Source organism: Parabacteroides sp. PM6-13 (assembly GCF_029892605.1).
Lineage (GTDB): Bacteria > Bacteroidota > Bacteroidia > Bacteroidales > Tannerellaceae > QVMG01.
The window spans coordinates 1-109,013 of sequence record NZ_JARXWF010000014.1 but is presented as its reverse complement, the minus strand read 5'-3'; the positions used below and the strand labels follow the sequence as shown (position 1 = coordinate 109,013).

Annotated in this window: 90 protein-coding genes and 3 tRNA genes; 59 read left to right on the top strand and 34 right to left on the bottom strand. The window is 44.6% G+C overall.

Annotated elements, in window-relative coordinates:
* Positions 1–117: 117 nt before the first annotated feature.
* Entirely contained in the window at positions 118–699 is a 582-nt protein-coding gene (locus M2134_RS13225; RefSeq protein ID WP_280751860.1) for a sugar O-acetyltransferase, read from the bottom strand.
* A 232-nt stretch (positions 700–931) separates the two neighbouring features.
* Here M2134_RS13225 and M2134_RS13220 point away from each other — a divergent pair, with 232 nt between their 5' ends.
* From M2134_RS13220 to M2134_RS13210, 3 genes are all read left to right on the top strand, one after another.
* The gene (locus tag M2134_RS13220; protein ID WP_280751859.1) at positions 932–2,401 is read left to right on the top strand and encodes an MFS transporter; all 1,470 of its coding nucleotides are present in this window, start codon (positions 932–934) and stop codon (positions 2,399–2,401) included.
* A gap of 415 nt (positions 2,402–2,816) precedes the next feature.
* Entirely contained in the window at positions 2,817–3,116 is a 300-nt protein-coding gene (locus tag M2134_RS13215) for a nitrous oxide-stimulated promoter family protein (RefSeq protein ID WP_280751858.1), read from the top strand.
* Positions 3,117–3,233: 117 nt separating this feature from the next.
* The gene (locus tag M2134_RS13210; RefSeq protein WP_280751903.1) at positions 3,234–6,107 is read left to right on the top strand and encodes a M16 family metallopeptidase; all 2,874 of its coding nucleotides are present in this window, start codon (positions 3,234–3,236) and stop codon (positions 6,105–6,107) included.
* Positions 6,108–6,221: 114 nt separating this feature from the next.
* On the opposite strand, the gene M2134_RS13205 is transcribed toward M2134_RS13210, so the two are convergent.
* Positions 6,222–6,413, bottom strand: coding sequence for a hypothetical protein (locus M2134_RS13205; RefSeq protein WP_280751857.1), 192 nt, complete (start codon positions 6,411–6,413; stop codon positions 6,222–6,224).
* Between the two features lie 16 nt (positions 6,414–6,429).
* On the opposite strand from M2134_RS13205, the gene metK reads away from it, so the two are divergent.
* Complete coding sequence (gene metK, locus M2134_RS13200; protein WP_280751856.1) at positions 6,430–7,713, top strand: methionine adenosyltransferase; 1,284 nt, start codon at positions 6,430–6,432, stop codon at positions 7,711–7,713.
* Between the two features lie 134 nt (positions 7,714–7,847).
* Here metK and M2134_RS13195 read toward each other — a convergent pair whose 3' ends face one another.
* The 3 genes from M2134_RS13195 to M2134_RS13185 all read right to left on the bottom strand — a co-directional run bounded on the left by M2134_RS13195 (position 7,848) and on the right by M2134_RS13185 (position 12,274).
* The gene (locus M2134_RS13195) at positions 7,848–8,558 is read right to left on the bottom strand and encodes an SIMPL domain-containing protein (protein ID WP_280751855.1); all 711 of its coding nucleotides are present in this window, start codon (positions 8,556–8,558) and stop codon (positions 7,848–7,850) included.
* A 147-nt stretch (positions 8,559–8,705) separates the two neighbouring features.
* Positions 8,706–11,147: a sugar-binding domain-containing protein gene (locus tag M2134_RS13190; protein ID WP_280751854.1), complete on the bottom strand. Its 2,442-nt coding sequence runs from the start codon at positions 11,145–11,147 to the stop codon at positions 8,706–8,708.
* A gap of 5 nt (positions 11,148–11,152) precedes the next feature.
* Positions 11,153–12,274 (bottom strand): glycoside hydrolase family 43 protein, encoded by a 1,122-nt coding sequence (locus tag M2134_RS13185; RefSeq protein WP_280751853.1) that lies wholly within the window; start codon positions 12,272–12,274, stop codon positions 11,153–11,155.
* 111 nt (positions 12,275–12,385) lie between these two features.
* Here M2134_RS13185 and M2134_RS13180 point away from each other — a divergent pair, with 111 nt between their 5' ends.
* Together M2134_RS13180 and M2134_RS13175 are read left to right on the top strand one after the other, a co-directional pair.
* Positions 12,386–12,715 carry a zinc ribbon domain-containing protein YjdM gene (locus M2134_RS13180; protein WP_280751852.1) on the top strand — a complete coding sequence of 110 codons (330 nt, stop codon included), beginning with the start codon at positions 12,386–12,388 and terminating at the stop codon, positions 12,713–12,715.
* A 55-nt stretch (positions 12,716–12,770) separates the two neighbouring features.
* Positions 12,771–13,517: a DUF1349 domain-containing protein gene (locus M2134_RS13175; RefSeq protein ID WP_280751851.1), complete on the top strand. Its 747-nt coding sequence runs from the start codon at positions 12,771–12,773 to the stop codon at positions 13,515–13,517.
* A 98-nt stretch (positions 13,518–13,615) separates the two neighbouring features.
* Here the strand turns inward: M2134_RS13175 and M2134_RS13170 are convergent.
* A tRNA-Phe gene (locus M2134_RS13170) sits at positions 13,616–13,688 on the bottom strand.
* Positions 13,689–13,927: 239 nt separating this feature from the next.
* Between M2134_RS13170 and M2134_RS13165 the strand changes: the two genes are divergently transcribed.
* Positions 13,928–14,001: transfer RNA gene (locus M2134_RS13165), tRNA-Pro, on the top strand.
* Positions 14,002–14,049: 48 nt separating this feature from the next.
* On the opposite strand, the gene M2134_RS13160 is transcribed toward M2134_RS13165, so the two are convergent.
* Genes M2134_RS13160 through M2134_RS13150 form a run of 3 tightly spaced genes read right to left on the bottom strand, consistent with a single transcriptional unit; the run spans position 14,050 to position 21,624 of the window.
* On the bottom strand, positions 14,050–17,337 hold the full coding sequence (locus tag M2134_RS13160) for a glycosyl hydrolase (protein ID WP_280751850.1): 3,288 nt from the start codon (positions 17,335–17,337) through the stop codon (positions 14,050–14,052).
* Positions 17,337–18,485: a response regulator gene (locus M2134_RS13155; protein WP_280751849.1), complete on the bottom strand. Its 1,149-nt coding sequence runs from the start codon at positions 18,483–18,485 to the stop codon at positions 17,337–17,339. The genes M2134_RS13160 and M2134_RS13155 overlap by 1 nt, the downstream gene beginning before the upstream one ends.
* Complete coding sequence (locus M2134_RS13150; RefSeq protein WP_280751848.1) at positions 18,433–21,624, bottom strand: sensor histidine kinase; 3,192 nt, start codon at positions 21,622–21,624, stop codon at positions 18,433–18,435. Before M2134_RS13150 ends, M2134_RS13155 begins: the two co-directional genes overlap by 53 nt.
* A gap of 400 nt (positions 21,625–22,024) precedes the next feature.
* Here M2134_RS13150 and M2134_RS13145 point away from each other — a divergent pair, with 400 nt between their 5' ends.
* The 5 genes from M2134_RS13145 (at position 22,025) to M2134_RS13125 (ending at position 33,368) form a co-directional block, all read left to right on the top strand.
* Positions 22,025–25,096 carry a TonB-dependent receptor gene (locus tag M2134_RS13145; protein WP_280751847.1) on the top strand — a complete coding sequence of 1,024 codons (3,072 nt, stop codon included), beginning with the start codon at positions 22,025–22,027 and terminating at the stop codon, positions 25,094–25,096.
* Between the two features lie 14 nt (positions 25,097–25,110).
* Positions 25,111–27,132, top strand: a complete 2,022-nt coding sequence (locus M2134_RS13140) for a RagB/SusD family nutrient uptake outer membrane protein (RefSeq protein ID WP_280751846.1) — start codon at positions 25,111–25,113, stop codon at positions 27,130–27,132.
* A gap of 260 nt (positions 27,133–27,392) precedes the next feature.
* The gene (locus M2134_RS13135; RefSeq protein WP_280751845.1) at positions 27,393–29,168 is read left to right on the top strand and encodes a polysaccharide deacetylase family protein; all 1,776 of its coding nucleotides are present in this window, start codon (positions 27,393–27,395) and stop codon (positions 29,166–29,168) included.
* A 20-nt stretch (positions 29,169–29,188) separates the two neighbouring features.
* Positions 29,189–30,346 carry a glycoside hydrolase family 88 protein gene (locus M2134_RS13130; protein WP_280751844.1) on the top strand — a complete coding sequence of 386 codons (1,158 nt, stop codon included), beginning with the start codon at positions 29,189–29,191 and terminating at the stop codon, positions 30,344–30,346.
* A 43-nt stretch (positions 30,347–30,389) separates the two neighbouring features.
* Complete coding sequence (locus M2134_RS13125) at positions 30,390–33,368, top strand: DUF4982 domain-containing protein (protein WP_280751843.1); 2,979 nt, start codon at positions 30,390–30,392, stop codon at positions 33,366–33,368.
* Between the two features lie 83 nt (positions 33,369–33,451).
* Here the strand turns inward: M2134_RS13125 and M2134_RS13120 are convergent, their stop codons facing one another.
* The 3 genes from M2134_RS13120 to M2134_RS13110 all read right to left on the bottom strand — a co-directional run bounded on the left by M2134_RS13120 (position 33,452) and on the right by M2134_RS13110 (position 36,396).
* Positions 33,452–33,625, bottom strand: a complete 174-nt coding sequence (locus M2134_RS13120; protein WP_280751842.1) for a hypothetical protein — start codon at positions 33,623–33,625, stop codon at positions 33,452–33,454.
* Positions 33,626–33,712: 87 nt separating this feature from the next.
* The gene (locus tag M2134_RS13115; RefSeq protein WP_280751841.1) at positions 33,713–35,734 is read right to left on the bottom strand and encodes an ATP-binding protein; all 2,022 of its coding nucleotides are present in this window, start codon (positions 35,732–35,734) and stop codon (positions 33,713–33,715) included.
* A gap of 14 nt (positions 35,735–35,748) precedes the next feature.
* Complete coding sequence (locus M2134_RS13110) at positions 35,749–36,396, bottom strand: response regulator transcription factor (RefSeq protein ID WP_280751840.1); 648 nt, start codon at positions 36,394–36,396, stop codon at positions 35,749–35,751.
* Positions 36,397–37,081: 685 nt separating this feature from the next.
* Between M2134_RS13110 and M2134_RS13105 the strand changes: the two genes are divergently transcribed.
* Positions 37,082–38,884 (top strand): hypothetical protein, encoded by a 1,803-nt coding sequence (locus M2134_RS13105; RefSeq protein ID WP_280752516.1) that lies wholly within the window; start codon positions 37,082–37,084, stop codon positions 38,882–38,884.
* On the opposite strand, the gene M2134_RS13100 is transcribed toward M2134_RS13105, so the two are convergent.
* Positions 38,867–39,427 carry a GNAT family N-acetyltransferase gene (locus M2134_RS13100; RefSeq protein WP_280752515.1) on the bottom strand — a complete coding sequence of 187 codons (561 nt, stop codon included), beginning with the start codon at positions 39,425–39,427 and terminating at the stop codon, positions 38,867–38,869. The genes M2134_RS13105 and M2134_RS13100 overlap by 18 nt on opposite strands.
* A gap of 125 nt (positions 39,428–39,552) precedes the next feature.
* Here M2134_RS13100 and M2134_RS13095 point away from each other — a divergent pair, with 125 nt between their 5' ends.
* Positions 39,553–40,029 carry an Lrp/AsnC ligand binding domain-containing protein gene (locus M2134_RS13095; protein WP_280752514.1) on the top strand — a complete coding sequence of 159 codons (477 nt, stop codon included), beginning with the start codon at positions 39,553–39,555 and terminating at the stop codon, positions 40,027–40,029.
* An 83-nt stretch (positions 40,030–40,112) separates the two neighbouring features.
* On the opposite strand, the gene asnS is transcribed toward M2134_RS13095, so the two are convergent.
* From asnS to purB, 3 genes are all read right to left on the bottom strand, one after another.
* Positions 40,113–41,543 carry an asparagine--tRNA ligase gene (gene asnS / locus M2134_RS13090; protein ID WP_280752513.1) on the bottom strand — a complete coding sequence of 477 codons (1,431 nt, stop codon included), beginning with the start codon at positions 41,541–41,543 and terminating at the stop codon, positions 40,113–40,115.
* Between the two features lie 170 nt (positions 41,544–41,713).
* Positions 41,714–43,234 carry a pseudouridine synthase gene (locus M2134_RS13085; protein ID WP_280752512.1) on the bottom strand — a complete coding sequence of 507 codons (1,521 nt, stop codon included), beginning with the start codon at positions 43,232–43,234 and terminating at the stop codon, positions 41,714–41,716.
* An 83-nt stretch (positions 43,235–43,317) separates the two neighbouring features.
* Positions 43,318–44,661, bottom strand: coding sequence for an adenylosuccinate lyase (purB, locus tag M2134_RS13080; protein WP_280752511.1), 1,344 nt, complete (start codon positions 44,659–44,661; stop codon positions 43,318–43,320).
* An 814-nt stretch (positions 44,662–45,475) separates the two neighbouring features.
* Between purB and M2134_RS13075 the strand changes: the two genes are divergently transcribed.
* The 8 genes from M2134_RS13075 (at position 45,476) to M2134_RS13040 (ending at position 54,904) form a co-directional block, all read left to right on the top strand.
* Complete coding sequence (locus tag M2134_RS13075) at positions 45,476–46,465, top strand: gliding motility protein GldB (protein ID WP_280752277.1); 990 nt, start codon at positions 45,476–45,478, stop codon at positions 46,463–46,465.
* A gap of 100 nt (positions 46,466–46,565) precedes the next feature.
* A tRNA-Arg gene (locus tag M2134_RS13070) sits at positions 46,566–46,639 on the top strand.
* Positions 46,640–46,890: 251 nt separating this feature from the next.
* On the top strand, positions 46,891–47,196 hold the full coding sequence (locus tag M2134_RS13065; protein WP_280752276.1) for a hypothetical protein: 306 nt from the start codon (positions 46,891–46,893) through the stop codon (positions 47,194–47,196).
* Between the two features lie 206 nt (positions 47,197–47,402).
* Entirely contained in the window at positions 47,403–48,410 is a 1,008-nt protein-coding gene (locus M2134_RS13060) for a WYL domain-containing protein (protein ID WP_280752275.1), read from the top strand.
* A gap of 79 nt (positions 48,411–48,489) precedes the next feature.
* The gene (locus M2134_RS13055; protein ID WP_280752274.1) at positions 48,490–49,962 is read left to right on the top strand and encodes a class I SAM-dependent DNA methyltransferase; all 1,473 of its coding nucleotides are present in this window, start codon (positions 48,490–48,492) and stop codon (positions 49,960–49,962) included.
* Positions 49,955–51,043: a restriction endonuclease subunit S gene (locus M2134_RS13050; RefSeq protein ID WP_280752273.1), complete on the top strand. Its 1,089-nt coding sequence runs from the start codon at positions 49,955–49,957 to the stop codon at positions 51,041–51,043. The genes M2134_RS13055 and M2134_RS13050 overlap by 8 nt, the downstream gene beginning before the upstream one ends.
* A 10-nt stretch (positions 51,044–51,053) precedes the next feature.
* Positions 51,054–54,455, top strand: a complete 3,402-nt coding sequence (locus M2134_RS13045; protein ID WP_280752272.1) for a DEAD/DEAH box helicase family protein — start codon at positions 51,054–51,056, stop codon at positions 54,453–54,455.
* Between the two features lie 122 nt (positions 54,456–54,577).
* A complete protein-coding gene (locus M2134_RS13040) occupies positions 54,578–54,904 on the top strand; it encodes an HIRAN domain-containing protein (protein ID WP_280752271.1) in 327 nt (108 codons plus the stop codon).
* 176 nt (positions 54,905–55,080) lie between these two features.
* Here M2134_RS13040 and M2134_RS13035 read toward each other — a convergent pair whose 3' ends face one another.
* A complete protein-coding gene (locus tag M2134_RS13035; protein WP_280752270.1) occupies positions 55,081–55,473 on the bottom strand; it encodes a hypothetical protein in 393 nt (130 codons plus the stop codon).
* Positions 55,474–55,600: 127 nt separating this feature from the next.
* On the opposite strand from M2134_RS13035, the gene M2134_RS13030 reads away from it, so the two are divergent.
* The 3 genes from M2134_RS13030 (at position 55,601) to M2134_RS13020 (ending at position 59,230) form a co-directional block, all read left to right on the top strand.
* Positions 55,601–56,539, top strand: a complete 939-nt coding sequence (locus M2134_RS13030) for a glycoside hydrolase family 43 protein (RefSeq protein WP_280752269.1) — start codon at positions 55,601–55,603, stop codon at positions 56,537–56,539.
* Positions 56,540–56,858: 319 nt separating this feature from the next.
* On the top strand, positions 56,859–57,857 hold the full coding sequence (locus M2134_RS13025; protein ID WP_280752268.1) for a hypothetical protein: 999 nt from the start codon (positions 56,859–56,861) through the stop codon (positions 57,855–57,857).
* A complete protein-coding gene (locus M2134_RS13020; RefSeq protein WP_280752267.1) occupies positions 57,785–59,230 on the top strand; it encodes a hypothetical protein in 1,446 nt (481 codons plus the stop codon). The genes M2134_RS13025 and M2134_RS13020 overlap by 73 nt, the downstream gene beginning before the upstream one ends.
* Here M2134_RS13020 and M2134_RS13015 read toward each other — a convergent pair.
* Genes M2134_RS13015 through M2134_RS13005 form a run of 3 tightly spaced genes read right to left on the bottom strand, consistent with a single transcriptional unit; the run spans position 59,219 to position 61,901 of the window.
* Positions 59,219–60,319, bottom strand: a complete 1,101-nt coding sequence (locus M2134_RS13015) for an endonuclease/exonuclease/phosphatase family protein (RefSeq protein WP_280752266.1) — start codon at positions 60,317–60,319, stop codon at positions 59,219–59,221. The genes M2134_RS13020 and M2134_RS13015 overlap by 12 nt on opposite strands.
* A gap of 3 nt (positions 60,320–60,322) precedes the next feature.
* Positions 60,323–61,201 (bottom strand): rhomboid family intramembrane serine protease, encoded by an 879-nt coding sequence (locus M2134_RS13010; protein ID WP_280752265.1) that lies wholly within the window; start codon positions 61,199–61,201, stop codon positions 60,323–60,325.
* A complete protein-coding gene (locus M2134_RS13005) occupies positions 61,182–61,901 on the bottom strand; it encodes a rhomboid family intramembrane serine protease (RefSeq protein WP_280752264.1) in 720 nt (239 codons plus the stop codon). The genes M2134_RS13010 and M2134_RS13005 overlap by 20 nt, the downstream gene beginning before the upstream one ends.
* A gap of 188 nt (positions 61,902–62,089) precedes the next feature.
* Here M2134_RS13005 and M2134_RS13000 point away from each other — a divergent pair, with 188 nt between their 5' ends.
* Together M2134_RS13000 and argS are read left to right on the top strand one after the other, a co-directional pair.
* Positions 62,090–62,362: an HU family DNA-binding protein gene (locus M2134_RS13000; RefSeq protein WP_280752263.1), complete on the top strand. Its 273-nt coding sequence runs from the start codon at positions 62,090–62,092 to the stop codon at positions 62,360–62,362.
* Between the two features lie 102 nt (positions 62,363–62,464).
* Positions 62,465–64,258, top strand: coding sequence for an arginine--tRNA ligase (gene argS, locus M2134_RS12995; protein WP_280752262.1), 1,794 nt, complete (start codon positions 62,465–62,467; stop codon positions 64,256–64,258).
* A gap of 51 nt (positions 64,259–64,309) precedes the next feature.
* Here argS and M2134_RS12990 read toward each other — a convergent pair whose 3' ends face one another.
* From M2134_RS12990 to M2134_RS12970, 5 genes are read right to left on the bottom strand one after another with little or no spacing between them, the layout of a single operon-like run.
* A complete protein-coding gene (locus tag M2134_RS12990; protein ID WP_280752261.1) occupies positions 64,310–64,843 on the bottom strand; it encodes an NUDIX domain-containing protein in 534 nt (177 codons plus the stop codon).
* Positions 64,840–65,814, bottom strand: coding sequence for an ROK family protein (locus tag M2134_RS12985; protein ID WP_280752260.1), 975 nt, complete (start codon positions 65,812–65,814; stop codon positions 64,840–64,842). Before M2134_RS12985 ends, M2134_RS12990 begins: the two co-directional genes overlap by 4 nt.
* 42 nt (positions 65,815–65,856) lie before the next feature.
* Positions 65,857–66,234: a VOC family protein gene (locus M2134_RS12980; RefSeq protein WP_280752259.1), complete on the bottom strand. Its 378-nt coding sequence runs from the start codon at positions 66,232–66,234 to the stop codon at positions 65,857–65,859.
* A gap of 19 nt (positions 66,235–66,253) precedes the next feature.
* Positions 66,254–66,976 (bottom strand): MBL fold metallo-hydrolase, encoded by a 723-nt coding sequence (locus tag M2134_RS12975; protein WP_280752258.1) that lies wholly within the window; start codon positions 66,974–66,976, stop codon positions 66,254–66,256.
* 53 nt (positions 66,977–67,029) lie between these two features.
* Positions 67,030–68,157 carry a hypothetical protein gene (locus M2134_RS12970; protein WP_280752257.1) on the bottom strand — a complete coding sequence of 376 codons (1,128 nt, stop codon included), beginning with the start codon at positions 68,155–68,157 and terminating at the stop codon, positions 67,030–67,032.
* A gap of 420 nt (positions 68,158–68,577) precedes the next feature.
* Here M2134_RS12970 and rpsA point away from each other — a divergent pair, with 420 nt between their 5' ends.
* The 5 genes from rpsA (at position 68,578) to M2134_RS12945 (ending at position 73,994) form a co-directional block, all read left to right on the top strand.
* Positions 68,578–70,368, top strand: coding sequence for a 30S ribosomal protein S1 (gene rpsA, locus M2134_RS12965; RefSeq protein ID WP_280752256.1), 1,791 nt, complete (start codon positions 68,578–68,580; stop codon positions 70,366–70,368).
* Positions 70,369–70,495: 127 nt separating this feature from the next.
* Positions 70,496–71,041 (top strand): RNA polymerase sigma factor, encoded by a 546-nt coding sequence (locus M2134_RS12960; RefSeq protein ID WP_280752255.1) that lies wholly within the window; start codon positions 70,496–70,498, stop codon positions 71,039–71,041.
* Between the two features lie 5 nt (positions 71,042–71,046).
* The gene (locus M2134_RS12955) at positions 71,047–72,234 is read left to right on the top strand and encodes an outer membrane beta-barrel protein (protein ID WP_280752254.1); all 1,188 of its coding nucleotides are present in this window, start codon (positions 71,047–71,049) and stop codon (positions 72,232–72,234) included.
* Between the two features lie 30 nt (positions 72,235–72,264).
* Complete coding sequence (locus tag M2134_RS12950; RefSeq protein ID WP_280752253.1) at positions 72,265–73,509, top strand: serpin family protein; 1,245 nt, start codon at positions 72,265–72,267, stop codon at positions 73,507–73,509.
* A gap of 83 nt (positions 73,510–73,592) precedes the next feature.
* Positions 73,593–73,994, top strand: coding sequence for a rhodanese-like domain-containing protein (locus M2134_RS12945; RefSeq protein ID WP_280752252.1), 402 nt, complete (start codon positions 73,593–73,595; stop codon positions 73,992–73,994).
* A 12-nt stretch (positions 73,995–74,006) separates the two neighbouring features.
* Here M2134_RS12945 and M2134_RS12940 read toward each other — a convergent pair whose 3' ends face one another.
* Complete coding sequence (locus M2134_RS12940) at positions 74,007–74,588, bottom strand: TlpA disulfide reductase family protein (RefSeq protein ID WP_280752251.1); 582 nt, start codon at positions 74,586–74,588, stop codon at positions 74,007–74,009.
* An 83-nt stretch (positions 74,589–74,671) separates the two neighbouring features.
* Positions 74,672–74,932: a hypothetical protein gene (locus M2134_RS12935; protein WP_280752250.1), complete on the bottom strand. Its 261-nt coding sequence runs from the start codon at positions 74,930–74,932 to the stop codon at positions 74,672–74,674.
* Positions 74,933–75,082: 150 nt separating this feature from the next.
* Here M2134_RS12935 and M2134_RS12930 point away from each other — a divergent pair, with 150 nt between their 5' ends.
* Both M2134_RS12930 and M2134_RS12925 read left to right on the top strand, forming a co-directional pair.
* A complete protein-coding gene (locus tag M2134_RS12930) occupies positions 75,083–75,733 on the top strand; it encodes an HAD family hydrolase (RefSeq protein ID WP_280752249.1) in 651 nt (216 codons plus the stop codon).
* 82 nt (positions 75,734–75,815) lie between these two features.
* Entirely contained in the window at positions 75,816–76,571 is a 756-nt protein-coding gene (locus M2134_RS12925) for a nitroreductase family protein (RefSeq protein ID WP_280752248.1), read from the top strand.
* 7 nt (positions 76,572–76,578) lie between these two features.
* Here the strand turns inward: M2134_RS12925 and M2134_RS12920 are convergent, their stop codons facing one another.
* On the bottom strand, positions 76,579–77,070 hold the full coding sequence (locus M2134_RS12920) for a 3'-5' exonuclease (RefSeq protein WP_280752247.1): 492 nt from the start codon (positions 77,068–77,070) through the stop codon (positions 76,579–76,581).
* A 128-nt stretch (positions 77,071–77,198) separates the two neighbouring features.
* Between M2134_RS12920 and M2134_RS12915 the strand changes: the two genes are divergently transcribed.
* Genes M2134_RS12915 through M2134_RS12905 form a run of 3 tightly spaced genes read left to right on the top strand, consistent with a single transcriptional unit; the run spans position 77,199 to position 78,985 of the window.
* Positions 77,199–77,516, top strand: coding sequence for a type II toxin-antitoxin system RelE/ParE family toxin (locus tag M2134_RS12915; RefSeq protein WP_280752246.1), 318 nt, complete (start codon positions 77,199–77,201; stop codon positions 77,514–77,516).
* A 7-nt stretch (positions 77,517–77,523) separates the two neighbouring features.
* Entirely contained in the window at positions 77,524–77,835 is a 312-nt protein-coding gene (locus M2134_RS12910; protein ID WP_280752245.1) for a HigA family addiction module antitoxin, read from the top strand.
* Between the two features lie 25 nt (positions 77,836–77,860).
* A complete protein-coding gene (locus M2134_RS12905; RefSeq protein ID WP_280752244.1) occupies positions 77,861–78,985 on the top strand; it encodes a DUF362 domain-containing protein in 1,125 nt (374 codons plus the stop codon).
* A 4-nt stretch (positions 78,986–78,989) separates the two neighbouring features.
* Here M2134_RS12905 and M2134_RS12900 read toward each other — a convergent pair whose 3' ends face one another.
* Positions 78,990–80,108, bottom strand: coding sequence for a peptidoglycan bridge formation glycyltransferase FemA/FemB family protein (locus tag M2134_RS12900; RefSeq protein WP_280752243.1), 1,119 nt, complete (start codon positions 80,106–80,108; stop codon positions 78,990–78,992).
* Between the two features lie 420 nt (positions 80,109–80,528).
* Between M2134_RS12900 and M2134_RS12895 the strand changes: the two genes are divergently transcribed.
* Positions 80,529–81,911, top strand: a complete 1,383-nt coding sequence (locus M2134_RS12895) for a tryptophanase (RefSeq protein ID WP_280752242.1) — start codon at positions 80,529–80,531, stop codon at positions 81,909–81,911.
* A 97-nt stretch (positions 81,912–82,008) separates the two neighbouring features.
* Here M2134_RS12895 and M2134_RS12890 read toward each other — a convergent pair whose 3' ends face one another.
* The gene (locus tag M2134_RS12890) at positions 82,009–82,254 is read right to left on the bottom strand and encodes a GlsB/YeaQ/YmgE family stress response membrane protein (protein WP_280752241.1); all 246 of its coding nucleotides are present in this window, start codon (positions 82,252–82,254) and stop codon (positions 82,009–82,011) included.
* A 145-nt stretch (positions 82,255–82,399) separates the two neighbouring features.
* On the opposite strand from M2134_RS12890, the gene mnmE reads away from it, so the two are divergent.
* The 11 genes from mnmE to M2134_RS12835 all read left to right on the top strand — a co-directional run bounded on the left by mnmE (position 82,400) and on the right by M2134_RS12835 (position 92,530).
* The gene (gene mnmE, locus M2134_RS12885; protein WP_280752240.1) at positions 82,400–83,794 is read left to right on the top strand and encodes a tRNA uridine-5-carboxymethylaminomethyl(34) synthesis GTPase MnmE; all 1,395 of its coding nucleotides are present in this window, start codon (positions 82,400–82,402) and stop codon (positions 83,792–83,794) included.
* Positions 83,795–84,019: 225 nt separating this feature from the next.
* Entirely contained in the window at positions 84,020–84,922 is a 903-nt protein-coding gene (locus tag M2134_RS12880) for a helix-turn-helix domain-containing protein (protein ID WP_280752239.1), read from the top strand.
* The gene (locus M2134_RS12875) at positions 84,919–86,052 is read left to right on the top strand and encodes a site-specific integrase (RefSeq protein ID WP_280752238.1); all 1,134 of its coding nucleotides are present in this window, start codon (positions 84,919–84,921) and stop codon (positions 86,050–86,052) included. The genes M2134_RS12880 and M2134_RS12875 overlap by 4 nt, the downstream gene beginning before the upstream one ends.
* Positions 86,049–87,032: a RhuM family protein gene (rhuM, locus tag M2134_RS12870; protein ID WP_280752237.1), complete on the top strand. Its 984-nt coding sequence runs from the start codon at positions 86,049–86,051 to the stop codon at positions 87,030–87,032. Before M2134_RS12875 ends, rhuM begins: the two co-directional genes overlap by 4 nt.
* Positions 87,033–87,034: 2 nt before the next feature.
* Entirely contained in the window at positions 87,035–87,634 is a 600-nt protein-coding gene (locus M2134_RS12865) for a hypothetical protein (protein ID WP_280752236.1), read from the top strand.
* An 89-nt stretch (positions 87,635–87,723) separates the two neighbouring features.
* Positions 87,724–88,092: a helix-turn-helix domain-containing protein gene (locus M2134_RS12860; protein WP_280752235.1), complete on the top strand. Its 369-nt coding sequence runs from the start codon at positions 87,724–87,726 to the stop codon at positions 88,090–88,092.
* A 7-nt stretch (positions 88,093–88,099) separates the two neighbouring features.
* The gene (locus M2134_RS12855; protein WP_280752234.1) at positions 88,100–89,482 is read left to right on the top strand and encodes a DUF3987 domain-containing protein; all 1,383 of its coding nucleotides are present in this window, start codon (positions 88,100–88,102) and stop codon (positions 89,480–89,482) included.
* 225 nt (positions 89,483–89,707) lie between these two features.
* A complete protein-coding gene (locus tag M2134_RS12850) occupies positions 89,708–90,739 on the top strand; it encodes a DUF6371 domain-containing protein (RefSeq protein ID WP_280752233.1) in 1,032 nt (343 codons plus the stop codon).
* Positions 90,740–90,861: 122 nt separating this feature from the next.
* A complete protein-coding gene (gene mobC / locus M2134_RS12845; protein ID WP_280752232.1) occupies positions 90,862–91,239 on the top strand; it encodes a plasmid mobilization relaxosome protein MobC in 378 nt (125 codons plus the stop codon).
* Positions 91,205–92,125 (top strand): relaxase/mobilization nuclease domain-containing protein, encoded by a 921-nt coding sequence (locus tag M2134_RS12840; protein ID WP_280752231.1) that lies wholly within the window; start codon positions 91,205–91,207, stop codon positions 92,123–92,125. Before mobC ends, M2134_RS12840 begins: the two co-directional genes overlap by 35 nt.
* A gap of 12 nt (positions 92,126–92,137) precedes the next feature.
* Positions 92,138–92,530, top strand: a complete 393-nt coding sequence (locus tag M2134_RS12835) for a hypothetical protein (RefSeq protein ID WP_280752230.1) — start codon at positions 92,138–92,140, stop codon at positions 92,528–92,530.
* 419 nt (positions 92,531–92,949) lie between these two features.
* On the opposite strand, the gene M2134_RS12830 is transcribed toward M2134_RS12835, so the two are convergent.
* The 4 genes from M2134_RS12830 to M2134_RS12815 all read right to left on the bottom strand — a co-directional run bounded on the left by M2134_RS12830 (position 92,950) and on the right by M2134_RS12815 (position 94,513).
* Positions 92,950–93,123, bottom strand: a complete 174-nt coding sequence (locus M2134_RS12830; protein WP_280752229.1) for a hypothetical protein — start codon at positions 93,121–93,123, stop codon at positions 92,950–92,952.
* Between the two features lie 84 nt (positions 93,124–93,207).
* On the bottom strand, positions 93,208–93,654 hold the full coding sequence (locus M2134_RS12825) for a beta-barrel fold lipoprotein (protein ID WP_280752228.1): 447 nt from the start codon (positions 93,652–93,654) through the stop codon (positions 93,208–93,210).
* Positions 93,655–93,687: 33 nt separating this feature from the next.
* On the bottom strand, positions 93,688–94,089 hold the full coding sequence (locus tag M2134_RS12820; protein ID WP_280752227.1) for a DUF1896 family protein: 402 nt from the start codon (positions 94,087–94,089) through the stop codon (positions 93,688–93,690).
* Between the two features lie 43 nt (positions 94,090–94,132).
* Positions 94,133–94,513 carry a hypothetical protein gene (locus tag M2134_RS12815; RefSeq protein WP_280752226.1) on the bottom strand — a complete coding sequence of 127 codons (381 nt, stop codon included), beginning with the start codon at positions 94,511–94,513 and terminating at the stop codon, positions 94,133–94,135.
* A 338-nt stretch (positions 94,514–94,851) separates the two neighbouring features.
* Between M2134_RS12815 and M2134_RS12810 the strand changes: the two genes are divergently transcribed.
* From M2134_RS12810 to M2134_RS12765, 10 genes are all read left to right on the top strand, one after another.
* The gene (locus M2134_RS12810) at positions 94,852–95,058 is read left to right on the top strand and encodes a helix-turn-helix transcriptional regulator (protein WP_280752225.1); all 207 of its coding nucleotides are present in this window, start codon (positions 94,852–94,854) and stop codon (positions 95,056–95,058) included.
* Positions 95,059–95,202: 144 nt separating this feature from the next.
* On the top strand, positions 95,203–96,363 hold the full coding sequence (locus M2134_RS12805) for a DNA cytosine methyltransferase (RefSeq protein ID WP_280752224.1): 1,161 nt from the start codon (positions 95,203–95,205) through the stop codon (positions 96,361–96,363).
* Positions 96,347–97,531, top strand: coding sequence for a DNA cytosine methyltransferase (locus M2134_RS12800; protein WP_280752223.1), 1,185 nt, complete (start codon positions 96,347–96,349; stop codon positions 97,529–97,531). Before M2134_RS12805 ends, M2134_RS12800 begins: the two co-directional genes overlap by 17 nt.
* Positions 97,524–99,161, top strand: coding sequence for an AAA family ATPase (locus M2134_RS12795; protein WP_280752222.1), 1,638 nt, complete (start codon positions 97,524–97,526; stop codon positions 99,159–99,161). The genes M2134_RS12800 and M2134_RS12795 overlap by 8 nt, the downstream gene beginning before the upstream one ends.
* A 9-nt stretch (positions 99,162–99,170) precedes the next feature.
* Complete coding sequence (locus M2134_RS12790; protein ID WP_280752221.1) at positions 99,171–101,312, top strand: LlaJI family restriction endonuclease; 2,142 nt, start codon at positions 99,171–99,173, stop codon at positions 101,310–101,312.
* 2 nt (positions 101,313–101,314) lie between these two features.
* Complete coding sequence (locus M2134_RS12785; protein ID WP_280752220.1) at positions 101,315–103,123, top strand: ATP-binding protein; 1,809 nt, start codon at positions 101,315–101,317, stop codon at positions 103,121–103,123.
* A gap of 3 nt (positions 103,124–103,126) precedes the next feature.
* A complete protein-coding gene (locus tag M2134_RS12780; RefSeq protein ID WP_280752219.1) occupies positions 103,127–103,543 on the top strand; it encodes a phosphohydrolase in 417 nt (138 codons plus the stop codon).
* A 15-nt stretch (positions 103,544–103,558) separates the two neighbouring features.
* Positions 103,559–104,590, top strand: a complete 1,032-nt coding sequence (locus M2134_RS12775) for a Fic family protein (protein ID WP_280752218.1) — start codon at positions 103,559–103,561, stop codon at positions 104,588–104,590.
* A gap of 224 nt (positions 104,591–104,814) precedes the next feature.
* The gene (locus M2134_RS12770; RefSeq protein ID WP_280752217.1) at positions 104,815–106,593 is read left to right on the top strand and encodes a DUF262 domain-containing protein; all 1,779 of its coding nucleotides are present in this window, start codon (positions 104,815–104,817) and stop codon (positions 106,591–106,593) included.
* Between the two features lie 5 nt (positions 106,594–106,598).
* Positions 106,599–108,788, top strand: a complete 2,190-nt coding sequence (locus M2134_RS12765) for a DUF262 domain-containing protein (protein WP_280752216.1) — start codon at positions 106,599–106,601, stop codon at positions 108,786–108,788.
* Positions 108,789–109,013 lie beyond the last annotated feature (225 nt).

Here is a 109,013-nt window from a genome sequence, read left to right as displayed (position 1 = left end):
GTAGGGGTATTTAAAATTAGTCAGGCGAGTAACACTTTTTAACGTATCATATTGTAAGGCAAAATGGCGTTTTTGCTTACACTTTGTATTTTGATATTTCTCGAAAAAAAGGGTCTGTTACCACTGTCGTATCACCTTACAGGGATTGCCGACGGCCAGGCAGTTGGCGGGGATGGATTTGGTGACGACGCTTCCGGCTCCGATGGTCGTATTATCGCCGATGGTTACGCCTGCCAGGATCACCGATCCGCCGCCAACCCAGACATTGTTGCCGATCGTGACCGGTGCCGACATGATTTTCCAGGTCGAGAAAACCCCGCCCCGTTGACCCGCCAGGCGCTCCACGGGGTCGACCGGATGGCTTACGGCATAAATCTGCACATTGGGGCCGAAGCCGCAATTATCACCGATCGTAATCTTGTTACAATCCAGGAAAACGCAGTTCATATTGATCTCGCAGTTGTTTCCGATATGGATATTCTCGCCATAATCGACAAAGAAGGGAGCCGAGATCCATAGGTTCTCGCCTTTCGAACCCAGCAACATCTCTAATAGGTTGTTGAGTTTCCGGTTGTCGGTCGTATCGGCCTGGTTGAATTCTTTCATCAATTTCTTGGCAAAATGCCAGCGGGTCATCAGCGTTTCGTCGCTGGCATCATAATATTCACCGGCCAGCATTTTCTCTTTTTCTGTTTTCATGTGATTTAGTTTTTAACGGTGGGCAAGATACTAAAACTACGAATAGGGATCATCTTGTCGAAAGATAAAATAACATTTAGGGGCTATTTACTGCTGCTCGCCTTGATTATCCGTGGTGTGTGCGCACATATTTTATCAAAAAATGTTAGATCATCCGTGAAATAGTAGAAAAATAGTCTATATTTGTTCCCCTGAATTGCGAAACTGTTATTAACTTAATTCATATTTTATCATGAGTAACATTAAAAACGCACAAGGCAAGATGACCAATTTCCGTTGGACCATTTGCGCTATGCTCTTTTTTGCGACTACCATCAACTACCTGGATCGCCAGGTACTTTCGTTGACTTGGGATGAGTTTATCAAGCCCGAGTTTCATTGGAACGAAGAACACTTCGGGAACATTAACGCGATTTTCTCCATTGTCTATGCCATCTGTATGTTGTTTGCCGGTCGTTTTGTTGACTGGATGGGCAGCAAAAAAGGCTTCTTGTGGGCGATCGGCGTATGGTCGGCAGGTGCTTGTATGCATGCGCTTTGCGGTATTGTCACCGAACAATATGTAGGACTAAGCTCTGCTGCTGAACTGGCGCAGGCTACAGGTCAGGTGGCCGTGGTGATCTCAACCGTTAGTATGTACTGCTTCATTGCCGCCCGTTGTGTGTTGGCGTTGGGTGAAGCCGGAAACTTCCCTGCCGCTATTAAGGTGACAGCAGAATATTTCCCGAAGAAAGACCGCGCTTTCGCGACTTCTATCTTTAACTCAGGTGCCTCTATCGGCGCATTGGCTGCTCCGTTGACAATTCCTATCCTGGCGAAACATTTTGGCTGGGAAATGGCATTCATTGTGATTGGTGCCCTGGGTTTCATCTGGATGGCTTTCTGGGTATTCCTGTATGACGCGCCTCGCAAGAGCAAGTTTGTCAACGAAGCCGAGATCGAATACATCGAACAGGACAAAAACGACCTGACAGCGGAAGAGGCTGTTCAAGAGAAAGAAGAGAAAAAGATACCTTTCTGGAAATGTTTCTCTTACAAACAAACCTGGGCTTTTGCTTTCGGTAAATTCATGACCGACGGGGTATGGTGGTTCTTCCTGTTCTGGACACCTACCTATTTGAATACGCAGTTTAATATCAAGACCTCGGAAGGTTTGGGTATGGCATTGATCTTTACGCTTTATGCCATTGTGACCGTATTATCTATCTACGGAGGTAAATTGCCTACAATCTTTATCCAGCGTAGCGGTAGCAATCCCTATGCGGCTCGTATGAAAGCGATGTTAATTTTTGCTTTCTTCCCGCTGTTGGTATTGTTTGCACAGCCATTGGGTATGTATTTTGCCGATTGGGGTAAACATGCTGCTTGGATTCCGGTGATTCTGATTGCCATCGGTTGCTCGGCTCACCAAGCCTGGTCTGCCAATATCTTCTCAACGGTAGGTGATATGTTCCCTAAATCAGCCATTGCTTCTATCACGGGTATCGGCGGTATGGCGGGTGGTATCGGCTCTATGATTATGCAAAAGAGCGCGGGTAGCTTGTTTGTGTATGCCGACGAAGTGCAGATGACCTTTATGGGATTCCAGGGCAAACCGGCGGGCTATTTCATTATCTTCTGCGTTTGTGCCGTGGCTTACCTGATCGGTTGGATGGTGATGAAATCTTTGGTTCCGAAATACAAACCTATCATTATAGAATAAATCAAGAATGATTGAATACCTACAAAAAAGAGTTGCTTCCGCAGGGAAGCAACTCTTTTTTTATAGGTGTTCAGTCGCTTCGCTTCTTGGTAGTCAAAATTGTTAATCGTTTGAAGCAAAGCCGCGTAGCGGCGATCTGTATACAGCCCCGTGTGTAAGCGCGGGGTTTGTAAGGGACACATGGGCTGCGCCACGTCGTGGTGCTATATTACAGATTCTAAATATTGTACCGCTACGCGGCACCTTTTTTATTTTACCTCTTACCCCCCCCCGTGCTTACACACGGGGCTGTATACAGATCGCCGCTACGCGGCTTTGCCCAACGCTTCTTAACTCCTTTAACTTCTCTAACTTCTTTAACTTCTTAACTTCTTGACATTTTCGTATCTTTGTCCGCTACAAAACAAGTGATTCCATGAAACAATCACGCATAGAAAGAGAAAAGGTTACCATTGAACGAATGGTGCGGATCTATTGCCGGAAGAAGGAGAAAAACGAATCGCTTTGCCCGGGATGTGAAGAGCTGATCGCCTATACCCACCAACGGCTCGACCGCTGCCCGTTTGGTGAAGAGAAAACAGCCTGTAAGGATTGTCCGGTTCATTGCTACAAACCGGTGATGCGGGAAAAGGTGCGCCGGGTGATGCGTTATGTCGGGCCGCGTATGATCTATCTGGCGCCGGTAGACTTCATGCGTCACCTGTTCGGCAAGTAGAAAAACAGAAAGGTTTTTCGATCTTTTCGTAAAATAAATTCTATATTTGACCCCATAAATCCCTAATACTAAAATATTATGCGAAATTCTTTTTTGTTAATCGCGCTGGCTGTTATCATGGGTATGCTGACGGCTTGCCAGGAGAGCTCACCGTATAAATACGAGACAGTACCGAACGACCCGATGAAGGCGCGTATCTACACGTTGGATAATGGCTTGAAGGTCTACATGACAGTGAATAAAGAGGCACCACGAATCCAGACCTACATCGCGGTAAGAGTGGGAGGGAAGAACGACCCGGCAGAAACAACCGGATTGGCACACTATTTTGAGCACCTGATGTTTAAAGGTACCCAGCAGTTCGGAACACAAAACTACGAACAGGAAGAGCCTTTGTTGAATGAAATCGAACGCCTTTTTGAAGTCTATCGCAAGACCACCGATGAGGCGGAACGCAAAGCGATCTACGCACAGATCGACAGTGTCTCGTACGAGGCCTCCAAATTGTCGATTCCCAATGAATACGACAAACTGATGGCGGCGATTGGTGCCGACGGGACGAATGCCTACACCTCGTTTGATGAGACGGTCTACCAGGAGGATATACCTGCCAACCAGGTGGAGAACTGGGCAAAGATACAGGCCGATCGCTTTAAGAACAATGTGATCCGCGGATTCCATACCGAACTGGAAACGGTTTACGAAGAGAAGAATATGTCGCTTACGAACGATGGCCGCAAGGTGAACGAAGCTATATTGGCTACTCTTTTCCCCGATCATCCCTATGGCTTGCAGACCGTATTGGGAACGCAGGAACATCTGAAAAACCCATCGATCACCAATATCAAGAATTATTATAAGACCTGGTATGTGCCTAATAATATGGCGATCTGTCTCTCGGGTGACTTCAATCCGGAAGAGATGATCCGTCTGATAGATACCTACTTCGGCGATATGCAACCCAACGAAAGCCTGCCGGCTCAACCGGCGATCCACCCATCGCCCATCAAAGAGGTGATCGTGCGGGAGGTATTTGGTCTGGATGCTGAAAATGTAAATATCGGATGGCGTACGCCGGGAGCTGCAAGCCCTGAAAATGATCTGATGGGATTGACGCGTAGTATTCTGTATAACGGAAAAGCGGGCTTGATGGATGTCAACATTACCCAGCAGCAGAAAGTATTGAGCTCATACGCCAGTGGCTGGACCATGGCGGATCATGCCTCCTTTATATTGAACGGACGCCCCAAAAGCGGACAGACCCTGGATGAGGTGAAAGATCTTCTTCTGGCAGAGATCGACAAACTGAAGAAAGGGGAGTTTAGTGAAGAGCTGTTGGAGGCTATCATCAACAACTACAAACTGACGGAGATGTCGCGCCTGGAGTATAACAGCGCACGTGCTGACTTGTTTGTCAGCTCCTTTATCAATGGTACCCCCTGGAAAAACCAGGTGGAACGCATGGATCGTTTAAATAAGATCACCAAACAGGACATTGTGGCGTTTGCTAATAAATATTTTGGTGATAACTACGTGGTGATCTACAAACGTCAGGGAAAAGACCCGAACGAAACAAAGATTGAAAAGCCATCAATCACTCCGATCGAAACTAATCGTGATAAAACCAGCCCTTTCCTGGCGGAGATCCAGGCTTCCGAAGTGAAACCGATCGAACCGGTGTTTGTCGATTTTGAGAAGGATATGCAGAAACTGCAAACAAAGAATGGTATCGAAGTGCTTTACAAACAGAACGAAACCAACGATATCTTCTCCCTGCTTTATGTGTTCGATATGGGCAACAACAACGACAAAGCGATGGGAGTAGCCTTCGAATACATGAAATACCTGGGCACTTCAACCAAGAGCCTGCAGCAGATTAATGAAGAATTCTATAAGTTGGCCTGCTATTTTGGCGTTAGCCCCGGAAGCGAACGTACCTATGTCACCCTGGAAGGATTGGCAGAAAAGATGCCGGAAGCCATGCAGCTCTTTGAAGAACTGCTGGCCGATGCGCAGGTGAATCAAGAGGCCTACGCTAATCTGGCGGCCGATATACAGAAACGTCGAACCAATGCCAAATTGAATCAGAGTCAGAACTTCAGTATGTTGACCCAATATGCTATATGGGGCCCCGATTCTCCTGCGAAGAATGTGCTAAGCAACGCGGAATTGCAGAATATGAATCCGGCACAGTTGGTTGATCGTATCCATAATATTAATACATATAAGCATAGAGTGCTTTATTATGGCCCGGAGAAACCCCAAGAGCTGATTGCGACTATCGAGAAGTATCATAAGGTGCCTGATACCTTTGAACCGATACCGGTAGGGAAAGAATTCAAGCAGGCTACGATAACCGATAACACGGTTCTGCTGGCACAGTATGACGCGTCGCAGATCTATTATTCCGCCATATCAAACCGGGGAGAGGCCTTTGATTGGACCATATACCCCATACTTACTATGTATAATGAATATTTCAGTGGTGGTATGAACGCGATTGTTTTCCAGGAAATGCGTGAAGCCCGCGGATTAGCCTATTCATCTAGTGCCTACCTGAATGCACCTTCTAAAGAGAAGTATTCGTATATCTACCGTGCATTTATTGCTACGCAAAATGATAAGATGATCGATGCGATGAAGGCCTTTGATGATATTATCAATAATATGCCGGAATCAGAACAAGCCTTCTCGCTGGCGAAAGAATCACTGATCACACGTATGCGTACCGAACGGGTAACCAAATCGGATATCCTCTGGTCGTATATCTACTCGGAAGACCTGGGGCTGGATCACGACGGGCGCAAGCAACTCTACGACGAGGCGCAGACCATGACCCTGGATCAGGTGAAAGCCTTCCAGCAGAAATGGGTGAAAGATCGCAAATATACCTATTGTGTCTTGGGCGATGAGAAAGACCTGGATCTGAAATCATTGGCAACATACGGCCCGATCCGCAAACTGACCAAAGAGGATCTGTTTGGGTATTGATTTTTTGAGAAGTCATAGAAGTCATAGAAGTCAAGAAGTTAAGAAGCAAGAAGTTAAAGAAGTAAGAAGTTAAAGAAGTAAGAAGTTAAAGAAGTAAGAAGTCATAGAGGTTTGTCAACCTTTAACTTCTTTAACTTCTTTAACTTCTTTAACTTCTATAACTTCTTTTTTTGTATCTTTGCCCCCTGAATTGACGTGGATAGATTTGTATTGCTTGCAACCACAGGAAAAAATGCTAAAACAACCTTTTCGCTTTCTGCCGTTCGGCAATCCTTTCCCTCCTCTGGTCAATTCATTACTAAACATATAATTATTTAGAGTAATGAGTTATTTATTTACCTCCGAATCGGTGTCTGAAGGACACCCCGATAAAGTAGCCGATCAGATATCGGATGCTTTGCTTGACGAGTTTTTGGCGTATGACGAGAACTCGAAAGTAGCTTGCGAAACACTTGTTACGACTGGGCAGGTTGTAGTGGCAGGAGAAGTAAAATCAAGCGCATACGTGGATGTGCAGGATGTAGTACGTTCGGTGATCGAACAGATTGGTTACACCAAAAGCGAGTACCAGTTTGAAGCCAAATCATGCGGTGTATTGTCGGCCATTCACGAACAAAGCGGTGACATCAACCGGGGTGTTGAGCGCGAAGACCCGATGGATCAGGGCGCGGGCGACCAGGGCATGATGTTTGGATACGCAACCGTTGAAACGGCAAACTACATGCCTCTGGCATTAGACCTCTCACACAGCCTGTTAAAAGAGTTGGCTGATATCCGTAAGAAAACACCGGAACTGATGCCCTATCTGCGTCCCGACGCCAAGGCACAGGTGACAATCGAGTACAGCGACAACGGCACACCGCTTCGCATTGATACCATTGTGGTCTCTACGCAGCATGATGAGTTTGTGGAAGCTATCGATATGTCGCAAGAAGAGGCCGACAAAGCCATGCAGCAGCAGATCGAAGAAGATGTGAAAGCGATTCTCGTACCGCGTGTAAAGGCATTATATCCCGAGCATGTACAGGCGTTGTTCAATGATTCGATCAAGTATTATGTGAACCCGACCGGTAAATTTGTGATTGGTGGCCCGCATGGCGACACCGGACTGACTGGCCGTAAGATCATTGTCGACACCTATGGTGGAAAAGCCTCTCACGGCGGTGGCGCCTTCTCGGGCAAAGACCCTTCGAAGGTAGACCGTTCGGCTGCATACGCGGCTCGTCATATCGCCAAGAATATGGTGGCTGCCGGTGTGGCCGATGAGATGCTGGTACAGGTCTCTTATGCTATTGGCGTAGCGCAACCGATGAATATCTTTGTCAACACCTACGGACGTGCGAAGGTGAATATGACCGATGGTGAGATTGCTACCCTGATTCAGGAGATATTCGATATGCGTCCGAAAGCTATCGAAGAGCGCCTGCAGCTGCGCAATCCGATCTACCTGGAAACAGCCGCCTATGGGCATATGGGACGCCAGCCGGAAACAGTGACCAAGGTGTTCACCTCCCGTTATCTGCCGGAGCCCATTATCCGCCGCGTGGAACTGTTTACTTGGGAAAAACTGGATTACGTCGATACGATCCGCAAGGCGATTAATTAGTGTATAGTGGTTAGTGTATAGTGGTTAGTGATTAGTGATTAGTGATTAGTGATTAGTGGATAGTAATGGCTACTAATCACTAACCACTAATCACTATACACTATACACTATACACTATACACTAATCACTATTATCAGTCATTTAGGTAGTAGTCGATGGTAGTGACTACCCGTATGTTTTTGATGTAAGGGGTGTTGGCATCGCGGTCGCTGATCGAGAACTGCCCCTGAGTTGCTGAGCGTATCTTGCCTAATTTACTATCCGAGTCTTCCGCGAATTTTTGCGCCGTTGCCCGCGCGTTCTTCGTTGCCTCCTCGATCATGCCCGGTTTGACATCGTTCAGTTTTGTGAAGAGGAACTGGGTCGTATAGCGGTAGTCTCCTCCGCTGATGGCGATACCTTCTTTCAATAGATCACTTTGTGAGGTCATTAGTTTACGCACCAAATTGACCTTGGAAGAGGTGACTGTCAGGACGGAAGTTACATTATAGCGATAGGGCACATTGTTGTTCCCATATCTTTCTGCCTGCATATCGATAATCTCCGGAGCCGCAACCGTGATCTCACTCTCCTCGATACCATTTGCCTTCAGGAAGCTGATAATCGTATTGTTCTTCTTTTCCATATGATTATACAATACGGAGAGGTTATCGCCAATATCCTTATAACTCAAGGGCCAGATCACCCGATCTGCTTCAACCTCTTTCTCGGCCAGTCCTTTTACCGAGACCACTCTTTCTTTTTGAATAAAGCCTTTGATGCCCGATTTCAACGAGAATCCCAGGACGATAATCCCTACAGCTACAAATAAGCCTGCTAATACATGGCCATACGTCTTTTCCATTGTCTTCTGTTTTTTGGTGTTATTAGGCAAACATACATAAAAAACCGACACCTTGGAGTAAGCGTGTCGGTAAGAAAGATTAAAGCCCTTAAGTTCTTTAAAGACTTAAGGGCTTTGATGTCATAAAAAACAGCAGCTAAAAGAGAGCTAACGAATAACCACTTCCGCCGGTTTCAACCAGGGAGAGGTGAAGCGTACTTTGATGCTGCCCGCTTCGCCGGTGGGTTGGATATAAGCCAGGAGACGACCCTGGTAAACGCGGTGCGCGTTATCGGTATAGTTGCTCATATCGCTGTTGTTGCCTGCTTCCAATCCTAATAACTTCGCCGGGCCTTCAATGCGGCAGGTCACCTCGTTGTCGGATAATACCACAGGAATTCCTTTCTCATCGACCACCTGCAGGATCACCTGTGCCAAGCCGTTTTCGCATTCGCTCTTCAAGACGCTCTCAACAGTGAGGGCATAGGGCTGTTCGGACGATTGAATAGCGTAACGCGAAATCTCCTGATCGCTTTCGTTCAGTCCAATCACTTCCAGTTTCCCTTTTTCATAGGGGAGATCCCAATAGATAATGCCTGTCTTGTCGTCGTATGCTTTTGGTGCACCGATTTTCTTTCCGTTCAGCATCAATTGTGCCTTGGCGGCATTGGTATAACAAACCACGCGAATCGGTTGCCCGTCTTCATAATTCCAGACAGATGGCGCATCCATGGAGGGCGGTCTCTCCCGTCTGTCACCTCCAAAGCCGGGGCGGGAGGGGGGAGGCATATTCAGGTAGGTGCCCAGGTAAGCCATGGGTTTATCCGACCATAGCGATTGGCGGAAATAGCCTCTGGGTTTGATAAATCCGGCAAAGTTCACCATCCCGGTATTCAACCCGCGGGAAGGCCAACGGCCGGCTTCACCCAGGTAGTCGAGTCCTGTCCAAAGGAACTGCCCGAAGATGTATTCATTATCTCTCACGGCTTTCCAGGCGTCAAAGCCCTGACCGTTCTCACTGCCATAGATAACGCGCTTCGGATAGGTCTTATGATCTTCCGCGTATTTGCTTTCCGTATAGTTATAGCCGGCGATATCCAAGGCGCCGGGATATTCTGTTTGGTTCGACATAGCTACACCGGCGAGTCCGGCTGTTGTAACACGGGAAGGATCAAACTTCTTCACGACGGCAACCAGGCGTTTGGCAATAGCGCCCAGGCGCATCGCATCCGGCGCGTCGGGATTGTATCCACCATACGAAGCCTGTGTGAAGCCTGCACGGTCGCCTCCCAACACTGGATGCGAATAGGGATCGTTGGGGTAATCCACCTCATTGCCAATGCTCCAGGCAAAAACCGACACGTGGTTGCGATCGCGGCGTACCATATCTTCCAGGTCTTTCTCGCCCCATTTCTCGAAGAAGTCATAGGAGCCTTGGAATCCTGGGGTGCCTACGTTCCATCCTTCGAGCCATTTGCGTTTCGGGAACTCCCATTCGTCGAAGGCCTCATTCAGTACCAACAGCCCTAACTCATCGCATAGGTCATAAAGCTCAGGAGCTTGCGGATTGTGGCTGGTGCGTATGGCATTACATCCGATTTCTTTCAATATGAGTAGACGGCGCTTCCACACATCGAGCGGTACGGCCGCACCCAAGACACCAGCATCATGGTGAATACACACACCCTTCATCTTCATCCACTCGCCATTCAGGGCAAAGCCCTTGTCGGGATCGAACGTGAAGGTGCGTAAACCGGTACGGGTAGATGTTTCGTCAATCACTTTCCCGTCGGACAATACGGTTGTCTTCAAGGTATAAAGCACCGGGTTCTCCAAATTCCACAAAGCGGGACGGCTTACCTTGATGGCGGTCGTTATTTTCGACTGACCGGCTGTCGCGTTCAGTTTCTTCGTATTATTTCCTACACTCTTGCCTTCGGGAGAGAGGAGTTCGTTGACGATCGTCAGGTTGGCGTTGGCCGATGTCTCGTTATTGATCTCCACCTCGATATGAAGCGTTCCCTGATTTTTCTTTACCTCCGGATAGGCGAATACGCCCCATTGTCCGATATGTACCGGATTGGCATAGACCAGCCATACGTTGCGGTAGATACCCGAACCGGTATACCAGCGCGAGTCAGCCGACTGGCTATGGTCCACCCGTACATCGATCACATTCTCTTTCCCATATTCAATATAAGGAGTTGCATCATACATAAAGGAGATATATCCATTGGGACGTTTCCCCAATGAATGGCCATTCAGGAACACTTCGCTACGGTTATAGACTCCTTCAAAATAGAGATACACCTTCTCTCCCTGTTTCTCTTGAGGGATGGTTAGCGATTTGTGGTACCAGCCAATGCCGCCGGGAAGATAGCCCGTAGCGCTGGCCAAGGTAGGACTCAATAGTCCTTTCACACTCCAGTCGTGCGGAAGATCGACTTTTTGCCAACGTTGGCGATCAGCTTTCGTGAAATCTTCCAAATCTCCTAATTGAAATAACCAGCCTTGGTTGATCGACTCCGGTTGCCCGAAGGAAACCTGAGCGAATGAGGGCAGGGTGATCATGCTCAATAGAGCAATGGTTAACAGTTTGAATACACGCATACTATTTATTTATTAAGTGAATCAAAAATACTCAGATCCCATTCGTCGTACCATTTGAGTACCGGCAATCCCTTCTCGAACTGAATCGGTAGCCAGATATAGGTCGCTTCCGAAGGGCTGCGTGGCGTCCATCGGTCGCCCATAAAGATGAAGGCGTTTTTTTTACCGGCCACCGGCAATATGTAGGTGCTTTGTGAATGGAAAGTCAATTCGGCATCTTCTCCCTGGCAGGGATTGGCATGTTGTGTCCAGGGCCCCCAGATGGAAGGAGCGGAAAACATACGGGCCGCATTGGGTGCCCAGCCTGTACAACCGGAGGTGATCATAAAATAGGTATCGTCTTTCTTGAAGATTGCCGGGGCTTCATTGTGCCCACAAGGGAAGATACGGATATATTTACCCGTATGCCAGAGGTAATCGTCCGATAATTCGGCGATATTCAGGGTAAGATTATCTTCAGCAGCATAGATATGATAGGCCTTCCCGTCATCGTCGACATACAGCGTCATATCGCGTGACATCTGTCCACCTTGGAAATGATCGCGCACAAAAAGGCCTTGGCTGACCGCTTCCAACCATTCGGGGCTCCAGCCTTTCAACTCTTTGGCGGTAATGGTTCGTGTTTTATCTTCCTCCGGCATATTCTCCGGCCAATAGCCGGCATTCGGACGACAGGAGTAAAGATAGCGATAGGGACCGGTCGGGGTGTCGCTCACGGCAACCGCTGCGCGTGCTGCCCAGTAGCCCTTCCCTTTCAGCTCCAGGTGGAACCACATCACATACTTTCCGGTCTTTTCATTGTAGATCACTTTAGGACGTTCCAATACGCATCCTTTCTCAAGGTCATGGAAAGAGCTGTCGGGCATCACACTGAGGGCAACCCCTTCGTTTTTCCAATTCACCAGATCCTGGGAGGAATAGCAGGTGACACCCACCAAAGCGGCACTGGTACGTTCCGCCTTATGCTCTCCAAACCAATAATAGGTGCCATCCTGATACAGGATACCGCCGCCATGGGCATTCACATGAGTCCCTGTGTTGTCTTTCCAAAAGGTGCCGGGAACAATCTTTTGCGCTTGCACCGGTAGGCACAATGCGAGCAAGAGTAGATAATAGCTACATTTCATAATCGTAATAATTTTTGTTTAATAAAAAGGGAGTAATCTTCTCCACAAATATAAGATTATTTTTTGTCAATAAAGCCTATCTTTGCGCACTTAACTGAAAAGACAAGTCGTATGAGTGATATTCCAAAGTGTCCGGTTTGTGGATCGGAAAATACCTATTTTGACGGTACAATGTATATATGCCCTGATTGTGGCTGTGAGTTTATGGCCGATGAACAGTCGGAAGCGAGCGATAATATACCCCGCGACAGCAATGGCGCCGAATTAATGGATGGGGATAGTGTTACCGTTATCAAAGACCTGAAAGTGAAAGGCTCTTCCATGGTGATTAAGCGTGGAACCAAAGTAAAGAGTATCCGCCTCACCGATGTGCCGGAAGAGGTAGACTGCAAGATTGACGGAAGCTCTATCGTTCTTAAAACCTGCTTCCTGAAGAAATAAGGGGGCGCTCCGGATGGTTGTGTTCCTACTAATACACATAAAAAAAATAGTAAAAATGAAAAAGAAAAAACTTATTACTCTGGCGGTACTGGGAATCGTTTTATTCAGTAGTTGTACGAATGGAAACACAAATCAACCGGAATCCGCAAAAGCGGTCAGTGCAGATTCGGCACAAGTCAGTGGTGTTGCCTGTCAGGTGACTATCAGCGATATTCGTTTCACTAAGTCAATAAATAACGCGGCTTCACTTATCTCTGTGGATGAGAACAATAAGGTGACATTTACGACAGGGGAAAAGACGGATTATTTTGCTGATCCAGACAACAAATTGTCGAACAGAACAGCCCCTGTCTTATTGTCGGAAGTAGATAATACCAAACCATTTACCCTGACAGCAAAGGTTACGCCTGAGTTTACCGAAACAGGCCTATACAATGCAGGTGTACTCTATATTTATGTACACGATAACTTCTGGCAGAAGTTATGCTTTGAACAAGATGAGCGCGGCAAACATCGTGTAGTAAGTGTACGAACAATAGGAACATCGGATGATAACAACCACGATATTGTTGAACAACCCTTTGTTTATATGAAGATCTCCTCGGATACGCGCACAATAGCCTCTTATTATTCTCTTGATAATCAGAACTGGCAAATGGTACGTCTGTATCAAAACAACTATCCGGCTAAAATCTGGATGGGTATCAGCACCCAATGCCCGAAAGATAAAGGAAGCAGCAGCACATTTGAAGAACTCCACCTGGTGCAAAAGAGTGTTGCTGATTTTCGGTTGGGGGTATAAAAAATCTTTTGCCCATTTTGCAGGGTTACCCAAAAAAGAAAAATCCCTGAAACTGTCTATGTTTCAGGGATTTGCTTCGTTTTGCTACTCTTCTTAAGTGGTGCCACCAGGAATCGAACCGGGGACACAAGGATTTTCAGTCCTTTGCTCTACCAACTGAGCTATGGCACCATGCTTGCGCGTTTTTGTACCGTTTTTTTCAATACGGGTGCAAAGATAGGGAAAGTTTTGTTGCTTCCAAATTATTCGGAAAGAAAAGAAGGGGGATGGGATGATTTTTCTGTTGAATAGCTCTTTTAAGCCTTCTTTTTCCCGGAAAATAATCAGGATAGAGAGAAAAAGTAATAAAAATAGACGGAAATATTTGATGATATGAAAAAAGTTGTACCTTTGCAAGCGTATTGAAAAATCGGGATGTAGCACAGTTGGCTAGCGCGCCACGTTCGGGACGTGGAGGTCGGAAGTTCGAGTCTTCTCATCCCGACTACAGACAGCTCAATCACTTGTTTAACAAGCGATTGAGCTGTTTTCGTTATAGGCTGTCCGAGCGATGTATCAACCTCACCTGTCTCAATCCGGAGGGTTCCAAGGTGTCTGCCGGTGTGGCGATTACGGGATAGGCATAGGTGACTTGTTCGTTTTCCGGTAGGGAGGCGTCGTAAATCATGCGGTTCATCAATGAGTTGGCGACGTGAATCTCCAGGTGGTTGTCTCCGCTGACCAGGTAGTTTGTAATATCCAGTCTCCAGGGGGAACACCAAACGACGCCGGCGTCATGCGCATTAATAAATACCCGCGCGATGAATCCCGGATTGCCCAGATCAATCGATATCTTCTTATTGAACGGTTGGAGTGCTATCGTTTTTTTGTAAACAGCCGTTCCGGAGTAATACCTGATTCTTGGATCGCTATTCGATGTCCAATCGTGAAGCGTGTCAAACGTAACATCCCCGGCTCCTCCGAGTCGTTCTTCAAAGTGAACCTGCCAATTCTCTGCCCATTTTTCGGTTTTATCCGTCGGGCTCTCCCAGTACATTTCGGGAAGCTCTTCTTCTTTGTCGGTTATGATGACAAAGTAGGACTCGCGCGGATGCATATAGAGCTTAGTCGTTACGCTTTCTTCAGTTGATTTTACCACTGGAAGCGAGAAACGCTCGCCGGTAACGCTATTCCACAACTGGATGTGTTTGCCTTTTGAGGCGAAAGTGAAGAGATTCTCCTCTTTCGTGTCTTTATGATTGTCTAAGAAGTACACGTCGGCATCCGATAATTTGCGATGTGCAAAATAGATCATAGCCGTTTTGGTATCTCCTTTCTCCATTTGGATATCGGGAAGTATATTTGCCTGTTCGATGGCTTTCGCCAAAGGCATTCCCCAATAGACTTGTCCCTTTTTTACCTGATTCATGCCTGAGGCCTCCGGGCTTTTCCCCCATAACTCATCGATCAGTGTTTGATATTCCGCTTCTTCCTTCATATCTTTTCCGGAATGAGACCGGGTGGGTTTAGGTCCGTAAATCTTTGCCCCTTGCCTTACCATGGAGGCTATTTTGCGTAGGGCATCTAAGGTGATATCTCCATTTCGAGGGAGGATCATCAGCTTATAATTCACGCCGTCGGGCAGTGTTATTTTGTGATCATCAACATCCATCCGGGTCAGTAAAGCGTGAGACGTGAACGCGTCGAAATCGAAACCACCGGGGATATCGGGCAACCTATGCGTCAGGATTTTTACCGGCGCATTTTCGCCCAGATACACGCATAAGTCGATGGAAGACTTACCCTGTCGCATGATATAAGCGTTTCTGGCTTGATAGTCCCAAAACGGACGGCTATACTCCCAGAAGCTGTTATTCCGGTTAATCGCGTAATGCCGACCTCCTCCGGTGCTCCCCGGTATCTTATCCAACCAGGGCTGATAGGCAGAAGCGCAAATGACAAATTCATTGATACCAAAGGCGTAAGCATAATCGGCCAACGATTTGAGATCGGCCAGGGAGGCCCGAAATTTGATATCGGTATAGGCCTCGGCTGAGGCAATCCGCTTTCCGTACAGATGCGCCGCCGAGGAGCTCTCTTTGATATCGTAGTTGCCATCGGGATGTATGCCCCAGAACTCTCCTTGCGGTTTAGAGACCTTGCTTTTGGCCTGGATGGGGTCACCTACGATACAGAGTGCGTTGCCAATGGCCTGTGCCGTAAGGATAATGCCCTTCTCATTGCATAATTCTTCTACTGTACCATAATAGTTGTCCGATATCATATCAGCAATATTACGTCGTATATCAAAAAGGAAACCGTCGGACTCTTTTACACCGTCCACCACATAGCCCATCATAACAGGCAGGTAAGTGGTCGGATCATAGCCTTGGCGCGTTTTGAATTGCTCGATGAAATCGTCTGTCCAGTTTTGAGCACCCGCCTCGTGGCTGTCCATCACGATCCCGGAGATATGTCCGCTATGGGTTGTTTCGAGGGAGTCAATGATTTTTCCGACGTAGTTATCCCACTGCACTTTGACTGCTTCAGCCGATAGCTTATCACATTCGAGCCCCATCAGATTCGGTCTCCCGTGTTTGATGCGTGCGCCTGTCGGCACATAGGCGAAACGCATGACCTTCCAGTTGCCTTCGGGCACCTCCCAACGCAACACGCCGTTCTCGTCCATTTTGTCGGTCAGGTTCAGGATGCTTTCAGAGCGGATAGCCTCTGTCGCAGCATAATCCGGTGTTCGATCCTGCTCTATATATTCGGTAAAGAGTCCGGCTTTCTCTTCCCATTGATCGAGCTTTGCCGATGAACCTAATCGTATTGCGCGGATATGAAGGTCTTGGCGGGTCATCTCTTCATCCCACCAATGGTGGAAATTCAATCTGAAATACCTCCCTTTTGCCGCAGGAAATGAGATGGTCTTTTGACACCAGCTCTCGTGGGCACGGTAGATTGGCTTGAGGTCGCATACCTTTGTGTAATGGATGCCGTCGTCTGATACTTCCAACTGTCCCAGGTCGGGCAGGATACGATAGCCTGTTCCTACAAAGGTCTCCTGAGGAGGGGCGGGCACATTGGTAGCACTGGTCGTCGCCTTCCCGTTCGCACGCACCTCATAGGTGATACTTCTCGCCGTAAAATCGTTTTCGAATGCCATATACACATAGACATTTTCTTTCTCTTTGGCCGCTTGAGCCGGTATTTGCGCGTAATCCCTGTCGGGTTGAAACAGGTTGTCCAGGTCGATGCCAGGAATGTTTGAGGAAACCTTTATGTTAGCAAGTGGAACTGTCTCGGTTTGTTCCCGCATAGGAAAGGCTAAGACAGCCACATCTTTGTAATAGTTGTATTTGTTTGTCGGCGCCTCCAAGACGCCTTCAAAAAAAGCACCTCCGGAGATCTCTCGTTCGCTCGCGGCAAGACGCTTCATACCGAGTGCTTCAGTAATCCAGGGACCTCCCGCCACGAAACCGTTGGATATATGTAATTCGAAGGTCAAACCGATCCGTTCGGCCTCTTCGGCGGCAAAGCGTAGCATCTCCCACCATGTTTCGGAAAAAGCGGATAGGGCATTTTCCATCTTCCCGTGTGTCTGATCATAATAGACAACGCCTCCGACTCCCGCTTTTTTATATGCCTCCAAATCGGCGGTAATACCCTCTTTGGTTGTCTCCGTTTCACCATGAAACCACCACACCTTGGTGCGGGTACTATCCTGTGGTGTCTCGAATCCATAGAGCGCGTCCGATAAGTTTTCTGTGATAGGTTGTTTTTTGCCGCCGCATGCAAACAGAACGAGGCAGCATGATACGAATAATAAGTTTCTCATTATGATGATGTTTTTTGTTGTCCGAATTTGGAGGGGGCGCAGTTATATTGCGTCTTAAAGCATTTACTGAAATAGAACGGGTCGTCGAAACCTACTTTGTAGGCTACTTCGGCTACGGTCAGGTCGTTTTGCATCAATAGTTCGGCCGCTCGTTTCATGCGCTTGATCTTGATCAGTTCGTTAGGCGAGAGACCGGTAATGCCTTTTACCTTTTTATAGAAGATGGTGCGGCGCTGGTGGGCGAGCTCGGCAAATTTCTCCACCGAGAAGTTCGGATCCGCCAGGTGTTCGTCCAGGATTTTATTGATCAGGTTGTAGAAGTTTTTATCCTTGTCGATATGGGTAATCAGGTTGCCGTCGACCACATATTCATTGGAGAAGCGCTTCTTGAGCTGTTCCCGTTGTTCAATCAGCTTAAACACCCGTGCCACCAGGTATTTCATGCTGAAAGGTTTCGTGATATAGGCATCGGCACCGCTTTGTATCCCCTCCAGTTGGTGATCGGCCGAGGAGTGGGCTGTCAGTAAGATCACCGGGATATGCGATGTCTGGAAATCCTCTTTCAAATAGCGGGTGACCTCAAATCCATCTTTTCCGGGCATCATCACGTCGCAGATAATCAGATCCGGGTTGTTCTCTTTCGCCTTGTTCAGCCCGATCTCACCATTCTCAGCTACATCCACCATAAAGTATTTGCTGAACTCCTCGACCAGGAAATTGAGAATGTCGTTGTTGTCGTCGATGATCAGCATCTTGTAGTTCGACAGGATAGAATCTTCGATCTCAGGGATTTGAATGTTTTCATTCGCTTCTGCCGGATACAATACTTTTGCTTCTGTACTTTCCGTGATGATATCGGCAGGAGGGGGAGCGATAAAGTTTTCGCCTTTATACAATTCCCGGTCGGTCGATAGCTCTACATGGAAGATCGAACCGCCGCCTTCATTTTCTTCATACCGGATATGCCCTTTATGCACCTCTACGAACTCTTTCACCAGAGATAAGCCAATGCCCGTGCCGGCAGAGGAGAAGTTGATTTGCATAAAACGGCTGAACAGTAGGTGCTGCTTCTCCTTATCGATGCCGATGCCGTTGTCATACACGGAGATGCAGCAGGTTTGCCGGGCAGGATCGAAGGCGATCTTCATCTCGATAGTCCCATGGTGTAAACTTGAACGCGTTCGACAAGAGATTGTAGAGTATCTTATCCACCTTCCTGCGGTCGATATACATCCTGTAGGATGTCACGTCTGTTGTCAGCCGGTAGGTTATGTTTTTCTGGCGCGCAAAGTCCTGGAATCCGATGTAAATCTCTTTGGCAAAACTGATGATATCGGTTTCCTCCAGATCGAGTGTTAAAACATTGTTCTGCAGCTTTCGGAATTCCAATAGTTGATCGATCAGCCGGGTCAGGATCACGGAGTTACGCCCCAAGAGCGTGATTTGCCGTTTCATATCGGGCGATGTGTCCGGCATCTCGTTCATATTATCCACCGCTCCGCGGATCAGTGTCAGGGGAGTCCGGAATTCATGCGATATATTGGTGAAGAAGCGCAGTTTATGATTTGTCAATTCCTTTTCTACCTTGATTTTATTGTTTAGCGTATTGAATTGCATTACCAACCGAAAAGCCAGGTAGAGAGCCGACAGGAATAGGAGGAAATAGGCTAAGTAGGCATACCAGGTTCGCCAGAAGGGAGGCGTGATCAGAATCGTAATCGCTGTGCTTTCATCGTTCCAGATACCGTCGCTATTGGTTCCTTTCACCTGAAAGACATATTTACCGGGCGCCAGATTCTTGTAGGTGGCTGCGTTGGAATAACTGACCGCACTCCATTGTTTGTCATAATTGCCCAGCCGATACATGTATTTATTCTTTGTCAGGTCGGTCATGTCCTGCGAGGCAAACTCAATCGTGAAGGTGTTTTGCTTGTAGTTGAGCGTAATCTCTTTCGCATAGCAGAGGGCTTGCTTGAGGGGTGCGTCGGGACCGACCTCTACCGGCTGGTCGTAGATAAAGAAATTGGTGAGTAATACCGGCGGCATGTCCTGATCCGGAATATACCGATCGGGATCAAACGCCAGGATTCCGTCTAAGCTTCCCCACAGCATAATGCCGTCCAACGTGAACAGATTCGCATTTTCATTGAATTGGTTGCCATAGGTCTTGTCGGAGAAGTGATAGGTGATGAAGGAATTGCTTGTCGGATCAAATTTGGTGATGCCACTTTCGGTACTGATCCATAGATTTTGCTTTTGGTCTTCCATGATGCCACAGACAAAATCGCCTGACAACCCGTCTTGTTTCCGGTAGTTCACGAAGTGCTCCTCTTTTTCCGGGGTAGCCGGCACGTATTTACTTAGGCCACCACCGGCCGTGCCGACCCAGATGTTTTGATGGCTATCTTCAAAAACGGTTTTGATATCATTGCCATACAAGCTGTTCTCGTTGTTGATATCCATGCGGAATAACGTATAGGCTTCCTGATCTTCAATCAATTCATCGGGATCGAATCGAATCACCCCGTCGCCGCTACATACCCATATAAGGCCTTTCGAGTCTTGATAGATATAGCGTATAAACCGGCTATTGCCTGGTGTATTGAAGAAATGTTTGAAGGTAGTGCCCGAGGCCGTCTCTACCGCCAGGTTCAATCCGCTGCCGTAGGTGCCAACCCACATACGTCCTTTAGCGTCTTTCAGCAGGCTGAAAATGGAGAGGTTACTCACCGATGACTCGCTGTTGCCTGTTAGAAACTGCTGCTTGATGCGCCTGGTTGCCCTGTCGATGACGTAAATGCCCTTTCCTTTGGTGCCTACCCACATGTTCTGGTGACGGTCTTCCGCGATGGTATAGGGCATTAGGTTGTCGAAAATGGTCTGTGTCTCAGTCAGGTTATTGTTGTAAAGGTAGAGCTGTCCGCTTTTGGTACCCACCCAGATGTTGTCTTCCGAATCTCTGTAGAGCGTACGCACGTTGTTATTCATTCCCAAAGCAGTGTTCTCTTCCGGACGGATCACGCGGATGTAACCGGGCGATTTGGTTACTTTTAGGAGTCCCGCGTATTCACTGCCGATCCAGATATTGCCGTAATTGTCTTCCGTGATCGATAGGAGGTAGTTGGAGGCCGGACTGTTTCGGTCGGCTTTGTGGGTGAAATTCTCCAGTATATCCTTCTCGCTGTCATAACAAAAAAAGCCGTTTCCGTAAGTGGTAATCCAAATAATGCCCTCCGAGTCGATGAATATATTGTATCTCTCCAAATCGACCGTCTGCATAATCTCCGGGGGGATAAGCGTCATTTTCTTGACCTGACTGGTCGCCGGGTTGTAGTACCAGACAACACCCGAATGGTTGTATAGCCAAAGTCCTCCTTTTCGGTCTTTGAGGTAGTCGATGTTGCCGGTCAGGTCGGGATCTTTTGTCCACGCGGGGCGATGAAGCTGTTTGTTGCGTAGGTTGTAATAGTAAATACCGGTTGTGGTCGATAACAGCAGCTCCTGATGTCCGATCGATGCCATATGGCGAATCCGTATGGACTCTTTCTCGTTTGTGAGTGGTTCAAATGTTTTTTTGTTCTTATTGTAAGCAATGATTTCTCCGCTCTCTGTCGCAAAATAGATATGGTTCTCTGTTTCTGCTACGTCGATAAAAGCATATTGGTCGCGATAGAATACCTCTTCTGTGCCTTCTGTGATCCGGTGCAGACTGTTTTGTGTGCCAAGCCAGATGGTTGATTGAGCATCTTCGAGGAAGATGACAGCTCGCTTATAATCCATCAGATAGGGAACGGAAGAGAGGCCATCCGCTTTTTGGCTGATCTGCAGGCAACCGAAATTATCCCCCCACAGCCAGATGTCTCCGTTTGTGGCTTCATGAAATTCGCGGTATACCGGATTTTCGGTCAAGAGAGAGGCCGGGAGATAATCCACAAAAGAATTGGAGACAGGGTCATAACAGGTGAAGTCATTCTTATAGGATCTAACCCAAATATATCCATGTCGGTCTTCAAGCAATGTCCTGATGCGGTGCTCCGGCAGGGTATTGTCCGAGCCGGGCTGTGGTTTGTGGATTGATATTCGGTAACCGTCATATCGGTTTATCCCATCCAGGGTGCCTGCCCAGATAAATCCTTTCCGGTCGTTTAAAACCGTGCGAACGGTATTTTGTGATAAGCCATTTTGTGTGCTGATCTGATGGAACTGAAGATTGAACTCTTCCGCATGCATCCGCAGAAATGAAACGCTGAGGAACAATCCTATAAAAAAACAAAGGTGTGTTTTCATCTGATGTTGTGACAAGAAATTATAACGCTATGAAACAAATGTACAAATGTTTCCTGCTATTGAAGAGATACACGATGATAATTCCATGCTTTTGAACAAATTTCCCTTTTTTTAGGCTGTTTGGATCGATTCGGGGAGGTGTTTTCCGGGAATCGCTTGTTTTGTTGTCAAATTGCTTGAAACTAAATACTTATAATCGTTCACCACTTTTTCTATACTTACGGACGAATTTGCATTTTTTCCCCTTTGTGCATCGTCTATTTTTGCTCACGTCAAACCTGAAAATGCAGGGGTAAAAAAATTCTCACGCGGGTGAGAAAAAATTCTCATGCGGGTGAGAAAATTTTTTAGCGCACAATTTATTCACATTAAATTTAATATTAACATGAAAAAGAAGAGAATGAAGAGGCTTTTTATGGCCAGAGGACTGCTGGCGGTTCTACTGGTGTGTATGTCAACATTCGTTTATGCGCAAACGAAGACTATTACCGGAACGGTAGTAGATGAAACAGGAGAAGGAGTGATTGGCGCGTCTGTATCACTACGAGGAACTACAACCGGGGTTATTACGGATATCGATGGGAATTTCTCCCTGACTGCCGCTCCGCAACATGTGATTGTGATCAGTTATCTGGGTTATGCTACGCAAGAGATAACGGTTGGAAATCAAACGATGATCCGTGTCCTGCTGAAAGAAGACACGCAGGTATTGGACGAAGTGGTGGTGATAGGATATGGTGTAACCAAGAAGAGTGATATCACCGGATCCTTAGCCGTTATCGGCAAAAAAGAACTGGAAGCGATGCCGGTCGCCAATACCATGCAGGCGATGCAGGGTAGAATGGCCGGGGTCGACATCACGACCAATGAGCGTCCCGGGGAGTTAGGAAGTATACGTATTCGTGGTGAGCGTTCGCTCAATGCTTCTAACTCACCTCTTTATGTAGTCGATGGGATTCCTTTGCAGGGAACCGGTATCGAAAACCTGAATCCGAACGATATCGAATCGATCAATGTGTTGAAAGATGCTTCGGCAACAGCTATTTATGGATCAAGAGGTGCCAACGGGGTGGTATTGGTAAGCACCAAGCGCGGTAGCAAGGGTGCTCTACGATTGAGCTATAGCGGTACCCTCTCGATCGAATCGCTTCATGATCGTTCGCCCCTGATGAATTCGGAAGAGTTGCTGGAGTATATGCGTAACGCGCAACGCAACTATGGCAGCTATCCGGATATCGCGACGTATGAAGCCGATAATAACCTGTTCAATAAGGATCCCTATGCCTGGGCAAACATTGAAAAAGGCTGGGCAGGCGGCACATGGGATGGCAGCAAGGTGCCTAATTACGATTGGGCTTCTGCCGGACATCAGACGGCTATCACGCACGAACATACCCTGAGCGGAAGCGGTGGTACGGACAAAGTGCAGGCGTATGCCTCTTTCGGATATCTCGATCAGGAAGGAACACAACCCGGACAAGACTACCAGCGCTATACGCTGACGACAAGCATCGATTTGCAAGCCACCGAATGGTTCAAATTGGGTGTGTCGATCAATGGTACATACAGCGATCAGTTGTATGGTTATTCAGCCTCCGGATCGGGCGCCAAGAGCTTTTACGCGGCGTTGAAAGGCATGCTTCCCTATGCGGTTCCCTATACGCCGGAAGGAGAGTTTATCCGTAATCCGGGGGGAGAGATCAACATCGTGAACCCGATTCGTGAAAATGACCTGAGCCATAACCGTCGCCAGACCTTGCGTGCTTTCGCCAGTATGTATGCGGAGGTAGGTTTCGGAAAGATCTGGGCGCCACTGGAAGGCTTGCGCTATCGCATGCAGTTCGGACCGGACTTCCGTTATAATAACAATGGGCAGGCAAACCCGGCGGAGTCGGTAACAGGCGACGGACAGAACAATGCCAGCTATGCGACCAACTCACGTCGTTCCTGGACGCTGGATAACCTGATCTATTATGATAAGACTTTTGCTGAAAAGCATAACATCGGACTGACGCTGTTGCAAAGTGCTTCGGCTTACCATGTGGAAAGCTCCAGTGTATCGAACAGTAATGTGAACTCCGGAAAAGAGCTATGGTACAATATGGGCTCGACAAGCGATCGCACCAAATGGGGACTCGGCACAGGCATGACCGAAACACAGTTGGCTTCTTATATGGTACGCGTGAACTATGGCTTCAATGATAAGTATCTGTTGACCGTATCCGGACGTTGGGACGGCGCTTCCCAGTTGGCCGATGGCAACAAATGGGACTTCTTCCCCTCGGCTGCTTTGGGCTGGCGTATCGACCAGGAAGAATTTATGCAGGCACATTGGGTAGAACAGTTGAAACTGCGTCTGGGTTATGGGGTAACCGGTAACGCGGCGATCGACGCCTACGCCACCAAAGGCGCCCTGGCTGATACCGATTATTCTTTCGGAAGCCAGGTGTCGAACGGGAAGGTAACCTCCGACTTCTGGGTGCCCAGCCCGGTGGTGATGGCAAATCCGGAGTTGGGATGGGAAAAAACGGCTACCTATAACCTGGGTGTTGACTTCTCGTTCTTCCGTGGACGTATCGCCGGTTCGGTCGATGTCTATAAATCGACAACCTCCGACCTGTTGATGTCGCAATCGATTCCTTCCCTGACCGGCTATCAGAGTACATGGGCCAATGTGGGTAAAACCGCGAACAAAGGGATCGACATCACCCTGAATACGGTCAATGTAAAAGCGGCAGGCTTTGAATGGAGCTCTTCGCTTACCTTCTCGGCGGATAGAAGTGAGATCCTGGAATTGGCAAACAATCGCGACGAGGACATCAATAACAATTGGTTTGTTGGTCAGCCTTTGGGTGTTTATTATGATTATGTGTATGATGGCATCTGGAAAACAGCCGAAGCCGATCAGGCTGCGAAATATGGCCGCCTGCCGGGCGAGATCCGTATCAAAGACATCGTGAACGAACCGAACGCGGATGGTGAAATCGTCGAAAAAATCGATGCGAACGAAGACCGTATCATCGTAGGACACCGTCGTCCGGACTGGAGTGGAGGTTTTGTCAATACCTTCTCATATAAGAACTTCGAACTCTCTTGTTTTATCTATGGCCGGTTTGGATTCACCATGAACACAGGAGCGGAACGATTGAACGGACGTTTCCCGGTGCGTAAGCTCGACTACTGGATCAAAGATGTGAATGAAGACGCGGAATATTATGCGCCGGGTAAAGAGGATACCTACTTCAACTCGATGGGCTACCGTGATGGATCGTTTATTAAAATACGTAATATCTCCCTGGGTTATAACTTCAGCTCTAAGATGTTGAAGAATACAGGACTTAACCGCCTTAAGTTGTACGCGCAATGGATGAACCCCGGTATGATCTATTCAGCCATTGATTGGGTGGATCCGGATACGGGTTCTTCTACTTACAACCAAAGCTTTGTGTTTGGTCTGAACTTTGAATTTTAATAATAAAAAGACGTATGAAACAATATATAAAGAAAACAGCATTATTATTGGCGGCAGCCGGCTTCTTGGCCTCTTGCAGCTCAGATTTTCTGAATGAAGATCTGATTAGACAGGAGAGTACCCAGTCATTCGAATCGGAAAAGGGATTGGATCAACTCTCGGTAGGGATGTATGCGAACTTCCGTATTCCTTTTACCTACGACTGGTGTTTCCCTTATTGGCAATTGGGAACGGATGAAATGACCGGGGGGGAAGGACCTAACGCGTTCAACGACTACAGCGACGACCTGAATGCTTCTACCAGATATGGCTCGGCAGAGAACTGGGATCATATGTATGCCGGAATCGGGTCGGCTAATATCCTGATCAAAAATGTACCGTTGTATTACAACCAAAATAGCGCGCACTATAATACCCGTTTGGGTGAAGGCTATTTCATGCGCGGATACAATTATTTCCGCATGGTGATGCAATTTGGCGGTGTGCCTCTATTGACTGAACCGGTAGCGGGAGCACAGACTGAATTTGTTCGTTCTTCGACAGAAGAGACCTACGCGCAGCTTATTGCCGACCTCAAAGAGGCTTATAAATTATTGCCGGAGACGAATGGCGGAGAGGTAGGTCGTTTGACCAAGTATGCCGCTGCGCATTTTGTGGCGAAAGCCTGTCTTTTCCGTGCCAGCGAATTGAATGATAGCTGGAATGGATCGTATAAGGAACAAGACCTGAACGATGTGATCGAGTATGGTAAAAAAGTCATTGAAGCCCATCCATTGTGTGCTAATTTTGTAGACTTATGGGACTACACCAAACCGGATGGACCGAATGAATCTGTGTCAGAGGTGGTATTAAGCGCTCAGTTCTCAGACCTCTCTGTCGGACGTACAGGGAATCAGGTGCATCTCTTTTTCCTGTCGCGTTATCAGACTTTACCGGGCATGGCACGAGATATCGCCGGCGGACGTGAATACAGAAGACTACGTACGACGAATTACTCCCTGGATGTTTACGACCGGGTGAACGACTCCCGTTTCTGGAAAAGCTTCGTGACGGTTTATAGTTGTAACAACCCGAAAACCGCCCCTAAATGGACGGCTCCATATGTGCCGGAAGGAAAGGTGGCAGGCGAACCGAAATTCGGTAGCAATGAACCTGCGGTTAAGTATATTGTAAATGACGCGGGAGACACGCGTTATACGCCAGAGAACTTGAATTATTATGCTCCATCTATGTATGTTCGTTATTTCGCGGGTGAAAAACAAGCCTATATTGGCAACAATGTCGGTTCTTCTCCGGGAGAAGGGGTGCATGGTAACTATGGTAACCATGACGCTTCAGCGACAATTTGTTATGTGTCGCTCAGTAAATGGCGCGATGGCTCCCGTCCGACCACCAACGAAGCGAAAGGAAGACGCGACGCGATCATCGCGCGCTCTGCCGAAGACTACCTGATGGTGGCCGAAGCCTATATCCGGAAAGAACAATATGGAGAAGCACTCCCTTATATCAACGCCTTGCGTCAACGTGCCGGTTATGCCAACGGAGAAGACCGCAGTAAGAACATCGACGGAGGACAGGCCTACCGCAATAACTCTTCCGGTTCGGGACAGGCGGGTGGTGCTTCCTATTCGGATCTGAATACCTATTTCGAGTCTAACAACATCGAAGAGACGACAGCCAGCACCAAAGAGGCGCTTCAGTTTGCTTCGGTAGGCGATATCCTGAACTCCAAGAAAGATTTTTATGATGTCTTGGGCGCAAACAGCGATAAGGAAAAGATGCTTGTGTTCATACTGAACGAACGTTCCCGCGAGTTGTTGGGCGAATTGATCCGTTGGCCGGACCTGGCACGTACCAAGCAATTGGAAAAACGCTACAAGGTCTTTAACGACGGTCAGTTCTACCCGGGTGCAGCGTTCAACCCGAACAAGCATTATCTGCGTCCGCTTCCACAGAGCTTCCTGGATGCCGTGACGAAAGATGGCAAGGCACTTTCGTCGGAAGAGAAGCAAGCGATGCAAAATCCGGGTTGGTAATAGCTACATCCGCGAATAATCATTGTAGTGAGATAGGTTTTTATCGGGTAGTTTAGTTTAAGGTGTATTTTAATTAAGCCAGCCGGTTTTGTATGGAATCGGCTGGCTTTTTAGTACGAGTTGCGATGAAAACGGGTGAATTCTGTATAGTAATCCATGAAATGACACAAAATAACAGGGTGGGTATACCTCTATTCCTTGTATTTTTGCATTACCTAATAGGTACCATGATAAAAATAATGCAACAAAAGAACGCACAGATGAAAAATTTGATACTCCTATGTGTAGGCTGTTTTCTATTGACTATGGCTTCTTGTGTTCCTTCTTCGCAAAAGAAAGGACCTGTTCATGTCTTTATTACTGCCGGACAATCCAATACCGATGGGCGTGTGAATAACAAACAGCTGCCCGCCTACATTCAGGAACTGGCTACCGATACCGTCGAATACAAAGAGGGTGCCTATCCTTTTTGCCGGATCTCGCAAAACCGGGTAGACGGACTCTTTGTTCCTTACTGGCCAAAGGGAAGAATCACCGAAGGGCTTTGGACCTATGATGCGGTGACCTATCGGCAGATTGGCGAAGCGCTTCAGGAGGAGTTCTATGTGGTGAAATGGGCTGTCGGAGGTACCTCCATCGGTTTCCCGAGCGATACGACGCAAGGACGATATTGGTCGGCGGATCCTGCCTGGCTGTCGAACACCACCTCTACGCAAAGCGGAGGCAAGTCGTTGTTGCTTTCGTTTACGGAAGCCATCGATGCCAGTATTGATCAGACATTGTCAAAATTGGAACAGGGTTATCAGATCGACGCGTTTCTGTGGCATCAGGGGGAAAGTGATTGCAAATTTGCCGGTGACTACTACAAAAACCTGAAGGCAGTTATTGCTCACGTGCGTAATCATTTGACAGAGAAAACAGGAAAAGACTATTCAAAGCTTCCGTTTGTTTTTGGCTCCATACCTCATACGAATCGTGATTACCGCCTGGAGGTAGAGGTGGCTATGCAGCGTCTTGCTGAAGAAGACATGCATGTCTACCTGATCGATATGCGTGATGGCGAATTGCAAAAGGATCGCTTGCATTTCACCGCCACATCGGCCGAATATCTGGGGCAGAAGATGTTCGATGTATTGAATAAAATTCTTGATTTCTCGAATATGGGTTTCCGTGTGGCAACCTATAAAGACAATAAGGCGGCAGCTATCAGCTACACCTTCGACGATGGATTGATGGAACAATACACCCTGGCGGCTCCCGAACTGGAAAAACATGGTTTTCGCGGAACATTCTTTGTGAATGGGAATACACATGAGGAAGGAATTATTGACTCAACCCGCATGACGTGGCCTATGATGAAGGAGTTGCATGACAAAGGACATGAGATCGGCAACCACGGATGGGCGCATAAAAACTTTGGTCGCCATTCGTTGGAGGAGATAAAAACCGATATCTATAAAAATGATAGTGTCATTGTGGCTCATATTGGCCTCATGCCCCGCACCTTTTGCTATCCGCATAATACCAAAACGGCGGAGGGCTTTGTCGTTGCTTCTGAAAACCGGGTTGGCACCCGCCTGTTTCAGCGCTCAATCGGTGGTAAAGCTACCATAGAGAACTTAGCCGAATGGGTCGACGATCTGATCCGATCAAACGATTGGGGAGTAGGGATGACACATGGTATTACCTATGGGTATGACCACTTCGGAGATGCGACTCTTTTCTGGGATCATTTGGATCGGGTGAAAGCGAAGGAAGACAGCCTTTGGGTTGGCACATTCGCGGAGGTAGCCGCCTATACCCAGGAACAAAAAGAGATAACCTTTGAGGTGATCAAACAAAAGAATGGTTTGACAATCATTCCTCATCTCTCTTTAGATAAAGCTCTTTTTACAGAGCCTTTGACCGGTGTGGTGAAGGGATACAAACGGGTCAGCGTACGCCAGGGTGGCAAAGAGTTGGATACACGAAAACAAGATGATGCGTTTCTGTTCGACTTCGATCCCTTTGGAGAACCGATAGAAATTATAAAATAAATATCATAAAGAACAAGATCATGAAGCTATCTAAATTTATTCTTGCGATTATTTCCATCACGCTGTTTTGCGGGTGTGTTGACTCTTCAAGCAAACCGGAGAAAGAGGAGGTATTGACTGCTATGCGGCAGGCGAACGACTATTTTATGAACAAATGGAGTGATCCCGGACAGCCTATTCCCTATCCGTCGCGTAACCGTAATTACGAATCGAACGTGTGGACACGTGCTTACTACTATGTAGGACTGATGGAACTGTGGAAAGTCGATCCGCAACAGCGCTATATCAATTATGCCCTGGAGTGGGGAAATCATCATAACTGGGGACTTCGCAACGCGCGCGAGGGTTGGAAGACACGCAATGCCGACAATCAATGTGCCGGGCAGGCTTATATCTTCCTCTACAACCTCGATCCGCAGAAGCCGGAGCCGTATATCAAAAACATCAAACTTTCGGTCGATTCGATGATGCAAACGGATAGAATCGATGATTGGAGCTGGATCGATGCTGTGCAGATGTCGATGCCGATCTTTGCGCAATTGGGTAATCTGACCGGTGACAAGGCCTATTACGACCGCGCGTATGAGATGTATATGTACACCAAACTGAAACATGGCGAGACTGGTCTCTATAACCCGGCAGATCAACTCTGGTGGCGCGACGGCGATTTCGATCCTCCTTATACGGAACCCAACGGCGAAGATTGTTACTGGTCGCGTGGTAATGGCTGGATAGTGGTTGCTATGGCGCGGATGCTCGACCTTCTGCCGGCGGACGAACCGCATCGCAAAGAATACGAAACCATGTTGGTCGATATGTGTCACGCCCTGAAAAAGGTGCAACGCAAAGATGGCCTTTGGAACGTTAGCCTGCATGATCCTGATTATTTTGGCGGCAAAGAACTGTCCGGTACGGCAATGTTTGCCTACGGTATGGCCTATGGTGTAAACAACGGTTTATTGCCTGCCGATGAGTTCAAACCGGTGATCTACAAAGCCTGGAAGGGTATGGTGAACGATTGTCTTCACCCCAATGGCTTCCTAGGGTATGTGCAGGGTACGGGTAAAGAGCCTAAAGAGGCGCAGCCGGTGACCTATGAGCGCGAGCCTGACTTTGATGATTATGGTCTGGGCGCTTTCCTGATGGCTGGTGCGGAGATCTATAAAATGATAGAGTAAGAATAAGGATGTGGGTTCAACCCGCTACAAAAAAAGAAAGAATATGAAAATAAATAATAGTGCAAAGGCGCTATGGCTGCTTTTGTTATTGTTCCCGCTTGCGCTTGGAGCAAACAACCGGGAGAAATATAACTTCAATCCACAGTGGTTGATACACGTCGGTGACGTGGCTGGTGCCGAGAAACCGGGTTTTTCTGATAAAGACTGGTCGGCCGTGACCCTGCCCTATGCCTTCAATGAAGATGAGGCGTTTCGGGTGGCGATCCATGAACTGACCGATACCATTAGCTGGTATCGTAAGCATTTCAAACTGCCTAAGACTGCTCGCGGCAAGAAGGTATTTGTCGAGTTTGAAGGCGTGCGCCAGGGTGCCGACTTCTACCTGAACGGACACCATCTGGGCTATCACGAGAACGGCGTTATGGCTGTCGGTTTCGACCTGACTCCCTATATCAAGTATGGGGGAGAGAATGTGATAGCCGTGCGTATTGATAACAACTGGGACTACGAAGAGCGGGCGACCGGCACGAAGTATCAGTGGAACAACCGTAACTTTAATTGTAACTACGGCGGTATCCCGAAGAATGTATGGCTGCATGTGACCGACAGACTCTATCAAACGCTGCCGCTTTATAGCAACCTGCAAACCACCGGTGTGTATGTCTATGCCTCCGATATCCATGTGGCCAGCCGTCAGGCGGTCATCAACGCCGAATCGGAAGTGCGGAACGAACGCAATAAAACGGTGAATGCCGGCTACGAAGTAGAAGTGTATGACTACGACGGCAAAAAGGTAGGCGCTTTTCAGGGCGAATCACAGGCTATCAAACCCGGTGAGACGGTGACGCTGAAAGCCGCAGCCGAACTGGAAAACCTCCATTTCTGGAGCTGGGGATACGGTTATCTCTATGATGTCAAAACACGTTTGGTGGTCGACGGAAAAGTGGTGGATGAGGTCAATACCCGTACCGGCTTCCGCAAAACCCGTTTTGCCGAAGGCAAGGTGTGGCTGAACGACCGCGTATTGCAGATGAAAGGCTACGCACAGCGTACGAGCAATGAGTGGCCTGGCGTTGGTATGTCAGTGCCGGCTTGGTTGAGCGACTACTCCAATGGCTTGATGCTCGAGGGCAATGGTAATTTCTACCGTTGGATGCACGTGACACCCTGGAAGCAGGACGTTGAATCGTGCGACCGTGTCGGTATCATCCAGGTGATGCCCGCGGGCGATGCCGAGAAAGATGCGAAAGATCGTCAGTGGGAACAACGTCGGGAGTTGATGCGCGACGCGATTATCTATTATCGCAACAACCCCAGTATTCTTTTCTACGAATCGGGGAACGAGTCGATCAGCCGGGAACATATGCAGGAGATGGTGGCCATTCGCAACCAATACGATCCGAACGGCGGACGGGCGATAGGTTCACGTGAAATGCTGGATATCCGCGAAGCGGAATGGGGCGGTGAAATGCTCTATATCAATAAGAGCAAACACCATCCGATGTTTGCTACGGAGTATTGCCGCGACGAAGGATTGCGCAAATACTGGGACGAATACAGTTTCCCCTATCATAAGAATGGAGCCGGACCGCTTTATCGCGATCAGGATGCCAGTGCTTATAATCACAATCAGGATAGCCATGCGATTGAGCTGGTTCGTCGCTGGTATGACTACTGGCGCATCCGTCCGGGTCATGGTGACCGGGTGAGCTCGGGTGGTGCCAAAATTATCTTCTCCGACTCACAGACTCATTTCCGGGGTGAAGAGAATTATCGTCGCAGCGGGGTGACCGATCCGATGCGTATCCCGAAGGATGGTTATTTTGCTCATCAGGTGATGTGGGATGGTTGGGTTGATACCGAAGAACATCACACCTACATCATGGGCCACTGGAACTATCAACCGGAAACCCAAAAACCTGTCTATGTAGTTTCTACGGGCGACCGGGTAGAACTCTTCCTGAATGGCCGCTCGTTGGGCGAAGGCAAGCAGACCTATCGTTTCCTCTTTACTTTCGACGCAGTTCAATGGGAGAAAGGAACGCTCGAAGCGGTTAGTTATGATGCGGAGGGCAAAGAATTGAGCCGCTATAAACAACAGACGACAGGCGAAGCCAAAAGCTTGAAATTAACCCTGATGCATAGCCCGAACGGCGTCTATGCCGATGGTGCCGACCTGGCCTTGGTACAGGTTGAGGTGGTTGACGCACAAGGCAATCGTTGCCCCTTGGCTAACGATATGATCACCTTTGACCTGGAAGGGCCTGCCGAATGGCGCGGAGGTATCGCACAGGGCGCTGATAATTATGTATTGGCAAAGAGCCTGCCTGTTGAGTGTGGTGTGACCCGTGTGATGATACGCGCGTCGAACAAGCCGGGCACGGTTACGCTGCGGGCAAAAGCCGAAGGATTGGGAGCAGAAACCGTAAGCTTCGCTACCCAGGCAGTTGAGGTGCAGAACGGATTGAGCCAGCATTTTGCCGGGGCGCAATTGCCCAGCCGTTTCGACCGGGGCGAGACACCGGCGACACCTTCGTATACCGACAAACAAGTATCGGTACGCATCCAATCGGCTCGTGCCGGCATCAACGAGGAAAAAGCATCTCAGAGCTTCGACGATAACGAACTAAGTGAATGGAGCAACGACGGACGTCTGGCGACTGCCTGGATTACGTATGAACTCGAACGCTATGCCGTTGTTGATCAGATAGACATTAAACTGACGGGTTGGCGCATGCGCTCGTATCCGTTAGAAATCTATGCGGGCGACGAACTGATCTGGAGTGGCGATACCGAACGTAGTCTTGGCTATATCCACCTGGCGGTAAAGCCTGTTCGTACCAAATCGATTACTCTGCGTTTGAAAGGCGCTGCAGAGGAGTCGGACGCTTTCGGGCAGATCACCGAAGTGGCGGCACCAGCAGCCGGCGAACTCGACCTCTTCAAAGCCAAAGATGGCGACAAAACCAACAATGAGTTGCGGGTTGTCGAGATCGACTTCCTGGAGAACCTCCAGCAATAAGAATCATTGTAGTATTTAAATAGACGAGACCTTCCGGGGAATAGGCCAACAACATCTTGGCTACCCGGAAGGTCTTATTGTTTTCATCGGATCTTTCTTTTCTTCTCCCGCGGTTTATTCGATCGCTTTTTCCTATTCCTGGCTCCCTCTTCTTCCGACAGCCAATGATCGCTTTGCTCAATCAATAATTCACAATAGCGCTTTGCCTTTTTGGCTAAGAAGAGCATATTCTCCCTGGATGGCATCTTTGTCTTCATGGTCAGTGGTATTATATGGACAAAGGTCGACAGCAAAGAGATGTGGGGCAATGAGTATAAATACTCAATCTATGTGAGTAATATTACTTAGAGCGTAAACCAGAACCGGCTTCCTTTGCCCTCTTCGCTTGTCAGATGGAGACTGCTTCCGTGCTTCTCGATCAATTCCCGACAAACAATAAGCCCCAGTCCGCTGCCGGACTCGCCTGCTGTGCCGGCGCGCGAGCGTTGGCGGTCGATACGGAAGAGGCTTTCCTGCTGTTCCCGACTCATGCCTGTTCCCGTGTCGGCGACGGTAATCCGGTAACGACCGTTTGCTTCCGGTTGTATCTCCAGGCGAACCTCTCCGCCGTGGTCGGTGAACTTCACCGCGTTGGTGAGCAGGTTGCGCGCGACGGTGGTCAGCATATGGCGGTCGCCCGTCACGATTGCTGTTTCCGGTATTTGGAGTTCGAGGCGGATCTCTTTCCGGTCCGCCATGTTTTTTATTAATGCGATATCGGAACGGAGTTCAAACACCAGGTCGAATTGGGTCGGGGCATAGGGCATACGTCCGGTTTGTACCTGTGCCCAGTTCAATAGATTGTAGAGCAACTCCACCTGCCCGTCGGCCGAAATGAGCAGTTCTTCGTAGTATCGCGAGAGCGACTCGGTGTCCCATTCGCCGGCATGGGTGATCAATAGCTGTAGGGCGTCGCGCTGGGCGATCGCCGGGTTCTTCAGGTCGTGTGAGATAAGACTAAAGAATTTATCTTTGGTAGCATTGGCTTCAGCCAGGATCTTATTGCGTTTATGGCGCAGGCTGGCGATATAGATAAATAACAAGAGCAGTATCACCGCAATCACTATGGCAGCGATGTAAATAGATTGCTTGGTTCGCTCGCGCTCCAGTTCCGATTGCTGACGCATAATCTCCAATTCTTTCTGCTGCACATCGTATTTCACCTCCATCTCTTGCAGGGAGTTGTGTAGATTGATGTCGGATAGGTTGGCCACTGCTTCGTTGTATTTCGTCAGATAGGCTTCCGATTGGCCAACATCGCCCGACAGAGCATACATCATAATCAAATAGCCGTAGATATCATATAGGTTCTCCCAATCTTCCTCTTCTACATGCGCCAACAACTGTTCGGCATAACGACAGGCGGTTGGGTAGTCCTTTAGGCCGAAACAGGCTTTCATCAGGCTTTTTTCGGCGGAGCTGATCAGGTCGGGTCTCGATGTCTCTTTCGCCATGTCCTGTGCCTCCCGGGCGAAGGCAAACGCCTGCTGATGGTCTTTTCGCTCCGTATAGTAAAAGCTGGATAACCGGCATAAGGCTAATACGATTTCAGGTACTAATTCTTTTTCAACAGCCATTTCGTAACTCTTCTGCAACAAAGGCAATGCTTTGTCGGGCTGATTCGTTGTTGTATATATGCCGGCAAGCATACCGTTCAACTCGATCGTGAAATAGACGAAGGCAATCCGTTCGGTAGGGTTGTCTTCTATGATCTTCTTCGCGCGAAGCAGGTAGTCGATCGCTTTGTCGTAATTCAATAGTTTGACATATATATCAGCGATCATCGAATAGGTGGAGGCTTCAATGCCGAGATTATTCAGGATGTTTTGCTGCGCCGCTAATTTCTGGGTCTTGTCTTTTTCGTTTAATTCCAATGCTTTCAGATAGGCCTCCAGGGCTTTCTCATATTCATACCCCGCGAAGAACGCACCTCCCTGCACCTGGTAGTTGGCACATTGCTCATAATCAAACCCTTTCCCTTCAATAAGCGCGATCGCTTTGTCAATGCAGTAATAAGAAGAGTCGCTTTTGCCCAGGTCATAATAGACCTCTGCCATCCGCCTCCAATAGGCCGATTCCCAGTCTAACTGCTCTTTCTCTCGCGCGTAGGCCACCGCTTCCCGGAAATAGTGATAGGTCTTTCCCATGTCGATCGAGCGGCAAAGCGTGATCAGGTCGATGTAATTCTTCAACATCTTCAGTTCATCCACCTGGCCTTCAGCAATCTCCTGTTCATAGAGTTGAATGCGTTCGGTTACGGTAAGCGATGTTTGTGCCTGTAGTTGGTATGCCAGGCAGAGAGTAATGATCGCGATGATGTATTTCATACTATAATAGCTTGTTATTCGATGCGGATAATACCATTCTTCAAGGCATACTGCACCATCTCCATTGTGTTGTTGATGCCGAGTTTGCGGAAGATATTATTCTTATGGTTGTCTACCGTGCGCGAACTGATGCATAGTCGCTCGGCAATCTGTTTGCTGAGTAGGCCGTCGCGGCAAAGCCCGATTACCTCTCTTTCCCGGTCGGTAAATTCCGGGGTGACGTCGGCTGTCTGCTTTTTCGATACATAGATCTTGTAGATGATGGCGGCGATATCGTGGCCGAAATACTCATATCCGTTCCTGATCGTGCGGATGGCCTCTACGATTTCGTCGACCCCTCCCTGTCGTTTGCTAATAAACCCTTCGATGCCTATTTCGAGCATCTCCTGCACGGTCTCAGCCGTATTCTCCGCCGAGATCGCCAGGATCTTGATAGCGGGATACTCCTTCCGGAGGCGGCGGGCAATAACTGTCCCGTTCATGTCGGGCAATAGTATATCCAATAGGATGATATCCGGCGTCGTGGTTTCGAGCAGGCGGAACAAGGCGGCACCATCCTCCGCTTCGCCGACAATACCGATATCGGTATGCCCATTCGTAATAGCACTTTTCACGCCTAAACGAAACAGGGCGTGATCATCGACTAAGATTGTACGTATCATACACAAAAACTCAGAGTAGTTTGTTATTCAAGCAGCCTAAAGTACTGTATATCTCTTACAAATCAAAATCTAAGAAGATATTTCTGTGAGAATGTGGAGGGGAGGGAAAAGAGAATAGGAGTGGGTAAAGATTCAAATTTGGGAAGATGTGAAGGTGGGGATCGCGCTGCCAGCGCGAGATTATGCATAACCGTATGCAAGCGTAGCGCAGCTTACGGTATAGCGACTACCTGTCAATCAAGCGCCGCAGGTGCGAGATCTGTCATAATCCCGCCCCATGCGGGGCTTTTTATATAGAGGATTCACTACCGTAAGCTGCGCTATGCTTGCATACGGTTATGCATAATCTCACGCCTGCGGCGTGCATCCCCGCAATCTTCTCCCTCCTTTCTCCCTTTTCCTTTCTCCCTTTTCCTTTCTCCTTTCTCCTTCACATCCCCTCCTTTTTGAAGATTTCCCAAATGTTTTGCTCTTTCGTTTTCCTCTTTTTGCCGAACTTCTACTTTTGATATTTTGTCAAAACCTTACCCCTTTTATAAGTAATATTACTCAGGGCGATTTGAGTAATATTACTCATTGACACGCTTTGAGGGGTGGGTTATTTTTGTGGGGTGAACTTCTTATGTGGCTTTCACGTGGGAAAGCGATAACAGCCTACATGAATAACTACTAAATACTACTAAAAATGAAAACAACAAAGAACATTTTCGGAAGAAAGCGAACAGCGCGATCCGTGAGATACGCGGTGATATGCCTTGTTTCGCTTTGTATGGCATCCTCGGTTTTGACAGGATGCTACAGGGATGACATCAACGATTTGCAGAAACAGATCGATGAGACCAAGAATGAACTCGCCCAGTTGCGCAGCGCGATCAACGACGGAGAGATTATCACCAAAGTGGAAGCCATTGCCGGTGGCATCCGGGTGACGACCAACAAGACGACCTACGAGATCAAAAACGGAACGGACGGGGCGAAAGGGGACAAAGGAGATACCGGCGATAAAGGTGATACCGGAGCCAAAGGTGATGCCGCCGTGGTGGAGATCGGTGAAAACGGCAACTGGTGGATCAATGGCAAAGACAGCGGTAAGCCGTCGCAAGGTGCGAAAGGCGATAAAGGCGACAAGGGGGATGCCGGTAACGCGGGTTCCGCCGGATCTGCCGGATCTTATTACCTGCCGAATGTAGAAACCGGCACCTGGTTTGAATACAATGACGAAAACCCGGACGGGGTGGACACGAAAGAGTCCTACTGGCCGGCGGACGCTATCACGGCGGTGGTGATCGACGGCGTATTGTATATCTCCAACGTCAAAGGCGAAGATGGAAAAGCGATGAGCCCCATCGCCTTGAATATGAGCGGCGACAAACTGTTAGGTTTGATCTTTATGCCGGATTGGCTCATAGACAATGTGCCGGGAACCAAATTCAACGCACTCCACTACTATTGCCTCGACTCTATTACTGAAAAACCAAAAACTGATGATATTACTAAGCTTCCTCTCTGGTATTTCGCATGCGAAGCCACTTGGATGAGGTATTGTCTGAATCCTCCGACTATAGGGGGAAGTATAGACCTGGATAACCTTATTTTTCGCCTTAAAGATACGAAAACCGTTTCTACCCGCGCCGGTATTAAATCAGGTGGTATTCCGGAGGTTCTTGATGCGGAACTTGTTACCAATGGTTGGAGCGGAAAAGACCTGCGCGTGAAGGTGCGTCTGACGCTCAATCCTCCCTCTAACCATGAAACGAGTTTCGATATGATAAGCCTTTGGGCGCGCTTAAAAGGGCAAGGGAATACAGATTATATCGCTTCCGATTACTCGCTTGCTTACGTCGATTCAACCTCTTATTACAATATAGCGTATAATAATCAGCGTTACAATGAAGCGGGAGGGTACTATTCGGGAGAAGTAAGAAAAACAAATAGCGCGAAGTACAGCCAAGCGGATAATATGAACTATTACTATGCCATGGAATTATCTGACGCGGTAAGGGGTACTAACGTAACCGATACCATTTTAGCCTATAACAATACCACCGGAATCGACCTGTTGCACATGGTTAAGACCACCAAGCACGAAGAAGGTAAACGCCAACCGATAGCGAAAGGTGGAGATATACCCATAGCGGATTACAATATGGGATATGATTTTGACCTTGTGAAACCAAGGGTTAAGTATGATCCTAAAAATTCGGAAGCCAGTTATGATAAGGATGGCAATTTCCTTTACGATATGGATGATGCTAATCCCTATTTCAAGCTTGTCGACGGCCGTTACTTAGTTGCGAAAGAGGGTATCGCCAACCCGGGTGTTACGACAACGCCGAGTGGCGATGATGAGGATATAGCCAGAACGTATGCTTACGTTCGGATACGGTTGAAAGACAGAACTCCGGGTGCTGATATCCGTCGGATTGCCCGGATAGCCTATATAAAAGTGATGCTTGTAAGCCAGGTACCGTTAGAACGACGACCCTGATTCGGGCTTCACCCCGTACACTTTCTGATGGATAGCCTTACGCACCCGCTCGAATTCCTTTTGCAGATCGATATCGCCATAGGCCATCAGGCGCAGGTCGACCCAATCCTCGCCGGGACGGTAGGGCGGCTGTTGGTAGGGGGTGGGGTCGAACGAAAAGCCCAGACGTTCGTAGAAGCCGATCCGACGACGGCAGATCTCGTCGGTGGGCAGTTCCACCTCCAATACCACCGGTGCCTGCAGCTGATTTAACAAGTTATTCATCACCTCTTTGCCGATCCCTCCGTTGCGTGCGGAGGGGTCGATGGCAAAATGCTCCACATAATAGAAACCCTCCAGCTTCCAATAGTTGATAAATCCGACATAGGCATCTTCTTTATAGAAGGCTATGATCTCAAAGTCGGGCTCTTCCCGAAGCAGTTGTCTAATAAGCGAAAAGTCTCTTCGCTCTTCATACGGAAAAGATTCGGTATATGTTTTCTCTATCGCTTCCAATACAACGTCTGTCGCTCCGGTTACTTTCTGGTATGTTATCTGTTCCATCTGTATGTTACTTATAGATTTAAAGAAAAAAACAGTCTCTTTATGGTTGATTAATTAATAATTCCTTATTTTTGTGTCAAAGTGAAAGAATAATACAAAAACGGCAATTAAAACGATCAATCAGTATGGCACAACATCAATTAGATGATTTGGACGAGAAGATCCTAAAGCTTATTATCGGCAATGCGCGTATGCCCTTCCTGGAAATAGCTCGTGAATGTAATGTCTCGGGAGCCGCTATCCACCAACGTATTCAGAAGTTAACCAATACGGGCGTGATAAAAGGGGCGGAATATATTGTCGACAATACCCGGGTCGGCTATCAGACGTGTGCCTATATGGGCCTTTACCTACAGTCACCGGGGCAGTTTCCGGTCGTGACCGAAGCACTGCAGCAGATCCCTGAAGTGGTGGAGTGTCATTACACCACCGGGCAGTATGATCTTTTTATTAAGATTTATGCCAAGAACAATCAGCATCTTCTCCATGTAATCCACAATAAATTGCAGCCGTTGGGCTTGGCGCGTACCGAATCGCTTATCTCTTTCAAAGAGGCCTTTAAGCGCCCCATGCCCATTGATTTCGGACCTGATTTTGACTAATTGCTTTTTAGGTTATGATATAAAAATAGGCCCCGTTTCCGGAAGGAATGCGGGGCCTGTCTTTTTATCGTTCGTTCTTTGTATTAAAACTCCGCATTCTTGGGGGTTCGTGGGAACGGTATGACGTCGCGAATGTTGGCCATGCCGGTCACGAAAAGCAACAGACGTTCGAATCCCAGCCCAAATCCTGAGTGAGGGGCTGTTCCGAAACGACGTGTGTCGAGATACCACCAGATATCTTTGTGCGGCACGCCCATCTCATCGGCGCGAGCCACCAATTTGTCATAGTCCTCTTCACGCTGCGAACCGCCAATGATCTCTCCGATCTTCGGGAACAATACGTCCATGGCACGCACGGTTTTACCATCCTCATTCTGTTTCATATAGAACGATTTGATCTCTTTCGGGTAGTCGGTCAGGATCACCGGACACTTGAAGTGAGCCTCTACCAGGTAGCGCTCGTGTTCGGATGCCAGATCGGCTCCCCAGAAGATCGGGAACTCAAATTTATGTCCGTTGGCTACGGCCTCTTCCAGGATCTTCACCCCTTCGGTATAGGTCAGGCGGATAAACTTACTGTCCAAGACAAACTTCAGGCGTTCAACCAGGTCGTCAACCTCTTCGTTCTTATACAGATGCTTTCTGGCACCGTTCAGGAACTGGATATCATCCATGCAGTTATCGAGTGCCCATTGCAGGCAATACTTGATAAAGTCTTCCGCCAGATCCATGTTCTCTTTGATCTCATTGAAAGCTACTTCCGGTTCGATCATCCAGAACTCTGCCAGGTGGCGTGGAGTATTGGAGTTCTCGGCACGGAAAGTCGGTCCAAAGGTATAGATAGCTCCTAACGCCATCGCTGCCAGTTCGCCTTCCAATTGGCCGGAAACCGTCAAGCTGGTCTCTTTGCCAAAGAAATCGTTTTCGTAGGCAATAGCCCCCTCTTCGTTTCTGTCGGGGTTGTTCAGATTCATCGTTGTCACCTGAAACATCTGTCCGGCTCCTTCACAGTCCGATCCCGTGATAATCGGGGTGTGGAAATAGAAGAATCCTCTTTCGTGGAAGAACTGATGGATGGCGATTGCCATATGATGACGCAAGCGGAAAACGGCACTGAAGGTGTTGGTGCGCGGACGCAGGTGAGCGATCTCACGCAGGAACTCCATAGAGTGTCCCTTCTTTTGCAACGGATAGGTGGCCGGATCGGCTGTTCCGTATATCTCAATCTCCGTGGCCTGGATCTCGGCTGCCTGTCCCTGTCCTTGTGATTCAACCAATGTGCCGTTCACACAGATACAGGCCCCTGTCGTAATCGGTTTCAGATATTCTTCTCCGAATCGTTCCACATCGACAACAATCTGCACATTATTAATTGTAGATCCGTCGTTCAGTGCAATAAAATTGACTTGTTTACTACCTCTGCGGGTACGCACCCATCCTTTCACACAAACGGTCGTGCCGAAAGCCTCGCTCTTCAGCACATCTACAATTCTTGTTCTGCTAATTGTTTCCATATTTTTATTATTAAAAAAAGCCCCAAACTCCACCTCTCCCCCGACCCCTCTCCACAAGAGAGGGGTGGAAGGCAAGGAGGCGTAAAGGCCACTTGTATTATTAAAAACACACCTAATCTCTTTCCCATCCCCCCTCTCTTGTGGAGAGGGGCCGGGGGAGAGGTGTTCTTTTATTCAAAGGCTCCCATGCGAAGTGCGTTCACTTCTCTTTCGTTCAGATAACGCCATTTGCCACGACCCAGGTTTTTCTTGGTCAAGCCGGCAAAATAAACGCGATCCAGTTTCACTACATGGTAACCCAATGATTCGAATATGCGGCGCACAATGCGGTTACGGCCGGAGTGGATCTCGATACCCACCTGGCTCTTATCCATTTCATTGGCGTAGCTGATAGCGTCGGCATGGATTTCACCGTCTTCCAGTTCCAATCCGTTGGCTATCTTTTCCATATCTTCGATCGCTACGTTCTTGTCCAACCAGACGTGATAGATCTTCTTTTTCTTGTAAGAAGGATGTGTCAGTTTGGATGCCAGGTCGCCATCGTTCGTCAACAGCAATACACCTGTCGTGTTGCGGTCCAGACGTCCTACCGGATAGATACGTTCCGTACAGGCATTCTTCACCAGATCCATCACCGTCAGGCGAGCCTGAGGATCATCCGATGTGGTCACGCAGTTCTTCGGTTTGTTCAGTACGATATAGAGCTTGCTTTCGATCTGTACCGCTTTTTCATTGAACAACACCTCGTCCTGGCGCGTGATCTTGGTACCCAATTCGGTTACTACCTCTCCGTTTACCTTTACGGCGCCTGCCTGGATAAACTCATCGGCTTCGCGACGTGAACATACACCGGCGTTCGACAAGAATTTGTTCAAACGGATCGGTTCGTTCGGATCGGCTAATACCTCTTTGTATTTCAATTGTTTTTGTACGCTGTATTTGTCGTTCGGGTTATAGCCTCCGCCACCCGGACGTTGTTGCGGACGACGATTGCCAAAGCCTCCGCCGCCTTGCGGACGATAGCCTCCTTGCTGCGGGCGGTTGCCGTATGAAGGACGATTGCCTCCCATGCCTCCCCGGTTGTCGTAGGAGTTGACACGGGTGTCGCCTACACGCGGTCTTCTTTTCTTCAGACCATCATCCTGCATAGAGCCTTCCGGCGATGCGGAATAAACGCGTCCTCCCCGGTCATCGTAGCTGGGTCGTTGTGGGCGGTTATAGCCTCCGCGGTCATTGCCGTATGAGGGGCGATTGTTGCCATACGACGGGCGGTTGTTGCCATAGCCTCCGTCGCGGTTTCCTCCGTAGCTGTTGCCGTAATTTCCTCCGTCTCGGTTTCCATAGTTACCTCCTCCGCGGTCATTGCCGTACGAGGGGCGGTTGTTGCCATAAGACGGACGATTGTAGCCCCCTCCCTGGTTGTCGTACGAACGCGGACGTTGCGGACGATCGCCATAGGATTGTCGTTGGTCTCCGTATGAAGAGCGGTTGTCTCCATAGGATCTGTACCCTCCCCGGTCATTGTTTTGACGGTTGTTGTAGGGTCTCCGTTCATAGTTGTTACCTTCGGGTTTGTTGTAACCTTGATTGTAAGGTCTTCTTTCACCATCCTGGTCTGTGTTTTCCCTGCGGATACTTGGTATCACTTTTCTGGGGCGCGGTTGAGATTCATCTCTTTCTTCTGTAGTCATTTTTGTAAAGCTTTAATTGATCATAAAAAAGCAACCTCACGGTTGCCCGTTTTTTTCTAACACTGAAATTTTGATTTTTATATTTAAATACCTGTATAATTATGCGGCGTTATCGCCTTTAATTCTTCTTTTACGGATGCAGTGACATCCAATGTGTCAATAAACTGTTTAATAGATTCTTCCGTTATACCCTCGTTAGTTCTTGTCAACGCTTTGAGCGCTTCATAAGGTTTCGGATATCCTTCCCTACGTAAAATAGTTTGAATACCTTCTGCTACGACTGCCCACATCTTCTCTAAATCTTCCCGGAGGGCGTTCTCATTTAATAACAATTTACCCAGCCCTTTTGTTAAGCTGGCCAAGGCAATTTCCATATGTGCCAGAGGCACTCCGATGTTACGCAATACGGTGGAGTCGGTCAGGTCGCGTTGCAGGCGTGATACCGGCAATTTGCTTGCGAGATGCTCCAACAGCGCGTTGGCAATGCCTAAGTTGCCTTCAGCGTTTTCAAAATCGATCGGATTCACCTTATGCGGCATGGCCGATGAGCCTACTTCTCCGGCTTTGATTTTTTGTTTGAAATACTCCATCGAGATGTATTGCCAGAAGTCGCGGTTCAGGTCGATCAAGATGGTGTTGATGCGTTTCATGCCGTCGAACATCGCTGCCAGGTTGTCATAGTTGGAGATCTGGGTCGTCCATTCTTCGCGTTGCAAGCCCAATACGTCGTTCACGAAATGATTGCCAAACGCGCGCCAGTCCTGTTCGGGGTAGGCTACGTGATGTGCGTTGAAGTTACCGGTGGCTCCTCCGAATTTAGCCGATACGGGGATCGCTTTCAGCATCGCCAGCTGTTGCTCCAGGCGGTAGACAAATACCATCACCTCTTTTCCTAAACGAGTAGGTGAAGCGGGTTGCCCATGTGTTTTGGCCAGCATCGGAATAGCGCTCCATTCGTCTGCTTTCGCTTTCAATAGGTCGATCGCTCCTTGCAGCGAAGGGTAAAACACCTCTTCGAGTGCCTCTTTCAATGAGAGGGGCACCGATGTGTTATTGATATCCTGAGAAGTCAACCCGAAATGGATAAACTCATGATATTCCTCCGAAAGAAAATCTTTCGCTTTTTCTTTGATGAAATACTCCACGGCTTTTACGTCGTGGTTCGTCGTGTTTTCAATCTCTTTTACCCGCAGGGCGTCTGCTTCCGAGAATTGCACGTAAATATTCCGTAATCCCTCTTGTATCGCGGGTTCACGAAGCGCACTCAGTTGAGGCAGTTGTTCCGATAAGGTAATCAGATATTCAACCTCCACACGTGTTCTGTACTTTATCAGCGCGTATTCTGAAAAATAAGCAGCCAGGCTCTCTGTTTTGTTTCTGTATCGCCCATCAACGGGTGAGATCGCAGTCAATGTTGTTAACATCATTTTAGTCCATTCATATAAGGAGTACAAAGTTAATATATTCTTCGTAAACCAAAGCAAAACAGCCTCTTTTTTTGCTTTTTTGGGTGAAAAGGGAGCTGAGAACGAAATAGCGATATAGGCTCATCCGCTAAATAGCTGTTTGGGTTTAGGGGGGGGCTGTGGGGATCTTCAGATTTGGGAAGATATTGAAGGGAGAAGGGAAAAGGGAAAAAGGAAAAAGGAGAAAGGAGAAAGGGGTGTCTTCTGATATTGGAAAGTTTGAAGGTGGCAAGGTACACTGAAATGAGTTAAATCCCGCAGGGATTTCCTATTCGTAACCCTCGGTAAGAGAGCGGAGCGAACGACCGGGGGTATTCCGCTAATAATAACTAACGAACCCGGAATGGGTTCAACCCTCTTCGGGGTTGCTTGGAGAGTAGGTCTTGTCTATCTGCCTACCTACCACGGGTTTGCTTCGCTACACCCGCGGTTACGAATAGGAAATCCCACTGGGATTTATATGAAAACCAAATCTTCTCCTATTTAAATCTCCCTATCAATCACAAAAATCACTTTTTAGAAATATCATTTTGCTTTACGCTTCGCTAAGCGATTTACAAATTGTCAGAAACGCCCGAGAAAATTTCCAAAAACGCAGGGGTATTTAAAATTAGTCCTGCGGGTAACACTTTTTAACGTATCATATTGTAAAGCAAAATGGCGTTTTTGCTTACATTTTGATAATTGGCTTTTCTTCTGTTTTTGATGCAATATACGGTGGCTTTTTTCGTTTATTTGTAGGAATAATAGTCTGTATATAAATTGACGCGTCATTATGAAACTTAGAATATGGTTGTCGGTATGTTTTTTTCTGGCATTAGCCGGTTGTACGTTTGCCTCTTCTTCCCGTTATGCATCGGCTGATCCTGTTACAATTCATCGTTTTGATAAGGCTTTGTATCATTTGTTGGAAACAGAGAATGCCACCGGAGAAGCAGCTTTGAAAGAAACCTATCCGCAGATGTTGGAGATTACAGGTAAAGCTGTATTGAATATGAAAAGCGCGGATATGCCCGGCTTTTTCGATCGTTTACTTAATTACTATTCGGAACCGACCCTAAAGGGATTGTATCGTCAGGCGATACAGAAGTTTGATAATATAGAAGAGATCGAAAAGCAGTTGGGCGTGGGCTTTGCCTGTTTGCAAGAGTTGTTTCCGGCTCTTTCCGTGCCGGAGGTCTATATGCATGTCTCCGGTTTTGGACAGAATGTTGTGGTGGGCGACAATCTTTTGTCTATCTCCATCGATAAGTATATGGGCGAAGATTATGCCTTGTATGAGGACTTCTTCTATGATTATCAGCGACGGAAGATGACTCCCGATTATATTGTCCCGGACTACCTGGCAGGATGGCTGATGAGTGAGTTTCCCTTTCAAGGAAATGAGAATGTCCTGTTGGATCGGATGATCTATGAGGGAAAGATTAAATATGTAGTGAGTCTGGCCGTTTCTATGATGGAGCAGGCGCAGCTTTTGGGTTATACAGAGGAGGATTATCGCTGGGCGAAACAGCACGAGGGAACCGTTTGGCGTACGATTATCGAGCGAAAACATCTCTACACGCCGGATTATATCACCACCGGACAGTATTTTGAACCTCGCCCCTCCACGTTTATTTCCGACAATGCCCCGGGTAGTTTAGGTTCGTTCTTTGGATTACAGATTGTTTTGCAATACATGAAAGAAACCAAAGCAACCCCTGCGGCATTGATGCAAAACACAGATGCCCAATCGATTCTCTCCGGAGCGAAGTACAGACCCTAACACAAGATCGTCAACACAAAACAATCTCTTAGAAAAGATTTCCACCCTCGTTTTTGCATATAAAAATAAAATCCCTACCTTTGCCCCGCAAAATAAGGCCGGTCGGGTAGCTCAGCTGGATAGAGCAACAGCCTTCTAAGCTGTGGGTCATGGGTTCGAATCCCATCCTGATCACTATTGTTAATCAAGCAGTTATCTTTCGAGGTGGCTGCTTTTTTTGTTTTTATCTATTGACTTTCATGTAGTACTTACCTTCACTTTTTTCTTAAGATGAAGAGAACTTGCCATGTAAGAAAAAAAGAACAGTTATATTTGTAGGAAATCATAACCTATGGAATTAGCACTCCTTGCTCTTCCAAAATGGAATAGCAAGTTGGGGTGGTACACGTACCCCACCTTTCGCCTTTACCGAACAGGGCGTATCAATGCTATCAGCGGTGCTTCGCAGCCCTACCGCAATACAGGTAAGCATTTCTATCATAGATGCTTTTGTGGCTTTGCGTACCGTCATTGCTGCTATAAAAGGGAATGACCTATTGCTGTCCTTAATAGATCGCATCAAAGCATTGGAAGAGATCAGCGAAGAAACATTAGCTGCCATAAACGATCTGTCGGAAGATACTCAAAAAGAGTTTGATGTTATTTACATAGCGTTAGCTGAACTGGCAGCAAAACATAAACAAGCGAATAAGCCACGCAATCCGATAGGGTTCAGGAAGCCGGAAAACTAACCAGTCACAGTTTAAATTACTGCCTCTTTTGTTCTTGATATCATTTTATAACAAGTAGTTATCTTTAGGGGGCGCTGCTTTTTTTGTTTTCGCGATTAATCTTTTTATATATTTGTATAATATAGGATGCGCTTTGGCAATTTCAAGCCAGCTTGATTGCACTCAGCTTTCTCTATATTTGTATTTGAAGTAAACAAAAGTGTAACATGGCAACCAATAAACACGCGACCATACGCTATCAGGCGTTGGATAATTGTTTTCGAAATCCCGGGCGGAGGTATTTCATCGAGGATCTGGTGGAGGCCTGTAATAAGGCGCTTTTTGATCAGGCTGGCATAGAGGATGGTGTGAAAATGCGCCAGGTGCAGGAAGATATCAAAGCCATGGAGAGCATTTGGGATATTCCGCTCGAACGCTATCCCGATGGGCGAAGGGTCTATTACCGCTACGACGACTTACATTATTCTATCAATAACCAACCGCTCAACGAAACGGAACTGAATCAGCTCCAACAGACCATCTATATGCTGAATCGTTTCAAGGGGATGCCACAGTTCGACTGGATGGAAGAGATATTGGCACGGTTCGAAGACACCTTTAAGCTGAAAGGGAGCCGGGCTGGCGTGGTTGGCTTCGAACATAATCCCTACCTGCGCGGATTGGGTTTCTTCACGGAGGTGTTCAACGCGATCGTCAACCGTCAGGTATTGAAAATCATCTACCGGAAATTCGGAAGCGATTCCAGTGAAAAGGTTTTTCATCCCTATTTCCTGAAGCAATACAACAACCGTTGGTTTCTATTTGGGCTCTGCGAACAACTCAAAGAGCGCGCTTCACTAACCAACCTGGCCTTGGATCGGATTGAACGGATTGAAAGCCAGCATATCCCTTATATCGACAATGATCATATCGACTTCGACGACTACTTCGACGATGTCATTGGTGTCACCGTGTATGCGAAAGAGACCGAGCGGGTCCTATTGGAGATCGACAATGTGCTTTTCCCCTATATCGAAACCAAGCCCCTGCATGGCTCGCAAAAAATCAAAACGCGCGACCCGCTTACGACGACCATCGAATTGAATCTGATTATCAACTACGAATTGGAGAACCTCCTTTTAGGCTATATCGACAAGATCAGAATCGTCGCCCCCGACCATTTCCGAGAAAGAATGTTGGCACGAATAAACGACGCCATCGCAAGAAATTCATGAGCTATGTGGATGTGTTGCATAGTTTGAATATACCTTTGTTTTTGAATTATAATTATTTTTGTAGAAATAAATATAGAATATGATAGTAGGAGAGATGAAAAGCAGTATTGACAACCTTTGGCTTAGGTTTCATACAGGAGGAGTGAGTAATCCGATGGAGGTGATCAAACAGATAACCTATTTGCTTTTTATTAAGCGGTTGGATGATTTGGAACTTGCCAAAGAACAAAAAGCCAATTTTACCGGGAAAGCGGTCGTTGATCCTATTTTCAGTGAAGACCAACAGACGTTGCGCTGGAGCAATTTCAAGAATTTGGAGGCGGGTGTGATGTTTGAACTGATCCGGACGAAAGTGTTTGATTTTATAAAAACGCTGGGAGGAAAAGAATCGGCCTTTGCCAAATATATGAAGAATGCCTATTTGGCCATCCCAAATCCGGTAGTGTTGGAGCAGGTAGTCTCAATGATTTCAGCCATTCCGATGGATAACTTAGACACCAAAGGGGATGTGTATGAATATATGCTCTCGAAATTGCAGACATCGGGCGATAATGGGCAGTTTCGCACGCCGCGGCATATCACCAAGATGATGGCCGAATTGATGAAGCCGACGCCCGATGATGTCATTTGTGACCCGGCTTGTGGATCGGCTGGCTTCTTAGTGTCTGCTTCTGAATACCTGCGCGACCATTATGAACAAGCCTTTTATGATAAAGATTTTGTGGAGTTCTATAAAAACAAGATGTTCCACGGATGTGAGTTTGACGAAACCATGATCTCCATCTCTGCCATGAACCTGATGTTGCACGGGGTGGATAATCCAGATTTGTATGATAAAAACTCGCTGGAAGAGGACTATACGGTTTCGGATCGCTTCTCGCTGGTGTTAGCTAATCCGCCATTCAAAGGTTCGCTGGAGTCATCGACAGTGGCTAAAAGCCTAAGCGGTATAGTGAAGACCAAGAAAACAGAACTTTTGTTTTTGGCCTTAATGTTGCGAATCATGAAAACCGGTGGGCGTTGTGCCGTGATTGTGCCGGATGGTGTGTTGTTTGGTGCCGATAAAGCGGCCGTAGGCATCCGTCGGACCATTATTGATGAGCATAAATTGGATGCCGTTATCTCTATGCCCAGCGGTGTGTTTAAGCCTTACGCGGGCGTGAGCACCGCCATCCTTATCTTTACGAAGACCGAGAGCGGCGGGACGGATAAGGTATGGTTTTACGATATGAAAGCCGATGGCTTCTCCTTGAACGACAAACGGACACCCATAGTGGATAATGATATCGATGATATTATTGTACGCTACCAGAATCCGGATGGAGAGAAAAACCGTACCCGACTCGATCAGTCCTTCTTTGTCCCGGTTGAGGAGATCCGTTCCAATAGCTACGATCTGAGCATCAACAAATACAAAGAGACGGTCTATGAGCAAAAAGAATATGACGCGCCGGAGGTGATAATGGAACGGTTGGAAAAACTCGATTTGGAAATTGTTCAGGTTCGGAAAGAATTGACGGAAATGCTAAAAAGCGGAGGTGGGGATGAGTAAAGCTTATATACCATTCAATACAGTTATTGATGATGTTACAAAACTTGCAAAAAAAATCGAAAAGTCGAATTATTTGACGATTGGAAAGTACCCAATTGTCGATCAAGGGAAAAGCAATATTGCAGGATATGCTCAGGATAAAGATGGTTTATATGAAAATACTCCCGCTATCATTTTTGGAGATCACACTAGAATAATAAAATATGTGGATGTGCCATGTTTCATTGGAGCAGATGGAGTGAAACTCTTAAAAATAAAGTCAACTTATGCAAAAGACTTTGATTACAAATTCTTGTATTATTATCTCTCTTCTCAAAATATACCTGATACAGGATATAACAGACATTTCAAATGGCTCAAAGCAATAAATATTTACAAACCGTCCATTTGTTTGCAACACCAAATCGCCGCCACCCTCGATAAAGCCTCCGAATTAATCGCCTTGTGCAAAAAGCAATTGGAAGAATTGGATGCGCTGGCAGAATCGGTGTTTTATGATATGTTTAAGAATGCAAAAACGGAAATCAAAGAACTATGGCAAGTCCTTGATGTGCAGAATGGACTAGTCGACCCTACTGTACAACCATACTCTAATATGATTCATGTTGGAGGAGCTAATATTGAAAGTAACTCTGGAAATATCGTGAATGTGAAATTGGCTAAAGAAGAGAATTTAATAAGTGGAAAGTACTATTTTAATGAAACTATGGTTTTATATTCTAAGATTCGTCCTAACTTAAATAAAGTTGCATTGCCACTACAAGAGGGAATTTGTAGTGCTGATATGTATCCATTAATTCCAAAATCAGATAAAATCAATCGTGTTTTTCTGCGTTATATTCTGATACAATCGGATTTTTTGGAATACGCAATATCACACTCGGGAAGAGCTAATATTCCCAAAATAAACAGAAAAGATCTTTTAAGGTATAAATTGTCATTGCCTCCCTTCCCCCTCCAAACCCGCTTCGCCACCATTATCGAAAAAATAGATCAACAAAAGTCATTAGTGAAAAAAGCCTTGCAAGAAAGCGAAGATCTATTTCAACGTTTGATGCAGAATTTATTTAAACCCGATTAAAGCAAAAGATATGAAGAGCAATTTCAGTTTTTTGAAAGAACGTTTCGGTGAGTATTATAAACTTGCCATTGAGGCTGAGCGTAATATGTTCGCGGCTCCGCGCACGTCGGTGATGTATGCCCGGCTTACGCTCGAAGAGCTGGTGAAGTGGATGTACACGTATGATCCGCTATTAAGCCAAAATCCTCCCGAAAAACAAACGCTCGAAGGACTGATGTATCACTATCCGTTTAAGGAACTGATTGCGCCGGTTCCGAATATGATAGACGGACTGACCGCGATTCGGAAAAACGGCAATCAAGCTATTCACAACAAAAACGAAGTGGCTCTCCGCTATGCGCATAACTCGGTGAATAATCTGTTTGAGTTCGCGAAATGGATATATTACACCTATGTGGATAGCTCAGAAAAACTACCGATGTCTCTCGATAGTAGTCTGATTCCGCGAGCTACGGGTGCGGAAGAAAGCATCGCTTCGGCCAAAGCGACGCAAGCGCAACTCGAAACCATTAAACTTGAAACCGAGAAGGCTTTACAGCAAAAAGAGGATGAGCTGGAACGGTTGCGGAATGAGATAGCCCGAATTAAAACTGAAAATGAACAGAAACCGGTAGAAGCCTTCACGCTTAACCCGGTAACGGAAGCTGAAACGCGCCGCATTTTGATTGACGTAATGCTGCGCGAAACCGGTTGGAATTTGAATCATGCGAACGATACCGAATACAAAGTATCTGGTATGCCCAACAAAACAGGTGTCGGGTATGTCGATTATGTGTTGTGGGGGGACGACGGACTCCCTTTGGCCGTTGTAGAGGCAAAAAACACGCTTCACGATCCGCGCAAGGGACAACACCAAGCTAAATTATATGCCGATTGTTTGGAAAACCGTTTCGGACGCCGACCGGTTATTTTCTACACTAACGGCTACGATACGTGGATGTGGGATGACAAGCTCTATCCTCCGCGAAGGGTATCGGGGTTTTACAGCAAAGATGAATTGGAGTGGGCTATCACAAAGCGTGCCCGTAAAGTGCTTGCTGAAGCCACTGTCGACAAAGGTATAGCCGGGCGATATTATCAGGAAGAAGCCTTGAAGCGTGTTGCCGAGACCTTCGACAAGAAACACCGGAAGGCCTTGTTGGTGATGGCTACCGGCACTGGGAAGACCCGTACTGCCATTGCCTTCGTTGAAATGGCTATGCGACAAGGTTGGGCACGACGCATTCTTTTTCTGGCCGACCGCAACGCGTTGGTGATTCAGGCAAAGAACAATTTTGTGAAGCTGTTGCCCAACCTCTCCTGCGCCGATATTACCAAAGAGAAGGAGAATCTGGATATGCATCGCATGGTGTTTTCGACCTATCCTACTATTGCCAATAAAATAGATTCGGAGAAGATCAATGATCTGTTGGTGTATTCGCCCGGACATTTCGATCTTATAATAATAGACGAAGCGCATCGTTCTATTTATCGGAAGTACCAGATGATTTTCCAGTATTTCGATGCTTTATTGTTAGGCTTGACAGCCACGCCGAAGTCGGATATCGACAAAAATACTTATGAGTTCTTTGATCTGGAGAATCATAATCCTACCTATTCGTATGAATTAGATAAAGCGGTGGCGGATAAATTCCTTGTGCCGCCTAAGAAAGTGGTGGTCACCACCCGCTTCCTGCAACAAGGAATTAAGTATAACGAACTGTCGGAAGAAGAAAAACGGGAGTATGAAGAGAAATTCTTTGACGACGCGACACATTCCATGCCGGAAGAGATCGATTCTTCGGAGTTGAACCGTTTTGTGTTTAACGCGCATACGGTAGACCTTGTGTTAAATCAGCTGATGACTGACGGCCTGAAAATAGAGGGGGGCGACAAGGTGGGAAAATCGGTTATTTTCGCCAAGAACCATCAGCATGCTCTCTTTATACAGGAACGATTCTATAAATTATATCCTCATTTGGGAGGTGACTTCATACAGGTGATCGATAATTATCAGACGTATGCCCAAAGTATGATTGATGATTTTAGCGATCCCAAGAAACAACCTCAGATAGCTATCTCTGTCGATATGCTTGATACGGGTATTGATGTGCCGGAGATATTGAATCTGGTATTCTTTAAAGTCGTAAAATCGTCGGTGAAGTTTTGGCAGATGATCGGTCGGGGCACGCGGCTTTGTCCGGGTATATTCGGGATTCCGGAGAATGAAGAAGACACCTCGAAAGACAAATCGGAGTTTCTGATATTTGATTATTGCGGCAACTTTGAATTCTTTGATGTTAATCCGGATGGTTTTGATACGAAGATACCCAAGAGTGTGGCTCAGCGCATCATGGAAGACCGCTTGAAAATAGTGATCGAGTTTGATAAAAATCCGGAAATAGTAGATGAAAAGAACGCGGTTCTTCGGGAGAGTTTACTCGATAGTTTGCACAATACAGTCCGGAGGCTGAATAAGAATAGTTTTGTCGTTAAGGCGGTATTGCGTGAAGTGGATGAATTTAGTTGCCGGGAGAGGTGGAATTCGATTTCGTATGAAGATATCGCGGAAATACTTAACAAGTTAGTGCCACTGGCTGAACCGGATGACTCCAGTGAAGAGGCTCGCCGATTTGATTTGTTGATCCTTGAATTTATGCTTGGCTTATTGATCGGCACTACCAGTGTTTCGCTTTATACCATGCACGTAAAGTCGATAGCGAAAGAGCTGCTCAAGAAGACGAATCTGCCAATTGTCAAGCAGAAAGAATCTTTATTGAAAGAAATCGCCTCAGAGGTGTTTTGGAAAGAATCCTTTTCGCTGAGTAGTTTGGAAAAGATTAGGCTTGAGATAAGAGACTTGGTCAGGCTATTGGACAAAGAGAAACGGAAAGCTGTCTATGCAAATTTTACGGATGAAATAATCAGTTCTACTACATCGACTGCAATGTCAACATATACCACCTCTGAAAACTATAAACAACGTGTAGAGAGATATGTGCGTGAAAATGAGAATCATCAAATCATCCGGAAGCTAAAACAAAACATACCTATCACTCCATCCGAATTGAATGAGTTAGAAAATATTCTATTCGATGGAGAAGAACGTGGAACCAAAGAAGAATTTGTACAAATGTATGGCGAACAGCCTTTAGGCAAATTCATACGAAGCATTGTGGGATTAGATATGAATGCGGCAAAAGAGGCTTTTGCTGAGTTTTTAAGTGCCGGCAATCTGTCTGCCGATCAGATACGTTTTGTGGATATGATTATAGACTATCTGAGTAAGAAAGGCGTTGTTGACGCGGGAATGTTATTCGAAGAACCCTTTACTACGTTCCATATGGAGGGAGTCGCGGGAGTCTTTGACGCGGAAAGTATCACGGATCTTCTTTCTGTTTTGCGTCGGATAGAGGCGAATGCTGCCGCGTAGAGGAATATTTGTCCGCACATAAGGCTTACCCATCCGGCTAAATCCTTTTTCTTTACGACTATGCAGATACACTGCATAGCTCTATTTCATCTTTGTAGCATAACAAGAAAAAAAGAATAGTTATGGTAAATCAACATTATGCTACATTTCACATTGCCGGGTTCACTTATTGGGATGGCTTAGAGGTTTTTGATGAACTGACGGTGGGTACGGAACTTGTTCTTGAGGCGGAGCCGACCAATGGTCATGATCCCAACGCGGTAAAGATCTTATTGGAGGATACGATGTTGGGGTATATCCCGCGAGGGGAGAACGAGGAAATATCCAAGTTTCTACAATTAGGACATACCGACCTGTTCTCTATTCGAATCAGCCGGGTTAGTCCGGAGGCTCATACAGAGAAACAAATCAGTGTAACATTGCGAATCAACAAAAGAATAGCTGTTTAATTCGTTCGGTCTGCTCTCGCTTTAACGACTTTTGTCAAGATTTGAGCTGATCGGAAAAACCAAATCGGTGCGTTTTTGTTTTGTTTTATGGACAAAATAAAAGTCTATTATATTTGTACGATTGATAGAACAAAAACGCAAAAATATGGATAGGAATATTCCATTTTATTCCGCGCCTAACGACTTTTGTCAAGATTCATTACCGGAGTGAGGCCTTCGGAGGGGACGTAGATGATTTGGGGCAGGCTGCCTTTGTCGGCCAGTTTCTCCAGGGTGCGGATGAAGAGGTACTGGTTGTAGGTGCTGGTCAGGGTGCCGTTCTCGATTTTCATGGCTTCGGCCATACCTCTTGCTCGTTCGACTTCCGCTTCCGCGTTTAGTTTTTCGGCTTCCAATTTGGCTTTGGCTTCTTCGATCAGGATCTTTCTGTTTTGTTCCGCTCTCGCCATCTCTGCCTTACCGCTCATTTCCTGTTGCCATACGTTGTATTGTGGTATTCCCCACATCAAACCACCAATGACGATACATACAAATAGGGAGACTGCTACTGAAATGCCAAATGTTTTCATATTGTTTCTTTTTATGGATTTGTTTCACTACAAAGAAAAGGAATTTTTTTAGAAGTTGTTTTATCTTTGTTTATTCATAACGTGTGGCGTGTAAAGGCAACTTATATATTGAAACATAATGACAATCATGAAACAATTCTTTTTTTTAGGAGTTTTCCTATTGTTTTTATCGGCCTGTGGCGGAAATAGGCCGGTCGTGGAAGAGGAGGTGTATCTGTTCTCTTATTTCAAGGGGAATGGGGAAGATGGGCTTCATCTCGCTTACAGTGAGGATGGATTGACGTGGCAAACCCTGAAGGGTGATTCTTCTTTTCTGACGCCGATGGTGGGGAAAGATAAATTGATGCGCGATCCGAGTATTGTGCAGGATGATAAAGGGGTGTTCCATATGGTATGGACCTCCGGTTGGTGGGATCAGGGTATTGGGTATGCCTCGTCGGACGATCTGGTGAATTGGTCCGAGCAGCGTAACATCCCGGTGATGGAGATGTATGAAGGGACGCGCAATAGCTGGGCGCCTGAACTGTTCTACGACAAATCGGACAAGACTTTTTATATCTTTTGGGCTTCCACGGTTCCGGGCATGTTTCCCGAGATCGCTACGTCGGAGAGTGAGAAGGGCTTGAATCATCGGCAGTTTTATGTGACAACCAAAGATTTTCAAACATTCAGCGAGACAAAGGTCTTCTTCAATCCGGATTTCAGCGTGATCGACGGAGCTGTGTTAGAAAAAGATGGAACCTATTATCTGTTTGTGAAGAATGAGAATTCCAATCCTCCGGAGAAGAATATTCGAGTGGTAACAAATCGGAAACCGTATGATTTTCCGACGACCGTTTCTGATCCGATCACCGGTGACTATTGGGCGGAAGGCGCTTCACCGCTTCAGGTAGGGGAGTATATCTATGTCTATTTCGATAAATATACCCAGCGCAAGTATGGGGCGGTGCGTTCGAAGGATGGGGTGAGCTGGGAGGATGTGTCCGATCAGATTCTGTTCCCGGAAGGCACCCGTCACGGAACTGCTTTTACGGTGAAGAAAAGTATATGGCAGAATTTGCTGTAGCGATTGAATTTAATATGCTACCGATATCAACCGGTAAAGTCTATATCTGACTTTACCGGTTTTTTGTTGTTGCAAATCTGTTATTGAAACTTGTGGATTCTGACAGAATATTTACGATTTGATACTTGTGCTGTCGCTTTGTTAATATATAATCGGTGATTGGTGTCAAAAAGTTGCAAATCTTAAGTAAATATTTACTTTTGCAAACAGACCGTTTCGTGTATGCTTGATCCTTTTGTGACTGGAGAAATCAATGTGACAAAACAACTCGATTGAAAAAGAAAAAGTAGTATGAAAAACAAAAAATGTGCAGATTGTTATGAAGTATCAATTAAATCAATTTTCAGACGAAACTATCCATTGTAGTTTCAAGGACATATTGGAAGGAAAAGTGCAGTTGGCACCCTTCTACGGAGATCCGGATAATGACTGGGCTCAGATGATGGCGTATCTGGAAAAGATCTATCAGATGACACAGTCCAGTCAGCATCCGCTCTACCGGATGGCCTCTTCGTCACTTTCTAGGATGATCGAAGACAAGCCGATGAGTAGCGCTTTCCTTGATTGCGGTGATATTGACATTCAGGTGGTTGGCGAGGAAGATTATTTCATCAAAGAACAATTACGGTGTATTCTTCCGATCGCCTACAAAGAGCGTTATGCGTATGAAGACGCGGATATCCCTGACTTTAAGCAGGTGTCGGATGGTCCGCATGAGTGTACGGTAGTCGCCACCTGCAAAGGGAGAGATGGGCAGCCTACGGTGTTGGCGAGCATCCGCTTGGACTTTAATCCGCAAGCTGATGATTTGGAAATCTCTCGTTTTTTTACCTTCGATAGTCCGGTAAAGAATGGCTCTGCTGAATTTTGTCGTTTTGCCTACCATCCTGTTTTCGATTTATGGGTGAACAGCGCTAATCCGCATGTGCGTCATCGCGCTACACTTATCCGGGGCATCTTGATTCGTTATATGTATATGAAGGGATTTCTGGTTCATGTTCAAAATCTAAAAAGTATTGATATACTGTGTACCATGACCCGGAATATTGTCCTTTTTGTGAAGCGGATCAGTGGCTTCTCGTTGGTGCCTATAGAGGGGGCGTGTGTCAATCCGGATAGCGACTATTTCAGGCAGGAGAGTGAGAAATATCCAAAATATTTTATTCCGAAACTAATGGGGGCTTACTATTTTGATTTTGATATCGAAAAAGCCAATATGGTATTGCCCAAAGATATGGTGAATACATGCAAACAAAAGAGAGTACACATGCCCAAAGTTGGTGGGAAACAATATGCGATGGCGGCGTATGGAGCTTAAGTCGCTTCTTGCAAGAACGAAAACACCACCGGACGTTTTATCCCGGGCGTCCGGTCATCATCGCTTCCACGGGGTGGAGCGATGGACGCATTAGCCGCTTTGCAGATGAAACGAATGGGCAGGAGATGATTCGCCTGCAGGATGAATCGGGTGAAGACTATGTGATTGCTGCCGCGTTATACCGCACGAATATTGTCGAACAAACCTTCCAAAAGCTGATTGAGTCGTTGAAAGACAAGGAGGAGGATCCGGTCAATCAATACATTCACGAAGAGTACGCGTTATACCGGCAGGAGGCTCAGCCTTATGGCGTGGAAGTGCTCTATTTTGATGAAGTGGGCGAGGGGAGAGGGCGTTTTCGTCCGCGTGTTTTGGTGAAGCTGCCCGCTATGCCCATTTGGAAATTGGCGATTACGTTGAGTAACGGACATTTAATCAACAACCGGAAACTAACCTACGACTGGTATCAGACTCGTCTCTCTATATTTAACCATCAACATATAACCGTAGCCGGGGCCAGTGTGGCCTCGCAAGCGGCTCTTTTCGCTACCCGGCTGATCAAGCCTTATCTTTTGACATTGGCGGATCCCAAAGGCCCTAATGCCAGCAACCTGAACCGAACCCAATACACGGTGTTCGATTTGTTGGAAGATCCCGATACCCATCGGGAGGTTTCCAAAGCTATTGCCTTGGCGCGAAGCATTCATGGACAGGATCCTTTTCAGCTTATTCATATCTATCCGGAGGGCATTACCGAGGAGAATCTGGATGCCTTTCTGTTGGGTGAACCGGATCCGGAGAAGGGGTTGACCACGCCGCGCACATCGATACTGATAGAAGCTATCGATCATTTCCCTACGAAGCGCCTCTTGCTTGAGAAGGCGCGCGATCGGGATATTCCTACGATTCAGTTGGCGGATGTGGGCTCTCGCGGAATCAACGGTTTTAACAGCCCGGGCGATAAGCAGCGGCGGGTCAGGCTGTTGTATGGTCTGAGTGATAAAGAGGTAGCGAAGGCTTTTGCCGATCCGAGTCCGGAGACTTTTATGCAGACCGCTATGCTGGCGAGTGGCATCACCAACACCTTGGCGGAGCCTGTGGCGTTTAAGTTTCTGAAACAGCAGGATGGGAATCCGTTTCGCTCCGTTCCGCAAACGGGTGAGGTGGCAGGAGCTTCGGGCGTGATCGCGGCCCGTAACGCGGCCCGTTTTCTGGTCGAACAATACGGGGATCCGACGGCTCGCTTCGCTGGTCGCCAGCAGGTGTTCGACGTGCGAACCGGCAAGGGTCTTCGTCGTTATCGCGACTCGTGGGCCAATAAAATACTAAATCGAATTATAAAAAGGATCTTCCGGAAGAAATCACTCACCTAACTCCAGGTAGCACCACATCGGGTAATGATCGGAATATTTGACATGATCGACCGTGCAGTTATAAGAGGTCGCATTAGAAGAGTGGAGGATATTATCGATCCGGAAAATGAAAAAATTCTGGTTGTAGGTGCTTCCCATGCCACGTCCGGAGGCAACGAAAGCATCCGTTAAATCACCTTGGATGATTCGGTGGGCATACGACAGGGGCGTGTCGTTGAAATCGCCGCAGACCAGGATATAATCGGCTTCGGCTTTGTTGATCTCTTCGGCTATTTTTCGTGCCTGTTGGGCACGCTGCAGGAAGGCCGGTCCCAGCTTGCGGGAGATGGTGCCGCGGATCTCATTCAGTTTCTCTGTGTCGAATGATTTGATCAGACCCGAATATTGCGATTTATCCTTTTGCGTAAGCTTAAACGATTCCAGGTGGTTGTTGATCACCACCATCTTTTTCCCGTTTACCTCTAACTCATGATAGGCAGAACCATTGTAGTCGCTCTCGTAATCGATCAGGCGCGATTGGCGGATGGGGTATTTGGAATACAGGGCATTGCCGATGTTCGGGCGCTTTTTGTTGAAGGCGACCACTGCCCGGTAGGGATACATCGCCAGGGCTTTCTGGATCGCCTCTTTTGTCAGGTTGTTTTTGCCGGAGGTGGCTACATTATATTCCTGCAGGCACACGATGTCGGCATCCGATTGGGCAATGTATTCGATGATGCGATTGGGCGATTGGGCGGTATGCGGTTTGCCGGCGAAGTTCATCACGTTATAGGAAAGCACCTTGATCGTATTTTCCTGAGGGATATTCGTTTTGTTATGAAAAGGGAAATAGCGGGTGATAGGTCCCCAGCAGATCAGGAAGCAGATTAGCGTCATAAGAAGCGGCTTCCAATCGCGTGTGAAGAGCCAATAGAGCGCATAAAAGAAATTTAATACAAACAAGATAGGAAACCCTAAGCCCAGGTAGGCCATAAATAGGCTCTTCTCCGGCGATACCTTATCGGAAAAGGCGGCGAGCATAAATAAGACCAAAAAGAGGATATTCGCCGCCATAAACAAGAAGCGAAGCAGGATGCGAAGGGATTTCATACGCTATTTCTTACTGGCATCAAACAATTTCTTTTTTTCATCAGCCGAAAGACTTTCATAGCCGGAGCGTTTCAGTTTGTCGAGGATCGCATCGAGCTCATTCGATTCTTGATTCTTACGCGCGTTATAGTCGTATTTGGATTCGGTACGTTTGTAGGTCACTGTCATTTTGGGCTTTCGTTTTCCCAGGTTGGCAAACCAGTCTATCAATCGATTAATGGGCGCGGTCATGTCTTTCCCTTTCGCGTATTGAGAGGCGAATAATATCCCCAAGAGGGCACCACCGATATGTGCGATATGTCCTCCGGCATTGGTCGAGGTAATAGCTAATAGGTCGAGGATAAGTGAGAAGAGCGCCAACCAGATCAGTTTGACACGACCGATTAATAATAGATTTATTTCATACTCTTTGCGATAGAACGACACGGCAAATACAATCGCCATCACCGAGGCGGAGGCTCCCATCAGAAAGCTGTTGTTTGCCATCGGGCGGAAATAGGGGAATATATTGTATGCCAACAGGAAGAACAAAGCTCCCGCTATGCCGCCCAAGACATACATGCCGCCCAGCTGCCGTTCGTTGAAGAACTGCAGGAAGATCACCCCAAACCAATAGAGCCACAGCATATTGAACAGAATATGCAGAAAGTCGTAATGGGTGAACATATAGGTGAACAGTGTCCAAGGTCTGACCAGTAAAAGCGCAAAAGACGAGGGCATCTGCAGGTAGTTCAACAGGATAGTACCATCGATATTGAACAGCATAAAAAAGATAACGGCCAGGCGGATCACCAGGAAAAGGCCAACATTGATATAAATCAGTTTCATCAGGATATTACCCGAACGAAACATCTGTTTCATTTTAGTAAAAATATCGTCCATTTTGTTGATCTTTCTTTTTCCAGTAACGAATCATAAAGAAACCGAATATCATACCGCCTAAATGAGCGAAGTGAGCCACATTGTCGCCACCGAAGTTGGCAATGCCGAGGAACAGTTCAATCACACCATACCCGATAACAAACCATTTTGCCTTGATGGGTATAGGGACAAACATAATATATAGAGGAATGTTGGGGAATAGCATCCCAAACGCTAACAAAATACCGAAGACGGAACCGGAAGCCCCAATGGTCACGAAGAGGTTCAGAAAATCGGCTTTTGCTATCAGACGCACTCCGTTCAGGTTGATTATCTCCTGACCACTGAACACGACATCGCGCAGATTGATGAACCAGACCAATTCCTGCACAAGCCCCGCGCCAATACCCGTGACCAGATAAAAGAGTATGAATCGCTTGGGACCCCATACGTTTTCCAATACCCGTCCAAACATATAAACGGCAAACATATTAAAGAGCACATGCGAAAAGGAGCTGGTATCATGCATGAACATATAGGTGAATATTTGCCAGATGCCGAAATCCTTGGCGCCGGGGAAATGAAGACCTAAGATCTGTACAAGGTCAATCCCTACTCGGGGCAGCGCTATGCTGGCCAGCCAGAGAAGCAAATTGATGATGATCAAATTTTTTGTAACAGGGGGAATGCTGCTTAAAAAGCCGGAACTATGTTGGTCCATACTAAGATTTCATATTGATTTGATCACAAAGGTAAAGAAATTTGATATTTTTAGACCAAAATGCGGGTAAAACATAGAGTTAGAGCAAAAAAAAGAGTTATTTTTTTTGTGGAATATTAAAATAATGATACATTTGATGCCAACTTGGAAAACAGAATATTGTTTAATATATTAACTATCAAACCATCATGAACAAAACAGAATTTATCAATGCTGTATCCGAAAAAGCAGGGTTAAGCAAAGTAGATGCTAAGAAAGCAGTAGAAGCATTTGTTGAAACAGTTTCTAATGAATTGAAAGCCGGAGGTAAAGTAGCTCTTTTAGGCTTTGGTTCTTTCTCTGTTGCTGAGAAAGCTGCACGCAAAGGTGTAAACCCGAAAACGAAACAGCCTATCGATATTCCTGCTCGCAAAACAGTTAAGTTTAAGGCCGGTTCAGAATTGAGCGACATTGTAAAGTAACAATAGATACTTTGAAAATGGAAAGGATACAATGAAGATTGTATCCTTTTTTTGTACCTTTGCGCGCAAATAAACCGAATATGAACGCTTTATCTTACTAATATGCAGATCGAACAACAGATATCCGCCGCCATCAAGGCCGGAATAAAAGAATTATACGCCACGGAGGCTACCGACAGCCAGGTGCAACTTCAGAAGACAAAAAAAGAATTCAAAGGACATCTAACGCTGGTGGTGTTCCCTTTTCTGAAAGCATCGCGCAAATCGCCCGAGCTGACGGCACAGGAAATCGGTGAATACCTCAAGGAGAAGGAACCGGCCATTGCCGATTTTAATGTGATCAAAGGATTCCTAAACCTGACGATCGCTCCGGGATGCTGGATTGAACTGTTGAACTCGGTGCATAATCAGTCGGCCTACGGCATAGAGCAGGCAACCGAAACATCTCCTTTGGTGATGGTAGAGTATTCTTCTCCCAATACAAATAAACCGCTCCACCTGGGGCATATCCGTAATAATCTTTTGGGATTCAGCTTGGCGGAAATTCTGAAAGCGAACGGAAACCGGGTGGTTAAAACCAATATTGTCAACGATCGCGGTATCCATATCTGCAAATCTATGCTGGCCTGGCAGAAATGGGGCAATGGCGCTACGCCGGAGTCGACCGGAAAGAAAGGCGATCACCTGATTGGCGATTTCTATGTATTGTTTGACAAACACTACAAACAGGAACTGAAAGAGTTGGAAGCCTCCGGCATGACTACCAAAGAGGCGGAAACAGCCTCTACATTGATGGCCGAAGCCCGTGAGATGTTGCGCAAATGGGAAGCCGGAGATACTGAGATATATGCCCTTTGGGAAACCATGAACAGCTGGGTCTATGCCGGGTTCGATGAGACCTATAAAATGATGGGCGTCGATTTCGATAAGATCTATTACGAATCTCAAACCTACCTGGAAGGAAAAGGTGAAGTGCTTCGTGGCGAAAAAGAGGGTGTTTTCTACCGTCGTGAGGACGGTTCGGTATGGGCCGACCTGACGGGCGAAGGCCTGGACGAGAAACTCTTGTTGCGTGCCGATGGTACTTCGGTCTATATGACGCAGGATATCGGTACCGCCAAACTGCGTTTCGACGACTATCCCATCGATAAGATGATCTATGTGGTGGGCAACGAACAGAACTACCATTTCCAGGTGCTCTCCATCCTGCTCGATAAACTGGGTTATGGCTTTGGCAAAGGACTGGTTCATTTCTCTTACGGTATGGTGGAACTGCCCGAAGGCAAGATGAAAAGCCGGGAAGGAACCGTTGTTGATGCCGACGACCTGATGGCGGAGATGATTCAAACCGCCCGGGAGATATCTCAGGAGTTAGGGAAATTCGATGAGATGACCAAAGAGGAGGCCGATCATATTGCCCGCATCGTGGGGTTGGGTGCCTTGAAATACTTTATCTTGAAGGTGGATCCGCGCAAAAATATGACCTTCAACCCAAAAGAATCGATCGACTTCAACGGAAATACCGGCGCCTTTATCCAATACACCTACGCCCGTATCCGTTCGGTATTGCGCAAAGCCGAAGAACAAGGCATCGTCATTCCGGAGACTCTTTCACTCACCACGCCGTTGGCGGAGAAGGAGGAAGGCTTGATTCAATTGATAGCCTCGTTTGCCTCTACCGTGAAGCAGGCAGGCGAAGAATACAGTCCGGCCTTGATTGCCAACTATGTGTACGACTTGGTGAAAGAATACAATCAGTTCTATCACGACTTCTCTATCCTTCGCGAAGAGAATACCGAAAGCAAAGCGTTGCGTCTGGCCCTGTCGGCCAATGTGGCGAAGATTGTGAAGGCCGGTATGGCCTTGTTGGGTATCGAAGTGCCTGAACGAATGTAATGGCATGAGGCTTACTGCCTCATGCGGTAGTTAAAGAAGTCAAAGAAGTTATCAGTCGCTTCGCTCCTTAGAAGTCAACATTCTCCTGACGGCCTCCCTGATGGAAGTCAGCCCGAAGTCCTCCGGATGGATCTCTTCCGGTCGAAGAATAAGAATCTCTGCCGCGTCATCATTTGGCGCGGCAGTTTCGTATGTATCCACTTCGCATTCGAAGAAAAGATCCATCGTCGGCACTGTCAGGCCGGAATATAAATAATCATTCGGCAAAGAAAAAAGGTATCGGCAGGCCGATACATCCAGGTTGGTCTCCTCTTTTACCTCCCGACGGGCGGCCTCTTCCGCAGTCTCGTTGAGGTCGGTGAATCCTCCGGGTAGGTCCAGGGTGCCTTTGGCGGGCTCTTTCCCGCGACGCACGATGAGGTATTCTCCCTTTCGGTTGCGGATAAAACAGGCAACAGCCGCGGACGGGTTGATATAATAGATATACCCACACGATCCGCAGCTTTTTGATTTCTCATTGCGCACTGCAAACCCTTCGCTCCCGCATTTCGGGCAATAAGCGAAAAGGTCTAAGGGATGACTCATGCGTCCACCCCTTTTGTTTCCCAGCCTAACGCGCTGGCGCCAAGCACAGCGGCATCACTCTCTTTCAGTTGAGAGAACAATAATTTTGTCTTGCCTGAGAATACCTTCAATACATTCTTTTCCATCGCTTCCCGAATCGGATTCATGATCAGGTCGCCCGCTTTTGTCAATCCACCAAAGAGGATGATAGCTTCCGGACTGGAGAAGGCAATGAAGTCCGCAAAGGCTTCACCCAGCATCTGTCCGGTCGATTTGAAGATGTCCAACGCAATTGTGTCGCCCTTCATTGCGGCATCGAACACATCTTTCGAGGTGATCTCGTCCGGATCCAGTTCGCGCAGGATACTTTCATCGTTCCGGATCTCCAGGTATTCGCGCGCGGTACGTGCCACGCCGGTGGCCGAGGTATAGGTCTCCAAACAACCTTGGCGTCCGCAACCACATAGACGTCCGTTATGACGGCGCACAATCATATGGCCCAATTCGCCGGCAAAGCCGTCGTGTCCATACACCAGGTTGCCACCAATCACAATGCCACTGCCCACGCCGGTGCCTAAGGTGATCACGATAAAGTCTTTCATGCCACGAGCTGCCCCGTAGGTCATTTCGCCAATGGCTGCCGCGTTCGCGTCGTTGGTCAATGTCACAGGGATCCCGCCCAACGCGTCGCTGATCAGTTGCGCCAAAGGAATGGTTCCTTTCCATGGCAGGTTGGGGGCGAATTCAATGCATCCGCTGAAATAGTTACCGTTAGGTGCTCCTACGCCGATCCCCTTAATCTTATCCTTTCCGCCTACTTGGTCGATCACAATATTGAGACCCTGTGCCAGTTCCGTGATGTAGTCATTCACATCCAGGTGCTTGCCTGTTTTGATTGATCCGCTATACAGGATGGTTCCTCTGGCGTCTACTACGCCAAAAACGGTATTGGTACCACCAATATCTATGCCTATCACATACGTCTTTTCCATGGTTGTTTTTATTTAGGTGAATAATATATTTTATGAAAAACATCAACGAGAGGGGAGTACCTCTATCCAATAATCATCCGGGTCGTTGATAAAGTAGAGCCCCATGGCGTGATTCTCGAAACATACCCAGCCGTTATCCTTGTGGAATGCGCGGATCTTGTCGTAATCGCCGTCGACACGAAAACAGAGGTGACTCTCGTTATCGCCCAATTCATAGGGCTCGTTGCGGTCTCTTAGCCAGGTTAGCTCCAACAGAAAGCCTGTTTGCGCGTCGCCCATATAGACCAGGATAAACGAACCGTCATCCGCTACTTTCCGGTGATGCTCACTTAGCCCTAACGCTTTTTGATAGAAAGCGATGCTTTTCTCCAGATCGATCACATTGATGTTGAAATGATCAAAACGTGCTTTAATCTCCATAGTTTTTTATCTTTACTAATTAAAATTCAATAGATTCTCCTTTCTCTTTCCAGCATATGCAGGGAGTATTCCTTTCGCGGGCATACTGACAAAAAGCCGGAAGCGCCTGGTAGGACTCCGCGAAATGCATGGGAGCAAACAGGCCAACCTCGATCCGGTCGATAAATTGCTCCGCGCCCAGGGCGTAGTCATTGCCCAAGCGCGGGTCTACCGGGAACATCGCCAGGTCGAGGCGCGTCGTTGTTTGTCGCAAAAGCGCCACTTCGTTCAGGTAGTCGTATTCCATCACGGCTATCTCTTCGGGTGTCGACTCCGCCTTCCAATGCCAGTTGTTCAGGTCTCCCGCGTGAAAGATCGTTTTCCCTTCGGCACGAATCAGGAACGAGACGCCCGCGTCTGTCGAACCGAAAGCCTTAATAGTCAACTGCTCGTCTTCATGCGATTCGCCTTTCAATAGATAGACAGCCTCCTCTTCGGCCGCCTTTCCGTGGTGCAGTATGTCGCGCGAGAAGATATAGGTTATATTGTTCTTTCTCTCTTTCCAGGAAAGGATCTCTTTGTTGAAATGATCCGGGTGCGCATGCGACGAGAGGATATACAACGGTTTTTCCTGCATCAGCAGCTCATCGTGTACATATCCGTGACGTGGGTTGACTCCCGTATCTTTATAATAATCTATCAGGATCGAGAAACCGGTGGCCTCTATCACAAAACCACTATGAAAGACATAAATCAATTTCATAATGTACAAATATACATATTCCCTCGGGAAATAGATGCGCTTAGGGCAACTATTTATATTTCTCCCGACGACACTAACAATTGCTCTGTTTTCTTTCGGTAGGTACGTTGGGTGATGGGGGCGGATTGTCCGGCGCGGAACATGAAGACCGGAATAAACCCGTCGGGGATAGACAGGGAGCGGGTGGCTATTTTTTTTGCTTTCTCCAGTTTCTTTATGTGTGACGGGGTAAAGGCCGACGTACCTTCCAGATAGGTCCGCAGGGTAAGGAGGGGCAAGGCCGCCATGGGTTGCAGGGCGTATCCTTCCCGGGTTAGTTCGCACCATACGCGCTCGATAGCAGAGCCGGCGCGCACGATATTTGTTTCCGTAAACGATTTGACGCAAATCATGCCGATCCCGCCACTCAGATATACGCTCATCGCACCAAAGAGGGGCATCGCCAGGCCGGCGCCAAAATAACGAGCTACACGCATGACCGACCATTTGCGCATCGACCGCATATAGATATCTCCCATCAGTCCGGCCTGTAGGTTCTTCAGGGGCATGCCTGTGCGGAACTCATCCGGTAGATCCTCTTCCCGAATCCCCTTGGGGATCGGTTTGAAATGCAGGATCTTCATCAGGTATTCATGCAGGTCCTGTCGCCCTACGCGCACCATATCTGCCAGGTAAACGGCATGAGCCAACGGGCGTCGCCATGCCTTTTCTTTATTATATAATAGGAGAGTGTCGGGCTCTTTCTCGGTGGTGGTGGCCATGGACTGCCAGGTCTCCCGGGGAATTGGGCGGGTGGCATACATCCGACGGTTGGTGCATCTTTCCCGCATGGCCTTTTCGATCGATTCGTTCTGCGACCGGTCGGCCGGGGTTAGCTGTATATGGGCTACCTCTTTCTTCCCTTCGCCTTGCGGGAATAGGGCTACCTTCGCTTCGAATCCTTTTACCTCGGCCATATAGACCATATTCTGTATGGCTGCGCCGCAGGCAATCAGCGAGGCTACCTGTTGTGTGTTAAAGAAAGAATCGTCAGCTTCTCGGTTGATATAGAGTGTGATGCCTTCCTTTTCGATCGCGAATTCCCAAGGCTGTACGTTATCGCCCGACGGAGCCATAATCCCATACCGAACAATCTCCAGGAGAATCTCCCTACTGATCGTTGTTTTATCTGTTTCTTCCATGTGTGAATCTGGTACTTGAAGCGGTTTTCTTTTTCGCAATAATACTTATATTATTCCTTAAGAAAGCTATGTACGCCAGGAAATCTCCTGTCAATCAGTTGTTTTTTTACGATCAAACAGTTGTTGTCGTAGTTTGTAAAAACAGCCGATTGACATTTTGTCAAAATCGCGGGAGTATTTTTCCAAAAACGTAGGGGTATTTAAAATTAGTCCCGCGAGTAACACTTTTTAACGTATCATATTGCAAAGTGAAATGGCATTTTTGCTTACAATTTGATAAATCCCGGTTCAAGACAATTTCCACACCCCAAAAACATTTGTAAATCAGAAAAAAACATTACCTTTGCGAGCAATTTTCGAGAGATGACAACATAATGTCTAACTTTTAGTGAAAGTAACTTAGTATTAACAATTTAGAGAATGGAAAATTTAAAGAACATTCAGCCGGTTGAAGATTTCAACTGGGATGCCTACGAACAAGGCGAATCTTACGGTGAAGTAAGCAAGGACGATCTTGTAAAAACGTATGACGAAACCCTCAACAAAATTAACGACAAAGACGTTGTGATGGGTAAAGTTACAGCTATGAACAAACGTGAAGTAGTTGTAAACATTGGATTCAAATCGGACGGCGTAGTACCTATGTCAGAATTCCGTTATAATCCGGAACTGAAAATCGGCGACGAAGTAGAAGTGTACATCGAAAGCCAGGAAGACAAAAAAGGACAGCTTATCCTTTCACACAAAAAAGCACGCGCTTCACGCTCTTGGGAACGTGTTAACGAAGCGTTGGAAAAAGACGAAATCATCAAAGGTTTCATCAAATGCCGTACGAAGGGCGGTATGATCGTAGACGTATTCGGCATCGAAGCTTTCTTGCCGGGATCACAGATCGACGTAAAACCGATCCGCGACTACGACGTATTTGTAGGAAAGACTATGGAATTCAAGATCGTAAAGATCAACCAGGAATTCAAGAACGTGGTTGTTTCTCACAAAGCACTTATCGAAGCAGAACTCGAACAACAGAAGAAAGATATCATCTCGAAACTGGAAAAAGGACAGGTACTGGAAGGAACAGTCAAAAACATCACTTCATACGGTGTATTCATCGACCTGGGTGGCGTAGACGGCTTGATCCACATCACCGACCTTTCTTGGGGACGCGTATCTCATCCGGAAGAAATCGTTCAGCTGGATCAGAAAATCAATGTGGTTATCCTCGACTTCGACGACGAGAAGAAACGTATCGCATTGGGTCTGAAACAACTTACTCCGCACCCATGGGATGCTTTGAGCGAAGAGCTTAAGGTAGGTGACGTGGTGAAGGGTAAAGTAGTTGTGATGGCCGACTACGGTGCATTCATCGAAATCGCTGCCGGCGTAGAAGGTTTGATCCACGTATCTGAAATGTCATGGACACAACACCTGCGCTCTGCACAGGACTTCATGAAAGTAGGCGACGAAATCGAAGCAGTTGTATTGACATTGGATCGCGACGAACGCAAGATGTCTCTGGGTATCAAACAGCTGAAAGCTGACCCATGGGAAGATATCGAAAACCGTTTCCCGGTTGCTTCTAAACACACTGCCAAAGTGCGTAACTTCACGAACTTCGGTGTATTCGTTGAAATCGAAGAGGGCGTTGACGGCCTGATCCATATTTCTGACCTTTCTTGGACGAAGAAAATCAAACATCCGTCTGAATTCACTCAGATTGGTGCTGAGATCGAAGTACAGGTACTGGAAATCGACAAAGAAAACCGTCGCCTGAGCTTAGGACACAAACAATTGGAAGAAAACCCATGGGATGTGTTTGAAACAATCTTCACCGTTGGTTCAATCCACGAAGGAACCATCATCGAAGCATTGGATAAAGGCGCTGTTGTCTCCTTGCCTTACGGCGTAGAAGGCTTTGCCACTCCGAAGCACCTGGTGAAAGAAGACGGCTCACAGGCTGTTGTAGATGAAAAGATGGAATTCAAAGTAATCGAATTCAACAAAGAAGCCAAACGCATCATCCTTTCTCACAGCCGCATCCACGAAGATGAACAAAAAGCTGCCAAGAAAGAAACAACAGGCGAAAAGAAAGCTTCTACCAAGAAAGCAAAAGAAGAACCAGCGATGGTGACCGGTCCGGTTGAAAAAACAACCTTAGGTGACATCGAAGAACTGGCTGCCCTGAAAGAAAAACTTTCAGGAGGCAAGTAAATCTTCTTATACACATAGAAAGAGGCCTTCCCAATCGGGGAGGCCTCTTTTTTTAGAAAAAAAATGATCTACCCACGCAGTATTTTGCGTATCGTTGCATTTAAAGAACAAAGCGCTTACGGAAGTGATGAGTGAAACAGAGCTGATACACCGATGCAAAAAAGGAGAAAACCTGGCCTGCAAGAGACTTTATGAGTCTTATGCGGAACAGATGCTGCGGATCTGCTACCGATATACGGGCGATCTCGACACGGCTCACGATCTTTTGCACGACGGTTTTATCAAGGTCTTTTCTTCTATCTCTTCTTTCAGCGACAGAGGCGAAGGGAGTCTTCGCGCCTGGCTGAACAAATTGTTCACCAACCAGGCTCTGGAGTATTTGCGAAAGAAAGATTTATTGCGTTCGGGCGTGTCGATCGATGAGGTAGGTGAATTACCGGAAGTGGACGAACCCGATGCCAATCAGCTTTCGATGGATGTCCTGATGCGGTTTGTCGCAGAACTGCCGGCCGGCTACCGCACGGTGTTCAACCTCTATGTGTTCGAGGAATGGTCGCACAAAGAGATTGCCCAAAAGCTGAATATCGCGGAGAAATCATCGGCCTCACAACTGAATCGTGCCCGCAAATTGCTGGCCATGCGCATACGAGAAGAATTAAAAAGAAACGAATAATACAGGTGGATCATACGAACGACATAGTACAGGTGTATCGCCAACGGCAAGACGAATTCCGTCTTCCGCTGCGCAACGATAGCTGGCAACAATTGGAGAAGGAGCTGTTTCCGACTCCGAAGCGTCGCCTGTCATTCGCCTGGTACGCCGCGGCAGCCATCGCTTTGTTGTGCCTTGTCCTTTCCGTTTTTTATCTTTTACCCGAAAAGGAGCAACCTGTCCTTGTGAACGAGCCGCAGCAAGAGGAACGCATCGAGCCGGCCAAAGAGGTGATAACGCCTTCTCCGATCATCACACCTCTTTTGGGAGAAGAGAAGAAAATAGATTCAACTACGATAGAAGAAGAAAATACGATTAAACAAATAGAAGAGGTCGAATCGGAAGAGTCCGAAGAGGAGACTAATAATAGCGAACCAGAAGAAGATAATATCGACAAACCCAAGAAAGAAGCCTCTCCGGTTGGCCCGGCCAACCGCTATAATAAACGACAGCCCGATCCGTACCGGCAGTACAGAACGATCGAACAACCGCGGCAGCCTCGCTGGGCTATTGGTGTGACAGGCGGAAGCGGTCTCAAGGAAGAATTGGGTGGAGTGGCTGAAAGCTATGTGACAGATCCGGGACCCGGTTATGGCCAAGACGGCGAAGACGAACCGGGAACCAAAGCTGCTGCCGGAGGGGGCAACCAGGATTCGCCGGGGGATGCCTACTATCAGCATAAGCTACCCGTCTCTGTTGGCCTGTCGGTGCGCCGTTATTTGACGAAACGTATCTCTGTAGAAACCGGACTCTCCTATACTATATTATATGCGGATATCGTAAAAGGAAGGGAGTCGGAGATGACAGTAGGACATCAGTACGTACACTACCTCGGAATTCCCCTGAAAGCCAACTGGACCTTCTATGAGCGAGGGCCGTTCTCGAGCTATCTCTCCGGCGGAGGCATGGTTGAATATGCCACCTACCTCAAGAAAGAGACCGACGGACGAATCGCCTCGTGGGATATCAACCGCTGGCAGTTCTCGCTTCAGGCGGCTATCGGACTGCAACTGTCCGTCTATAAACCGTTTTCTATCTACGCCGAGCCGGGTGTTTTCTATTATTTCGACACGGGCAACCGCTTCGTCGAGACGTTCCGGACGCTCAATCCGTTGACCTTTAATCTCCAAGTAGGCGTACGCTTTTCGTATTGACTCTTTTAAATATTCACTTAATATACAAACATGATGAAAAAGATTGCGATTTGGATGGTGGCATTAGTATGCCTTGTCTCTTGTGGAGATGACACGCCGACGCCTGAAAGGAAAAAGCGGGTGGACATTCCTTTGAGTAAATCAGAGGAGGTTTTAGTGGCAAACAACAATGATTTTGCCTTCAATCTGTTCCGGAAAGTAGCCGAACAAAAGCAGGCTAAGCAAAACACCTTCATTTCTCCACTAAGCGTAACGGTTGCCTTTTCGATGCTGTTGAACGGAGCCGATGGAGAAACAAAAGATGAAATCCGGGAAGTATTGGGGTATGACGGGATGCAGTTGGATGAAATCAATGATTTCTACCAGAAAATCCTGGAAGCGGCCGTCGATATTGATCCGCAGGTAGAGGTGGCCATGGCCAATTCTATCTGGGTGCAGAACGGTTTTCCCGTACTTGCGCCTTTTGTTGATGTAAACAAAGCGTACTATCAAGCCGAGGTCAAGAACGTGGATTTCGGCCAGTCGCAAACCCTGGATCAGATGAACCGGTGGGTCTCTCAGCAGACCAAAGGCATTATCGGTAAAATGTTTGAACCGAGGGATCTGCAAAACTCGATCATTTACCTGGTGAATGCGCTTTATTTCAAAGGCGAATGGAGCACTCCTTTTGAGAAGAAAGATACAAAAGACGAACCTTTTTATAACATCGACGGCAGCGAAACCAAAGTGCCTATGATGCATAAAACGCGTGGCGGATTCTATGCGCAAAACGAAGACTATGCCCTGACTGCTCTGCCTTATGGCAACGGAGCCTTCGAGATGTTTTTTGTACTTCCGAACGAAGGGGTCGATATCGATAAGGTGATCGACGGCCTCACCTTTGATGCCTGGCAGGAATGTATGAATAACTATGGCGGATATTGTACTGTCAAGCTGAAGCTCCCGCGCTTTAAGACCGGATATGATTTCCAATTAAATGATATCTTACAGGATTTAGGCATGAAAACGGCTTTCGATTCGCAGCAGGCAGACTTCTCCCTGTTGAGCCAATACGATGTTTACCTGACAAAAGCCATGCAGAAAGCCCATATTGAAGTCGACGAGAAGGGGACAGAAGCGGTGGCATCTACGGCTGTTGGCGGAGAAGTGATGGATCCCGGACCTCCCCGTCCGGAAGATATTATGGAGTTCTATATCGACCGTCCTTTCCTTTATTTTATACGGGAAATAAGCACCGGAACCATCTTCTTCATGGGGCAGATTGATAAGATGTAAAAAATGATAATATCCGTGCGAGAAATACGAATTACTCGCACGGGTCATTTTTCTTTCCTATCTTTGCGCCAAAATAGTTACCTATGAAACGATTTATAACAAGTACCGCCATCATATTGTGTGCCCTATTCACTGCCTGCAAGGATAAACCTGCCGAAATAGTTTCCCCCGATACGTTTGAAGCCCTGTTGATTACGACTTCCAACGCTGTTATTGTAGATGTTCGCACGGAAGAAGAAATGAAAGAAGGCTATATAGAAGGAGCCATCCTGGCCGATGTAAAACAAGACGACTTCGCGCAAATCGTTAGCGGCTGGGATTCCGCCAAAACCTATTTCATCTATTGCCGCTCAGGCAAAAGAAGTCGCAAAGCCTACGCCACCATGGAGAAGGCAGGCATCGAGCATATATACGAACTGAAAGGAGGCTTCAAGGCCTGGAAAGAGGCCGGGAAGCCAGTTTATAAAGAAGAGGAATCAAACTAACCGCTTCGTTCCTTAGAAGTTCGTCTCGAGGTAGTTGTCGATAAAGGCAACCATCGCATTGAATTCTTCCATCTCAAAAAGACGTGTCAACAGAACAATCTTACCCTCTTTATCGATGATGATATTGCGGGTGACACCTGCTTTGGGTTCGGTGAAAAGCGCGAACTTCGCTCCGTCTCTGTCCAATGTCAAGGGGTAGGTCACCTTCATATCGGCAGCAAATTTCGTTGTCGTCGCCTCATCCTCTTTCAGATCGATCCCGATAAGCGCGAAGTTGGGATTATCCTTGTGTTTTTGCCAGATCTCCGTTTCGATATAGGGCATCTCCTTGCGGCATACGCCACACCAGCTGGCGGTGAACTGGATCATCACCAGTTTGCCTTTGAGGTCGGAGAGGTTGACGACACGTCCGTCGAGGTATTCAATGGCGAAATCAGGCGCTTTGTCGCCTACGCTGACCGTATAGCCTCGCTCGTCGGCTACGACCTCTTGCATTTCGGTAGCAGTGGTGTTGTCGGATGTTTTACTTGTGTTTTTGCAAGCGGCTAAACAGATACAAATCAAAATAACGAATGACGTTTTAAGTGTTTTCATAAGAATAATGTGTCATGTTAGACATAAAAATAGCCCTAAAGCCGTTGCCGACCCATAGGGCTATCTGTATTTTTTTTGTGTTTTTATTCTTCAGCTTCTATTGTTTCCCTTACTTGTTCTTCTTCTCCGCAAAATTCCGGATCCTCTACTATTTTCAACAGTTTGTTTATTTCGTGCCTTTTCTCTAAATCTCTGAAATAAGTCATGACGACTTTATAAATATTAAAACCTTCCATTGAACCGGCTGCCAAGCCCAAGTCTTCTACCATTTTGCGGGCAGCCGCCTTAATCTCTGTCTCGCTAAGCAAGTGAATCTCGTTGCTGTGAATTAGTCTTTTTCCCATGATCTTGTGATTTTAAGTTATACAATGCTTGTAGGAAACCTTCCTTTCCATGTTTTTTCTTTTTCCAATCAAGGATGTGTGAAAGATACAAATTTCTTTTAAACTTCCTACATCTTTTCGTTATTTTTGCGTTTCAAAAACAAAAATAACATGATACAACTGGTTATCTTCGATCTGGACGGCACGCTCCTGAACACCATTGCGGACCTGGCCGACAGCACCAATTACGCTCTGGATCAACACCATTTCCCGACTCACCCGACCGAATCCTATCATTTTTTCGTGGGAAACGGCATCAATAAGCTTTTTGAGCGCGCTTTGCCGGAAGGTGAAAAAACGGCTGAGAACATACTGAAAATACGAAAAGCCTTCCTTGTCTACTATAGCGAGCACAATATGGATCGGAGCGAACCTTATCAGGGCATCCCCGGTTTACTTCAGTCGCTGCATGAGAGAGGGATCCAATTGGCGGTCGCCTCCAACAAATACCATGAGGCGACCTGTATATTAGTTAAACATTATTTCCCCGATATCCCCTTTGCCGCTGTTTTTGGTCAACGCGAAGGCATCACGCCTAAGCCCGATCCGACCATCGTACATGATATCCTGTCCGCCACCGAGATAGAGGCCACGGATACGTTGTATGTCGGCGATTCGGGCGTGGATATGCAAACAGCCAACAACAGTGGGGTTACCGCTTGTGGCGTTACCTGGGGATTTCGTCCGCGCGCGGAACTCGAACAGTTTCAGCCGCGTCATATCGTCGATCAACCGGAGGAGATCCTGCGGATTGTCGGGTGAAAAAAAGCTGGCTCAGCTTTTACCTTACTATATGAGCCGCTTTATTTTCTTACCTTTGTGAAAACTAAAAGAACAAAAAACGATGTTAGTAGAAAATATGAAAAACCGGAGAAGCATCCGGAAATACAGCGATCAGGAGATACCGGAATCTTTGTTGAATGAATTGTTTGAGGTGGCGGCACGCGCTTCCAATACCGGGAATATGCAGCTTTATAGTGTCATCGTCACCCGCGACCAAGCCGCCAAAGAGCGCCAGGCTCCTTTTCATTTCAATCAGAAGATGGCAACCGAGGCGCCCGTCGTACTGACTTTCTGTGCGGATGCCAATCGCTTCGTGCATTGGGCGGAGAACCGGAATGCCGTGGCGGGATTCGATAACCTACAGACCTTTCTGGCTGCTACGATCGATGCCATGTTGTTTGCTCAGGCATTCTGCGACGCGGCGGAGGCCAAAGGGTTAGGCATTTGCTTCCTGGGTACGACGGCCTACAATGCAGATAAGTTTATTGCCGAATATAAACTGCCGAAATTGGTGGTGCCGATCGTGACGGTGACCGTGGGCTATCCGGCCGAACCGCTGCCGGAACAATCCGAACGTCTGCCGCTGGAGGCTTTTGTTCACCACGAAGCCTATACCGACTATACGCCGGCTTCCATCGATGCGCTCTACAAAGCAAAGGAAGAGTTGGAAGTGAATAAAGAATACACCCGCATCAATAACAAAGAGACCCTGGCGCAGGTATTCACTGATATCCGTTATACGAAGAAGAATAACGAATATTTCTCGGAGGTATTACTTGGGGTATTGAAAGACCAGGGATTCCTACGCGAAGAATAAGCTTCTGTTATAATAATTGTAGGGCAATGTGCGCACAGGCCTCCGCATCGGCCAGGGCGTGATGGTGGTTGGTGAGATCGAAACCGCAGTAGGCCGATACGGTATGTAGCTTATGGTTGGGCAAATGCTTGAGTTGTCGGCGCGCGGCACTCAAGGTACAATGGAATTCATAGTCGGGATAATCCATCTGATACATACGGAACACCGCTTTGAGGCAGCCTTCGTCGAAACCTTTATTATGCGCCACCAGCGGAAGTCCCTCGATTCGCTCTTCGATCTCTTTCCATACGTCGGAAAAGACCGGGGCATTCTCGGTATCAGCCGGCGTAATGCCATGCACTTGCATATTCCAATACGAATAATAATCAGGCTCAGGACGAATCAGGCGATAGAACTTCTCTGTAATCACCCCGTCACGGACAATCACAATCCCTACGCTGCAAACACTGGTGCGCTGTTGGTTCGCAGTCTCAAAATCAATGGCGGCAAAGTCTTTCATGTTTATGGCGCAAATATAATCATTTATCTAACTTAACATACGTATCATGGTATGCGTTGAAGAGGAAATACACTTTTTTTGTGTATATCAAAGAATAGCCTTATCTTTGTAAGGAATGAATAAGGCGTATGGAGATTGTTTTTGCAAAAGAGTATTTGGCAGAGCTTTATTATAAAGGGAAAGCGTCGGGTAAAAAATATCGATTCCAACCGGAAGTAATAAAGAGATACAAACTTCGCATCGAGACACTCGAGAGTGCTGACTGTATTGAAGATTTGTTTTCAATCAATGCGCTTCATTACGAAGTGTTGAAAGGAGACAAGGCGGGTATTTCTTCCATCAGGGTAAATGATCAATACCGTTTGGAGTTTACCGCCAAAAAGGTAGAGTCAGAAACAATCATCACCATTTGCCATATTTTAGAATTGTCGAATCATTATAGATAAGATCATTATGGGAGATTTTGGATATGGATTCTGCCCGACTCATCCGGGCGAACTGCTGAAAGAGGAAATAGAATATCGTCATATAACGCAAAGCCATTTAGCCAAACAAATGGGTATTCCATACACCGCGTTAAACGATATCTTAAATCAAAGGAGACCGCTTACGGCTAACACCGCCATGTTATTTGAAGCAGCGCTGGGCATAAACGCCGATATGCTTATGCGCATGCAGTTGAAATACAATATGCAGATTGTCCGGCAAGACAAATCCTTTGCCGAGCGGCTTACAAAAATCCGAGATATCGCCTCTGCATTTTAATCTTTTGCTTAAAAATATCATAATCATGAGTACATCCAAAGTCTATTTTACCAATTTGCGTACCAATCCGTCTAATAATCTGTTGCAGAAGATGGAACGTCTTGTGAAGAAGGCGGGCATTGAATCGATCGATTTCAATAAGCAATTCGTTGCTATTAAGATACATTTTGGCGAGCCGGGCAACCTGGCCTATCTCCGTCCGAACTATGCGGCACGGATCGCTAACCTATTACGCAGCCTGGGGGGGAAGCCTTTCCTGACCGACAGCAATACGCTCTATTCGGGTGGTCGCTCCAATGCGGTGGATCATCTGAGAAGTGCCATGGAGAATGGCTACAACCCGATCTCTGCCCAATGTGATATTATCATTGCGGACGGATTGAAAGGAACCGACTACCGGGAGATTCCCATCGATGGGGAATATTGCAAAGCACCGAAAATCGGAGCGGCCATAGCCGATGCGGATATTATCATCTCGATGAATCACTTTAAAGGACATGAGCAGGCAGGCTTTGGTGGTGCATTGAAAAACCTGGGCATGGGCTGTGCCAGTGTGGGTGGTAAATTGGAATTGCATGCGGCTTCCCAACCGGCGATCGATACGGAGAACTGTATCGGTTGTAATATATGCGCGAAATATTGCGCGCACGACGCGGTTCACCTGCAAAATCGGAAAGCGGTAATCGATTACGATGCCTGTGTCGGTTGTGGCCAATGCGTAGCTCTCTGTCAGTACGACGCAGCGGTATTGGGCGAAGGCGACACCTCCGAACGACTGAATTACAAGATAGCGGAATACACCAAAGCGGTATTGAAAGACAAACCGCATTTCCATATCAGTTTCATTATGAATGTATCGCCGGAATGCGACTGTTGGAACCATAATGATGCAGCCATCGTCCCGGACCTGGGCATTGCCGCTTCGTTCGATCCGGTCGCTCTGGACAAGGCATGCGCTGATCTGGTCATGGGGGCTCCGGCACTATCAAACAACAGAGTCACCGATGCTTGTCCGCACGATCACCACATGCACGAAGGAGAAGATAAATTCCGCCTGATCCATCCCGACACAGAATGGAAGAAAGGATTGGAATATGCCGAAAAGATCGGACTGGGAAGACAGGCGTATGAGCTAATCCAAGTGAAATGAAGAATCATTGATAATACCCTTGCGCATTCATCTCGCTGATCTGGAAAAGCCGGTAGCTCTCTTTGTCCAATGGATAATCCCAGCAGCCTAAGTGATGAAATAGTTCGCCTCCGAACCCGGTCTTGAAGCGATAAAGCCCATACATCGGGTGTGAGGCATCGGGACCGGGAGAGACCCCGAACATATCATATTCCGTGCATCCGTAAGCCTTGGATGTCTTGATCGCCTCCCATTGCATTGCGTAGGTAGGCATATAGTTTCTTTTTTCTGAAGAGGAGGCGCCATACAGATAGGTACCCCGGTGTCCGCTCATCACCAGAAACATCGCTGCCAATGGCTCGCCGTCATGTTCGGCTACCAGCAGTTCGACAGTCGCCGGAGAGGCCGTGTCGTCGGCACGGGCGGAAAGCACTGATAAGAAGTAGTCCGGTTTGTTGACAAACAAGCCATTGCGTCGTGCCGTCTCCTGATATAGTTTATACCAAATCTCTATTTTGTCGATACCCGTACGGTAAACACGTACCCCTTTTCGCTCAGCCAACAGAATATTGTAACGGGTTTTCGGCTTCATCTGCTTCAACAGTGCCTCTTCGTCGATGGAGAGGTCCAGAAAGACAGTGGTCGAGGGCAGAATGTCCATATTGCTTTTGTGCAGGTTCCAATTGATTGTATTGTAATTCAACTGAAATTCCTGGTATTGTTTATCGGGTGCTCCGTTCCAAATGCCCTGTTCATCGAAATGATCTGCGTCGCACCAGTGGGAACGCCAGTTCAGGTCGTACCGGATGCCGATACAGCCTTTTGGCAGATAGGAACGCATAATCTCGGAAAGCTCCTCCAGAAAGACGCCCTGGTTCTCTCCCGAAGGCTCGATCTCCGGGCCATAAGGCACATAGGCCAGGCTCTGCCTGTTGTTAAGCGGATGCTGCAACACCAGGAAGTCGGCATCCGTGCAGGCATATCCTCCCACCTGGCTGTAGATATCCCGGTTTCTTACTTTAAAGTCGAAAGCCATGGTCTCCAACCCTTGGCAGGTCTTCACCTCCGACCAGAACGCGGTCTGTTGGACGATCGGCGTATCATGTATATCCCTGATTTTCTTCTTACAAACATCTATTTTCATGACGACAGACTAAAAAAGCGGCAAACATAACCCCTTTTTTAAGATAAAGCAAATAAAATGAGTATATTTGCTTCGCATGAGATCGAACTTAAACATATTCACCAGACTGTTTTTGAACATCAAAAAACGCGATGAATTTCTTTCCTGAGATTCATGGATCTCCCCTATCCGTAAACTTATTTGAACATTCTTATAGCTTGGGCTGACTCAAAAGTACCCCAAGCTGGGACTGGCTCAAAACCTAAGTCTTCTTTGAATGAGTTATAAACTGTGAGGCATTACCCCGAAAGGGGTAAAATGTTGATAACCCCGGGTGCAACCCGGGGTAAGGTATCATCCCTCTCTCTGAACCCCGAAGCGGGTTCAACCCTATGTGATATTTATATTATTCGCTAAAACATTTATAAAAACGTATTTACCATGGAATTACCATTTGCAGAATCCTACAAGATTAAGATGGTGGAAACAATCCGCCGTAGTACACGTGAAGAACGTCAGCAATGGATTAAAGAGGCGAAATACAACCTCTTCAACCTGAAAAGCGACCAAGTGTTTATCGACCTGATTACCGATTCGGGCACCGGGGCGATGAGCGACAAACAATGGGCAGCCATGATGCTGGGCGATGAAAGTTATGCCGGCGCCCGCTCTTATTACACCATGAAAGAGGCTATCAAAGAAATTCTCGGATTCGACTACTTCCTGCCGACCCATCAGGGACGCGCGGCGGAGAATGTCCTGTTTTCCACCCTTATCAAAGAGGGCGATATCCTGCCGGGCAACTCCCATTTCGATACCACCAAAGGGCATATCGAGTTTCGCAAAGCAGTGGCATTAGACTGTACCATCGATGAGGCCTCCGACACCCAACTGGAAATACCTTTCAAAGGCAATGTTGATCCGGAAAAACTGGAAAAAGTACTGCAGCAGTATCCGGCGGAAAAGATTCCCTGTGTGGTATTGACCGTCACCAATAATACCGCCGGCGGGCAGCCTGTTTCTATGCAGAATATACGGGATGTGTCTGCCCTTTGCCGGAAATATGGCGTGCGCCTGTTGGTCGACTCCGCCCGTTTTGCCGAAAATGCCTACTTCATCAAAACACGGGAAGCGGGTTATGCCGACAAGACAATCAAGGAGATTGTGCGGGAAATGTTTTCGTATGCCGACATCATGACCATGTCGTCGAAGAAAGATGCGATTGTCAATATGGGTGGCTTTGTGGCCTTCAAAGAAGAGGCTTTGTGGCAAAAGGCGCAGATGTTCTGTATCATGAACGAAGGCTTTATCACCTACGGTGGTATGTCGGGACGGGATATGAACGCCTTGGCGCAAGGATTGGACGAAGGCACCGAGTTTGATTACCTGGAGACACGCATCCGTCAGGTGGCTTACCTGGGATCCAAACTGGATGAATACGGGATTGCCTACCAGCGTCCGGCCGGTGGACATGCCATCTTTGTTGATGCCAAAAAGGTGTTACCCAACGTTCCGAAAGAGGAGTTTATTGCCCAGACATTGGGTGTGGAGCTTTACCTCGAAGCCGGCATCCGCGGCGTAGAGGTAGGAGCCATCCTGGCCGACCGCGATCCCGTTACCCGGGAGAACCGCTATCCGGCGTTGGAACTCTTCCGCCTGGCCATTCCGCGCCGCGCCTATACGAACAACCATATGGATGTGATAGCCGCCGCCTTAAAGAATGTGTACGACCGACGAGATGAGATCACCCGCGGCTACCGAATCACTAAGGAACTCCCTATTATGCGCCATTTCACCATTGAACTGAAAAAGGCAGAGCGATAGGAACCTGATCTAATCCCTTAGAAAACAAATTGAGGGCATACAAAAAGAGATCACTTCTCTTTCGGTATGCCCTCGCTATTTTCTATCAAATCAACAACTACATTTTCTTTTTGAAAAAGGAAATGATCCACAGCAATACCACGGCACCAATCACCGACATGATCAGTGAACCAATAATGCTGGAGGTTGCGAAACCTAACAGACCGTAGATCCATCCGCCCAACACACTACCTACTAAACCGACAATCAGATTCACAATCAGACCGAATCCGCTACCTCTCATCAACTTACCGGCAATAAAACCGGCCAGGATACCAATAATGATTGACCATAAAATTCCCATAATACTTTTATTTTATTATTAATAAATTGTCCCAAAAAAACAGTTTCTTATTCTTTTTGTTTGTCTGTTTCTGATTATATAACACATTCTTTTAATGTTTTGTTCAAAGTGAGTTGTTTTCTTACCTTTGCACAAAAAAGAGACAATGACTTTAGATAAATCAATTATTTGTGCCGTTTCCACCCCTCCGGGCTGTGGGGGAATTGCTGTGATACGCCTTTCTGGCGAAGGATCTGTGGCGTTAGCCGACCAGGTTTTCTATTCCTCAACGGGCAAAAAACTGGTAAATGTAACCCCGAACAGCGTGCACTTTGGCGAGATTCGCGCGGCAGAGAATTCGATTGATGAGGTCTTGGTTACTGTCTTTCGCGCGCCACATTCATATACCGGAGAAGACACCGTGGAGATCACCTGTCACGGCTCGGTGTATATACAGCAACAAATCTTGCAATTATTGATTGAGAAGGGAGCACGTTCAGCCCTCGCGGGAGAATTTACCCAACGCGCTTTCCTCAATGGCAAGATGGACCTCAGTCAGGCAGAGGCAGTGGCCGATCTGATTGCCTCTACATCGGCCGGACAACATCGTCTGGCATTCAACCAGATGCGGGGAGGATTCAGCAACGAACTCATGAAACTACGCGCCCAACTGCTCGACTTCACCTCTTTGATCGAACTGGAGCTTGACTTTACGGAAGAGGATGTGGAGTTCGCCGATCGGGCACGCCTAAGGCAATTGGCTGTTGATATCGAACAGTTGATAAGTAAACTGGCTAACTCTTTCAGCGTTGGGAATGCCATCAAGAATGGTATCCCTGTCGCTATTATTGGTGAGACCAACGCCGGGAAATCAACCCTCTTAAACCTGTTGGTAGGCGAAGAACGAGCAATCGTCTCGGATATTCACGGTACCACCCGTGATGTGATTGAAGACACCATCAATATCTCCGGCATCACCTTCCGCTTTATCGATACCGCCGGTATCCGTGAGACCACCGACACCATCGAGTCGATGGGTATTGAGCGCACCTACCGGAAGCTCGATCAGGCGTCTATCGTGCTTTGGGTGATCGATCTGACCTCTTCAGCTGAACAGATTCAAGCTTTAGCGGAGCAGATCCTGCCCCGTGCCGAATGCAAACACCTGATGCTGGTGGCGAACAAAGTGGATAGGCTCACGGTGGAAGAATTGGCTATCAAACAGGCTGTCTTGGAAAACATCCCTGCCCCGCAATTCTTTATCTCTGCCAAGGAAGGCATACAAACAGAGTTGATCCCGGAAGAGCTCCTCAAAGCCGCCGCCCTTCCCGCCCTCAATCAAAACGATGTCATCGTCACCAACATCCGCCACTACGAAGCCCTCACCCACGCCCTGGAAGCCATCCGCCGTGTCAACGAAGGCCTCCAAACCGACCTTCCCGGCGACCTCCTCAGTCAAGACATCCGCGAATGCCTCCACTACCTCGGCGAAATAACCGGCCAAATCAGCAACGACGAAATCTTGGGAAATATCTTCGCAAACTTTTGCGTGGGGAAGTAAGTTCTGATTAACAACGATTATAAAGCATATATTATTGATTAAATCGACTGATTATCAGTCGATTTTTTCTTTTCTATATTCTCGTTAATCATTTTTATTTCTGGATTTTCTTCCTATTTTTGTATCGTAAATGTACCGATACTTAAAAGTAGTCATTTTTATTAATTTAGATAATGGAGTATTGATACATAATGATACGTAATAATACGCATTGATACGGAAATTATGGAGAGAAAAATACAAATAGAAAAGATTTGTACATTCTGTGGTAATAGCTTTATTGCTCAGAAAACAACAACTGCTTATTGTTCTCAGGTTTGCGCTGCTAAAGCCTACAAGCATCGAAAAAGAGAAGAGCGAATAAGGCAAGCCACTTCTATGACTAAACAGATAAGAGAGGATAAGGCTGTAGACGAAAGGATATTTTCTAGACCTTTTCTTTCTCCAAGCGAATGTGCTGTATTATTAGGAGTAAGCAGATCGACTATTTATAGGTATCTAAAAAATAATGAACTAAAATGTGTTCAATTCTCCGGTAGAACCAAGATTCGGAGAAGTGATATTGATAGGTTATTTGATGTTCCTACTCCATACAGAGCTCGTCCGGTTTTAGCAAATAAGCCCATTACAGAGGTTTATACCATTGAAGAAATCAAAGAAAAATATCAAGTGAAAGAAGCACGGATCTTTAAGGTGGTAAAAGACAATGTAATCCCGAAGATACTAAAAAGAGGTAAAAGCTATTTCAGTAAATACCACGTAGATAAAGCTTTTGCCTACAAAAAGGTTGATGAATCAATTACGGAATGGTACTCCGTAGCAGATATTCAAGAAAGATTCAATATGACCACTAACGCAGTATACACATTTGTGTATGACAATTCTATCCCTAAGAAGCGTATCGGAAGAAATACCTTTTATTCGCAAAGAGACGTAGACAAAGCAAAAGGATTAGAAACCGGAATAGAGTACTATTCCGTACAAGAAGCGATGAAGAGGTACAATCTAACCAGAGATATGATATATCACTATATCAAAGCTTACAAGATTTCAAAAGTGAAAGACGGCAGATATATCAAGATACAGAAAGACGAATTGGATAAACTATTTGAAAACATTATATTATGAATACAGGAAGAATCAGAGTACACTTACGAGAAAGAGATACCAAGAAAGGAATATCTCTTTATTTAGATTTTTATCCCGGAATCCGTGATCCTAAAACTAACAAAATAAAGCGAAGAGAGTCTTTAGGAATATACCTATATAAAAAACCGAAAAACGAACGGGAAAAAGAATTCAACAAAGAAGCGAGAGCACATGCAGAAGCTATAAGGGATAAATATTCACTGGCTTTATTTTGTGAAGACAGCGATATCTACGACAAATCTAAACTTAAAGCAGACTTCCTATCCTATTTCTACAGTGTTGCAAAAGAAAAGGGGGACAAATGGACTTCAGTATATTTCTATTTTGATCGTTTCATGAACAGTAAATGTTCCTTCGGAGAAATTGATGAAAATTTGTGCGAGAGGTTTCGAGACTATTTAACTAATACTTATCAATTAAAAAATAATAACACTAAGCTATCAATTAATTCAGCAGCAGCCTACTATCGTCTGTTTCGTTCTTTGTTAAAACGAGCATATAAGGAAAAGTGGTTGAAAACCAACTTGAATGATTTTATAGACGGTATAAAAGAGAAGAGTACACACAGAGAATATCTTACATTGGAAGAACTAAGAAAATTAGCAGAGACTCCATGCAAACATTCTATCTTAAGAAACGCAGCAATATTCGCAGCTTTAACTGGGCTAAGGCGGAGCGATATACTATCCATAAAATGGAAACACATACAGCCTTCTGCTTTTGAGGAAGGAGGGTATGATATTCGAAAAAACATTCTCAAAGTTAATAAAGATGAAACTTTACCGTTAAATCCTGAAGCATTAGACTTTTGCGGAGATCGAAAAGGTGATGAAGATCTAATTTTCAAAGGATTGAAAAAAGCATGGATGGACAAGCCCTTTAAAGCTTGGGTTAAATCGACTGGGATAAATAGAAATATTACATTCCACAGCCTACGGCACACAAACGCAACTTTATTGTTAGCATCTGGTGTACAATTATCAGTAATACGAGATATGCTGACACACAGCAAAATTCAAACAACTGAAATTTATGCTAAGACAAACAGTATTGATAAACGAAATGCATCAAAAATAATTTCATTAAAAAGAGAGGAAAAAGTATCATGAAAACAGGAGAAATAATTTTATATAAAACATCCGATGGAAGTGCTAATATCGAAGTAAAGCTTGAAGATAATACGGTTTGGCTGAATCAATACCAAATGGAGGATTTATTTGAAACAGATAGAACATCTATAAATCGGCATATTAAGAATATCTACAAGACCAAGGAGTTGGAAGAGAATGCAACTTGTGCAAAAATTGCACAAGTTCAGACGGAAGGAAACCGTAAGGTAACTCGTAATATCACTTACTATAATTTAGATCTGATTATTTCGGTCGGATATAGGGTTAACTCGAAACGAGGAACCCAGTTCCGGATTTGGGCAAACAACATACTGAAAGAGTATTTAGTAAAGGGTTATATTGTTAATGAGAAGATTAAATCTCAACAGTATAATGACCTAAAACAAACCGTCAAGTTGTTATCCAATGTGATTCAGAATAAAGAACTGTCTGCTGATGAAGCAATAGGATTGCTACAAGTGATAACGGACTATACTTATGCTCTTGACACATTAGATAGGTATGATTACCAAGAGTTAGCGGTAGAACAAACAACTCAACAAGAATCATTTCGGGCAACATACGACAATGCCAAAGATGCAATTCAAATTCTGTATAACAAATTCGGTGGCAGTCCTTTGTTTGGAAATGAAAAGGATGAATCCTTCAAAAGTTCCATCAATACGATCTATCAGACGTTTGATGGCAAGGAATTATATCCAAGCGTGGAAGAGAAAGCAGCGATGCTACTGTATCTCGTTACAAAAAACCATTCATTTAGTGACGGGAACAAACGTATTGCAGCATTTTTGTTTTTATGGTTTCTGGAGAAAAACGGAATTCTTTATAAAGCGGACGGAGGTAAGCTTATAGAGAACAATACCTTGGTGGCATTAACGCTTATGATTGCTGAGAGCCGGACAGAAGAGAAAGATGCGATAGTGAAAGTGGTTATAAACTTAATAAATAAAAACAATTGATAATGAAGCATTTAGTGAAATATACGATAATTGGTATTATGGTAACATTGTTGGTTTACGTCATTTATACTCATAGCCAGTTCACACCTATATTAATCGCCATTGGATTTGTAATACTGTGTGTTGAATATCTATATATCAAACTACAAAAAAGCAAAGAAGACCATTGGGCCAAATTTATCAACGAATTGGAAAAGAATAGGGGGAATGCAAAGTGGATAGAAAAGAAAGAAAAAGAACTCAAGTTAAAGGTATCTTCCGATTTTGTTAACAAGAAACTATACATGCTCCAGCTTGATGAAATAAACATAGCTAAGTGTGATATGAAAAACAATAATAGAGAACATGGTAATTTGACTCTAAAAATAGACAAAATTGAGTTCATTAGGCTAGTGAATATTCTATGCGAAGCTAAAATATTTAAAAACAACAAGAAAGATGTTATGTTAAGAATGGGAGAATTGGTTGGAGATGACTATGCTTCTTATCAGAATAACCTTAATTCAGGAAATAACACCTCCAAAGAGACTCAAAAGAAAATACTAGACAAACTATCTGATGCATTTGAGAATCTATATAACAAGAAAAATGAGAAAATATAACATTTTACACTATACTATAGCTATACTATAAGGACAGACTGCTTAATACCAATCACCTTTGCACTGTAAACAATTAAAATCAATTATTTATGAGTGTAGAAACAATTACCTATGACACACTTCCTAAAGCTGTAAATCAGCTTATAGAGCAAGTTGCAGAGATTAAAACAGCAGTTGAGAAACTTCTTCCGATGGAAAAACGAACACCAATCGGAATTGATGATGCATGTCAAATCCTTCAAAAAGCGAAACCAACCGTTTACGCCCTTGTCAGAACAGGTTCCCTGCCGTGTTATAAATCGGGGAAAAAGCTATACTTCTATGAAGATGAGCTCCTAAAGTATATAGAGCAGGGGCGAAAGAAAACAACAGAAGAGATAGAAGAAGAAATCAATCAAGCATTTTATTCTCCTAATTCGAAACGTCCAACTTATCAAAGTAAATACTCTAAAAAATAATTGGGTTATGGACGAAAACAAAATCACGGCAGAAGGCATTATCGATGATGCGCTTCAATGCAGAGAGAAACTATACGGCTCGGAGTTTCCAATCCATGCATTACCCAAACAGCTACGAGAGATTATCCATGCCACAAGCGAACGGCTCAATTATCCACCGGATTATATAGCAATGGCTCTCTGTTATGTCATTTCAACTTTGACAGGAAATACCCATGTTGCCAAGTTGAAAGAAGGATGGAGTGAGCGATGCATCCTCTATTTGGCTTTTCTCGGTCGCCCGGGAACGAATAAATCACATCCTTTATATTTTGCATTGCGCCCACTACTCGATTCAGATGCCAATAATGCGCTAAAATTCAAGAAAGAGTATAAGGAATACGAAGAAATCCTATCTTATTCCCGGAAAGAGCGAGAAGAAAGAGGACTTGATTTGCCGGAAGAACCAACCTTGAAAAAGTTTGTAGTTTCGGATATCACCCCGGAATCGTTAGCATTTCTACATGAGAACAACAAGAGAGATATCTCTCTCTATATGGATGAGTTAGCAGCCTGGGTTCGTAATTTCAATCGTTATTCCAAGGGATCTGAAGAACAATTCTGGCTCTCTGTATTTTCCTGTAAACCGATCATATTAGATAGACGTGGAGCGAAAAACTCAGTTTCAGTAAAACATTCCTTCATCAATGTAATTGGCACCATTCAACATGGAGTGTTAAAGGAACTGGCAAAAGGAGAGCGTAGTCAGAATGGTTTTTTAGACCGAATACTTTTTGTCATACCAAGCAACCTTGAAAAACGCTATTGGAGCGAGGATGAGTTGTCAACTCATGTAATTCCATACTGGAACGGTCTTGTTCAAAAATTGATTGATATTGATTTTGTGACTGATGAAACAGGCGATCCAATCCCACGAGAACTAAGTTTCAAGCCGGATGCAAAGAAGAAGATCTATGAGTGGCAACGAACAAACACCGATCAGTGCAACCAAGAAAAAGACGAGATTATGATGGGTATATACTCCAAAATGGAAATATATGCTATACGTTTCTGTTTGATATTACAAATGGCACGTTGGCTGTGTGGAGAAGCCGATAAGGATTACATTGACTTAAAAAGCGTAGAAGGAGCTATTGAGATGATTGAATACTTCAAAAGAACGGCAAAAAAGGTCCAGTATATTATCAGTTCCTCCGATCTTCTGGAGAAAATGGACATGGAGAAACAAAAACTCTATGATGCCCTTCCGTATGAATTCGCTACCAAAGACGGTATAAGAGTTGCTGCCAGCCTCTCTATTCCCGAAAATACATTCAAGAAAATAGTAGGGAAATGGAATGGAAATCTACTAGAGAATTTCAAATACGGATACTATCGAAAACTGTACTAGTGGCACACTGTCAACTCTGTCAATTCTAACAGTTATCATACTGATAATCAATCAACAAACTGTGCATAAATTTGGAATTCTGAATACACACTTTTGGGTTTTTTCGTCGAAGTGTGCATCCAAAAATCCACTTTTCAGGTACACTTTTCAGGGGTTAACTAATTGATAATCAATGGTCGTTCAGCCAGTGTGTACAAAGTTGACAGTGTGCCAAAGGAGGGAAAAATGAATTATCGATTTCACTTAGAAAAATACAAAACTCCGAGCTCAAGACATACCTGTCCGGCATGTGGACAGAAGCGAATTTTTGTTCGCTATATTGATTCGGAAGGCTCTATCAAGTTCCCTAATTATGTTGGTAGATGTAATAGGGAGCAGAAATGTGGTTATCATTATACACCCAAACAATATTTCATAGACAATCCGACAGAAAAAGAAGAGTGGAATGCGTTACCGATTCTTCAAAAACAAGTCAGAGAGAACGTAGAGCCGGATTATTTAGATCAAGCTTTGCTAAACAAAAGCTTAAAGCATTATGATGCAAATAATCTATTCCTATTCTTTCAATCTAAATTCGGTTGTGGTGTGTCAGAACAACTATTCAGGAAGTATCGAGTAGGAACAGCCAATCATTGGAATGGATCAACCGTATTTTGGCAAATCGATCAACAAGATAGAATTCGTACTGGGAAAATCATGCTGTATGAGCCTCTGACTGGGAAAAGAGTTAAGAACCCTCACAGTCATATCACTTGGGTACATTCATTGCTAAAACAGGAGAATTATCAGTTGAAACAATGCTTTTTCGGAGAACATTTATTGCATGAGAATAAAAGCTCTCCCATAGCAATTGTCGAAAGTGAAAAGACAGCTTTAATAGCTTCAATTTACATTCCGCAATATCTTTGGATTGCTACCGGAGGTAAAAACGGTTGTCTCACTAAAGATAATATGGTCGTACTGAAAAATCGCAAAGTTGTTTTGTTTCCTGACTTGGGGGCAAGAGAGTACTGGAATACGAAAAGTCTACAAATGTTAGACCTTGGCATTAATTCAATCGTCTCCGATTATTTGGAAAGCAGGGCTTCCAAGGAAGAAATAGAGGAAGGATATGATATTGCAGATTTTCTATTACAGAAGAAGACCAAACAAATGAGTTTACATGAATTTGTTGCTAAAAATCCACAGTTGCAACAACTCATAGACACATTCCAGTTGGAACCAGTCCGTGATAAATATCATTTCCCTAATGTTTAATGGCATAATAGTGGGTGATGGGGTGTTGAAAGAAAATCATTTATGATTTTCGGGTAGCAAGTTTATGTTTCGGGTAGCCGAAACTTGCCTAATCCCGTTGGTCTCACGATAAAATCAAATATATGAAAGAGCAAAATAAGGGCGGAAGACCCCGCAAAGAATTAAATCAAAAAAGAAAATACCAGGTTAATGTAAAGCTGATGACGGGAGAGTATTATTTTTTGAAATCCCTTGCAAAAAGTGCAGCATTGCCAATAAACGACTATGTCAGGCAATGCATAAAATCAAGTTCAGTGATGCCACGTATAACACCTGAAGAGAATGATTTGATACGGAAACTCATAGGCATGGCCAACAATCTTAATCAAATAGCAAAAAAAGCGAATCAGGCAGGATATAACACAATTCGCACAGAATACCTTTTCCTGGCTGACAGTATTGACGATTTAATAGATACTATAAGGAATGATAGCAAAAATAACAACCGGCAACAATTTTAATGGTGTGGTTAAGTACATCATTGATACAAACAAGCAAGCAGAAATTATAGATAGTGTCGGTGTTCGCCTTAAAGACATAAACAGTATTATTTCAAGCTTTACAACACAACAAGGATTGAGTCCTGGAATATCTAAGCCTGTTTATCACATCTCATTGGATTTTTCTTCTAAAGATACGGACGAACTCACTAACGAGAGAATGAGCGAGATAGCCCGTGATTATCTTGAAAGAATGGGAATCAGAAATACACAGTTTATCGCAGTGAGGCATTATGACAAGAACCACCCTCACATCCATCTTTGTATCAATCGAATTGATAATGACGGTAATCTAATCAGTACTAAAAACGATCGCTATAAGAGTGAGAAGGTTTGTAAAGCTATTACCCGAGAGTATGAGCTTTATTTTTCTTCCGGTAAAGAAAAGGTAAATCGTCATCGATTAAAGGGAGCGGATAAAGCAAAATATGAAATAAATGATGCCATCAAGTCCGTACTTGAGCATTGCTGCTCATGGAAAGAATTTATTCAACAATTGGAACAACAGGGAATAAAGACACAATTCAAGTTCAAGGGGCAATCATCCACAATAGAGGGAGTATCATTCTCGAAAGATGGTTTCAGTTTCTCCGGTTCAAAGATTGACCGCCAATTTAGTTTTTCTAAGTTAGACCAAGCAATACAAAATCAGCGATTGGCAGATCATGACAGTCAATTGTATTTCAATGGAAGGAAAACAACAGTTCAGCAAAGCTATTCCTGCGATGAGAGAGTACCTCCAAAGCAAAATTATACCCATTCTATCATGCATGCAGGCTATGGAATTAGTGGTGGTGGAGGCTCCGATGATGACCCCAATAAAAAGAAACGAAAAAGACATTTCTAAAACAGTACAGATATGAATAATAAAGAATTTAATGCCATCGCTTTAATGCTCGAAGAGATCATGCTGCTATTAAAAGCAAATGAAGACAAGAACAATCCGGAACAAAAACCTATGCCCAGTTTTGACATGAGCGCAGTTCATGCGGAAATAAAGAAGACATTAGCCAGTATACACACAGGAATCCGGGTAACGAATGATTCGCAAAAAATCATAATCAATATGCTGAAAAAATGTGAGACGGATAGAAAAGTTGAGGAAAAATCTATTGGTAAAAGTAGAATACGATTCTACTTTATTGTTTTTCTTATAGCCATTTCGCTCTCCTTCGGGATCAGTTGCTGCCTACAGCAGAAGACAATAAGCAAATTAGAACGGATTGTCGAGAACAGATATTTGAGCAAATAGTTATTTGTATAAATACGTATCTACACATTTACATATTTGCGCAGATACGTATTTATGGTCCTGCTATTTTATTATCGTTTTTTCGTCATGGGTGTAAATTATAGTATCTTTTTGCGCCCAATGCATACATACAACGAAGATTGCTATCAGTCCTATAACTATTTCCTTGATGTAATAGCCAGCAACACATATTACGGTTATGACAATAAATCCTTTCAACAACAACCAGAAAGCCCTTGTTCTTTGTCCTGACACAAAGTGCCTGTAAATACTCCTGATCCACTTAAAAGTAAAGCGAATAATCTTGTAGGCAAGATAGCCAATCACAAAAACGATGAATATAATGTGTAATGTTTCTAACATGGCAATGTGCATTTATATAAATACGCAGATGTGTATTTGCGCAAATAAACTATTAGTCATAGACGAATGCTGGCTATTTTGTTATTTCCGGCATCTTTGTTTTCCTGATAGAGAACAAGGGTATACATTTTCCCATTCTTCCTCTTGATGACAATAGTCTTGCCTGATTCAACAAGATCAAGATATTCATTTATGCTACGAGCAAACTGTGTAGCTGATATTATTTCCATATCGCTGGATTTATTTGAGTTGTGTAAGTTAAGGCAACGCCTAATGTCGAATATATTGACTAAACTCTATAGGAATAATCATGGTCACCTTTCATTAGTAAACAGTTCAACCATTTCAGACATAGATGAAGATGTAAAAGTCTTCTCCCCTTTCAATTCATCAACGAGTTTATCATTGATGTATGCTTTGATAGAATAACTGCATGTTGTTCCTTCATCGATGCTAATCATAGTAAGCAGAACAAATAAATTATTCCCTTTGGCATCTGTACTGCAAACAACTTTCTTTACATTCTTTAGCTTATCATTTACAGAATAGAGAGTTCCTTTGTACTGCCCGTTACCATCGTAAAGTTTGGCATTACTGGCATCCTGAAAACCGACAGAAATATCTACTTCATCACTCCCGGACACTTCGACCACGATTTTATGTACTCCAATTGTTCCTACTGGATCGTTATCATCCGAACCGCCACAACCGGACAAAATCGCCATACACAATGCTGCTACAACTAAAAATTTACTTTTCATAAGAATATGTTATTGAGTTTGATATATAAACAATTACGCAAAGAAGCAGACTAACCTCTCTTTCAATTTGACTTCATCTTCAACTTCTTCAAAGTTACCACTACATTGAGCAAATAAGCCCTTCGCTTTATAGTAGATATCCAAGGCTTTATCTGTATCAAGGATTCCTCTTTTTTCTTCTTCGTATGTCTCTTGAATGAATGAAACTGGAGAGAACTCAAGTCCTTCATAAAGAACTACATTGGCTTCTTCCATCGCCAGGTAATGAGGTTCGCCTCTGGATGAACTTTGTAAATAAGCACTATGAGCTAAGTTTGCTCGTTTAACGATAAATTCTCTGACATCATCATCCTTAAGCATTTGTGGCTGATAATCGTTCAAATAAGAGAATAGTCTCTTTTGAAAAAAATCAAGAAGATTCAGTTCGTTTTCCATATATATTTATTTACTGTTTTAATCCTGTTTGCTTCATGCCTGCCTACAGGTAACCATTCCATGCTAGTTTGAGAATTTGCTTTGGATAACTCTCGAAGTCAAATAGATTAATTGGATCACATTTCGCTTTGGTTTCCACTCCAAGTTCAAGTCCAATGAGAATTTGAAACAGTCCGAACATTGCAGCAGCATTAAGAGAGGAAAGTTCGACTTTCTTCCCTAATGTTTCGTTATAGGTTTCTATCGCATGTAGAAAAATCAGGAAAAAGCTTATACTAGTATCACTTTTGCTGTAAACATCAACGTCTTCAGAAGTATGCCAATACTCCAAAAGATGTTTGGGTATTTCTGTGGTGTTTGCATTGATATTGTTAGTTATGTAGTCAATGCTTTCCTGGTGGAGTTGTTTTGATGTTTGCTTCATTTTGCCAGTTTTGTGCATTCACAAAACCACAAAAAGAAGACGTGGTACTCACCAAGTCCGAACTGGAGGTACTGGTATACCCGAGAAACGAAACAAGGCAAGCCCACGCCTATACGGCATGAGCATTGCACAGTTTCCTCGTTTCTCTCAAATTACCAGTTTTCCAGCTCGAGGTTTATGTGAACGCTATGTTAATATGTCTTTGCGGAATAATCCGCTTATTTTCTGTATACAAAGATACGCTAATCTGTCTAAACAAAAAAGAGAAGTCATTTTTATAGCATATTTTTCGCTATATTTGTGTGCGTAATTTATATGTTTCACTGAAAAACAATCCAATGGAACTAAATAGAATAAAAGAAGTACTTGACGAAAAAGGAATTAAGCAAACGTGGTTAGCTGAAAAGCTTGGCAAAAGTTTCAGTTCTATAAATGCATATGCTTGTAACCGGCAGCAACCAAGTTTGGAGGTTTTGCACCAGATTGCAGAAATTTTAGGAGTAACTGCGTCAGAACTATTAATAAACAAAATTAAAAAAAAATGATATGGCTTTAAAAATACCAATATTATCTTTCTTTGCTAGAGGGGGATTTAGATTTTGAACAAGCTGGTTTTATGTAGTATGGTCTAATGAAGTTTCATTAATTTACAAATCAAGCTTAAGCTTTACATTAGAAAAGGAATAATGATGATTCAACAAAATACAGAAAACAATATAGATAATAGTAGTTTGTCTTGGATGGAACGAGAGTTTGCTTTCCCCAAAAGAGTTATTCGATTGGGAACCACGTTCAGTGGAATTGGGTCTATAGAGTATGCATTTAAGCGATTAGAACTGAATACACAAATACAGTTTGCTGGAGATATTGATGCTAACTGTAAAAAAACTTATTTTGCCAATTTTGACATACAAGAAGACAGGTGGCACACAGATATTCAAAACTTCGATGCTAGACCATTTCGTAATAAAATTGACTTATTAGTAGGAGGAGCCCCATGCCAAGCGTTCTCAATTGTCGGTAATCAACTAGGTTTCGAAGATACAAGAGGAACTTTATTCCATGAATTTGCTAGAGTAGTAAAAGAGTGCAAACCAAAACTGTTTATCTTCGAGAACGTTCAAGGCTTATTTAACCATGATAATGGAAAAACTTGGCAAGTTATTTATAATACTTTCAAAGACTATTGTGGATATGATGTTCATTTCCAGCTACTCAATGCTCGAGACTATGGCATTCCTCAAAATCGTGAGCGGTTATATTGTATTGGCTTTAGAAAAAAAACGCAATTCAAATATCCAACTCCAATACTATTACGCTACAAAATGTATGATTTCTTGGAAGATTATATTAACACTCCTTTTTTCAATAAAGAAAACAATGTCAAGGTCATAACACCAACAATCAGTAGAATAAATGCCATAGCGAACAAAAGCATCACCCCTGTTTCTAATGAGTTTATATTTCAGGTAAAAGAAGTCGAAGACAAGTACTATTTATCAGAAAAGGTTGCAAAATATGTGCTTGCAGGAGGTACTAAAAAATTTAAGACTTCGACAAAAACAGATCTTGATGTAGCTCGTCCCCTATTGCAAAGTATGCATAAAATGCATAGAGCAGGAGTGGATAATTATGTGACATTCCGAAAAGAAAAAGGAATTAATGGAATCAGAAAACTAACTCCTCGTGAATGTATGCGTTTAATGGGTTTTCGAGATGATTTTAAAATTGTAGTATCAAATACAGCAGCCTATATGGAAGCTGGTAATAGCATAGTTGTAGATGTCCTAATTGCTATATTAAAGCAATTGGATATTACACAATATGGAATAGATGAAAATGAAAAATAAAATGCAAAACATACAAAACACAAAAGCCAATATAGATGCTTCAGAATCCGATTGGACTAAGAAATCTTTCTGCTATTCTAAACACACTATTCGCCTTGGGACTTCGTTTAGTGGAATAGGAGCAATTGAGCATGCTTTCGAAAGGCTTGGACTTAACTATGAAATACAATTTGCGGGTGATATTGACAAAGATTGTAAACAATCCTATTTGGCCAACTATGAGATTGATGAAAGTAGATGGCATAATGACATTCATAATTTCGATGCAAAACCATATAAAGGCAAAATAGATTTATTCGTCGGGGGTGCTCCATGTCAAGCATTTTCCATAAGAGGGAAACGAGGCGGATTTGAAGACACTAGAGGGACTCTGTTTAGTGAATTTGCTAGAGTAGTTATTGAATGCCAACCAAAAGTGTTTATTTTCGAAAACGTCAAAGGGATGCTAAGTCATGATAAAGGGAATACATGGAAGACCATCAAAAAGACATTTGAGACAGATTGTGGCTATGATGTCTACTACCAAATCTTGAATGGAAAAGATTATGGAATTCCTCAAAGTAGAGAACGTTTATTTTGTATTGGTTTTAGAAAAAAAACAAATTTCAAATTCCCTAAACCAATACAGCTTACAACCACAATGTATGATTATTTGGATCGCAATATAGATGACAAGTTATTTCTAAAAACTAAAGGTGTCAATTTTGTTACACGATCGATTAACCGTCAAAAAAGTTATACTCAAATAAACGGAAATATTATGTTATGTCAAAAACGCAATCAGCAATTTAATTGGCATGGCGATTTCGTATTCCATCCTTTAGGCACGCATGACAACACCATGACGAAATACATTGACTACATTTTCAACGTGAATGATTATGAGGAAAATTATTATGTACAGAAAAATATAGGGAAATATTGTTTAATTAAAAAAAATGATAATCTCGCAATGGCGCCAAATACAATTCATTATAATAATTCAAAAGGATTTTATCGTAAACTTTCTCCTAGAGAATGTTTACGCCTAATGGGATTTGATGACAGTTTTAAAATTGTAACATCAAATACAGCTTGCTATAAACAAGCCGGAAATAGCATTATAGTCAATATACTTATTGCTCTATTAAAACAGATGGATATAACTAAAATTGCATACAATGGCTGATATATTATGTCGATGGAGAAACCCGTCTCCACAAACTGTTTGTGAACTAGTTTCAATATTGCCACACAAATCTATGTCTTCTAATGACTTTCGACTTGAAATGGATGAAGATTTTTTTCGAACACCATACCAATTAGCTTGTCAATTAGGACTTTATTTTGAGGATAAAGACAAAGATTCTTATACCCCTAGATTTGAACACGATATAGCGGAAAGTGAAGCTACTTCATACTTGGAAATGTGGATTCATAGATATTATGTTCCTAATCCATATACAAAGAGTCTAAGAACTCTTGACCACCCAATCTACCTTATTGAAGCATTAGTAAAAAAACTAGAGGAACATGGAGGCTCTTATAATCTTAAGGCATCTCTAGACGAAATATTTTCTGACGAGATGGGAAATCTTGATATTGTACGGAATACAATAAATAAATACTCTCAAATAATAACAGTTGATAATGATAACACAGCCAAATTAAACAATAATTACAAAATAATTATGAAACAAATCTATAATAGGAATGATAAAAAAGCATTCTTTGATAACTTTAGTATAAGCGACATGGAGGTATCTAACCTTTCTAAGCAGATCATATATTATGGAGCTCCTGGAACAGGTAAATCACATGAGATAAAAACTCGGATTAAGGCCGAAAAAGCGTCTCATACTAGAACAACTTTTCATCCAGATAGCGATTATTCCACTTTCGTTGGAGCTTATAAACCAACAATGGAGAAAACAGGAGTGATAAGCAATGGGAAAGAAGAAACAAAGATATCATACAGATTTGTTCCTCAATCGTTTATGCAGGCATATATTAAGGCCTGGAAAAATTACCCAAGCCCTCAATACTTGATAATTGAAGAAATTAATCGTGGTAATTGTGCTCAAATATTTGGTGATTTATTCCAACTATTAGATCGTAACGGGCTTGGTTTTTCAGATTATCCTATTGTTGCAGACAATGACTTAAGCAAGTTTATAAAGGATGAGCTTGCAAGAGATGGGGCTTCATTAAATGATGCTCAAAAAGAGGATATCAACAATATGTATCAAGGAGAATATGATAATGTTGTAAAAGAGGTGCTTAATGGAAACCTCCTATTACTTCCTTCAAATTTATATATATATGCCACAATGAATACAAGCGACCAGTCGTTGTTTCCTATTGATTCTGCTTTCAAGCGCCGTTGGGATTGGCAATATACCCCTATTACTCAAGGGATTGACCACAATGGAGATTCTCTTAAATGGAAAATCGAAGTAAATGGTGAAGAAAGAGATTGGTGGGAATTCTTACAGGCAATAAACAAGAAAATTGGTTCTACCACTGACTCTGAAGATAAAAAATTAGGCTATTTCTTCATAAAAGCACAAAATGGCATTATTAGAGCAGAAACCTTTGTTGCAAAAGTTATCTTCTACTTGTGGAATGATGTTTTCAAAGATTATGGTTTTGATGACAAGATATTCTTAAATGAGAAGGGAGAAACACTATCATTTCCTTGTTTTTATGAAGATTGTGAATTAGGGAAGAAAGTAAATGAAAAACGTATTGCAAAATTTATAGATAACGTATTAGAAACGAATAAAAAAGAATCTGACATAGAAACTGTCTCACAGTAAGCCGAAAATATGAGAGTAATCATTGAGGGATATCCTTATGATGCAGCCAACGTAGAAGAAGCCCTTTGGGGATTGAGTCCTCTTCGTAATATAGAACAAAAGGTTAGCGTCAATTATGTGGGTTATTACTATAATCCTCAGCTGAAGGATTGTGTTTTTATCTTACCTAAAGTATTGATGGATGAAAAAGATTTGGTGTTCTCTCATCTCGATCCTACGTCCATAATAAATATTGACAAGGCAGAAGGATTAACTTACGAGGAGCGCAGTTTTATCTATGAGTTCGCAGTATGGATATATCGAGCTATTTCAGTATACAACAAGAATAATGAACAGAATGACATTGTATATCAACGTCTTGTTGCACAGATGGGAAGTGGGAAACAAAGAAAGAGTAATACGTTTCTAGATATTCTTTTGTCCTTGTTGCGGTTTAATAGAGAAAATCAAGATTTTTTCATGACTGTCCTTAAGAATATCCACTCTGGATTCAATAAGATAAATTGGAATAGAACAATATCCCATTCTTCAGCTGTCATCCAAGATAATGAACCGTTTTATCTAAACCCGGTAAATAAAAAAAAGCAGATTAACTTTGATGAAGAGTTACTTGTTATTTACTTCTCAATCCTCAACTATATCAAAGACACTTATGGATTTCCGGTATCAATTAACGTAGGATTTCAACTCATAAAGGGCAAGCAATTCGAACATTATCTAAAAAAATTTGGAAAAATTCGATTAAAGCAAATAAAATACAAATACTTTTCTGATAAAGCATTGCGAATATGGGAATTATGCTATGCTTTTTTTGAACGGGCACATCAGATTAGCATTGTAACAGAACAGCAGGAATATCTATTAGTTAAGAATTTTAATATCGTATTTGAGGCAATAATTGATGAGCTAATCGGTGATAGTAGAGATAAAATACCTAAAGGGTTGAAAGATCAGTATGATGGTAAGCGAGTTGATCATATATACCCCTATCAAAGTCTTACCACAAATGAAGACAGCCAATCAATTTATTACATTGGCGATAGCAAATATTACAAGTTAGGGAATAACATAGGACAGGAATCAGTTTATAAACAATATACATACGCCAAAAATGTTATTCAGTGGAATCTAAATCTCTTTATCAATGAAGACGTCGATGACAAGAAATTGCTTTATGATAAGAATCATTTTGGTAATATTCCTAAGCTAAGAGACGATGTTACAGAAGGCTATAATGTGATTCCAAACTTTTTTATCAGTGCTAGGATGGATGAAAATCTATCGTTTGCCGATAATATATATCGAACTAATCGTTCGCAACAATCATTTAATTCTCAGCAATTCAAAAATCGTTTATTTGATAGAGATACGTTACTGGTATTGCACTATGATGTAAATTTCCTTTATGTCGTTTCTCTTTACGCTCGTCAAAACGAACACCAAAAGTCTTTATGGAAAGGGAAAGTAAGAAGTATGTTCCGTTCCGAAATTCAAGAAATACTGCAAGAGCAATATGACTTTTATGCCATGAGCGCTCATCCTAATGTTTCTGCTGAGAATTACATGAAAGAGCACTTTCAAGATGTGTTAGGCAAGGTTTATACTCCATATTCAGATAAGAATATTTTCTCCTTAGCTTTGGATAAAAAAGACCCGGAAGGGAATAATGAGCAATTATTGGGAGAATTACGGAGATATTTCTTTGTTGAAGAATGTGCTATTGGTGAAAATCCGAGTTCTGTTTTAGAAAAAACAGTTTTCCAAAGCATAGAGGGACGATCCTCTATTGTCCCAACTAATGAAAAAAACGTCCTTACAGGTCTTGTTCGTAAAAGCGATGATGACTATAATGTTTTTTGTATCCATCAAGCAAAAAATTATACGATGCAAAAAATTCCGTCAGTTAACCTACTTGATGTTAAATACTTCTTACCCATGGTCGGTGGAAGCATTGACGGCTTATACAAAATTGAAAAACTATCTTTTGGATCATATAAGGATACAGAAAGCAATGCACAGCCATGTTTGAAACTTAAGTTAGGAGAATATGTGAATTTTGGAAATTCTTGGGAATCTATTTATCGTATAAAAATGCAGCCGGGGGAAGTCATCTCTGTAGCTGATACTCTTAAATTATATACACAGAAATAATAATGAAATTAAAAACCATACACATAAGAAATTTCAGATGCTTCAAAGATGAAGTTTCTATAGAATTTGATAATATCACAACTATTATAGGAAAAAATGATATAGGAAAATCGACTATACTTGAAGCTCTTGAGATCTTTTTCAATAATGACACGGTGAAAATAGAGCCCAATGATGCAAGTATATCTTCAAGCTTAAAGCAAGTAACTATTACGTGTGATTTTATTGATATTCCGCCAGTCGTTACTTTGGATTCCGGTTCTGAGACCTCTCTGTCTAACGAATATCTTTTATATTCTGATAATCTATTAAGAGTGAAAAAGGTGTTTGATTGTGGTAAGTCGAAACCTTCATCAGAAGTTTATATTGTGGCGAATCATCCAACAGCAAAAGGATATGACAATCTATTAGAATTAAAAGAGAAAGACCTTCAGAAAATTATAAAAGATAATGCTTTGGATGTTACGCTCAAAGGGAATCCTAAAATGCGGGCTGCGATTTGGAATGCTTGTAGCGATTTGAATTTTTCTATAGTTGAAATCCCAGTAAATAAGACAAAAGAGGATGCAAAAGCTATTTGGGATAAAATAGACTCATATCTACCCATTTTTGCACTTTTTCAAAGTGATCGGAGTAGTCATGATTCTGACGGAGAGGTTCAAAATCCGATGAAAGCAGCAATTGCAGAAGCTATTTCAGAAGCTCAAAAAGAAATAGAAGATATTCAAGAAAAGGTGAGGGCAAAAGCTTTAGATATCGCAAATCAAACACACAAAGCGCTGGAAGAGATAGATTCTTCTTTGGCTGGCAAAATCACTCCGAGCTTCACTAGTCCTACGGCATCTAAATGGGGTGGGTTATTTTCCATTTCAATGGAAACAGATGAAGGAATCGCATTAAATAAAAGAGGTAGCGGTGTTCGAAGAATGATACTCGTCAGTTTTTTTAAAGCAGAAGCAGAAAGAAAAATTACATCTTCTAATAAGAAGAGTATTATCTATGCAATTGAAGAACCAGAGACCGCTCAACATCCAAATAATCAGCGAATTTTGATCAAATCTTTCTTAGACTTGTCTCAAAATCCCCAATGTCAAGTAATTCTTACAACTCATAGCCCTGAATTAGCAAAAGAACTACCGGTTGATAGTATTCGGTTTGTTGATAGAGATAACGATGATAATCCTGCGATAAAAAAAGGAGATGATGTTTTACTAGAAGTCGCAAATACCCTCGGGGTTTTTGCAGACAAAAGAATTCAAGCATTAGTTTGTGTTGAAGGTCCCACGGATGTAATTGCATTAAATAATTTTTGCAGATGTTTAAGAGAGAAGGATCCATCCATTATAGACATTGAAAATGATGAAAGAATAGCTCTAATACCTCTAGGAGGTAGTATCCTAAAGCAATGGGTAGAGCTGCATTATCTTAGAAAATTAAACTGTCCAGAAATTCACATCTATGATAACGATGTGGCGACTTATCAACATACTATCGATGCCGTCAATAGTAGAGGAGATGGTTCATGGGGAACGCTAACAAAAAAACGAGAGATTGAAAATTATCTCCATACTGATGCTATAAAAGAAATTTATGCTGTAGATATTGATACTAATTTAGATGAAGTCCCCAAATTGTTTGGAAAAGCCTACTCTACTTCACGAGGTTTAGATGGAAATTTGAAAGATAATACTTCAAAGAAATATCTTTGTAAAGTATTCAATGAAGCTATGAACTATGATCGTCTTATGGAAAGAGACACAACAGGAGAGATTAACAGTTGGTTTGAAAAAATTAAATCAATCTTACATTAAGAAATGCTGCAGAAAGCCATACAAATAGCGATTAAGGCTCACGAAAGTCAATTCGACAAATATGACATACCTTATGTAGGTCATATTATGCGAGTAATGGAAGCTGGAAAAACTGATGATGAAAAGATCGTTGGAGTTCTTCATGACATCGTAGAAGATACCGATTGGACTTTCGAGAAACTAGAAGAGGAAGGATTTGCTACATATATAATTGATGCAATACGATGTTTAACTAAGACATCAGAAGATGAGCCTTATGAAGAATTCATAAAACGGGTTCAGACAAATCCTTTGGCTGTGCGAGTGAAAATTAATGATTTAGCAGACAATATGGATATACGAAGACTTTCTGCTATTTCAGAGAAAGATGTTGAGCGTTTAAGAAAGTATCACAAAGCATATAAAAGACTAACCTTATAAGCAAATAAATATCGCATGAAGAAGACTAATAAAGAGCAACTTCTCCAACTAATTTATGAATACAATCAATTAGGAATTGGACAGCAGATAGACCATGATAAGTTCTATCTATACTCCCTCATTACACATTCTACTGCCATAGAAGGTTCTACGGTAACGGAAGTAGAAAACCAGTTACTCTTTGATGAAGGTATTTCGGCTAAAGGGCGGACGATTGGCGAGCAGATGATGAACCTTGATTTGAAAACGGCTTATGAGCATAGTATGACATTGGCAAAGCAACATACTGATTTCACTATAGATATGCTCAAATCACTTTCTGCCATTGTGATGAAGAATACTGGTAGCGTTTATAACACATTGCAAGGTTCGTTCGATTCCTCAAAAGGTGACCTTCGCTTAGTCAATGTAACAGCAGGAACAGGCGGTAGTTCTTATATGAATTACCTAAAAGTTCCAGCTCGGTTGGGAGAGTTTTGCCAACAAATGAACGCTCGTCTAAATGCCCTATTGCAAAGCGACGATATGATAGAAAAGTATCTATTAAGTTTTGATGCTCACTATTTACTCGTGACTATTCATCCGTGGGTAGATGGTAATGGCAGGATGTCTCGCCTTGTAATGAATCATTTGCAATTTGAACTTGATCTTATTCCTTCCAAGGTAGAGAAAGAGAATAAAGCGGAATATATACAGGCATTGATTGATTCTCGAGAACAGGAATCATTAGAACCGTTTCGTGAATTTATGTTGGCTGAGCATATCCGCAATTTGCGCAAAGAGATAGAAGCTTATAAGAAATCAAATGAGTTTGATCCGTTAAAAGTGACAAGTGAACCTCAAGAACCCCAAGGTGAACCTCAAGGGAAAGCAATAGAACAGATTATACTTGATGAGATTCGGAAAAATAGTAAAATTACAAGGGAAGAATTGGTAGAAATTACCCATACTAGCCTAAGTACCATTAAGCGTAGACTTAAGAAGATGAGTGACAAGGTGGTCTTTATTGGTAGTGGATATAGCGGGCATTGGGAGATAAAAGAATGAAAAGAAGTAGATTATATAGGCAACAATAAAAGATACCAATTAAAACTTACTAAAAAGTTAGTGAAATGATATTGATAGAAGACATAACAAGTGCTCAAATCGAACTAATATTAACAATAGTTGCCGCTGTATGCACTTTTTTACACCGAACTGATTTAAACTTTGGTCGTACAATAAATAAACATAAAGAATTACAAGTATAAACTATAATATCCCAAATACATATGGACAAACTGGAATTAATCCCTGTTACACATCTGTTGAATAAAAACTTTTTTATTCCTGCCTATCAAAGAGGATACCGTTGGAAAGAAAGACAGGTTCTCGACCTGCTCGAAGACATCCTCGAGTTTTATAAAAAAGATAAAGAAAAAGGAGAGTTTTACTGCCTCCAACCAGTCGTTGTAACCCTGAATTCAGAGGGAGAGTACGAGGTTATCGATGGTCAGCAACGCCTTACAACACTGTATATATTATTATCGTATCTTGAAGAAGCGCGGAAAATAATATTTAACGCCAGTGAAAAATTTACCCTCTCATACGAAACAAGGGAAAAGGGAGAATTGAGTAGCAAAGAATTTCTGGAAAACATACTCCACACCACAGAAGTAAACAACAGGAATATCGACTTCTACCACATGAGCAAGGCGTACCTCACAATCAAAAAATGGTTTGAAGACAACACTATCAACAAATCAGATATACTCAATGTCCTACTAAAAGCAGATTCCCGCAAAGATGCTGAAACTGGCATTGAGACAGACACTGCAAATAACATAAGGTTTATCTGGTACCAACTGGAATACGAAGACGAAAACCAGGCAAAGAATACATTCACCCGCATCAACATGGGGAAAATACCTCTAAACAATGCCGAACTGATAAAAGCCCTCTTCTTTATAAATGGAAGCCACCACGAAAAAGAAAAGGAAAAGCACCAGCAGAAACTTGCTTACGAATGGGACAAAATAGAAAATACCCTGCAAAACGAAAACTTTTGGTTTTTTCTCAACAAGTCGCATAGTTCGGAAGCTACCAAGATAGAATTTATATTCGACCTTATAGCTGCAAAATATAAAGACAGGGTAAAAATCAACATCAATAAGTCAATAGATAAGCTCTACACTTTCTATGTATTCAACGAATTGATAAGTAAGGAGATAGTCACAAAAGAAAATCTCTGGGAAGAAGTAAAAACACATTTTAGAACCTTTGAAGAATGGTATAACGACAACAACTACTACCATCTTATAGGTTACCTGATACAGACCGGTAAGGCAATAGAGGATATAAAATTACTGTCGGATAATGCCACTAAATCACAATTCAGAAAAGAATTAACCACACACATAAAAACCGATATAGAAAATAAGCTAAAAAAAGAAAAGATAACAAAGCCGGTAGAACTTACCTACAACGAAAATTACAACCTAGTCACGGATATACTCCTTCTATTCAATGTAATATCAACAATGAACAGCGGGTATTCCAGGTTCCCCTTCGAAAGATACGTAACCGAAAAGTGGAGCCTTGAACATATCCATGCGCAAAATTCGGAAGACCTCCGTACTGATGCACAGCGAAAAGCATTACTCAATGAGCAACAGGTATTTTTCAAATCAATAAACGATGAGGATATTACCACCCGGATAAACCAGCTGCTTAGCCAAAACACTATAGATACAGCAGAATTTGCAAACCTGCAAGAAGAAATTTTCAGAAAATTTACTGGAGATGAAGATACAGGAGTACACTCCATAGATAACCTTGCGCTTCTGACAGGTAAAAACAACTCAACGCTCAATAACAATGTCTTCCCGATAAAAAGGGATAAAATTATTCAGCTGGACGAAAAGGGAGCATTCATACCACTTTGCACAAAAAACGTTTTCTTGAAATACTACAGCAAAGACGTAACTCAGAATGCAACCTGGACGGCAAACGATCGGAGAGAGTACCTAAACGAGATTGAAAATGTATTAACAAACTTTTTACCCCAATAATGCAGATGAAAACAAAATATACTTTCTGGGAACTTATAAATACATATAAGATTGAAATACCCAAAATACAGCGCGACTATGCTCAGGGACGTAATGAACCGGCTATAAATAAAATAGCGTCCGATTTTCTCGATGACCTTATTGACTCCATACAAAACAACGATGAACTCAACCTCGACTTTGTGTACGGTAAAATAGAGAACGATTTACTCATTCCGCTCGACGGCCAGCAGCGCCTCACCACCCTTTTCCTGCTCCATTGGTATATAGCACTGAAAGAAAACAGGCTGGATGGTGCCACAAAGCAAACACTTGTACGGTTTACCTACGAAACAAGAATAAGTTCGCACGACTTTTGTGCAAGGCTGGTGGCAGATGCCATCCAGTACAATACCGTGACTGATAAAATCAGCACTGAAATTACGGACAGTAAATGGTACTTCCTTTCATGGAAAACAGACCCTACTGTTGCCGCCATGCTTAATATGCTTGACCTCATCCACACTAAGCTCAAAGACATTGACCAGCCCTTGTTCGACAATCTTGTAAACAGCCCAAACATTACTTTTAGCTTTTTACCCCTCGATAAGTTCAAACTTACCGACGAACTGTATATCAAGATGAATGCTCGTGGGCTCCCACTCACCGAATTTGAAAACTTCAAAGCGAAATTCTCAGTGTACCTCACGGATATCAGGGAAAAATCAAAACTGGATAACGACTGGCTCGATATTTTTTGGAATATGGAGAAAAACGGGGATACACCTGTCAGCACCGAAAACGTAGACAAGCGATTCTTTAACTTCTTCAAAAACATCACACTCAATTTTTACGTAGAACAGCACGAAATCGATAAAAACCTGATCGACAACTACGATCTCTTTGACATATACACATCAGTATATCAACAGCAGGAGTATGTAGACAGAATTGTACAGATACTCGACGGTCTTACAAGCTACGATGATAGCAACTATGTTTTTAGGAAGTTCTTATCATCCAAATTAGATTATGCGGACAGGTTGCACTTCTATTCACTTGGATTCTTTTTTACTATATTCGGTCAGTTAATCCCCGAAAACCAAGAACATTATGACCGCTGGATGAGAGTGACCAGTAATCTGATAAATAACACTCGTATCGAAAGCCCCAAAGAGTATGAAAATGCAATTCGTTCCCTGCAGGAATTAAGCAAAAACATATCAGACATATACTCATACATAAGTATATCTCACGATACTATCAGATACTTTGCACGCTTGCAAAGAGACGAAGAATCACTCAAAGCTCGCCTTATCCTTGAAGACTCAAGATGGGAAAACCTGTTCATACAACTGGAGCAACATCCTTATTTCGATGGACAAATCGGCTTTGCACTGAAATACTCCCACAACGAAAACAGTGGATACAGTCAGCAATCTTTCGAAAATTACTCCCGTAAGCTCTCTGCATTATTTAGCGACCCATTTAAAGAAAACCACGACTTCCTGTTCCAGAGAGCCCTCCTTGTAAAAGGAGACTATCTGCCAAAGGTAGGCGATGGCGACAATTATACTTTCTGTATTTTTGAAGAAGCTTTGAGAACAAAGCTGGAAAACTGGAGAAAAGTTTTCAACGACAGTTCGTTAAGCTTTATTCTAAAAGAGTTGCTCGATGACATTGATCCAGATAATATATTCGGAAGTCTCTCAGCAATAATAGAAAACCACACTGTATCTGATTGGAGAAAAATAATAATCGAAAATCCAGAAGATATTGTGTATTGCTTGTACAGACAAATCCGTATGTATAGAGATGGAAAGATATTTTTACTTTCCAAGTCACAGATGAATGGAGCCCACAAAGAATTATTCAGTTGGGATCTATTTAGAAAAAAATATGAAGATAGTACATATCCACCATTCACCAATGGTATATGGTATTGGCCAAGTACCTCCTTTGACCCACCTTGCATGGTATTAGACACGTACAATTATTATGGAAGAGAATATGCAATTGACATTTACCATGAAACAAAGCACACATATAAATTAAGATTTTATGATAGAGAATGTAATAAACCTTCAGCCAAGATACAAGAAATGCTGGAGCAGCTAGGCTTTGACAAAGAAAACAGAATTCAATTACAGAAAAATGAGATAGAAGAGAAAATAATCGAAATATGTGAAGTGTTGAGTCAGTTGAAGAAGGGATAAGGTTCTGAAAGAATATTTAAGAGATAAAACAACAAGAATGAGAGAGCGAATAGACTACTTTGCGCCGGGAGATGGAGCTATACCTTTCGAATTAGAGAAAGCAGAATCTCTGATTGAATCCTTTAATGAAAATCACTACTAACCGACTAAAATTTTGAGTAAAGGGGCTTCCTCCTTTCGGATTCGCCCCTAATGTCGTAGATTTGTTGTACCACCAATAAATAA

Coding starts and splice junctions, on each gene's coding strand:
- M2134_RS13225 (WP_280751860.1), bottom strand. CDS start 699: ATGAAAACAGAAAAAGAGAAAATGCTGGCCGGTGAATATTATGATGCC.
- M2134_RS13220 (WP_280751859.1), top strand. CDS start 932: ATGAGTAACATTAAAAACGCACAAGGCAAGATGACCAATTTCCGTTGG.
- M2134_RS13215 (WP_280751858.1), top strand. CDS start 2,817: ATGAAACAATCACGCATAGAAAGAGAAAAGGTTACCATTGAACGAATG.
- M2134_RS13210 (WP_280751903.1), top strand. CDS start 3,234: ATGGGTATGCTGACGGCTTGCCAGGAGAGCTCACCGTATAAATACGAG.
- M2134_RS13205 (WP_280751857.1), bottom strand. CDS start 6,413: ATGTTTAGTAATGAATTGACCAGAGGAGGGAAAGGATTGCCGAACGGC.
- metK (WP_280751856.1), top strand. CDS start 6,430: ATGAGTTATTTATTTACCTCCGAATCGGTGTCTGAAGGACACCCCGAT.
- M2134_RS13195 (WP_280751855.1), bottom strand. CDS start 8,558: ATGGAAAAGACGTATGGCCATGTATTAGCAGGCTTATTTGTAGCTGTA.
- M2134_RS13190 (WP_280751854.1), bottom strand. CDS start 11,147: ATGCGTGTATTCAAACTGTTAACCATTGCTCTATTGAGCATGATCACC.
- M2134_RS13185 (WP_280751853.1), bottom strand. CDS start 12,274: ATGAAATGTAGCTATTATCTACTCTTGCTCGCATTGTGCCTACCGGTG.
- M2134_RS13180 (WP_280751852.1), top strand. CDS start 12,386: ATGAGTGATATTCCAAAGTGTCCGGTTTGTGGATCGGAAAATACCTAT.
- M2134_RS13175 (WP_280751851.1), top strand. CDS start 12,771: ATGAAAAAGAAAAAACTTATTACTCTGGCGGTACTGGGAATCGTTTTA.
- M2134_RS13160 (WP_280751850.1), bottom strand. CDS start 17,337: ATGAGAAACTTATTATTCGTATCATGCTGCCTCGTTCTGTTTGCATGC.
- M2134_RS13155 (WP_280751849.1), bottom strand. CDS start 18,485: ATGAAGATCGCCTTCGATCCTGCCCGGCAAACCTGCTGCATCTCCGTG.
- M2134_RS13150 (WP_280751848.1), bottom strand. CDS start 21,624: ATGAAAACACACCTTTGTTTTTTTATAGGATTGTTCCTCAGCGTTTCA.
- M2134_RS13145 (WP_280751847.1), top strand. CDS start 22,025: ATGAAGAGGCTTTTTATGGCCAGAGGACTGCTGGCGGTTCTACTGGTG.
- M2134_RS13140 (WP_280751846.1), top strand. CDS start 25,111: ATGAAACAATATATAAAGAAAACAGCATTATTATTGGCGGCAGCCGGC.
- M2134_RS13135 (WP_280751845.1), top strand. CDS start 27,393: ATGAAAAATTTGATACTCCTATGTGTAGGCTGTTTTCTATTGACTATG.
- M2134_RS13130 (WP_280751844.1), top strand. CDS start 29,189: ATGAAGCTATCTAAATTTATTCTTGCGATTATTTCCATCACGCTGTTT.
- M2134_RS13125 (WP_280751843.1), top strand. CDS start 30,390: ATGAAAATAAATAATAGTGCAAAGGCGCTATGGCTGCTTTTGTTATTG.
- M2134_RS13120 (WP_280751842.1), bottom strand. CDS start 33,625: ATGAAGACAAAGATGCCATCCAGGGAGAATATGCTCTTCTTAGCCAAA.
- M2134_RS13115 (WP_280751841.1), bottom strand. CDS start 35,734: ATGAAATACATCATCGCGATCATTACTCTCTGCCTGGCATACCAACTA.
- M2134_RS13110 (WP_280751840.1), bottom strand. CDS start 36,396: ATGATACGTACAATCTTAGTCGATGATCACGCCCTGTTTCGTTTAGGC.
- M2134_RS13105 (WP_280752516.1), top strand. CDS start 37,082: ATGAAAACAACAAAGAACATTTTCGGAAGAAAGCGAACAGCGCGATCC.
- M2134_RS13100 (WP_280752515.1), bottom strand. CDS start 39,427: ATGGAACAGATAACATACCAGAAAGTAACCGGAGCGACAGACGTTGTA.
- M2134_RS13095 (WP_280752514.1), top strand. CDS start 39,553: ATGGCACAACATCAATTAGATGATTTGGACGAGAAGATCCTAAAGCTT.
- asnS (WP_280752513.1), bottom strand. CDS start 41,543: ATGGAAACAATTAGCAGAACAAGAATTGTAGATGTGCTGAAGAGCGAG.
- M2134_RS13085 (WP_280752512.1), bottom strand. CDS start 43,234: ATGACTACAGAAGAAAGAGATGAATCTCAACCGCGCCCCAGAAAAGTG.
- purB (WP_280752511.1), bottom strand. CDS start 44,661: ATGATGTTAACAACATTGACTGCGATCTCACCCGTTGATGGGCGATAC.
- M2134_RS13075 (WP_280752277.1), top strand. CDS start 45,476: ATGAAACTTAGAATATGGTTGTCGGTATGTTTTTTTCTGGCATTAGCC.
- M2134_RS13065 (WP_280752276.1), top strand. CDS start 46,891: ATGCTATCAGCGGTGCTTCGCAGCCCTACCGCAATACAGGTAAGCATT.
- M2134_RS13060 (WP_280752275.1), top strand. CDS start 47,403: ATGGCAACCAATAAACACGCGACCATACGCTATCAGGCGTTGGATAAT.
- M2134_RS13055 (WP_280752274.1), top strand. CDS start 48,490: ATGATAGTAGGAGAGATGAAAAGCAGTATTGACAACCTTTGGCTTAGG.
- M2134_RS13050 (WP_280752273.1), top strand. CDS start 49,955: ATGAGTAAAGCTTATATACCATTCAATACAGTTATTGATGATGTTACA.
- M2134_RS13045 (WP_280752272.1), top strand. CDS start 51,054: ATGAAGAGCAATTTCAGTTTTTTGAAAGAACGTTTCGGTGAGTATTAT.
- M2134_RS13040 (WP_280752271.1), top strand. CDS start 54,578: ATGGTAAATCAACATTATGCTACATTTCACATTGCCGGGTTCACTTAT.
- M2134_RS13035 (WP_280752270.1), bottom strand. CDS start 55,473: ATGAAAACATTTGGCATTTCAGTAGCAGTCTCCCTATTTGTATGTATC.
- M2134_RS13030 (WP_280752269.1), top strand. CDS start 55,601: ATGAAACAATTCTTTTTTTTAGGAGTTTTCCTATTGTTTTTATCGGCC.
- M2134_RS13025 (WP_280752268.1), top strand. CDS start 56,859: ATGAAGTATCAATTAAATCAATTTTCAGACGAAACTATCCATTGTAGT.
- M2134_RS13020 (WP_280752267.1), top strand. CDS start 57,785: ATGCAAACAAAAGAGAGTACACATGCCCAAAGTTGGTGGGAAACAATA.
- M2134_RS13015 (WP_280752266.1), bottom strand. CDS start 60,319: ATGAAATCCCTTCGCATCCTGCTTCGCTTCTTGTTTATGGCGGCGAAT.
- M2134_RS13010 (WP_280752265.1), bottom strand. CDS start 61,201: ATGGACGATATTTTTACTAAAATGAAACAGATGTTTCGTTCGGGTAAT.
- M2134_RS13005 (WP_280752264.1), bottom strand. CDS start 61,901: ATGGACCAACATAGTTCCGGCTTTTTAAGCAGCATTCCCCCTGTTACA.
- M2134_RS13000 (WP_280752263.1), top strand. CDS start 62,090: ATGAACAAAACAGAATTTATCAATGCTGTATCCGAAAAAGCAGGGTTA.
- argS (WP_280752262.1), top strand. CDS start 62,465: ATGCAGATCGAACAACAGATATCCGCCGCCATCAAGGCCGGAATAAAA.
- M2134_RS12990 (WP_280752261.1), bottom strand. CDS start 64,843: ATGAGTCATCCCTTAGACCTTTTCGCTTATTGCCCGAAATGCGGGAGC.
- M2134_RS12985 (WP_280752260.1), bottom strand. CDS start 65,814: ATGGAAAAGACGTATGTGATAGGCATAGATATTGGTGGTACCAATACC.
- M2134_RS12980 (WP_280752259.1), bottom strand. CDS start 66,234: ATGGAGATTAAAGCACGTTTTGATCATTTCAACATCAATGTGATCGAT.
- M2134_RS12975 (WP_280752258.1), bottom strand. CDS start 66,976: ATGAAATTGATTTATGTCTTTCATAGTGGTTTTGTGATAGAGGCCACC.
- M2134_RS12970 (WP_280752257.1), bottom strand. CDS start 68,157: ATGGAAGAAACAGATAAAACAACGATCAGTAGGGAGATTCTCCTGGAG.
- rpsA (WP_280752256.1), top strand. CDS start 68,578: ATGGAAAATTTAAAGAACATTCAGCCGGTTGAAGATTTCAACTGGGAT.
- M2134_RS12960 (WP_280752255.1), top strand. CDS start 70,496: ATGAGTGAAACAGAGCTGATACACCGATGCAAAAAAGGAGAAAACCTG.
- M2134_RS12950 (WP_280752253.1), top strand. CDS start 72,265: ATGATGAAAAAGATTGCGATTTGGATGGTGGCATTAGTATGCCTTGTC.
- M2134_RS12945 (WP_280752252.1), top strand. CDS start 73,593: ATGAAACGATTTATAACAAGTACCGCCATCATATTGTGTGCCCTATTC.
- M2134_RS12940 (WP_280752251.1), bottom strand. CDS start 74,588: ATGAAAACACTTAAAACGTCATTCGTTATTTTGATTTGTATCTGTTTA.
- M2134_RS12935 (WP_280752250.1), bottom strand. CDS start 74,932: ATGGGAAAAAGACTAATTCACAGCAACGAGATTCACTTGCTTAGCGAG.
- M2134_RS12930 (WP_280752249.1), top strand. CDS start 75,083: ATGATACAACTGGTTATCTTCGATCTGGACGGCACGCTCCTGAACACC.
- M2134_RS12925 (WP_280752248.1), top strand. CDS start 75,816: ATGTTAGTAGAAAATATGAAAAACCGGAGAAGCATCCGGAAATACAGC.
- M2134_RS12920 (WP_280752247.1), bottom strand. CDS start 77,070: ATGAAAGACTTTGCCGCCATTGATTTTGAGACTGCGAACCAACAGCGC.
- M2134_RS12915 (WP_280752246.1), top strand. CDS start 77,199: ATGGAGATTGTTTTTGCAAAAGAGTATTTGGCAGAGCTTTATTATAAA.
- M2134_RS12910 (WP_280752245.1), top strand. CDS start 77,524: ATGGGAGATTTTGGATATGGATTCTGCCCGACTCATCCGGGCGAACTG.
- M2134_RS12905 (WP_280752244.1), top strand. CDS start 77,861: ATGAGTACATCCAAAGTCTATTTTACCAATTTGCGTACCAATCCGTCT.
- M2134_RS12900 (WP_280752243.1), bottom strand. CDS start 80,108: ATGAAAATAGATGTTTGTAAGAAGAAAATCAGGGATATACATGATACG.
- M2134_RS12895 (WP_280752242.1), top strand. CDS start 80,529: ATGGAATTACCATTTGCAGAATCCTACAAGATTAAGATGGTGGAAACA.
- M2134_RS12890 (WP_280752241.1), bottom strand. CDS start 82,254: ATGGGAATTTTATGGTCAATCATTATTGGTATCCTGGCCGGTTTTATT.
- mnmE (WP_280752240.1), top strand. CDS start 82,400: ATGACTTTAGATAAATCAATTATTTGTGCCGTTTCCACCCCTCCGGGC.
- M2134_RS12880 (WP_280752239.1), top strand. CDS start 84,020: ATGGAGAGAAAAATACAAATAGAAAAGATTTGTACATTCTGTGGTAAT.
- M2134_RS12875 (WP_280752238.1), top strand. CDS start 84,919: ATGAATACAGGAAGAATCAGAGTACACTTACGAGAAAGAGATACCAAG.
- rhuM (WP_280752237.1), top strand. CDS start 86,049: ATGAAAACAGGAGAAATAATTTTATATAAAACATCCGATGGAAGTGCT.
- M2134_RS12865 (WP_280752236.1), top strand. CDS start 87,035: ATGAAGCATTTAGTGAAATATACGATAATTGGTATTATGGTAACATTG.
- M2134_RS12860 (WP_280752235.1), top strand. CDS start 87,724: ATGAGTGTAGAAACAATTACCTATGACACACTTCCTAAAGCTGTAAAT.
- M2134_RS12855 (WP_280752234.1), top strand. CDS start 88,100: ATGGACGAAAACAAAATCACGGCAGAAGGCATTATCGATGATGCGCTT.
- M2134_RS12850 (WP_280752233.1), top strand. CDS start 89,708: ATGAATTATCGATTTCACTTAGAAAAATACAAAACTCCGAGCTCAAGA.
- mobC (WP_280752232.1), top strand. CDS start 90,862: ATGAAAGAGCAAAATAAGGGCGGAAGACCCCGCAAAGAATTAAATCAA.
- M2134_RS12840 (WP_280752231.1), top strand. CDS start 91,205: ATGATAGCAAAAATAACAACCGGCAACAATTTTAATGGTGTGGTTAAG.
- M2134_RS12835 (WP_280752230.1), top strand. CDS start 92,138: ATGAATAATAAAGAATTTAATGCCATCGCTTTAATGCTCGAAGAGATC.
- M2134_RS12830 (WP_280752229.1), bottom strand. CDS start 93,123: ATGGAAATAATATCAGCTACACAGTTTGCTCGTAGCATAAATGAATAT.
- M2134_RS12825 (WP_280752228.1), bottom strand. CDS start 93,654: ATGAAAAGTAAATTTTTAGTTGTAGCAGCATTGTGTATGGCGATTTTG.
- M2134_RS12820 (WP_280752227.1), bottom strand. CDS start 94,089: ATGGAAAACGAACTGAATCTTCTTGATTTTTTTCAAAAGAGACTATTC.
- M2134_RS12815 (WP_280752226.1), bottom strand. CDS start 94,513: ATGAAGCAAACATCAAAACAACTCCACCAGGAAAGCATTGACTACATA.
- M2134_RS12810 (WP_280752225.1), top strand. CDS start 94,852: ATGGAACTAAATAGAATAAAAGAAGTACTTGACGAAAAAGGAATTAAG.
- M2134_RS12805 (WP_280752224.1), top strand. CDS start 95,203: ATGATTCAACAAAATACAGAAAACAATATAGATAATAGTAGTTTGTCT.
- M2134_RS12800 (WP_280752223.1), top strand. CDS start 96,347: ATGAAAATGAAAAATAAAATGCAAAACATACAAAACACAAAAGCCAAT.
- M2134_RS12795 (WP_280752222.1), top strand. CDS start 97,524: ATGGCTGATATATTATGTCGATGGAGAAACCCGTCTCCACAAACTGTT.
- M2134_RS12790 (WP_280752221.1), top strand. CDS start 99,171: ATGAGAGTAATCATTGAGGGATATCCTTATGATGCAGCCAACGTAGAA.
- M2134_RS12785 (WP_280752220.1), top strand. CDS start 101,315: ATGAAATTAAAAACCATACACATAAGAAATTTCAGATGCTTCAAAGAT.
- M2134_RS12780 (WP_280752219.1), top strand. CDS start 103,127: ATGCTGCAGAAAGCCATACAAATAGCGATTAAGGCTCACGAAAGTCAA.
- M2134_RS12775 (WP_280752218.1), top strand. CDS start 103,559: ATGAAGAAGACTAATAAAGAGCAACTTCTCCAACTAATTTATGAATAC.
- M2134_RS12770 (WP_280752217.1), top strand. CDS start 104,815: ATGGACAAACTGGAATTAATCCCTGTTACACATCTGTTGAATAAAAAC.
- M2134_RS12765 (WP_280752216.1), top strand. CDS start 106,599: ATGAAAACAAAATATACTTTCTGGGAACTTATAAATACATATAAGATT.